At 61.9% G+C, this 114,739-nt stretch carries 101 protein-coding genes and 3 pseudogenes (1 of these 104 cut by a window edge); 44 read left to right on the forward strand and 60 right to left on the reverse strand.

The annotated features are described in order from the left end of the window. Positions 1-290 precede the first annotated feature (290 nt). Positions 291-2,183, forward strand: a complete 1,893-nt coding sequence (mrdA, locus tag IB241_RS21900) for a penicillin-binding protein 2 (protein WP_192300289.1) — start codon at positions 291-293, stop codon at positions 2,181-2,183. Between the two features lies 1 nt (position 2,184). On the opposite strand, the gene IB241_RS21905 is transcribed toward mrdA, so the two are convergent. Continuing rightward, complete coding sequence (locus IB241_RS21905; RefSeq protein ID WP_192300290.1) at positions 2,185-2,586, reverse strand: GFA family protein; 402 nt, start codon at positions 2,584-2,586, stop codon at positions 2,185-2,187. A 295-nt stretch (positions 2,587-2,881) separates the two neighbouring features. Between IB241_RS21905 and IB241_RS21910 the strand changes: the two genes are divergently transcribed. Continuing rightward, positions 2,882-3,340 (forward strand): SRPBCC family protein, encoded by a 459-nt coding sequence (locus IB241_RS21910; RefSeq protein ID WP_192300291.1) that lies wholly within the window; start codon positions 2,882-2,884, stop codon positions 3,338-3,340. Positions 3,341-3,478: 138 nt separating this feature from the next. Here the strand turns inward: IB241_RS21910 and IB241_RS21915 are convergent, their stop codons facing one another. Continuing rightward, positions 3,479-5,704 carry a TonB-dependent receptor gene (locus IB241_RS21915; protein WP_192300292.1) on the reverse strand — a complete coding sequence of 742 codons (2,226 nt, stop codon included), beginning with the start codon at positions 5,702-5,704 and terminating at the stop codon, positions 3,479-3,481. 181 nt (positions 5,705-5,885) lie between these two features. On the opposite strand from IB241_RS21915, the gene IB241_RS21920 reads away from it, so the two are divergent. The 3 genes from IB241_RS21920 to IB241_RS21930 all read left to right on the forward strand — a co-directional run bounded on the left by IB241_RS21920 (position 5,886) and on the right by IB241_RS21930 (position 9,682). After that, complete coding sequence (locus IB241_RS21920; protein WP_192300293.1) at positions 5,886-8,243, forward strand: DNA polymerase II; 2,358 nt, start codon at positions 5,886-5,888, stop codon at positions 8,241-8,243. A gap of 65 nt (positions 8,244-8,308) precedes the next feature. Then, entirely contained in the window at positions 8,309-8,941 is a 633-nt protein-coding gene (locus IB241_RS21925) for a glutathione S-transferase N-terminal domain-containing protein (RefSeq protein WP_192300294.1), read from the forward strand. Between the two features lie 165 nt (positions 8,942-9,106). Further along, entirely contained in the window at positions 9,107-9,682 is a 576-nt protein-coding gene (locus IB241_RS21930) for a DUF4174 domain-containing protein (RefSeq protein ID WP_192300295.1), read from the forward strand. 57 nt (positions 9,683-9,739) lie between these two features. Here IB241_RS21930 and IB241_RS21935 read toward each other — a convergent pair whose 3' ends face one another. From IB241_RS21935 to IB241_RS22005, 15 genes are all read right to left on the reverse strand, one after another. Beyond that, the gene (locus tag IB241_RS21935) at positions 9,740-10,774 is read right to left on the reverse strand and encodes an acyltransferase family protein (RefSeq protein ID WP_192300296.1); all 1,035 of its coding nucleotides are present in this window, start codon (positions 10,772-10,774) and stop codon (positions 9,740-9,742) included. 43 nt (positions 10,775-10,817) lie between these two features. Next, a complete protein-coding gene (locus tag IB241_RS21940) occupies positions 10,818-12,227 on the reverse strand; it encodes a lipid II flippase MurJ (protein ID WP_192300297.1) in 1,410 nt (469 codons plus the stop codon). Beyond that, on the reverse strand, positions 12,227-13,660 hold the full coding sequence (locus IB241_RS21945; protein WP_192300298.1) for an O-antigen ligase family protein: 1,434 nt from the start codon (positions 13,658-13,660) through the stop codon (positions 12,227-12,229). Before IB241_RS21945 ends, IB241_RS21940 begins: the two co-directional genes overlap by 1 nt. After that, the gene (locus IB241_RS21950) at positions 13,657-14,760 is read right to left on the reverse strand and encodes a glycosyltransferase family 4 protein (RefSeq protein WP_192300299.1); all 1,104 of its coding nucleotides are present in this window, start codon (positions 14,758-14,760) and stop codon (positions 13,657-13,659) included. The genes IB241_RS21945 and IB241_RS21950 overlap by 4 nt, the downstream gene beginning before the upstream one ends. Then, positions 14,751-15,968 carry a glycosyltransferase family 4 protein gene (locus IB241_RS21955; RefSeq protein ID WP_192300300.1) on the reverse strand — a complete coding sequence of 406 codons (1,218 nt, stop codon included), beginning with the start codon at positions 15,966-15,968 and terminating at the stop codon, positions 14,751-14,753. Before IB241_RS21955 ends, IB241_RS21950 begins: the two co-directional genes overlap by 10 nt. 6 nt (positions 15,969-15,974) lie before the next feature. Further along, complete coding sequence (locus IB241_RS21960; RefSeq protein ID WP_192300301.1) at positions 15,975-17,303, reverse strand: GH39 family glycosyl hydrolase; 1,329 nt, start codon at positions 17,301-17,303, stop codon at positions 15,975-15,977. After that, positions 17,293-18,483, reverse strand: a complete 1,191-nt coding sequence (locus IB241_RS21965) for a glycosyltransferase (protein WP_192300302.1) — start codon at positions 18,481-18,483, stop codon at positions 17,293-17,295. The genes IB241_RS21960 and IB241_RS21965 overlap by 11 nt, the downstream gene beginning before the upstream one ends. After that, positions 18,483-20,474, reverse strand: a complete 1,992-nt coding sequence (locus IB241_RS21970; RefSeq protein WP_192300303.1) for a GumC family protein — start codon at positions 20,472-20,474, stop codon at positions 18,483-18,485. The genes IB241_RS21965 and IB241_RS21970 overlap by 1 nt, the downstream gene beginning before the upstream one ends. Positions 20,475-20,488: 14 nt before the next feature. Next, the gene (locus IB241_RS21975) at positions 20,489-21,265 is read right to left on the reverse strand and encodes a polysaccharide biosynthesis/export family protein (protein ID WP_192300422.1); all 777 of its coding nucleotides are present in this window, start codon (positions 21,263-21,265) and stop codon (positions 20,489-20,491) included. 29 nt (positions 21,266-21,294) lie between these two features. Continuing rightward, positions 21,295-22,206: a glycosyltransferase family 2 protein gene (locus IB241_RS21980; RefSeq protein ID WP_192300304.1), complete on the reverse strand. Its 912-nt coding sequence runs from the start codon at positions 22,204-22,206 to the stop codon at positions 21,295-21,297. A 1-nt stretch (position 22,207) separates the two neighbouring features. Beyond that, entirely contained in the window at positions 22,208-23,668 is a 1,461-nt protein-coding gene (locus IB241_RS21985) for a mannose-1-phosphate guanylyltransferase/mannose-6-phosphate isomerase (RefSeq protein ID WP_192300305.1), read from the reverse strand. Then, positions 23,668-25,107 (reverse strand): undecaprenyl-phosphate glucose phosphotransferase, encoded by a 1,440-nt coding sequence (locus tag IB241_RS21990; protein WP_192300306.1) that lies wholly within the window; start codon positions 25,105-25,107, stop codon positions 23,668-23,670. Before IB241_RS21990 ends, IB241_RS21985 begins: the two co-directional genes overlap by 1 nt. Before the next feature lie 429 nt (positions 25,108-25,536). Beyond that, positions 25,537-28,023 (reverse strand): TonB-dependent siderophore receptor, encoded by a 2,487-nt coding sequence (locus tag IB241_RS21995; protein WP_192300307.1) that lies wholly within the window; start codon positions 28,021-28,023, stop codon positions 25,537-25,539. Between the two features lie 107 nt (positions 28,024-28,130). Beyond that, the gene (locus IB241_RS22000; RefSeq protein WP_192300308.1) at positions 28,131-29,081 is read right to left on the reverse strand and encodes a FecR domain-containing protein; all 951 of its coding nucleotides are present in this window, start codon (positions 29,079-29,081) and stop codon (positions 28,131-28,133) included. Then, positions 29,068-29,583 carry a sigma-70 family RNA polymerase sigma factor gene (locus tag IB241_RS22005; RefSeq protein ID WP_192300309.1) on the reverse strand — a complete coding sequence of 172 codons (516 nt, stop codon included), beginning with the start codon at positions 29,581-29,583 and terminating at the stop codon, positions 29,068-29,070. Before IB241_RS22005 ends, IB241_RS22000 begins: the two co-directional genes overlap by 14 nt. A gap of 160 nt (positions 29,584-29,743) precedes the next feature. Here IB241_RS22005 and IB241_RS22010 point away from each other — a divergent pair, with 160 nt between their 5' ends. Next, positions 29,744-30,373, forward strand: a complete 630-nt coding sequence (locus IB241_RS22010; RefSeq protein ID WP_192300310.1) for a LysE family translocator — start codon at positions 29,744-29,746, stop codon at positions 30,371-30,373. A 165-nt stretch (positions 30,374-30,538) separates the two neighbouring features. On the opposite strand, the gene inhA is transcribed toward IB241_RS22010, so the two are convergent. Continuing rightward, complete coding sequence (inhA, locus tag IB241_RS22015) at positions 30,539-31,219, reverse strand: isonitrile hydratase (RefSeq protein WP_192300311.1); 681 nt, start codon at positions 31,217-31,219, stop codon at positions 30,539-30,541. Between the two features lie 90 nt (positions 31,220-31,309). Between inhA and IB241_RS22020 the strand changes: the two genes are divergently transcribed. Next, the gene (locus tag IB241_RS22020; protein ID WP_192300312.1) at positions 31,310-32,317 is read left to right on the forward strand and encodes a GlxA family transcriptional regulator; all 1,008 of its coding nucleotides are present in this window, start codon (positions 31,310-31,312) and stop codon (positions 32,315-32,317) included. Between the two features lie 199 nt (positions 32,318-32,516). Here IB241_RS22020 and IB241_RS22025 read toward each other — a convergent pair whose 3' ends face one another. The 4 genes from IB241_RS22025 to IB241_RS22040 are packed head-to-tail and all read right to left on the reverse strand — an operon-like array spanning position 32,517 to position 36,214. Further along, positions 32,517-33,077 (reverse strand): GNAT family N-acetyltransferase, encoded by a 561-nt coding sequence (locus IB241_RS22025; protein ID WP_192300313.1) that lies wholly within the window; start codon positions 33,075-33,077, stop codon positions 32,517-32,519. Further along, positions 33,074-33,553, reverse strand: coding sequence for an isochorismatase family protein (locus IB241_RS22030; protein WP_192300314.1), 480 nt, complete (start codon positions 33,551-33,553; stop codon positions 33,074-33,076). The genes IB241_RS22025 and IB241_RS22030 overlap by 4 nt, the downstream gene beginning before the upstream one ends. Before the next feature lie 41 nt (positions 33,554-33,594). Next, the gene (locus IB241_RS22035) at positions 33,595-35,421 is read right to left on the reverse strand and encodes a glycoside hydrolase family 15 protein (RefSeq protein ID WP_192300315.1); all 1,827 of its coding nucleotides are present in this window, start codon (positions 35,419-35,421) and stop codon (positions 33,595-33,597) included. Further along, complete coding sequence (locus tag IB241_RS22040) at positions 35,414-36,214, reverse strand: SDR family oxidoreductase (protein ID WP_192300316.1); 801 nt, start codon at positions 36,212-36,214, stop codon at positions 35,414-35,416. Before IB241_RS22040 ends, IB241_RS22035 begins: the two co-directional genes overlap by 8 nt. 184 nt (positions 36,215-36,398) lie before the next feature. Here IB241_RS22040 and bglX point away from each other — a divergent pair, with 184 nt between their 5' ends. The 6 genes from bglX (at position 36,399) to IB241_RS22070 (ending at position 45,260) form a co-directional block, all read left to right on the forward strand. After that, positions 36,399-38,654: a beta-glucosidase BglX gene (gene bglX, locus IB241_RS22045; RefSeq protein WP_192300317.1), complete on the forward strand. Its 2,256-nt coding sequence runs from the start codon at positions 36,399-36,401 to the stop codon at positions 38,652-38,654. 73 nt (positions 38,655-38,727) lie between these two features. Continuing rightward, the gene (locus IB241_RS22050; protein WP_192300318.1) at positions 38,728-39,228 is read left to right on the forward strand and encodes a sigma-70 family RNA polymerase sigma factor; all 501 of its coding nucleotides are present in this window, start codon (positions 38,728-38,730) and stop codon (positions 39,226-39,228) included. Positions 39,229-39,242: 14 nt separating this feature from the next. Continuing rightward, a complete protein-coding gene (locus IB241_RS22055) occupies positions 39,243-40,193 on the forward strand; it encodes a FecR family protein (protein ID WP_192300319.1) in 951 nt (316 codons plus the stop codon). 97 nt (positions 40,194-40,290) lie between these two features. Next, a complete protein-coding gene (locus IB241_RS22060) occupies positions 40,291-42,687 on the forward strand; it encodes a TonB-dependent siderophore receptor (protein WP_192300320.1) in 2,397 nt (798 codons plus the stop codon). A 167-nt stretch (positions 42,688-42,854) separates the two neighbouring features. Further along, on the forward strand, positions 42,855-43,760 hold the full coding sequence (locus IB241_RS27585; RefSeq protein WP_225595660.1) for a hypothetical protein: 906 nt from the start codon (positions 42,855-42,857) through the stop codon (positions 43,758-43,760). Positions 43,761-44,321: 561 nt separating this feature from the next. Further along, positions 44,322-45,260, forward strand: a complete 939-nt coding sequence (locus IB241_RS22070) for a hypothetical protein (protein WP_225595661.1) — start codon at positions 44,322-44,324, stop codon at positions 45,258-45,260. A 48-nt stretch (positions 45,261-45,308) separates the two neighbouring features. Here the strand turns inward: IB241_RS22070 and IB241_RS22075 are convergent, their stop codons facing one another. Further along, on the reverse strand, positions 45,309-46,460 hold the full coding sequence (locus tag IB241_RS22075) for an MFS transporter (protein WP_192300321.1): 1,152 nt from the start codon (positions 46,458-46,460) through the stop codon (positions 45,309-45,311). 142 nt (positions 46,461-46,602) lie between these two features. Between IB241_RS22075 and IB241_RS22080 the strand changes: the two genes are divergently transcribed. Further along, positions 46,603-47,577: a diaminopimelate epimerase gene (locus tag IB241_RS22080; protein WP_192300322.1), complete on the forward strand. Its 975-nt coding sequence runs from the start codon at positions 46,603-46,605 to the stop codon at positions 47,575-47,577. Here IB241_RS22080 and codA read toward each other — a convergent pair. From codA to IB241_RS22095, 3 genes are all read right to left on the reverse strand, one after another. Next, positions 47,570-48,811, reverse strand: a complete 1,242-nt coding sequence (gene codA / locus IB241_RS22085) for a cytosine deaminase (protein WP_192300323.1) — start codon at positions 48,809-48,811, stop codon at positions 47,570-47,572. The two genes, IB241_RS22080 and codA, sit on opposite strands and share 8 nt — an antisense overlap. Before the next feature lie 92 nt (positions 48,812-48,903). Beyond that, positions 48,904-49,260, reverse strand: coding sequence for a 6-carboxytetrahydropterin synthase QueD (gene queD / locus IB241_RS22090; RefSeq protein WP_003173033.1), 357 nt, complete (start codon positions 49,258-49,260; stop codon positions 48,904-48,906). 76 nt (positions 49,261-49,336) lie between these two features. Further along, positions 49,337-50,416 carry a patatin-like phospholipase family protein gene (locus tag IB241_RS22095; RefSeq protein WP_192300324.1) on the reverse strand — a complete coding sequence of 360 codons (1,080 nt, stop codon included), beginning with the start codon at positions 50,414-50,416 and terminating at the stop codon, positions 49,337-49,339. A gap of 159 nt (positions 50,417-50,575) precedes the next feature. On the opposite strand from IB241_RS22095, the gene IB241_RS22100 reads away from it, so the two are divergent. The 4 genes from IB241_RS22100 to IB241_RS22115 are packed head-to-tail and all read left to right on the forward strand — an operon-like array spanning position 50,576 to position 53,164. Further along, positions 50,576-50,875: a PepSY domain-containing protein gene (locus IB241_RS22100; RefSeq protein ID WP_192300325.1), complete on the forward strand. Its 300-nt coding sequence runs from the start codon at positions 50,576-50,578 to the stop codon at positions 50,873-50,875. Further along, the gene (locus tag IB241_RS22105) at positions 50,875-51,186 is read left to right on the forward strand and encodes a PepSY domain-containing protein (protein ID WP_192300326.1); all 312 of its coding nucleotides are present in this window, start codon (positions 50,875-50,877) and stop codon (positions 51,184-51,186) included. The genes IB241_RS22100 and IB241_RS22105 overlap by 1 nt, the downstream gene beginning before the upstream one ends. Beyond that, positions 51,186-51,854, forward strand: a complete 669-nt coding sequence (locus IB241_RS22110; protein ID WP_192300327.1) for a response regulator transcription factor — start codon at positions 51,186-51,188, stop codon at positions 51,852-51,854. The genes IB241_RS22105 and IB241_RS22110 overlap by 1 nt, the downstream gene beginning before the upstream one ends. Beyond that, positions 51,851-53,164: a sensor histidine kinase gene (locus IB241_RS22115; protein WP_192300328.1), complete on the forward strand. Its 1,314-nt coding sequence runs from the start codon at positions 51,851-51,853 to the stop codon at positions 53,162-53,164. Before IB241_RS22110 ends, IB241_RS22115 begins: the two co-directional genes overlap by 4 nt. A 58-nt stretch (positions 53,165-53,222) precedes the next feature. Here IB241_RS22115 and IB241_RS27990 read toward each other — a convergent pair. Together IB241_RS27990 and IB241_RS27995 are read right to left on the reverse strand one after the other, a co-directional pair. Beyond that, a pseudogene (locus IB241_RS27990) lies at positions 53,223-53,732 on the reverse strand (methyl-accepting chemotaxis protein); the annotation flags it as partial. A gap of 348 nt (positions 53,733-54,080) precedes the next feature. Beyond that, positions 54,081-55,370 (reverse strand): annotated as a pseudogene (locus IB241_RS27995) (HAMP domain-containing protein); the annotation flags it as partial. A 335-nt stretch (positions 55,371-55,705) separates the two neighbouring features. Between IB241_RS27995 and IB241_RS22125 the strand changes: the two are divergent. The 3 genes and pseudogenes from IB241_RS22125 (at position 55,706) to IB241_RS28005 (ending at position 58,905) form a co-directional block, all read left to right on the forward strand. Further along, positions 55,706-57,025 (forward strand): Na+/H+ antiporter family protein, encoded by a 1,320-nt coding sequence (locus IB241_RS22125; RefSeq protein WP_192300425.1) that lies wholly within the window; start codon positions 55,706-55,708, stop codon positions 57,023-57,025. A 200-nt stretch (positions 57,026-57,225) separates the two neighbouring features. After that, positions 57,226-58,047: pseudogene (locus tag IB241_RS28000) on the forward strand (cache domain-containing protein); the annotation flags it as partial. 102 nt (positions 58,048-58,149) lie between these two features. Further along, a complete protein-coding gene (locus IB241_RS28005; RefSeq protein WP_412547884.1) occupies positions 58,150-58,905 on the forward strand; it encodes a methyl-accepting chemotaxis protein in 756 nt (251 codons plus the stop codon). A 28-nt stretch (positions 58,906-58,933) separates the two neighbouring features. On the opposite strand, the gene yegQ is transcribed toward IB241_RS28005, so the two are convergent. Beyond that, positions 58,934-60,247 carry a tRNA 5-hydroxyuridine modification protein YegQ gene (gene yegQ / locus IB241_RS22135; protein WP_192300331.1) on the reverse strand — a complete coding sequence of 438 codons (1,314 nt, stop codon included), beginning with the start codon at positions 60,245-60,247 and terminating at the stop codon, positions 58,934-58,936. Between the two features lie 163 nt (positions 60,248-60,410). Here yegQ and IB241_RS22140 point away from each other — a divergent pair, with 163 nt between their 5' ends. Beyond that, complete coding sequence (locus IB241_RS22140) at positions 60,411-61,478, forward strand: AI-2E family transporter (RefSeq protein ID WP_192300332.1); 1,068 nt, start codon at positions 60,411-60,413, stop codon at positions 61,476-61,478. Between the two features lie 3 nt (positions 61,479-61,481). Here IB241_RS22140 and IB241_RS22145 read toward each other — a convergent pair whose 3' ends face one another. The 3 genes from IB241_RS22145 to IB241_RS22155 form a co-directional block, all read right to left on the reverse strand. Then, complete coding sequence (locus IB241_RS22145; protein WP_192300333.1) at positions 61,482-61,664, reverse strand: hypothetical protein; 183 nt, start codon at positions 61,662-61,664, stop codon at positions 61,482-61,484. Between the two features lie 91 nt (positions 61,665-61,755). After that, positions 61,756-61,950: a hypothetical protein gene (locus tag IB241_RS22150; protein ID WP_192300334.1), complete on the reverse strand. Its 195-nt coding sequence runs from the start codon at positions 61,948-61,950 to the stop codon at positions 61,756-61,758. A 229-nt stretch (positions 61,951-62,179) separates the two neighbouring features. Further along, a complete protein-coding gene (locus IB241_RS22155; RefSeq protein WP_122490077.1) occupies positions 62,180-62,539 on the reverse strand; it encodes a hypothetical protein in 360 nt (119 codons plus the stop codon). A gap of 156 nt (positions 62,540-62,695) precedes the next feature. Between IB241_RS22155 and IB241_RS22160 the strand changes: the two genes are divergently transcribed. Further along, positions 62,696-63,514 carry a shikimate 5-dehydrogenase gene (locus IB241_RS22160; RefSeq protein WP_192300335.1) on the forward strand — a complete coding sequence of 273 codons (819 nt, stop codon included), beginning with the start codon at positions 62,696-62,698 and terminating at the stop codon, positions 63,512-63,514. A gap of 136 nt (positions 63,515-63,650) precedes the next feature. Here the strand turns inward: IB241_RS22160 and IB241_RS22165 are convergent, their stop codons facing one another. Beyond that, positions 63,651-64,298, reverse strand: coding sequence for a YceH family protein (locus IB241_RS22165; RefSeq protein WP_192300336.1), 648 nt, complete (start codon positions 64,296-64,298; stop codon positions 63,651-63,653). A gap of 116 nt (positions 64,299-64,414) precedes the next feature. Between IB241_RS22165 and IB241_RS22170 the strand changes: the two genes are divergently transcribed. Next, positions 64,415-64,924, forward strand: coding sequence for a DUF1993 family protein (locus tag IB241_RS22170; RefSeq protein WP_192300337.1), 510 nt, complete (start codon positions 64,415-64,417; stop codon positions 64,922-64,924). A 63-nt stretch (positions 64,925-64,987) separates the two neighbouring features. On the opposite strand, the gene sstT is transcribed toward IB241_RS22170, so the two are convergent. Beyond that, positions 64,988-66,208 carry a serine/threonine transporter SstT gene (gene sstT, locus IB241_RS22175; RefSeq protein WP_192300338.1) on the reverse strand — a complete coding sequence of 407 codons (1,221 nt, stop codon included), beginning with the start codon at positions 66,206-66,208 and terminating at the stop codon, positions 64,988-64,990. Positions 66,209-66,449: 241 nt separating this feature from the next. Between sstT and IB241_RS22180 the strand changes: the two genes are divergently transcribed. Further along, the gene (locus IB241_RS22180; protein ID WP_192300339.1) at positions 66,450-67,604 is read left to right on the forward strand and encodes an MFS transporter; all 1,155 of its coding nucleotides are present in this window, start codon (positions 66,450-66,452) and stop codon (positions 67,602-67,604) included. Positions 67,605-67,659: 55 nt separating this feature from the next. Here IB241_RS22180 and nhaR read toward each other — a convergent pair whose 3' ends face one another. Then, entirely contained in the window at positions 67,660-68,562 is a 903-nt protein-coding gene (gene nhaR, locus IB241_RS22185; protein WP_192300340.1) for a transcriptional activator NhaR, read from the reverse strand. A 134-nt stretch (positions 68,563-68,696) separates the two neighbouring features. On the opposite strand from nhaR, the gene IB241_RS22190 reads away from it, so the two are divergent. The 4 genes from IB241_RS22190 to mnmH all read left to right on the forward strand — a co-directional run bounded on the left by IB241_RS22190 (position 68,697) and on the right by mnmH (position 71,952). Next, positions 68,697-68,942, forward strand: a complete 246-nt coding sequence (locus IB241_RS22190; RefSeq protein WP_192300341.1) for a hypothetical protein — start codon at positions 68,697-68,699, stop codon at positions 68,940-68,942. Positions 68,943-68,970: 28 nt separating this feature from the next. Further along, positions 68,971-69,720 carry a TerC family protein gene (locus IB241_RS22195; RefSeq protein WP_192300342.1) on the forward strand — a complete coding sequence of 250 codons (750 nt, stop codon included), beginning with the start codon at positions 68,971-68,973 and terminating at the stop codon, positions 69,718-69,720. A gap of 94 nt (positions 69,721-69,814) precedes the next feature. Further along, positions 69,815-70,849 carry a selenide, water dikinase SelD gene (gene selD / locus IB241_RS22200; protein WP_192300343.1) on the forward strand — a complete coding sequence of 345 codons (1,035 nt, stop codon included), beginning with the start codon at positions 69,815-69,817 and terminating at the stop codon, positions 70,847-70,849. Continuing rightward, entirely contained in the window at positions 70,849-71,952 is a 1,104-nt protein-coding gene (mnmH, locus tag IB241_RS22205; protein ID WP_192300344.1) for a tRNA 2-selenouridine(34) synthase MnmH, read from the forward strand. The genes selD and mnmH overlap by 1 nt, the downstream gene beginning before the upstream one ends. Here the strand turns inward: mnmH and IB241_RS22210 are convergent. After that, positions 71,942-72,997 (reverse strand): permease, encoded by a 1,056-nt coding sequence (locus IB241_RS22210; RefSeq protein WP_192300345.1) that lies wholly within the window; start codon positions 72,995-72,997, stop codon positions 71,942-71,944. The genes mnmH and IB241_RS22210 overlap by 11 nt on opposite strands. A gap of 44 nt (positions 72,998-73,041) precedes the next feature. After that, positions 73,042-73,743, reverse strand: a complete 702-nt coding sequence (locus IB241_RS22215; RefSeq protein ID WP_192300346.1) for a histidine phosphatase family protein — start codon at positions 73,741-73,743, stop codon at positions 73,042-73,044. A 252-nt stretch (positions 73,744-73,995) separates the two neighbouring features. On the opposite strand from IB241_RS22215, the gene IB241_RS22220 reads away from it, so the two are divergent. The 3 genes from IB241_RS22220 to hemB all read left to right on the forward strand — a co-directional run bounded on the left by IB241_RS22220 (position 73,996) and on the right by hemB (position 76,631). Further along, a complete protein-coding gene (locus IB241_RS22220) occupies positions 73,996-74,694 on the forward strand; it encodes a glutathione S-transferase N-terminal domain-containing protein (RefSeq protein WP_192300347.1) in 699 nt (232 codons plus the stop codon). Between the two features lie 3 nt (positions 74,695-74,697). Beyond that, positions 74,698-75,540 (forward strand): PhzF family phenazine biosynthesis protein, encoded by an 843-nt coding sequence (locus tag IB241_RS22225; RefSeq protein WP_192300348.1) that lies wholly within the window; start codon positions 74,698-74,700, stop codon positions 75,538-75,540. Positions 75,541-75,656: 116 nt separating this feature from the next. Next, the gene (gene hemB, locus IB241_RS22230) at positions 75,657-76,631 is read left to right on the forward strand and encodes a porphobilinogen synthase (RefSeq protein WP_192300349.1); all 975 of its coding nucleotides are present in this window, start codon (positions 75,657-75,659) and stop codon (positions 76,629-76,631) included. 109 nt (positions 76,632-76,740) lie between these two features. Here hemB and IB241_RS22235 read toward each other — a convergent pair whose 3' ends face one another. Then, on the reverse strand, positions 76,741-77,355 hold the full coding sequence (locus IB241_RS22235) for a LysE family translocator (RefSeq protein WP_192300350.1): 615 nt from the start codon (positions 77,353-77,355) through the stop codon (positions 76,741-76,743). Between the two features lie 141 nt (positions 77,356-77,496). Between IB241_RS22235 and IB241_RS22240 the strand changes: the two genes are divergently transcribed. After that, positions 77,497-78,582 (forward strand): DUF1615 domain-containing protein, encoded by a 1,086-nt coding sequence (locus tag IB241_RS22240; RefSeq protein WP_192300351.1) that lies wholly within the window; start codon positions 77,497-77,499, stop codon positions 78,580-78,582. Here the strand turns inward: IB241_RS22240 and IB241_RS22245 are convergent, their stop codons facing one another. Further along, positions 78,583-79,368: a DUF4349 domain-containing protein gene (locus IB241_RS22245; protein ID WP_192300352.1), complete on the reverse strand. Its 786-nt coding sequence runs from the start codon at positions 79,366-79,368 to the stop codon at positions 78,583-78,585. 157 nt (positions 79,369-79,525) lie between these two features. Between IB241_RS22245 and IB241_RS22250 the strand changes: the two genes are divergently transcribed. Further along, positions 79,526-79,948 (forward strand): PaaI family thioesterase, encoded by a 423-nt coding sequence (locus IB241_RS22250; RefSeq protein WP_192300353.1) that lies wholly within the window; start codon positions 79,526-79,528, stop codon positions 79,946-79,948. Positions 79,949-80,616: 668 nt separating this feature from the next. On the opposite strand, the gene IB241_RS22255 is transcribed toward IB241_RS22250, so the two are convergent. Genes IB241_RS22255 through IB241_RS22265 form a run of 3 tightly spaced genes read right to left on the reverse strand, consistent with a single transcriptional unit; the run spans position 80,617 to position 83,202 of the window. Further along, positions 80,617-81,798 carry an acetyl-CoA C-acetyltransferase gene (locus IB241_RS22255; protein ID WP_192300354.1) on the reverse strand — a complete coding sequence of 394 codons (1,182 nt, stop codon included), beginning with the start codon at positions 81,796-81,798 and terminating at the stop codon, positions 80,617-80,619. A gap of 11 nt (positions 81,799-81,809) precedes the next feature. Then, entirely contained in the window at positions 81,810-82,469 is a 660-nt protein-coding gene (locus tag IB241_RS22260; RefSeq protein WP_192300355.1) for a CoA transferase subunit B, read from the reverse strand. 34 nt (positions 82,470-82,503) lie between these two features. Next, positions 82,504-83,202 carry a CoA transferase subunit A gene (locus IB241_RS22265; RefSeq protein WP_192300356.1) on the reverse strand — a complete coding sequence of 233 codons (699 nt, stop codon included), beginning with the start codon at positions 83,200-83,202 and terminating at the stop codon, positions 82,504-82,506. Between the two features lie 186 nt (positions 83,203-83,388). Here IB241_RS22265 and IB241_RS22270 point away from each other — a divergent pair, with 186 nt between their 5' ends. After that, the gene (locus tag IB241_RS22270) at positions 83,389-84,291 is read left to right on the forward strand and encodes a LysR family transcriptional regulator (RefSeq protein ID WP_192300357.1); all 903 of its coding nucleotides are present in this window, start codon (positions 83,389-83,391) and stop codon (positions 84,289-84,291) included. Between the two features lie 125 nt (positions 84,292-84,416). Here IB241_RS22270 and IB241_RS22275 read toward each other — a convergent pair whose 3' ends face one another. The 6 genes from IB241_RS22275 to IB241_RS22300 all read right to left on the reverse strand — a co-directional run bounded on the left by IB241_RS22275 (position 84,417) and on the right by IB241_RS22300 (position 92,417). Then, positions 84,417-84,746, reverse strand: a complete 330-nt coding sequence (locus tag IB241_RS22275; protein ID WP_192300358.1) for a hypothetical protein — start codon at positions 84,744-84,746, stop codon at positions 84,417-84,419. Positions 84,747-85,463: 717 nt separating this feature from the next. Next, on the reverse strand, positions 85,464-86,309 hold the full coding sequence (locus IB241_RS22280; RefSeq protein WP_192300359.1) for an NAD-dependent protein deacetylase: 846 nt from the start codon (positions 86,307-86,309) through the stop codon (positions 85,464-85,466). An 8-nt stretch (positions 86,310-86,317) separates the two neighbouring features. Further along, positions 86,318-86,758 (reverse strand): CBS domain-containing protein, encoded by a 441-nt coding sequence (locus IB241_RS22285; RefSeq protein WP_024074507.1) that lies wholly within the window; start codon positions 86,756-86,758, stop codon positions 86,318-86,320. A 132-nt stretch (positions 86,759-86,890) separates the two neighbouring features. Beyond that, positions 86,891-88,840, reverse strand: coding sequence for a DNA topoisomerase III (locus IB241_RS22290; RefSeq protein WP_192300426.1), 1,950 nt, complete (start codon positions 88,838-88,840; stop codon positions 86,891-86,893). A 242-nt stretch (positions 88,841-89,082) separates the two neighbouring features. Continuing rightward, entirely contained in the window at positions 89,083-90,705 is a 1,623-nt protein-coding gene (locus IB241_RS22295; protein WP_192300360.1) for an MFS transporter, read from the reverse strand. A gap of 65 nt (positions 90,706-90,770) precedes the next feature. Beyond that, positions 90,771-92,417, reverse strand: coding sequence for a GMC family oxidoreductase (locus IB241_RS22300; protein ID WP_192300361.1), 1,647 nt, complete (start codon positions 92,415-92,417; stop codon positions 90,771-90,773). A gap of 130 nt (positions 92,418-92,547) precedes the next feature. On the opposite strand from IB241_RS22300, the gene IB241_RS22305 reads away from it, so the two are divergent. Further along, complete coding sequence (locus IB241_RS22305; protein ID WP_192300362.1) at positions 92,548-93,441, forward strand: LysR family transcriptional regulator; 894 nt, start codon at positions 92,548-92,550, stop codon at positions 93,439-93,441. Between the two features lie 273 nt (positions 93,442-93,714). Here IB241_RS22305 and IB241_RS22310 read toward each other — a convergent pair whose 3' ends face one another. The 8 genes from IB241_RS22310 to IB241_RS22345 form a co-directional block, all read right to left on the reverse strand. Continuing rightward, the gene (locus IB241_RS22310) at positions 93,715-95,574 is read right to left on the reverse strand and encodes a DUF3857 domain-containing transglutaminase family protein (RefSeq protein ID WP_192300363.1); all 1,860 of its coding nucleotides are present in this window, start codon (positions 95,572-95,574) and stop codon (positions 93,715-93,717) included. 170 nt (positions 95,575-95,744) lie between these two features. Next, complete coding sequence (gene hxsA / locus IB241_RS22315) at positions 95,745-96,329, reverse strand: His-Xaa-Ser repeat protein HxsA (protein WP_192300364.1); 585 nt, start codon at positions 96,327-96,329, stop codon at positions 95,745-95,747. Then, positions 96,326-97,552, reverse strand: coding sequence for a His-Xaa-Ser system radical SAM maturase HxsC (hxsC, locus tag IB241_RS22320; protein WP_192300365.1), 1,227 nt, complete (start codon positions 97,550-97,552; stop codon positions 96,326-96,328). Before hxsC ends, hxsA begins: the two co-directional genes overlap by 4 nt. A 1-nt stretch (position 97,553) precedes the next feature. Further along, on the reverse strand, positions 97,554-99,044 hold the full coding sequence (gene hxsB / locus IB241_RS22325) for a His-Xaa-Ser system radical SAM maturase HxsB (protein ID WP_192300366.1): 1,491 nt from the start codon (positions 99,042-99,044) through the stop codon (positions 97,554-97,556). A gap of 1 nt (position 99,045) precedes the next feature. After that, positions 99,046-99,345 carry a His-Xaa-Ser system protein HxsD gene (hxsD, locus tag IB241_RS22330; protein ID WP_192300367.1) on the reverse strand — a complete coding sequence of 100 codons (300 nt, stop codon included), beginning with the start codon at positions 99,343-99,345 and terminating at the stop codon, positions 99,046-99,048. 172 nt (positions 99,346-99,517) lie between these two features. After that, positions 99,518-100,615, reverse strand: coding sequence for a DNA alkylation repair protein (locus IB241_RS22335; RefSeq protein ID WP_192300368.1), 1,098 nt, complete (start codon positions 100,613-100,615; stop codon positions 99,518-99,520). Positions 100,616-100,635: 20 nt separating this feature from the next. After that, complete coding sequence (locus IB241_RS22340; protein ID WP_192300369.1) at positions 100,636-101,982, reverse strand: glutamine synthetase family protein; 1,347 nt, start codon at positions 101,980-101,982, stop codon at positions 100,636-100,638. Positions 101,983-101,993: 11 nt separating this feature from the next. Further along, entirely contained in the window at positions 101,994-102,551 is a 558-nt protein-coding gene (locus IB241_RS22345) for a helix-turn-helix domain-containing protein (RefSeq protein WP_192300370.1), read from the reverse strand. Between IB241_RS22345 and IB241_RS22350 the strand changes: the two genes are divergently transcribed. The 3 genes from IB241_RS22350 (at position 102,550) to IB241_RS22360 (ending at position 104,379) form a co-directional block, all read left to right on the forward strand. Beyond that, positions 102,550-102,729: a hypothetical protein gene (locus IB241_RS22350; protein ID WP_192300371.1), complete on the forward strand. Its 180-nt coding sequence runs from the start codon at positions 102,550-102,552 to the stop codon at positions 102,727-102,729. The two genes, IB241_RS22345 and IB241_RS22350, sit on opposite strands and share 2 nt — an antisense overlap. Positions 102,730-102,800: 71 nt before the next feature. Beyond that, positions 102,801-103,109 (forward strand): RcnB family protein, encoded by a 309-nt coding sequence (locus IB241_RS22355; RefSeq protein WP_192300372.1) that lies wholly within the window; start codon positions 102,801-102,803, stop codon positions 103,107-103,109. A gap of 76 nt (positions 103,110-103,185) precedes the next feature. Next, entirely contained in the window at positions 103,186-104,379 is a 1,194-nt protein-coding gene (locus tag IB241_RS22360; RefSeq protein ID WP_192300373.1) for an MFS transporter, read from the forward strand. Here the strand turns inward: IB241_RS22360 and IB241_RS22365 are convergent. Next, entirely contained in the window at positions 104,342-104,614 is a 273-nt protein-coding gene (locus IB241_RS22365) for a DUF1652 domain-containing protein (protein WP_192300374.1), read from the reverse strand. The genes IB241_RS22360 and IB241_RS22365 overlap by 38 nt on opposite strands. Positions 104,615-104,723: 109 nt before the next feature. Then, positions 104,724-106,214: a PAS domain S-box protein gene (locus IB241_RS22370; protein ID WP_192300375.1), complete on the reverse strand. Its 1,491-nt coding sequence runs from the start codon at positions 106,212-106,214 to the stop codon at positions 104,724-104,726. Positions 106,215-106,388: 174 nt separating this feature from the next. On the opposite strand from IB241_RS22370, the gene IB241_RS22375 reads away from it, so the two are divergent. From IB241_RS22375 to IB241_RS22395, 5 genes are all read left to right on the forward strand, one after another. Further along, positions 106,389-106,733 (forward strand): FKBP-type peptidyl-prolyl cis-trans isomerase, encoded by a 345-nt coding sequence (locus tag IB241_RS22375; RefSeq protein WP_192300376.1) that lies wholly within the window; start codon positions 106,389-106,391, stop codon positions 106,731-106,733. A 479-nt stretch (positions 106,734-107,212) separates the two neighbouring features. Further along, complete coding sequence (locus IB241_RS22380; protein WP_192300377.1) at positions 107,213-107,929, forward strand: MgtC/SapB family protein; 717 nt, start codon at positions 107,213-107,215, stop codon at positions 107,927-107,929. Positions 107,930-108,191: 262 nt separating this feature from the next. After that, entirely contained in the window at positions 108,192-108,818 is a 627-nt protein-coding gene (locus IB241_RS22385; RefSeq protein WP_192300378.1) for a response regulator transcription factor, read from the forward strand. Between the two features lies 1 nt (position 108,819). Continuing rightward, complete coding sequence (locus tag IB241_RS22390; RefSeq protein WP_192300379.1) at positions 108,820-112,434, forward strand: transporter substrate-binding domain-containing protein; 3,615 nt, start codon at positions 108,820-108,822, stop codon at positions 112,432-112,434. Positions 112,435-112,558: 124 nt separating this feature from the next. After that, a complete protein-coding gene (locus IB241_RS22395; protein WP_192300380.1) occupies positions 112,559-112,981 on the forward strand; it encodes a chemotaxis protein CheY in 423 nt (140 codons plus the stop codon). Here IB241_RS22395 and dkgB read toward each other — a convergent pair. Next, positions 112,978-113,796 (reverse strand): 2,5-didehydrogluconate reductase DkgB, encoded by an 819-nt coding sequence (gene dkgB / locus IB241_RS22400; RefSeq protein ID WP_192300381.1) that lies wholly within the window; start codon positions 113,794-113,796, stop codon positions 112,978-112,980. The genes IB241_RS22395 and dkgB overlap by 4 nt on opposite strands. Before the next feature lie 149 nt (positions 113,797-113,945). Continuing rightward, positions 113,946-114,739: the 3' portion of a 3-deoxy-7-phosphoheptulonate synthase gene (locus IB241_RS22405; protein WP_192300382.1), read on the reverse strand. It continues 286 nt past the right edge of the window; the window shows 794 of its 1,080 coding nt (coding positions 287-1,080); its start codon lies beyond the right edge, outside the window; its stop codon occupies positions 113,946-113,948.

Here is a 114,739-nt window from a genome sequence, read left to right on the forward strand (position 1 = left end):
AGTGAAACGATGCATCGCCGATGGTAGTGTGGGGTTTCCCCATGTGAGAGTAGGTCATCGTCAAGATTAAATTCCGAAACCCCATTTGCGAAAGCAGATGGGGTTTTGTTTTGGGCGGTCGAAAAGTGCGAAGAAACAATCTCGCCTCCCCGGGTGCCAAATAACATGCCGTTGGGGAAATCGATGCAAAGTGTTTCCGCATTTTTGGTATGGTGCAGCACATTTTCACAAGGACTGATCTTTCACCCGCAGGACGCGGCGTCGACCTTCTTCAACGAGATGCTGTAGAAATGCCTGAACCGATACCCATCAAAGATCACGAAAACGAGAACCGCTTGGTCAACAAGCGCCTGCTTGCCTGCGCGCTGTTGGTGATTGGCATCACGTGCGCCCTGGTGGGCCGCATGTACTTCTTGCAAGTCGTGCAGTTCGACTACCACTCCACGATTTCTGAAAACAACCGCGTTCACGTCCTGCCGATCACTCCGACCCGTGGCTTGATCTATGACCGCAACGGCGTGGTACTGGCCGACAACCGGCCCAGCTATAACCTGACGATCACCCGCGAACGCACCGCTGATCTCAAGGGTGAGTTGGACGCGATCGTGAACCTGCTGCACCTGCCTGCCGAAGACCGTGCCGTGTTCGATAAGGCGCTCAAGCAAGCCCGCCACCCGTTCGTTCCCGTGACATTGTTCTACGAGTTGACCGAAGAGCAAATCGCCGTGCTGGCCGTAAACGAGTTCCGCCTGCCTGGCGTGGATGTCGAGCCACAGTTCGTGCGTCACTACCCGTTGGGTGCACACTTCGCCCATTCCATTGGCTACGTCGGTCGGATCAACGAAAAGGAGTCCAAGGCCCTCGATTCGGTTGAGTACCGCGGCACCCAGTCTATTGGCAAGACCGGCATCGAGCGCTTCTATGAATCCGAATTGCATGGTCACGTAGGTTACGAAGAGGTCGAGACCAACGCTCAAGGCCGCGTACTGCGCGTGCTCAAGCATACCGATCCGGTCCCCGGCAAAAACATCGTACTCAGCCTCGACGTCCACCTCCAGGAAGCTGCCGAGGAAGCCCTGGGCGACCGTCGCGGTTCGGTGGTGGCCCTCGACCCGCAGACCGGCGAGGTGTTGGCCATGGTCAGCAAGCCGAGCTTTGACCCGAACATGTTCGTCACCGGCATCAGCTTCAAGGAATACGCGGCGCTGCACGACTCCATCGACCGTCCGCTGTTCAACCGCGTACTGCGCGGCCTCTACGCGCCAGGCTCGACCATCAAGCCCGAAGTCGCCATCGCCGGTCTCGACAGCGGCGTAGTTACCGCCCAGACCCGCGTGTTTGACCCCGGCTACTACCAACTGCCCGACTTCGACCACAAATACCGCAACTGGAACCACAGCGGCGATGGCTGGGTAGACATGGACGCGGCCATCATGCGTTCCAACGACACCTACTTCTATGACCTGGCCCACAAGCTCGGCATCGACCGGCTGCATGACTACCTGGCCGAGTTCGGCCTCGGCCAGAAAGTCTCCCTCGACATGTTTGAAGAGTCAGCCGGGCTGATGCCATCCCAGGCCTGGAAGCGCGCAACACGCCGCCAACCCTGGTTCCCCGGCGAGACCGTGATCCTCGGCATCGGCCAGGGCTACATGCAGGTCACCCCGCTGCAACTGGCCCAAGCCACCGCGTTGATCGCCAACAAAGGTGTGTGGAACCGTCCACACCTGGCCAAAACCATCAACGGCGTGCCGCCGGTGGACGAAAATCCTATGCCTAATGTGGTGCTCAAGGACCCGCGTGACTGGGAACAAGTCAACCACGGCATGCAATTGGTGATGCACGACCCGCGCGGCATCGCTCGCGCCGCAGCGCAAGGCGCGCAATACCGGATTGCTGGCAAGAGTGGTACGGCGCAGGTGGTCGCGATCAAGCAGGGCGAACGCTACGACCGCAACAAGACCTTGGAGCGTCACCGCGACAACGCCTTGTTCGTCGGCTTTGCGCCGGCCGAACACCCGAAAATCGTGATCTCGGTGATGATCGAAAACGGTGAGGCCGGCGGACGGGTTGCCGGTCCTGTGGTGCGCCAGATCATGGATGCCTGGTTACTCGACCAGGAAGGCCACCTCAAGCCGCAATATGCGACGCCGGCCAAAGCCCCAGGTGACCCGCACGTTTAAATCACGCCTTCCATTCGGCCCACTGCTCGACGCCCTCATGTGCCAGCCACGGCACATCGTGGGCGGTCCAGATGTGTGAGCTCGGCGTGACCCCCGGATCATCATCCAGCGTTGCCACACGCACAATCACATGGGGTTGATGCGGACGTTCTGCGATCAGATGTGAGCCGCAGCGCGAGCAGAAATGCCTGAGTTTCCCCGGCGAAGATTCATACGACGATAACAGCGCCTCGCCCTGGGTCCAACGAAAGTGCTCGCGCATCACGCCCGCTGTCGAAACGAACGCCGCAGCGTGGACCTTGCGACAGCTTTGGCAATGGCAGTGGCTGATGGGCATATCCAGGCTGTCCAGTTCATACCGCACGGCCTTGCAGAAACAACTTCCATGGAGTTGTTGAGTCATAGAGCGTCACCTCAGGGAGAAGAGGGACAATCTACCGTTCACCGCTACCCGGCGCATCACGTAGATACACATCATTGCCCTTAGGCCTGGATCTGTTTTGCTCCGTTCACCTTGCGAACCCGTTGGGCAGTTATCTGGTGGACGAGTATCCATCTGTGGGACTGGCGCCACGGGAGCCGCACCATGGGACGGTCAATGCCAAATGGAAATCCTGAGATAAGTAGCAACACCACTACGCGACCGAAAGGGTTGCGCATTGGTTGATGTCGCCTACTGTCAATGCAGGAGGTGACTTATGCACGTGTTAGATCGAATTGAACGAAAAGTCCTGCTCAACGCATCACGCAAACAGGTCTGGGACGCATTGACCGACGCCGAGCAATTCGGCAGCTGGTTTGGCATCGCCCTCAAGGGCAAAACCTTTGTGGCCGGGCAAACCATCGAAGCACCGATTACCTACCCCGGTTATGAACACGTGGTTTGGAAGGCCAGGATCGAACGCATCCTGCCGCAAACCCTGTTCTCGTTCCGGTGGCATCCATTCGCGGTAGAGGAGGGGGTCGACTATGACCAGGAAACCCCAACCCTCGTGGAGTTCACCCTCGAAGACCGCGCCCCCGGCATCTTGCTGCGGGTAGTTGAATCCGGTTTCGACGCTATTCCCGAATCCCGCCGCCAGAAAGCCTTCAAGATGAACTCCCGTGGCTGGGACGAACAAATGGCCAACATCGAAACCTACACCACTGCTCTGTAGTGAGCGGGCTTGCCCGCGCTGGGTGGCGAAGCCACCCCAAACGGTACGCCGCAGTGTTTCAGGTAAACCGAGGTGTCCGGATTTGGGGCGGCTTCGCCCCCCCCGGCGCGGGGCAAGCCCGCTCACTACACAAATGAACTAGAAATCCACCGAAGCAGATAACTTGGCCACACGCGGATCGCCCTGACTCAGGAAACCACCCTGCGCCGACTCCCAGTACTTCGCGTTGGCAACGTTCTCCACGGTCGCACCGAGCGTCACATCACGTTGCGCCACCTTGAAGTTGTAGCGCGCGCCCACATCAAAGCGATTCCACGCCGGCAGGCTCAAGGTGTTGGCCGCGTCGGCGTACTGCCCGCCAGTACGCAGCATGCGCCCGTTGAGGCTCACGCCTTGCAGGCCCGGTACGTCCCAGTCCACCCCGGCGTTGAATTGGAACGAAGGCACGCCGATCGCACGGTTGCCATCGTTGGCGCCTTTTTCCGTGTCCTTGAGCTCGGTCTTCATCAGCGTCACGCCGCCGAGCAGACGCAAGCCGCTGAGCGGTTCGCCGAACACATTGAGTTCCACGCCCTTGTTGATTTGCAGACCCTCGCGCACGTAGCGCGCAGTGTCGGCATCGACGATTTCGGAGTAACCGGCCCCAGGTTGTTCGATACGGTACACACCCAGCGTCGCACCATAGCTGCCCATGTCCACCTTGACGCCCGCTTCGATCTGCTTGGAACGCGCCGGCGCATAGGCCTGCCCGCCGCCGATGACCGTCCGGGGGCCTACCTTGAGCGGTGACGTCGGGCCCTGTGCGAGGCCCTCAATGCGGTTGGCGTACACCGACACATGCTCCCACGGTTTGAACACCAGGCCGTAGACCGGCGTGGTGATCGACTCGTCATAGTTGGCCGTGCGGCTACCGCTCATGTAGTTGTAGCCCTGCACCACCATCTGCTGGCGACGTGCGCCGACGGTCACCAGCAGGCGGTCATCGAAGAAGCCAACAGTGTCGGAAACGGCCGCGCTGCGCACGAAGGTCTTGGCGGTGATTTGCGGGTCGCTGAAGTCGGTGCCTGGCGTGTTGCGTGGGTTGTTCAGGGCCGGTGGTGCGCCGGTCACCGGGTTGTAGATATTGGTCGTGGTCTTGCCGCTGGCGAACACATAGGCGTTGCGCACCTGGGTCCAGATCCCGGCCAGGCCGAAGTTGAGGCGATGGCTGACCGCGCCGGTCTGGAACTTGCCGTTCAGGCCGCTCATCAGGCTACTGTTGTCTTCTTCGTGGGCGATGGTCGAACCGCTGGCGGTGGCATTGCCGAGGTTGTCGGTCAGGGTCACCGATGAGTAGCGCCCCATTTCACGACTGTGCTTGACCCCGCCCGCCGCGTACGCGGTCCAGTTGTCGTTCAGGTCGTACTCGGCGCGCAGCATGCCCAGGGTGTCTTCAAGGTTGGTACTGCTCCAGCTCGGCGCGTAATTGGTGTGTGCCGAAGGCGCATCCGGGATGTGGGTGGCGGTGCCCGTGAAGACCGAATTGCGACCACCGTTGATGTGCTGTTTCTGATACACAAAGTCACCGGACAACCGCAATGCATCGCCACGGTAGTCCAGGCCGACCGCAAACAGTTTCGAGCGCTGGTTTTCATCATCGATGCCGGTGTCGCCTTCACGCTGGGACAGGTTCACCCGTGCGCCAAACTGATGGTCTTCACCAAAGCGCTGGCCAATATCCAAGTGCTCGCCCACCCGGCCGTCGCTGCTGACATCGGTGCTGAAACGACGCAACGGCAGATCATCGGCGCGTTTGGGTTGCAGGTTCACGCCGCCACCGATCCCCGAGCCGGTGGGGCTCACACCGTTGATGAAGGCATTCGGGCCCTTGAACACTTCAACCCGTTCCAGGGCGTCGGTGGAGATGATCTGGCGTGGCAGGATGCCGTAGAGGCCGTTATAGGAAATATCGTCACCGTTCAGGGGCAGGCCACGAATCATGAACGTCTGCGCCTGGTTGGCATAGCCCGACGCCTGGCGCACGGACGAGTCGTTGAGCAACACATCGCCGACGGTTTCGGCCTGCTGGTCGCGGATCAGTTTCTCGGTGTAAGAGGACATGCTGAACGGCACATCCATGATGTCCTGGTTGCCCAGCACCCCCAACTGGCCGCCACGCGCCACTTGGCCGCCGGCATACACCGGGGGCAGGGCGCCTGGCGTCGGCGCGTCAGCGTTGATGTTGGTGGCGCCCAATTCCAGCGTGTCGCCGTCCTGACGGTTGTTTGCATCCTGCGGGGGGATGGGGGTGGCAGCGTGAGCGGTGACGCCCAGGGAACAGCACAGGGCGAGCAGGGTCGGGCGAAACGGAATAGGGAAGGGCATGGTCGATCCAGTGAGGAAAAGGGCAACAAACGTTGCGCGTCCTCACTGCGCGGATACGACTCCGATGCAAATGATAGTAATTGGTATTAGCGTCACGCAACAAATATTTACTTCTGCGGTCTGCGTGCGCGAGATGCCGAGTAGAATCACGCCCTGAAAGCGATTCCTGAGGTGCGGTACGGTGGACTTACAGCAGGGTTTTGTCCTGACCCGGCATTGGCGCGACACCCCGGCGGGTACGGAGGTCAGCTTCTGGCTGGCCACCGACCAGGGCCCCAGGTTCGTCCGCCTCCCTGTGCAGACCTCGGTGATGTTCATCCCCGAAGCCCATCGCAAGCCGCTCGACTGGCTTCTCAAGGGCGAGCGCGAGATCGAACTGCGCCCACTGCAACTGTGCGATTTCCATCACCGCCCGGTGCTGGGCCTCTACACCCGCCAGCACCGCCAGGCGATGGACCTGGAAAAACGCCTGCGCGCCGCCGGTGTCGACGTCTACGAAGGCGATGTTCGCCCGCCCGAGCGCTACATGATGGAGCGTTTCATCACCGCGCCGGTGTGGTTCGGCGGTACGCCCGACGCCGCCGGCGTGCTATCCGATGCGCAGATGAAACCTGCGCCCGACTACCGACCGCCGCTGAAACTGGTGTCCCTCGACATCGAGACCACCGCCAAGGGCGATCTCTACTCCATCGCCCTCGAAGGTTGCGGCGAGCGCCAGGTGTACATGCTCGGCCCGCCGAACAAAACCACCGCGGTGGACTTCAAGCTCGACTACTGCGACACCCGCGCCCAACTGCTCGAACGCCTCAACCAATGGATCGCCATCCATGACCCCGACGCGATCATCGGCTGGAATGTGGTGCAGTTCGACCTGCGCGTGCTCCACGAACACGCCCAGCGCCTCAACGTACCGCTGCTGCTCGGTCGTGGCGGCGAAGCCATGACCTGGCGCGAACACGGCAGCCGCAATCACTACTTCGCCGCAGCGGCAGGGCGCTTGATCATTGACGGTATCGAAGGCTTGCGTTCGGCCACTTGGAGCTTCGAATCCTTCAGCCTGGAAAACGTCGCGCAAACCCTGCTCGGCGAAGGCAAGGACATCTCCACGCCGTACCAGCGCATGGACGAAATCAACCGCATGTTCGCCGAGGACAAGCCCGCCCTGGCGCGCTACAACCTCAAGGACTGCGAGTTGGTCACGCGGATCTTCGCCAAGACCGAACTGCTCACGTTCCTGCTCGAACGCGCCAGCGTCACCGGCCTGCCGGCGGATCGCAACGGCGGCTCGGTCGCCGCGTTCACCCACCTGTACATGCCACTGATGCACCGCCAGGGCTTTGTCGCGCCGAACCTGGGCGACAAACCGCCCCAGGCCAGCCCCGGCGGTTTCGTGATGGACTCGCGTCCCGGTCTTTACGAATCGGTGCTGGTGCTCGACTACAAAAGCCTCTACCCATCAATCATCCGCAGCTTCCTGATCGACCCGGTGGGCCTGATCGAAGGCCTCAAGTACCCCGACGACAGCCTGTCCGTGGAAGGCTTTCGCGGCGCCCGTTTCTCGCGTACCCGGCACTGCTTGCCGGCCATCGTCGCGCGGGTGTCCGAGGGCCGCGAAGAGGCCAAGCGCGAACACAACGCGCCGCTGTCCCAGGCCCTGAAAATCATCATGAACGCCTTCTACGGCGTGCTCGGCTCCAGTGGTTGCCGCTTCTTCGACACACGGCTGGCGTCCTCCATCACGATGCGCGGCCACCAGATCATGCGCCAGACCCGCGCCCTGGTCGAAGCCCAGGGTTATGAGGTGATCTACGGCGACACCGACTCCACCTTCGTCTGGCTCGGCAGCGCCCATTCCCAGGACGACGCCAGCCGCATCGGCCAGGCGTTGGTGCAGCACGTCAACGACTGGTGGCGCGAGCATCTGCGCAGCGAATTCGGTCTGCAAAGTGCGCTGGAACTGCAGTACGAAACCCACTTCAGCCGCTTCCTCATGCCGACCATTCGCGGTGCGGAGGAGGGCAGCAAAAAACGTTACGCCGGCCTGGTGACGCGCAGCGACGGCAGCGAGGAAATGGTCTACAAAGGCCTGGAAACCGTGCGCAGCGACTGGTCGCCCCTGGCCCGCCAGTTCCAGCAGGAACTCTATCAGCGCATCTTCCACCGCCTGCCGCACCAGGATTACATCCGCGACTACGTGCAGCGCACCCTCAGCGGCGAATTCGACGAGCTGCTGATCTACCGCAAGCGCCTGCGTCGCCCGCTCGACGACTACGAACGCAACGTGCCACCCCACGTACGCGCTGCGCGCCTGGCTGACGACTACAACGACCGCCTCGGCCGCCCGCGCCAGTACCAGCGCGGTGGCTGGATCAGCTACGTAATCAGCGTCAACGGTCCGCAGCCTTTGGAAGTCAGCCAGGCGCCCATCGACTACGACCACTACGTCACCCGTCAATTGCAGCCGGTGGCCGATGCGATCCTGCCGTTCGTCAACGACGATTTCAGCACCCTGGTCGGTGGGCAGATGGGCCTGTTTTAAACGCTTGATTCGATACGGCGAAGGCCCGCAATCTTGGGCTCAGTTTGGCAATAGGAAGCAAGCCCATGTACACGCTCTACGGCATCGACGAGTCCGGCTCCTGCATGATCGAAATCGCCCTGCAGCGGTGCGCGGTGCCGTGGCGACGGATCGATGCGGCCTCATGGGCCATCGGTGAGGGCAGCGATGAGCTGGCGCGCATCAACCCGCTCAAGCAGGTGCCCACGTTGCTCACCCCCGATGGCCAGGTGCTGACCGAAAGCGCGGCGATCCTGATCCACCTCGGCCTGGAATTTCCCGCGTCCGAACTGTTGGCCGGCAACCGCGCGCAGATCATCCGCGGGCTGGTGTACATCGCCGCCAACTGCTACTCGGCCATCGGCATCATCGACTACCCGCAACGCTGGCTCGGCAATGTCAACGAAACCGTGCAGGCGCAGTTGGTCACCGGCACCCGGCGCTACCTGCATCAGGCCTGGGTGGTGTTTGCCGATCAGTTTGCCGGGCAGTTGTTTGCCCCCAACGACACGCCGAATGCACTGGGCCTGATGGCGGCGGCGGTGTCGCGCTGGGATGAGTCGCGGGAGGCATTGCACGGCCTGGCCCCGGGTTTTGCCCAAAGCCTGGTGCAGGTGGACGCCGACCCTATCGTCGCCCCCGTATTTGCGCGGCATTGGCCGGATTGGAAGGTCTCATGATGTTTCTGCAATCAGTCGAAACAATCACCGCAAAAGCGTCTCAACCCCTTGCGTAGCGGGCGTGCTGACCTACGCTTTCTTGCAGCGGTGTAGGAATCATCCTTGAATTTGACTGTCGCAGACATGAAACTCAAGAACCCTGCATGGAACTAGAAGGAGGTGCGCATGCTCATCCGGTCGCTGACCCTGGCTACCTTGATGGCTTTTACGGGGCCGCTGTTGGCCGCTGATGATACCAACCCACTCAAGCAGGATTTGGGCAAAGCCCGCCCGCTGGTGGTGGTGGAGCTGGATTCGGGTAATGCCACCTTGGCGATCCTCAAGAAACAACTCGACGAAGCGGCCACCAAGCAGGCGTTTGAAGAGCGCAGCATGGTGCTCTACACCGTGAAATTCGGCAGCATCGGCGCCGAAGGGGAAAAGTTCGCCAAGGACGCCAAAGACAACAAGAAGCTCACGCCACCGGAAACCAACGCATTGATCCGTGCCCTCAAGCTCGGCGCTGGCAGCGGCACCAAGGTGATCCTGGTGGGCAAGGACGGCGAGAAGAAACTCGAGAAGACCGTGCCACCGGATACCCTCGACCTCAAGGAATTCTTCAGCACCATCGACCAGATGCCCATGGCCGAAAAAGAAGCCGCCGCCGCCGCAGAACCCGAACCGGCTGCACCGGCCCCGGCCAAGGGCGCCAAACCGACCAAAGCCGGCAGCAAGCCCGCCCCGCAACAACTGGACGATTGACCCACGCCAGGAGCCGGACCCACCGGCTCCCACACAAGCCCGCTCCCACATTTGGGTTCAACTGCGTGCTGGAGTTGGCGTTTCAATTTTCTTGCGCACTGGAAACGGAAAGTAGAAAAACCGCAGAAACGCCACCCGCTTGATCACTTCCCCGATCAACAACGGCGCCACCACCGCCACCACCAACCCGACACTCGCCGCCACAAACGCATGCAGCCCCAGGCGTTCCATCAAGTCGACGGTCTTGTGCTGGATCTCGCCATGGAAGATCAACAGGATCAACGTGGACTGGCCAATGTAGGTCATCGCCCGCGTCAACACGCTCGACACCATGAGCACTCGCGCCAGCGCCCAGCACAGGTAAACCCCGATCACTGCCAGCAGGCTGGTCCACAACCAGTGGTCATAGCGCCGTTGCGCCAGGTCCATGGTGTCGCCGCGCCAGAGAAACACCGCCGCAAACAGCACCGCCGATATCACCAGGGTCAGCAGTGACCCCTCATGGCGGCGCAGCCAGTCCCGCAGCAGGTAGCCGAGGATGAAACACGCGCTGCTGATCAGCGTGACGTCCAGGCTGAAGGGCAAACCCGGCAGCACCCAGGTGTGTCCGCCGACGGTCACCGGCAGTTGCCAGAACCACGGCAGTATCCAGGTGCCCACCACCAAAATCAGTCCGGTCAGCACGCAACTCAGTGCCAACGGCAGGCGTTGGATCAAACGCAGCACGCACCAACTGAACAGAATCGCCACCCAGAAATGCGGCAAAAACCACAGCGCCTGCCACGGGATGGTGTCCACCGAGGCATACAGCACGCCGCCGACATCCGCCAGTAGCGGTTGCCCGCGCAGCACATCGCGCACGACCACGTACACCAGCATGGTGAAAAAAAACGGCTTGAGCAGGCCGTCGGCCTTGCGCACGGCCATCTCGCCAAAGGGCTGTTCCGGCTTGAACAGCACGCCAGACAAAAAGAAGAACAGCGGCAGAATGAACGACGCCAGAATCGGGTACATCAGGTCCAGGGACGTGGCCACAAACCAGCTGTGGGCATACACGATCACCAGGATGCCGATGCCTTTGGCAATATCCATTTGAATCCAGCGATGTTTCACCTGATCACTCCCGAACAATCGTTCATGCCTTGCGCCACGGCTTCAGCCACAGCCCCATTCCCAGCAACACCAGCGCGCCGGCCAGGGTGCTCAGCGCCAGTTGCCGCCAGACGCCTTCAATGCCAAACAGCCACAGCGCCGCCAGCCCCATCAACAGCGCGCTCAACAGCCATTGCCGTGCCCAGGGCAGGGCAGTGAGCAAGGACTGGCGTTGCATCAGCAGCAACGCAGTGCAGATCACTCCGGCCAGTGCGGCCAGCGCAATGCCCGCCAGGCCGAAGACAAACGGCAGCGCGCCGAGCAACAGTACGTTGACCAGGCTGCCGAGCAACTCGCAACGCAACGGCTGGCGCGTGTCACCGGCGGCGTAGGCGTAACGCGCCAGCAAGGCGTTCCAGGCGCCGAACACCAAGGGCACGGCAAACCAGGCCAACAACAACGGCAACGGCGAATCCGCCGATTGCTTGGGCAGCAGCAACGCCACCAGGCTCGGCGCGGCGGCCACCAGCCCGACACCGGCGGGCAGGGTCAGCACGCTGGCGGTTTCCAGGCCGCGCTTGAGCAGCGCCAGGCGCGCATCGCCCTGACGGCGGCTCATCATGCCCAACAGCACCTGGTTGAGGCTCATCAGCGCAATCAGCGGCAGGTTCATCAGCTTGCGTGCGAGGTTGACCCAGGTCACCGCGCCTTCGCCCAGCAGCGACGCCACCAACCGTTCGATCAACGCCAAGCCCTGGCTGGCAGCATTGCTCAACAGCAGCGGGCCGATGCGCTGGCCCAACTCGCGCAACGGCGCCAGCGCCAGCTGCCAGCGCCACGGCCGCCAGCCCTGGCGCCAGATCGAAGGCAGCAGCGCCAGCGGCATCAACAGGCTGCCGGCGAGGCACGCCAGGGCCAGGGTGTGCGGTTGCGTGGCGTTGCCGGCCAGGGCGAGGTAGGTCACCGGCGGCAGGTTGAACAGCAGCGAGCCCAGGCCCGCCAGCACAAAGCGCTCGCCCGCCTGCAATGGAATGCTGAACAGCGCATGCAGCAGTAAACCCGGCACGCACCACGCGACGACCTGCAGGTTGCTGCCCGCCAACGCCGTGGCACTTGCCGCCAACCCGGGGCCGAGCAGTTGCACCAGCCACGGCGCCAACAAGGCCAGCAACAGGCTGGTCACCAGTGCGATCAGCAGCAAGGCTGCAAACATCACTGCCAGCCAGTCCAGCCGCCCGCGCTCGTCTCGTTGCAAGTACAGCGGCAGCGCGGCGGCGCTCAGCACGCCACCGGCCAGCGACATGCGCAAGGCTTCGGGCAAGAACAACGCAATCAGGAACGCATCACTGCGCTCGCCCGCGCCCCAGGCCGCCACCAGCAGCCATTCGCGCGCAAAGCCCAGGCACAAGCCGAGCAACGTCGCCACGGTCAGCCAGGCGGCGGAGCCGAACATCAGGGACGTACGCCGTTGAGCAAAGGCGCGTGTGCCGCCACGCGTTTGACCTGCGGCAGCCGCGCCGGAAACAGCCGCCGCGCCTCCAGCACGTTGATCCCCACCATCAGCCAGAACAACGCCACCATCACCACCGCAAAGCTGAAGTAGTGGTCAAACAAGCCGCTGACCAGCGCCGACAGAATCCCCGCCGTGGTGCCCAGCCACAGGGCGTTGTCCTTGGTCAGGCGGATCGGGCCTTTTTCCGGGCGCGCTTCACGCCACCAGCGCACGGTCACCGCGACAAACAGCAGCATGCCGACAATGCCGACCTTGTAGATGTAGTTCAGCCACAGGTTGGAGATCCCCAGCAGATGTGTGCCCGGCACCGGCGGGTCGACCTTGAAGCCAATGCCCAGGGGGTACGCGGCCACCGCCTGCGGGAACAGGCGATACTCATCCACGCGTACTTCGGTACTGGCGTTGCTCGACGAGAAAATCGTCGCCAGGCGGTCCTGCAACGGTGGGTACGCGATCACCAGCGCCACGGTCAAGGCCGCGCCGATCATCAGCAAACGCCCGGTGTATGGCACGCGACGCGTGGCCATCCACAGCAGCACCAGCGCCAGGCTGACCATCGCGCCACGGCTACTGGCCAACAACAGCGCTGCCGCGCCCAGGCACGCCACGCTCAGGCCCAGGCCGCGCTTCCAGCCTTGTTCGGTCATGCCGTAGCAGAACGCCAGCGGCAGCAGCAGCGCCATGATCCCACCGATGGCATTCGGGTGCGTCCACGGCGAACCCATGCGCGAGGACATGGCCTCCAGGCCGAACTTCAGCGTGTCGAAGTTGGCGTAGTTGAACAGCCCCAGGATCGGCGCAATTCCGGCCCCCGAGCGGGTGCGCACAAATACCCCGATCGACAGCAACAGCATCGCCAAGGTGCCCAGCAGCAGGGCGATCACCAGGGATTCGCGGTGCTTTTGTTCCACCAGCAACTTGGCCGCGAGAAACACCCCCGACAGGTTCAGCAACCAGCGCAGCCAGTTGGCCAGACCGCTGCTCTCGGCGTGGGTGATGACCTGGCCGACGATAAACGGCAATACGCTGAACAGCATCAGCCACAGCAGCATCTGGTCGGTGGGGCGCTGCGAGAAACGCGGCGAGTCGGGCAGCCGCGACAGAAAGCGTTGCCACAGCACCGCGCCCCAGGTCAGCGCCAGGATCGCTTCGCTGACGGTGGTGCGGATGCCCAGGTTGACCGTTGAGTACGGCATGAACGTCGCCGCCACCGCAAACAGCAACAGACCCCAGAGCGGAAAGCGCAGGATCGTCAATGCGCCCGCCAGGCCCAGCACCGCGACAAATGCCTTGGCCGGGGACAGCAACAACGCCAGGGCGCCGAACAGCGCACCAAAGAACACCGGGACGAGGCTTGGCAGGCTTACTCTCATTGAAGCTCCTCGATCAATTCAGCCAGGCGCCGACGGTAGGCGCCGGGGTTATAGCGTTCGGCCCATTGGCGGCATTGCTCCGGCGCGTCTTCGGCGGGGCGCTGCGCCAGGTCCAGCATCAACTGCACCAACGCCGGGCCATCGGTGGGCGAAAAACGCGGCGCCGACGGCGGGGTGATTTCATCCAGCGACGTACCGCTGGCCACGGCCACCGGCGTGCCGACGCTCAGGGCCTCGATCACCGGCAAGCCGAAGCCTTCGGCATACGACGGTTGCCACAAGCGCGAGGCCTGGCGGTACAGCGCGTGCAATTCGGCATCCGACACGCCACTCAGTGCGCGAATCCCCGGCAAGCTGCGTTGGGCCTCGGGCAAATGCTCAAGGCTGCCGACCAGCACCAACTCCGGCACGGCTGGGGATTGGCGCCGCGCCCGTTGCCAGGCGTCGACCCAAAACGGCACGTTTTTGCGCAACTCCCGAGTGCCTACCAGCAACCAGTAATCCTTGGGCAGTTGGCGTGCGCTGAGGTCTGCGGGCAGCCCGGCGAACCCATCGACCTGATTGGGCAGCACACGAATCTTGGCCTTTGCCTCGGGAAACAAACGCGCGGTCTCATCGGCGCTGTACTGCGACGGTGTCCACACCCGGTCGGCACTGCGCACTGCCCAGGCAATCGACAACCGGTCGCTGGTCTTGTAGATCAGCGCCTTCAGGCGGTTGGCGTGGTAGTTGTCCAAAGTGATCTGGAACAAGTCGTGCAACAGCACCACCGTGCGCAGGCCCTTGGGTTTGGGCGGCAGCGGCAGGCCCATGTTGAAGGTGCTGATGTACAGGTCGACGTGTTGCTCGCGCAGTGCACGCGGCAAAAAACCGGCCTCGAAGCGCAGGCGATTGTGCGGTTGGTGCATCGCGGTTTTCGCGCAGCCCCAGCTTGGGCAGTGGGCCTGCAAGCGGCTGGCGTCACCCAGGGGCGCCACGGTGAAGCGCTCCAGTTCGACCTGCGGCAAGGCGCGCAGGGCGGTTTCCAGGGCATACACCTGGCGGCTGATCCCCGATTGCGGCGAGGTGCCGACGGTGCGGTAGTCCAGGCCTATACGCATGTGGGCTCCTTGCGTTTGAGCGGCACGAGGCTGGCGTACACCTGCTCCAATTGGCTGGCGGCGACGCTCCAGTCATGGGCCCGGCGCACATACGCACGTCCGGACTCCCCCATGGGCGCGGCCGCTTCGGGAAATTGCAGCAGACGCACCACGGCATCCGCCAGGGCGGACGCGCTTTGGCCGCCGAGGTAGTCCAGGCCCTCCACCAGGTCCAGGCCCGACACACCTTGCGCAGTGCTCGCCAACGGCAGGCCGGCGGCCAGGGCTTCGAGCACCTTGAGCTTGGAACCGCCGCCATGGCGCAACGGCGCCAGGAACACCGAACTGCTCGATTGCAACGCCAGCAGGTCCGGCACGAAGCCTTGCCATTCGATGCGCGGGTCCGGCCAGCGCGTGCGCCAACTGCCGGGCATGCCAAAGCCGCACACGCTCATGCGCGCATCGGGGCAACGCGCCCAGACCTTGGGCAGGATTTCATCCAGGGCCCACTCGATGGCGTCCACATTCGGTGCGTATTCATAGTTGCCGAGGAACAGCACACGGCGCGCCGACGGGTCGGGATGGGCCCGGGCGAAGTGGTCGCAATCCACGCCGTTGACCACCACCGGCACCGCTTTGCCGGCGATGGCTTCGAGGACTTGGGCATCGCTGTCGGTCACGGCTATCACTTGAGTGGCCTGGCGCATCACCCGGCGTTCCCAGCGCGCATAGCGCCACTGATCATAGCGAATGAACGGCAGCGCCCAACGCGGCAGGCGGTCGTAGGTGGCGGCGCCAAGGGCGGATTCGACGTTGTGCTCGGTCAGCACGAACGGCTGGGCCTTGCGCGCCAGTGCGCTTTCGTAGGGCTGCAAGGTGTAGCTGTGTTCGATCTGCACCACGTCCCACTGTTCGCCCAGCAGCCACTCGAAAGTGTCCTGCAATTGCCCCGACAGACCATTCACGCTGGCCAGCAGCGGATAGGGCGCGATCAACCCGGCGACCAGGGTCTTGACGCTGCGCAGCGGGCGACGCGGCAGCACGATCAGCTGTTCCAGGAAGGCTTCGAGCACCGCGCGATCGGCCGCTGCCACCGGGTGCTTGTCATGCAGCAACAGCGTGATCTGGTGCCCACGCGCCGCGAGGCTGCGCAGCAGGTGGAACTGGCGCGTCTTGCCGCCGCTGGTGGCCGGCCAGGGTGAGTAGGGCAGGATCCATAAAATACGCATGGTCACTTAATCCCATAACAGAATTTGCAGGTTCGGCTTGACCGTCACGGTCAGGCCGTTGGTGCCGCTTACCGGGGTTTGCGTGCCGCGTAGCGGGTCGTACAGGGTCGCACGGGTCAGCCCGGGCAAGTGTGCGTTGCCGCCCTCGGCCGCCCAGAAGAACCATAGCTTGTGGCCGTCGGCGCGGGTCCAGCCGATGCTGAACAGGCCGTCGGGCAATTGGTCGGCGGCCGGTGGGTCGGCCGGGCTCAGGCTGGGGCCGCTGACATCCAGGAAATACTTCAGCGCGGTGTAGACCGGCTTGGGGTTGGCGTTGATGTCGAGCAAGCCGTAGAACCTGTCGCGCACGCTGGCGCGTTGGTCCAGGTCGCTGAGGGTGAACAGGAAGATCCTGTCGAAATCCATCGCGCTCATCAGCGCCACGCGCCGCACCACGTAATCGGCCTGTTGTTGCGGGGTGATCAGGTCTTGCGCGTCTTTCGGCCCCGGGTAGGTCGACCAGCCCCACTCGGTGCTCCACAGCGACTGCACGCCGCCGTTGCGCAGGGCCTGGTTGAGCGCGCTGGTCTTGGCAATCAAATCCAGGTTGGACGGGTCGTTGCCTTCGGGCAACTGGGTGTAGGGGTGATAGGACACCACCGTGTTCAGGCTGGCCACGCCGAGGGCGCCGAGGGCGTTGAACATGGTCTGGCCGTTGGGCATTTCGCTGAAAAACGCCATGCCGGCGGCCACCACGGGTTTCGCCGGATTCACCCCGCGCAAGGCGCTCGCCGTGGCGGTCAACAGGCTGGCATAACCCGCCGGGTCGGCCGCCGGACGCCAGAAGCCGAGCAGGTTGGGCTCGTTCCACACCTGCCAGGCATCAACGCTGGGGTAGCGCTGGGACAGCAGCGCCATGCGTGTGGCGAACATGTTCGGATCGGCCGGCGGGTACTGGTCCTGATACGGCGCGCCAGCGGGCGCAGTGGTGGCGAAAGGGGCCGAACCGACCAGGTAGAACAGCGACTTGAGCTGGTTGTCTTGCAGCTTGCCGACCAACTGATCGAGGGTCGCGATCTGGTACTGGTTTTCCACGGGTTCCAGTTGATCCCAGTGCAAATCCAGGCGCACCCATTGCAGGCCCAGGGCCTTGAGGCGGTCGATCTGCAGCTGGTAGCGCGCGGGGCTGAACCACAGGAACTGCGCGTTCACCCCCAGGAAATCCTTCCACACCACCTCCTTGTTGCCCTTGAGCACATGGTTCTCGGCGTCGGCTGGGCGCCCCCACATAAACGCGCCGAGGCCAAGGGCGGCGATCAGCGCAAGGCTCGCCAGGTAGGTGTATCTACGTGCCATACGGGGCCCCCGCAATCGCCTGTTCAAACAGCTGCTTGAAGCGCTGCGCGGTCAGCGGCCACAGGCGTTCGCGGCCGATTTCCCCGGCACGTTCGGCCCAGTCCCGGACCAACGACGGCGTGCGTGCCAGGCGCAGCAATTGCGCGGTGAGCGCCGCCACGTCACCTTGTGGATAGATCGCGCCGTTGCCGCTGGCGACCTCTTCGGCAAACGCCCGCGCATCCGAGGTGATCGCCCCGCGCCCGCACGCGGCGGCCCAGGACAGGGCGCCACTGGTGCCGCGTTGGCGCCCGAGCAGGCCGAGTTTTTTCGATTCGCGATACGGCAACACCATCACATGGTGCGCCTGGATCGTCTGCGCGATCTCGGCCGCCGGCAGGTTCAGCCGCCAGTCGAGGGTGTCGGTGAGGCCCAGTGCGGCGATCTGGCTGTTCAACTGCTCCAGGTAATTGCCGCCTGCGCCGAACGCCATCTCAGCGGCGGTGCCACCGGCCAGGGTCAGGCGCACGCGGCCGCGTAATTCGGGGGCTTGCTTGAACATGTCGGCCAGGGCTTGCAGCAGGTCTTCAATGCCTTTGCCGCGGTAGATAAAGCCGAAGTACAACAGGTGCAAGGTATCCAACGCCGGCAGCGGTGCGGTTGGGATCGCCAGGTTGGCGTGGTTGATCACCGCGACTTTGCCGGGTGGCAATTGCATGCGCTGGGTCAGGCAGTCGGCGCCGAGGCGGGTGAGGGTGATCAGTCGGGTCAGGCCTCTGGCGACTTGGCGTTCTTCGCGCAAGGTCAGTGGGTCGGCCAGCACCACCGCCGCTTGCGGCAACGGGCTGGGCAGGCGTTCCAGCAGGTTCAGCGGGAAGGGCAGCCGCTCGCGCCGCCAGACGATGCGCTCGGGGTCATGCACCGTGGCGGTCAGCGCTAGGGTCGGGTGAGCCTTGCGCAATTCGCGCAGGGCCAGGAACTCGCCGAGCCGCCCGCCGCCCAATTCGGCGTGGACCAGGTCGACGCTCTGCCAATTGAACGCGGCGATGGCCTGCTGGATCGCCTGGGTACTTCCCTGCGCGCCGCTCAACGGTGTCGCCACCGTCACGCCCAACTGCTCCAGCGCCGTCTTGAAATGGTTCGCATAGTCGGCGATGCCGTTTTTTTCCGGCGGCAAAGGAGCCAGCAGGGCAATGCGCATCAGAACGCCCCCCGGTACTTGGCGATGGTTCGCAGGACCTTGGCCGGTACTTCGAATTTACGCCGGTTGATGATGATGCCATCGACCTTGCCGAACGCGGTGTTGAGGATCGACAACGCGTGCTCCACCACCGGCACCGTGCTTTTATGCGCTTCCACCACCAGTGCGATGAGGTCGGCGCGGCGCAGGGTGACAAACGCGTCGCGGTTATCCAGCAGGCCCGAGGCATCCAGCAGCACCACTTCGCCAGGCTCCGCCGGGGCGAGGCCGCCGACCCGTACGTTCACGCCGTTTTCCAGCAGCAGATGGCGCAGTTGCTCGACCACAAAGGTCACGCCTTCGCCGTGCCGCGCCGAGGTCAGCCCCAGGGTCAGGCCGTTCTGCGCGATGCGATCGGGCTTGAGCTGGCTGTACAGCCGGTAGATGCTGGCGTGGAATGCGTTGGTGCTTTGCACAGTGCTGGTATCCAGCTCCGGCAAGGTGGTCCACAGCCGCAGGCCGAACTTGCGCTCCACCAGGCCGCCATCGTGGATACGCTGGTCAAGCAGGTAGCACAGGTAGATCACCAGCAGGCCGACGACGATGGCAAACGGAACCGCCAACACCAGCATCACCAGGGTTTTGGGGAAGATCCGCCCAGGGTTCAGAGTGGCTTCTTCGATCACCGCGATGTTGCTGATCTGGCTGTTGTCCAGCTCTCGGTCGATGCGCGATTTTTCCAGGTTGTCCACGTACAGCGCGTAGTTGCGCTCGGTGGCGTTCAGCTCGCGGGACAGGCGCGCCAGCTCCGGTTCAACCTCCAGGGCTTGGGTGCGTTGCGTCTCCAGGTTCAGCAATTGCTTCTGCTGTTGCACCAGTTGCGTGCGCAGTGCCTTGTTGTTGCTGGTTTCATCCAGCAGCACGCGCTGCAAGTGGATTTCCAAGGTGTTCGGCGCGCGGTTTTCCGAGGCTTGCACCGTGTTGCTTTCGCTGGCGACCTGGACCCGCATCGCCTGGATCGAGGCGTCCAGGGCTTTGACCGGCGGCGCGTTGTCGGTGTAGGTGCGCATCATGTCGGCCTTCTCCAGCAGCTTCTGGTTGAGCAGGCGACGCAAGTCCTGCTGCTGCGGGTTCAGGGCGATCTGGCGAACGGTGGTGACTTCCTTGGGCTGGCTCTTGAGCTGGGTGCGCGTGCTCTCGATGGCGCTGTCGGAAGAGGCGATCAAGCGCGTGGTGTTGAAGGTCTCGCCGCGCAATACGTTGATGCGCTCGGACAAGTCTTCAAGGCGGTCGGTGATGCTCGCCGCACCGATTTCGTTGAGGTGCTTGAGGATCTGCTCCTTGTAGCTCTTGATCTCGCTGGCGCTGTTACTCACCTGGCCTTCGTAGAACACGTAGAGACTCTTGCGGCCCAAGGCCTCGGTGCGTTCGTTGATGTAGGTTTCGACCCAGTCCTTGACCACCGCCTGGGCGATCTGCGGATCACCCCAGGTAAAGCTGATGTCCATCACCGTGGAGCCGGCGGCGTGGCTGACATCGAAGCTCTTTTCCAGGCTGGCGGCCAGGCGTTCCACCGGGGTGGTTTTTTCGATGATGCCGATGGTTTCCAGCACCACGCGGATGCCGTCGAACACTGCGCCGATGCCTTTCTTGACGTAGTGCTTGGTAACTTTCAAGAAGCCTTCCGGCGGCGGCGCGTTGTCGATCACTTCCAGGTAGTGCTCGGCGACTGCGCGCACGATGGGCCGCCCGGTGAGCAGGCGCTCTTCGTCGACAATCGGGTCGCGCTGGGTGCTGGGCATCACCAGCGCCTGACGGTTGCTGATCTCGATCGGCAAGGTTGAATCGCGCCCCGGCTTGACCAGCAGGCGCGCGGTGGATTCGTACTTGGCCGGCAACAGGAACGCGCCGAGCAGGATGATCACCAGCGCGGCAATCGCCGCCAGCTTGAACTCGCGACGGAAGATGAAGAACAGGCGCAGAAGATCACGAAAAGAACGGATCTCGATCATGGGATGTCGCTCCTTTAGTTATTGCCGCCGCTGGTTCGGGTGTAGTTGTAGCCAACCCCGATCGACTTGGTGAACGGGATCAGTTGGTTCATGTAGGTATCCACCCCTTGGATGCGCTCGCCCACGTTGGATTTGGGCACGAACACCACATCACCGCGTTGCAGGTGCACGGGTTTGCGCCCGTTGGGGCCGGTGTTGAGCAACTGGCTGAAGTCCAGGAAGTACGCGCGATAGGCGCCCTGGGCGTCTTCGCGCAGCAACGCGACCATGCTCGCATTGCCCGCCGGGCTGACCCCGCCGGCGCCGAGGATGGCCTGTTCGAGGGTGTTGGCCGTGGCGATCTGCACCGCCGTCGGGTTGTTCACCGCACCGCCGACGATCACCGAGTTGCCCGGTGCCTGGTTGATGTTCACCGTCACCCGTGGCTCGCGGTAGGTCTGCGCGAGCTTGCCGGTCAGTTCGGTGGCGAGTTCCGAAGGCTGGCGCCCGGCGACATGGATCGGCCCCAGGAACGGGTAGTTGATCTTGCCGTCGGTCTGCACCGTGTACAGCGTCAGCTCATAGATGGTGCTGACGTTGAACGCCGACAGCGTCGGCATCTCGCCGGCATCGCGGACGATGCGCAACTGATCGCCGACGCGGATGCGCTCCACCGCCGGCGGTAGTTGCGCAAGCTGTTCGAGGGCGCGTTTGCCGTCCTCGACCGCCTTGCTGTCTGGCGCGACGATGCGTGCCGGTGTATTGCAGGCGGCCAGGGCCAGCATGGCCAGGGCGAGCACGGTTCGTTTCATCACGGGGGACTTCCTCTGGGTCATGCTGCTCACCTCCAATAACCGGGAAACATGCTGATGCGCCGCTTGAGGGCGAGGGGCAGACGGCGTTCCAGGTGGCCCAGGCGGTAGCCGAGCAACTTGAAGGCGCTGCGCACCAGAACTTCGGGGACGCGGTGCAAGGCGCCTGCCTTGCGCAACGCGGCAAGCTCGGCGAGCACGTAGCGCTTGCCTTCGCCCCCGGCGTCGCCAAAGGCTTGCTTGATCCACGGCTCGCGGCCGTAGAACACACCAATGTCGAAGTAGCGATGAAACTCATCCATGAGTTTGTAATCGTGGGAGTGATGCACCAGCGCCGTGGCGGCGTAGCGCACCTTGTAGCCGTCGAGCAGCATGCGTGCGGCGACGAAGGCATCTTCGCTGCCGATCACGTCCCTGGGAAAACCACCCACCGCCTCCAGCGCACTGCGCCGGTACACGGAAAACGAGTCGGAGCTGAAGCAGGTCTTGATCCCCAACTCCGGCGCGTCGGCCAGGCTTTTGCTGCGGCTCTGCGCGGGGTAGTTGAAGTGCCGTGACTGTGCGCCCAGCACCCCGGCGTCGGGGTGTGGCAACTGGCGACCGTAGGCCACGCCGTTGAGCGGGTCTTGTTGCAGCTCGTCGAGCAGGTTGGCGAAGGTTTCAGGGGTGGCGGGGATGGCGTCCTGGGTCATCACGATCAAGGCGTCGCCGTCCACTTGCGCGCTGGCCCAGCGCCGCGTGCCGCCGTGGTTGAAGTCGCGGGCGTCGATCACTTCGACCCGTGCGCCGAACGCGCGAAAGCGTGCCACGGTGTCATCGCTGGAGGCGCTGTCCACCACCAGCATCTCGTCTGGTTGCAGGGTTTGCATGGCCAGCGCCGGCAGCAGCCGCGTCAGGTGGCTGGAGGCGTTGCGGGTCGGGATGATCAGTGCCGTGCGCATATCATTTTTTCACCTCGGCCGGTGCGCGCCCGTAGATGTCGTCGAAGCGCACGATGTCGTCCTCGCCCAGGTACTCGCCGCTCTGCACCTCGATCATCACCAGGTCGATGATGCCGGGGTTGGTCAGTCGGTGTTTGTGCCCGGCAGGGATGTAGGTGGACTCGTTGGCGTTGATCAGGAATTCACGCTCGCCATTGGTGATCTGCGCCGCGCCGCTGACCACCACCCAGTGTTCGCTGCGGTGGTGGTGCATCTGCAACGACAGCGACGCCTGGGGCTTGACCACGATGCGCTTGATCTTGAAGCGGCTGCTTTCCTCCAGCACGGTGTAGGTGCCCCACGGCCGGGTGACGGTGCGGTGCAGGCTGTATGCCGGATGGTTCTGGCGCTTGAGCTCGGCGACGATGTAGCGCACGTCCTGGCTGCGGTGGGCGTCGGCGATCAGCAACGCATCGGGGGTGTCGACGATGATCAGGTCACGCACGCCGACCGCGCCGAGCACGCGCTTGGGCGAGTCGATGTAGCAGTTATGCACGTCGTGCAAGATCGCTTCGCCATTGACCTGGTTGCCATGGGCATCGCTGGGGGTGAGCTGGCGCAGGGCTTCCCACGAGCCGATGTCGCTCCAGCCGATGTCGCAGGGCACCACCGCGACTTTGCGGGATTTCTCCATCAGGGCCACGTCGATGGAAATGTCCGGCGCGCTGCCGAATGCCTGTGCCTCCAGTTCGCGTTGGCGCGAAGTTTTGTTTTGCAGGCTCTGGCTGTGTTCCAGTGCAGCGCTGGCGGCGCTGAGCACGTCCGGCGCGTGGGTGCTGAGTTCGTCCACCAGGGTGCTGGCCTTGAAGCAGAACATGCCGGCGTTCCACAGGTGCTTGCCGCCGTCGAGGTAGCCTTGGGCGGTGGCCAGGTCGGGCTTTTCGACGAAGCGCTTGACCCGGAAGCCGGTGTCCAGCGCGTCGCCTTGTTCGATGTAGCCGAAGCCGGTTTCCGGGTGGTCGGGCTGGATGCCGAAGGTCACCAGGTAGCCGGCTTCGGCCAGGTCGCGGGCCTGGGTCACGGCAGCGGCAAACGCCACTTCGTTGAGGATCAAGTGGTCGGCGGGCATTACCAGCAACTGCGCGGCATCGCCAAAATGCTCCTGCACATGCAGCGCCGCCACCGCGATGGCCGCAGCCGTATTGCGCCCGAACGGCTCAAGCAACAGGTCCAGGGGCAGGTGGGCCTTGTTCACCCCACGGTAGTCGTCGAGGGTGCGAAACAGCAGGTCGCGGTTGGTCACCGTCAATACGCTTTCCACGCCGGGCAGTTTGGCGGCGCGCTGGAAGGTCTTTTGCAACAGGCTCTGGCCGTCACGCATGCGCATGAAGGGCTTGGGCATGTTCTGCCGCGACACTGGCCACAGCCGCGTACCCGAACCACCGGAAATGATGCAGGGGATTAATCCGTTGAGGGCATTCATCAATAGACTTCCTTGGTGGAAAGAACGGCCGGGACCGTCATGAAGACGATGTACAGGTCAAACCACACCGACCATTTGGAGATGTACTCCAGGTCATATTCGACACGTTTCTGGATCTTGAAGAGGGTATCGGTTTCACCCCGGTAGCCGTTGATCTGCGCCCAGCCGGTGATCCCCGGCTTGACCCGGTGGCGTGAACTGTATTCGCTCACCGCCACTTCGAACGGCACCCCGGCGGCTTTGGTGGCGGTGGCGTGGGGACGCGGGCCGACCATCGACATGTTGCCCAGCAGCACGTTGAACAGCTGCGGCAGCTCGTCGATGCTGGTCTTGCGGATGATCCGGCCGACGCGCGTGATGCGCGGGTCTTCGCGGGTGGTCTGGCGTTCGGCGGTGAAGTCGCTCTGGTCGGTGAACATCGAGCGAAACTTGAACACGCGGATCTCGTTGTCGTTGTAGCCATAGCGGTTCTGGCGGAACAGCACCGGGCCCTTGGAGTCGAGCTTGATTGCAATCGCCGTCGCGACCATCACCGGCGACAGGCACACCAGCGCCAGGCTGGCCAGCAGCAGGTCTTCCAGGCGCTTGATGACAGGCGACCAGCCGCGCAGTGGCAACTGCGAGGTGTTGAACATCAGGATGCCGCCCACGTCGGTAATCTTGCTGTGCCCGTAGCGCAGGGCGGCCATGTCCGGCACCAGCATCACGTTCACCGACATCTGCCGCAAGCGGTTGACCAGCCCGTGGATACGCTGCTCGGCGGCCCACGGCAGGCAGATCATGACTTGGTTGACCTGCTCGGCACGGATCAGGTTTTCCAGGTCACGGGTGTTGCCCAGCAAAGGCAGGTTGCTCAGCTCCTTGGGGATGCGCTCGGTGCGGTCGTCGATAAAACCGATCAAGCCAGATCGGATGTCGCCGTTGCGTTGCAGGTGGTCGGCGACGTGCACGGCAGTGTCGGTAAAGCCCAGGATCACCGTGCGTTGCAGGTATTTGCCCTTGCGCATCAGGTTGCGATACAGGCGCAGCATCATCAGGCGTTCCAGGCAGAACAGGCCCAGGCTGATGATGTACCACGCCAGCAGATTGCGCGGGGTCAACTGGGGGAACATCTGCAGGATCTGGTACATGAACAGCAGGATGCAGAACGCGGCCGACCAGGCTTTGATCTTGGTTTTCAGGCGCAGGCGGTTGCTGAACAATTCTTCGGAATAGATGCCCAGGGCCTGGAACAGGATGATCGTCAGGACCGCGAAAAATACCAGCAGGCCGATGAAGTGTGGGCGCAATTGGGGGTCCATCGGGTCGAGGAACAGCACCAGGACCAACGGCGGAAGGATGGCACTCAAGCCATGGATGAATTTGACGAAAACAACAAAAAATTCAACAAAACCTGCACGTGTTAAAAACAAACTGTCGACGCGCGACTTCTCTCGCATAAAACATCCCTCATTGCACTCCAGACTTTCTGCTCGGTTGTTGGATCAATAAGGCAGCATGCTGCTTATAGAGCCAAGTCGAACGACGGCTACTCTGGGTAATACGCAACTGTTCAATTCAAACAGCACTATCCGTTTGAATGGAACTTGCAGGGTCGTAATTAAAGGAGTGTTTCCTTGGTAAGCCTTGTCAACGAATTGACGATGGTGCGGGTTGGCTTTTTAGGCGGTCTTAATGGTTTTTTTAGCGGCATTTTGTTGACAGTCCTTGTCCGTGCACTCGGTTTGGGTGTGTGATTTTGAGTGTAGGAACAAATGCAGGAATTTTCCTGCCAGCCGGTAAAACCTTTTTCGAATAGACGTGGGAAAGGGGGGGGCAAGGCAGGGGCAGGGCACGTTAAGTGCCCTGCCACCGGGACTTTCGCGGAATCAGAAGTTACCTTTCAAACTAACGGTGAAATTACGTGGTTCACCGTAGAAGTTGCCCCAGGACGCGGTACCGACGGTGTTGTAATAAGTTTTATCAAATAGGTTCTTGCCGTTGAGTGCCACGGTCCAGGTGTCGTCGATGCGGTACGCCACGCGGGCGTCCCAGGTCGCGTAACCGGCCTGTTCCAGCTTGATGGTCTGCATGCGGTAGTTGCTGCTCTGGGCATTGACGCCGCTGCCCACGCTCCATTTCGACAGCGCGCCGTCGAGCTGGTAGTCGCCCCAGACCCGCAGCATATGCCTGGGCACGTAGGTGTTGGATGAGCCGCCTTCGAGAGCGCTGTCGATGTTTTTCAGGGACTTGGTCTGGGTGTAGGTGTAACCGCCAGATACCTGCAAGCGCTCGAGCAATTCACCGCTGACTTCGGCCTCCACGCCCTGGGCACGCACCCTGGCGGTGTCGGTGTAGCAAAGGCCATCGGCAGAGGTTGCACAGAAGCTGGCGTAATCGGTTTCGGCGCCGTTTTTCTCGATGGCGCGGAACAGTGCCAGGGAACTGTTGAGGCGGCCGTCGAACCATTCGCCCTTGATGCCCAGCTCATAGTTATCGCCGATCTTCGGCTTGAGCGCGGCGCCATCGGCGGTGGCATAGGCGCTTTGCGGCTGGAAGATGTCTGCGTAGCTGGCGTACACCGACAGGTGCTCGTTGAGGTCATAGATCAGCGCGGCGAACGGCGTGACTTCGCCGGTTTCCCTGGAGCGCGCATCCTGCAGCGACCACTCGCCCCAGCCCAGGCTGTAGGACTGGCGACGGTTGTCGTACCAGCTCACGCGGCTACCGGCAATGAACATCAACGGTTCGGCCAGGCGCAGGCGCAAGGTCGCGTAGGCGCCGTATTGGGTGGCAGTTTCCTTGATCGTGCTGCCGCGGTACATGTTCGGCCAGAAGGTGTTGTCGGCCGGCTCCGGCAAGTGGTGGTTGGGCGTGTAGATGCCCTGGCGCGTGGGCAGGTTCTGGATCGCGTACACATCGTCCTGGGTGCCACGGCTGCCGTTGGCGCCGAGGATCAGTTCGTGTTCCAGCCCGAAGGCTTCGAACTTGCCGTCCAGGTAGGCGTCGAGGCCGTAGTCGCGGTGATCGTAGTCCATCAGCGCGGCGTAGGAGAGGGCAGTGGGCGCTGGGTCGCCGTAGTTGATGGTGCCTTCGCTGGCAGCGTACTTGGTGTCTTGCAGGTTGCGACTGTGCACGGCCGCGACCTTGAGTTTCCAGTCATCGTTGAGCGCGTGGGTGAGGTCGACAAAGTACGTGGCGCGCCGGCTTTGCCAGTCGTTCCAGGATTGGCCCAGGCACGTCGAACGGCTGAGGTTGGCGCTCTTGCCGTCGGCGTAGCGCGGCAGGCCGCCCCAGCATGGCGTGGCGTCGACATCTTCGTAGCTGGCGCCGATGCCCAGGGTGGTGTCGGGGCTGAGGTCAACGTCGAGTGCGCCGTAGAACGCCTGGTCCTTGCGCTTGGCAATGTCCATGTAGGAACCGCGATCCTGCTGGCTGATCGCTGCACGGCCACGCACGGTGCCGCTGTCATTGAGCGGGCCACCGGCGTCGACGTCGGCGCGATAGTTGTCCCACGTGCCGGCGGACAGCGACAGGCTGGTAGTGGGCTTGGCCTGGGGCCGCTTGCGTACGAAGTTCACCGCGCCGCTGGCGGTGCCGGCGCCCTTGAGCATGCCGGCGGCACCTTTGAGCACTTCCACGCGGTCATAAATCGCCATGTTGGCGCTGAAACTGTCGGCCTGGGCGTAGTCCTTGCCCATGTCCAGCGGTACGCCGTCGTACTGGTACTGGCCGAGCATCTTGAAACCACGGGAATAGAAATACTTGCCGCCCATGGGCGATTCGTAGCTGGTGATGCCGGGTGTGCGTTCCATTACGTCGTCGATGGTGGTGACGTTCTGGTCGTCCATCAGTTGGCGGGTCATCACGCTGACCGACTGTGGTGTTTCCCGCAGGCTGTGTTGGCCTTTACCGATGGTCACCGCGCCGGTGGTGTAGGAACCGGTGCCCTCGGTGGTGGCGCCCAGGCGATCGCCCGTGATCGTGGTTGCACCCAGGTTCAGCGCGCCGCTGTCGGCCACTTGCGGCAGTAGCAGCCAGGTGCTGTTGCCCTGGCGCTGGGCTTGCAGGCCCTGGCCACTGAGCAATTGGCCGAGCGCCTGCTCGCGGTCGAAACGGCCACTCAGGCCCGGGCTGGTCTTGCCGGCGACGCCTGTCGCGTCATACGACAGGCTGATACCGCCCTGGCGGGCGAACTGGTCAAGGGCGTGGGCCAGGGGGCCGGCGGCGATGTTCCAGTCCTGGGCCTGGCTGTCACTGGCCGGCGTATCGGCCAGCACGGCCAGGGGCAGGGCGCCGCCGCTCAGGCAGACGCCGAGCAAGGCGGCCTGCACTGCGCGCTTGAGAGGGGAACGGGGGGAGGGGAACGCTTGCATGACCGCGGGATGCTCCTGAAGGAAGTGAAAAGTACTGGCCTGTTGATCGGCCTTTCCTTACAGGTCGAGCGGCAATGGGAATTCACCTCATTTATTTTTTCGGACGATTAAACCCGGGGCGTTACCGTCACCCAATAGCGGCTGCGGTAGGTGACATCGACGTTGAGTGATTGCGCGACCAGCGCCAGCACTTGATCGGTATCGCTCAACTGATAAGTCCCTGACACCCGCAGTCCGGCCACCGCTTCGCTGCAACGCAGCAGCCCGTGGCGGTAGCGGGCCAGCTCGCTGAGGAAGGCGTCGAGGCGCATGTTGTGGGCGCTGATCACGCCGTCGCTCCAGGCCCACGGGTCGAGGCCGTTGGCGATGGGCGTGCGGATGCCTGTGCGGTCGATCAACACCGACGCGCCGGGCTGGATCACCTGCCGGGCGCTGGGGTCATGGCGGTCGGCAAATATCGCCACCGTGCCCTGTTGCACCGCAAGAGAGGTGCCTTGGGCCTCTTCGCGAACCAGCAAGCGCGAGCCTTCGACGCGCAAGTCGCCGTGGCGGGTCAGCACCCAGAAGGGGCGGGTATCGACACTGGGATTCACCAGTATCTCGCCCTGGCGCAGTTGGACCTTGCGTCGCTCTGGGGTGAACGTCGCATCAATCGCCGTGGCGCTGTTGAGTTGCAGCTTGCTGCCATCGCTCAGCGCGACCCAGCGCCGCTCGCCGGTGGCGGTGCGGTAGTCGGCCATCATCGCTGGCAGTGGTGTGTAGTCGCGACCGAACCAGCTCAAGCCGGCCGCACCGGCCACCAGGCCCAGCAGCTTGAGGCTTTCGCGGCGGCTGATGCGTTGCCGCGCACCGCTGAGGGTGCGGCGCCCGACCTGGGCGGGCAGATGGTTGAAGTCGTCATTCATTGTCGCGACCCGGTGCCACACCCGCAGGTGTTCGGGGCTGCTGTGCAGCCAGCGTTCAAACGCGGCGGTGCTGGCGTCGTCGGCGACGTTGAAGCGCAGGGTGATCATCCATTGGATGGCCTGGTCTACCAGGCGCTGGTCAGCGTTCGGCATAACGTAACCGATAGCAGGCGTGCAGCGCCTTGGACAGGTCGCGTTCCACGGTGGCCTTGGATACGTCCAGGCGTTGGGCGATCTGCGCGCAGGTCAGGCCGTCCAGTTGCGCGAGCAGGAAGGCTTCGCGTACGCGGGGTTTGAGTTGATCAAGCAAGCGATCGATGCGTTCCAGGCTGTCGAGGATCAGCAGGCGGGTTTCTTCCGACGGCACCTCGACCTGTGGGAAGTGCGCGAGGCTTTCGAGGTAGGCACGTTCCAGCTCGCGGCGGCGGTACCCGTCGATCATCAGGCTGCGGGCGATGCTGCTCAGGTACGCACGCGGTTGCAGCAAGGTTTGCTGCTTGCGCGCGTTGAGCAGGCGCACAAAGGTTTCTTGCGCCAGGTCGGCGGCATGCTCGCGGCAGCCGGTGCGCCGCTTCAACCAGCCGTTCAGCCAGGAATGATGCGCCTGGTAAAGCTGGCCGATGGCGGCAGGGTCCAGTGGGTGATCGCTCGACATGGGCATCCCGGCGCAACAGTCTTAATTGATAATGTTTCGCATTCTAGACGTTGGCTATGGCAATGAGCAATCACCGCTGGGCAATGTATCCAGCACAATTTTTTGTCGGCATGCGGTGGGCGGATTAGTCTGCAGGCTTTTCCCGGTGGAGGGCTTGAGCATGATCGACCTGGCGACCCTGGCGGTTTTTTGCGGTGCGGTGTTGTTGTTGCTGTTATCGCCGGGGCCGAACATGGCGTTTGTCATCAGCCACGGCGTGACCCACGGCTGGCGCGGTGGCATGGCCTCGGCCCTGGGCATCGGTGTGGCCGACCTGCTGCTGACCGCGTTGACCGCCACCGGGGTGACGGCGGTGGTAGCCAGTTGGCCGCCGTCCTTCGACCTGATCCGCTATGCCGGGGTGGTGTACCTGCTGTGGCTGGTGTTCAAGACCTTGCAGAAAAGCCCGGAGCTGGAGGCGGCCCCGGCCAACCGCGTGCCCCTGGGACGGGTGTTTCTGCAAGCGATGTTCAATAGTTTGCTCAATCCCAAGGCGTTGCTGTTTTTTGTGGTGTTCTTGCCGCAGTTCGTCCGGCCCGAAGCAGGCTCGATTGCCGTGCAGTTGATGCTGCTGGGCGGCGTGTTGACGTTGATCGCCGCAGTGTTTCACGGCTTGCTGGGGGCGTTTGGCGGGGTGTTGAGCCGGTTCTTTGCCAAACGCTCGAAAAGCGCCTGGCTGCAGAAATGGGGACTGGCGACGGTGCTCACGCTGCTGGCCGTGCGCCTGGCAGTGATGTCGCGCCCCACCTGACTCGCCCTTGTAGTGAGCGGGCTTGCCCCGCGCTGGGTGGCGAAGCCGCCCTAAACCCCGGCTACTCGGTGTTTCAGGAAGACCGATGTGCCTGGTTTTGGGGCGGCTTCGCCACCCAGCGCGGGGCAAGCCCGCTCACTACAAGTTGGTGGGGGCAAGGGAGAGTCAGCCGAGTCGTGCGGCGGCGCGTGCGACGATTTCGCCGCGCACCCGGCGCGATTGCGCCGTGCGTTTGTGTGCTTCTTCCAGCACATGCCTGGGCGCGGTGTCCGGGCTGCCTGAGTGGTAGGGCGGCGCCGGCGCGTATTCGATCTGCAACTGCACCAGTTGCGCCGCCGCTTCGCTGTACAACTCCGCCGCCAATGTCAGCGCAAAGTCGATGCCGGCGGTGATGCCGCCACCCGTCAGCAGGTTGCCGTCACGCACCACACGATCCTGCACCGGGATCGCGCCGAGCGGGGCGAGCATGTCGTGGTAGGCCCAGTGGGTGGTGGCCTTGCGCCCGCGCAGCAGGCCCGCCGCCCCGAGCACCAGCGCGCCGGTACACACCGAGGTCACGTAGCGCGCGGTCTGCGCCTGGGTGCTGAGGAAGTCCAGGGTCTGTGGGTCTTCCATCAACGCGCCCACCCCGGAACCGCCGGGCACGCAGATCACATCCAGCGTTGGGCAATCGGCGTAGGTCACGGTCGGGGTGAACACCAGACCGGTGCTGGAGGTGACCGGCGCGAGGTCTTTCCACACCAGGTGCAACTTCACGTCCGGCAGCGAACCGAGAACGTCATAGGGGCCGGTCAGGTCCAGTTGCTGGATGCCGGGGAACAACACAAAGCCGATTTGCAAGGTCATGGACAGCGCTCCGAGAAAGGGGTGGACGACTCCACTCTAGGGGCCTAGGCTTTGGCGGATACGCCATTAAGCCCACAGATCACGCCAATCATGCCTCGAATCGTCCATGTCCTCGCTTTTGACAACGCCCAGGTGCTCGACGTGACCGGGCCGTTGCAGGTGTTCGCTTCCACCAATGACCTGGCGCGCCAGCGCGGTCTGCCGTTGCCCTACGCGGTTTCGGTAGTCGCTGCGCAGGCGGACCCGGTGATGACCTCCGCGGGCCTGGCGCTGGTGGCCGAGCCGTTGCCGGCCATCGACGCGCCGTGCGACACCCTGGTGATCGCCGGTGGCTGGGGCGTCTACGGTGCCGCCGAAGACCCGGCGCTAGTGGACTGGGTGCGCGAAAAGGCCAGGCATACGCGGCGCATGACCTCGGTGTGCACCGGCGCGTTTTTGCTGGCCGCCAGCGGCATGCTCGATGGCTGCCGCGTGGCCACCCACTGGACGCGTTGCGAAGAACTGGCGCGCAAATTTCCTTCGTTGACGGTGGAGTCCAACCCGATCTTCATCCGCCAGGGCGCGGTGTGGACCTCCGCCGGCGTCACCGCCGGCATCGACCTGTGCCTGGCGCTGGTGGAAGAAGACCTGGGAAGCGAAGTAGCCCTGGAAGTGGCGCGCCACCTGGTGGTGTTCCTCAAGCGCCCGGGCGGGCAATCGCAATTCAGTGTGACCCTGTCCCTGCAAAAGGCCGACAGCCGCTTCACCGAACTCCATGCCTGGATGGCGGAAAACCTCACCCTCGACCTGAACATTCCGACCCTCGCCGCCCAGGCCGGCATGAGCGAACGCAGCTTCGTGCGCCACTACCGCAACGAAACCGGCCAGACCCCGGCGCGCGCCGTGGAACTGATCCGCGTCGAAACCGCACGCAGGCAGTTGGCCGAGAGCACGGCATCAATCAAACGCATCGCCGTGCAATGTGGTTTTGGCTGTGAAGAAACCTTGCGCCGCAGTTTTCTGCGCGTCTTGTCGGTGACGCCCCAGGCCTACCGCGAGCGGTTTTCGCCGAGCAATTCCAGCAGTCACCCCGTCGTCTGCACCGCACAGCGCCCATAGCAACTGGCACGGCTCACCAGATCAGGTCGTTTGATTGCGAGCTCTCGACCAACTTCCCGGTACTTGATCAAACCTTGGTCGTGAGTCTCCCATGTCTCACTCCAGCTCAACGGCGGGCGAGGGGGGCTGATGTCTTGTAGGAGGCGTGAGGTCATATTCTCACCTGGAATATCTGGCGCAATGTGTAAGGTAGGGTTGGTTAAATACCTGTGGTTTTCCTGTTCAGCCACTCATGGCTCAACAACCCCAATACATCCAGATCGTGTCGTTGGCCATTCCAGAACCCCGCGTCGCGCAACGTTCCTTCGGCTTTGAAACCCAGTCGCTCCAACAGCTTGAGCGACGCGGTATTTTGCGGATGCACCCAGGCTTCCACTCGATGCAATTGCATCTGTTCAAAGCCCCAGTCGAGCATTGCCTGCATAGCTTCACTCATCAATCCCTGGCCACGCGCGTCGGGCGCCAGCTCACAGGCGAGTGCGCAACTGTTCCACTTCTGGTTCCACTTGAACAGACCACAACTGCCGATCAGTTCACCCTCCCATTCGATTCCCCAGCGTGTGCCGGGGTTGGGCTGGGTGCGCCAGTGCCCGAAGGTTTCGATCAGGGCTTGGGCCTGGGCAAGCTCGGTCATCGCGTCGGCGCCGAACCAGCGCATGCTGTCGGCATCGCTGTGGATGTCGAACAGCGCCGGTGCGTCGTTCGCTACAAGCTCGCGCAGGCACAGGCGTTGGGTGTGTAGGGTAGGGAAAGGGCTCATGGCGCGGTTGCCGCAAAAATCTGCTCCCGATCCAGCACCTTGCCAAAGTGATGCCGCCACAAATCCACCCCCAGCTGCCCTGACCGATCCAGCGACGAGCCCACGGTCAAATCGCTGATCAACGTCGGCTGCAACCCTGCATCAAACAGGGCAAACCCCGCCGCCAGGACGCAGGTGTCGGTTTGTATGCCACACACCAACACACGCTGCGGTTCCAGGCTTTTGAGGTAGGCAATCGTCTCGGGCGTGGGCGCATAACCGTGCTTGACGAAGATGCGATCCGCCGCCACCAGGCTGTCGTCATCCGGCGCCGGTTGCCAGCCGAGTTGGCGGGTGAAGGGGGTGATGCTTTCGTCGTGGCGCTCGACGGTGGCGACGCTGGGCAGGCGGCCGAGCAGGGCATGGATGCCGTCCACAAGCCATGCCGGCGGGTTGAAGCAGGGTTGCACGTCGATGATCAGCAGTACCTGGCGCATGGGGTTGCAGTCCGTAGCCGGGGTGGGGCGGTCATTGTGCCTCAGGGCTGCCAGGTCGTCTTCTCCCCGCTGAGCTTGCGGTCCAGGAACGACGCCGCGCTGATCAACGCCAGGTGGCTCAAGGCCTGGGGCGTGTTGCCCAGGTGGCGGGCCTGGTTGTCGAACTCTTCGGCGTACAGACCCAGTGGGTTGGCATAGCGCAGCAGTTGTTCGAACTCCAGGTGGGCCTTTTCCACTTGCCCGGCGCGGGCCAGGCATTCGACGTACCAGAACGAGCACGCGGTAAATGCACCTTCGGTGCCTTGCAGGCCGTCGATTGGGTTGTCGTCGTTGCGATAGCGATAGACCATGACGTCGCGTACCAGGCTTTTCTGGATCGCTTCCAGCGTCGACAGCCAGCGTGGGTCGGTGGCCGCGACGAAACGCACCAGCGGCATCAGCAGCATCGAGCCGTCGAGCGCCGTGCTGCCGATATGCTGCACAAAATGCCCACGCTCCTCGTTCCAGAAGTTGCTCCAGATGTCGGCGTAGATCGCCTGGCGTGTCTGGTCCCAACGGGCGAACGGTGCTGGCAGCGAGCGCTTGGAGGCGAGACGGATTGCGCGGTCCAGCGCCACCCAGCACATCAGCCGCGAGTGCAGGAAGTGATGCTGCTCGCCGCGCATTTCCCAGATGCCCACGTCTTTGGTGTTCCAGATATCGCAGACCTGGTCGGCGACTTCCACCGTGTGTTTCCAGCCGTCATGGGAGATGGCTTCGCCGTATTTGTTGACCAGGTACACCGCGTCCATCAGTTCGCCATAGATGTCCAACTGGATCTGCCCGACCGCGCCGTTGCCGATGCGCACCGGCGTGGCGCCGCCGTGGCCTTTGAAGTGGGGTAGCGCGGTTTCCGGCAGCTCCTGGCGGCCGTCGATGCCGTAGAGGATGTTGAGTTTGGTTGGCTGCCCGCAGCAGTCACTGACCCGCCCCTTGAGCCAGCGCATGTAGGCGTTGGCTTCCTCGACAAAACCCAGGCGTATGAAGGCATAGACGGTGAATGAAGCGTCGCGGATCCAGGTGTAGCGATAGTCCCAGTTGCGCTCGCCGCCGGGGCTTTCCGGCAGGCCGAAGGTGGCGGCGGCGATGATCGCGCCGTGTTTGCGCGAGGTCAGAAGCTTCAAGGCCAGGGCCGAGCGATTGACCATTTCACGCCAGCGTCCACGGTAGTTCGATTGGGCGATCCAGCTGCGCCAGAACGTCAGGGTGTGGGCGAGGGCGAGGTCGGTGCAAGCGCTGTCCACCCGCTCATCATCCTGGCCACCGAGGACGAATTCGGCGCCTTCGTCCTGGTTCAGGGTGAAGCGCGCAACCGCCGCGCCATCCTTGATGTGCAAGGCTTGGCTGCTGGACAAACGCAGGCCGGGCTGGCCATCGGCGTTGAAGTACACACTGTGGTTGTCGAGGCTGGCGCGGGTCGGCGCGCGCGCGTAGTCGTGGCGCACTGCGCAGCGCAGGTGGATGTCGGCCGTGCCGCTGATCACCCGCACCCGGCGGATCAGCAGCGGCAGGTCATCGAGGTCATCACTGATCGCCAGCAGGTCGGTGATCTCCACCACGGCTTCGTCGCTGAGCCAGCGGGTTTGCAGCACGTTGGTGTCGGGCAGGTAGATCTGTTCGCGGCGCGCGTCTGGCAGGTCCGGGGTGAGCTGGAAAATGCCCGCTTCGGGGCTGTCGAGCAGGGCGCAGAAGATCGACGGGCTGTCGAATTCCGGCCAACAGAAGAAGTCGACGCTGCCTGTGTCGTTGACCAGTGCCGCGCTGCGCATGTCGCCAATGATGCCGTGGGCGTCGATGGCGCTTTGGGGTTCGTTCTTTAGCTCAACCATTGCCACGAAACTCCGGATAAAGGCTCATGCCGCCGTCGATGAACAGGGTGCTGCCGACGACATAGTCGGAGGCATCGCTGGCCAGCCAGACCACGGCGTTGGCCACGTCTTCGACGTCGCCGACCCGGCCGTAGGGAATCAGTTTCAGCAGTTCCTTTTCTGCCGCGCCTTCGGTGGCCGCCCGGTTGATCGGCGTGCGGATCGCCCCCGGCGCAATGCCGTTGATACGGATGCGCTGCGCGCTGACTTCCTGGGCGAGGGTGCGCATCAACATCTCGACACCGCCTTTGGAGGCGGCGTAATTCACATGGCCGGCCCAAGGGATCAACTGGTGTACCGAGCTCATATGAATGATTTTTCCCGCCGCCCGCGACACGCCTTCGCGCACGCCCTGGCGATTGAAGATACGCACGGCCGCGCGGGCACAGAGGAACTGGCCGGTGAGGTTGACGCCGATCACTGTGTTCCAGGCGTCGAGGCTCATATCGACCAGGTTGGCGTCTTTTTGCAGGCCGGAGTTGGCGACAAGAATGTCCAAGTGGCCGAAGGCGTCGAGCGTCTGAGCGAACAGGCGTTCCACATCGGCCTCTTTTGACACGTCCCCGCCGATGGCAAGCGCCCGGCCGCCGTTGGCGTTGATCTGTGCGGCGAGCGCTTCAGCAGGGGCGGCCTGGGCGTTGTAATTGAGCACCACGGCCGCGCCGGCGTCGGCCAGGGCCTTGGCGGCGCCTGCGCCGATGCCGGAACTGGCGCCAGTGATGAGGGCGACTTGTTGCTGGAGCGAGAGGTGCATGGACCAACCACCACTGTCAGAGGGTTCAGTCAGCTGACTGGCGGGGCCGCGTGTAAGTTCAGCGTGGGATTCGACGGGGCGCAGCGCCGCAGGCGCAAGGAACTGTCATTTCTGACAGTAGACGTCTTTCGCTCCCGAGGTGAGGCTACCGGCTTGCAAGGGGTCAGGGGATGAGCGCGTGAACATGCACTGGGTTGTCGGGTTGCTGGCGAGTCTTGGTAGCGCGGTTGCTGTGGCGCAGGCACCCTTGGATAAAGCCGCGTTCATCAATCAGCTGATGAGCAAAATGACGGTTGCCGAGAAAGTCGGGCAACTCGACATCGTCTATCTCGACCCTGTGGCGCCGGATGCGCGCGTCCGGGAACACCTGGCCGGCGGACTGATTGGCGGGGTGGCCGTAGTTCCGCCTGCGCCCTATGGGCACGCGTTGCAGCAAATGGCCGTTGAGCGCAGCCGATTGAAAATCCCGCTGTTTTTCAGCACGGATGTTATCCATGGCTTGCACACCGTGTTTCCGGTCAGCCTGGCGTTGGCGGCCAGTTGGGACATGCAGGCATTGGCGCTGATGGGGCGGATCAGCGCGCAGGAAGCGAGCGCCGATGGTGTACACCTGACCTACGGCCCAATGCTGGACATCTCCCGCGATCCTCGCTGGGGCAGGGTGTCGGAGGGGTACGGCGAGGACCCCTATTTGGTGTCGCGCATTGCTCGGGTCCTGATCAACGCGTATCAGGGCGGCAACGTTCGCGCGGCGGGCAGCATCATGGCCGGCGTCAAGCATGTGGCCCTGTATGGGGCTGTGGAGGGCGGCAAGGACTACAACAGTGTCGATATGAGCCGGGCACAGATGTATCAGTACTATTTCCCGCCATACCGCGCGGCTGTCGAGGCCGGCGCGCAGGTCGCGATGCTTGCGTTCAACACAATCAACGGCGTTCCTTCAACCGCCAACCCCTGGCTTATCAGGGATGTGCTGCGCCATGAGTGGGGGTTTGCCGGCGTCACCCTGAGTGACTCCAATGCCGTGACTGGCCTGATTACGCACGGTGTGGCGATTGATCAGCGCCACGCGGCTTCATTGGCGATTCTCTCGGGCCTCGACATGGAGTTGAGTGACGAGGCCTATGTTCGCCAGTTGCCCGCCCTCGTCAAATCGGGAGCAGTGAGTGTTGCGGTCCTGGACGAGGCGGTTCGTCGCGTGCTCGGGATGAAGTACGAGATGGGGCTGTTCGAAGACCCCTATCGCAACCTCTCCCGATTGCCTCCGGAACCCATCGAGCGCCGGTTGCAAAGGGCGGCGGCGCGGGATGTGGCGCGCAGGACCCTGGTGTTGTTGAAGAATCGCCAGCACACCCTGCCGTTGAGCAAGCACGGTCGTATCGCGCTGGTAGGCCCACTCGCCAACAGCCGCCGTGATTTGCTCGGGAGCTATTGTGGCGATTGCGCAGCACAAAGAGTTGTGAGCATCCGTGAGGGCATGATGCGTGCGGTGGAAGGCAAGGCCACGCTGCTGTATGCCAAGGGCGCCAATGTCACAGACGACAGGGCGTTGTCTGATCGCTTGGCACGTTATAGCTCGCCCTTGGACCTTGATCCCCGATCGCCTGAAGCGCTGCTGGAAGAGGCGATGGCGGTGGCACGCCAAGCCGATGTCATCGTGGCAGTGGTGGGGGAGGCGTGGAATTTCAGCGATGAGGCCATCAGCCGAACGCGCCTTGACCTTGAAGATAGCCAGCAGCGCCTGCTCACTGCATTGAGAGCCTTGGGTAAAACGCTGGTGGTGGTGTTGGTGAACGGTCGGCCTTTGACATTGACCCAAGTGCAAGGGCAGGCCGATGCGCTGCTGGAAACCTGGTTCAGCGGGATGGAAGGCGGTAACGCTATCGCTGATGTCTTGTTTGGCGGTTACAACCCTTCGGGAAAGCTGCCCATGACGTTTCCCCGTTCGGTGGGCCAGGTCCCGGTTTACTACAACCACCTCAACACGGGCCACCCCTTCATCCCCGATCAGCCGAACAAGTACATGAGCCAATATATTGATGAGCAGGAGGGGCCGCTGTTTCCCTTCGGCTTCGGCTTGAGCTACACCCGTTTCGCACTGTCAGACTTGCAGTTGTCCAGCGCAGTGTTGCACCGAGGTCAGTCTCTGCGGGTGGGGGTCACGCTGGCCAATGCGGGTGAGCGCGATGGCGAAACCGTGGTCCAGTTGTATATCCGTGATCCGGTGGCATCCGTCAGCCGTCCGGTCAAGGAGCTCAAGGGTTTCCAGAAGGTCATGCTCAAGGCCGGTGAGCGTCGACGAATCGAGTTCACCGTGGGTGAAGATGACCTGAAGTTCTACGACGTTCACTTGCGACACGTCGCCGAGCCTGGCGAGTTCAGGCTGCAGATAGGCTTGGATTCTCGGGAGGTCATTGAACTACGCTTCGAACTGCGCTGACACGACGGGAAGCAATTGCCCGACTTAATAGGAAGCATTACTATTCACGCCCCGCCTCCCCAGTGCCTCCGCGATGATGCCCCAGCCGCCCCGCAGAACAGGCTTTTTCGAGTATTACGAAGAGTTGATCGGCACCTGGACGCGCCGCCTGAGAAACCGCCAGCAGGCCGAAGACCTGGCCCATGACACGTTTGTGCGGGTGCTTGAGGCACGGTCCACCGAGGTTGAGCAGCCGCGCGCCTATCTGCACCAAACCGCACGCAACATTGCGGTGGACGCCCATCGTCGTGAAGACCGGCGCGAGGCGCTGGCGCTGGAGACCTTCGACCTGCGTTCGCCGCACAGTGGCGACCCGGAGCACGTCATGCACGCGATCCAGTTGGCGGATTCCATCGAGCGGGCGCTGGCCGAGTTGCCGCTCAACTGTCGCAGGATTTTCATCTGGCAGAAAATCGAAGGCCTCACCCAGCAGGAAATCGCCGAACGCCTGGGGTTGTCCAAGAACATGGTGGAAAAGTATATGATCCGCACCCTGCGGCATCTGCGTGACCGCTTGGACGCGCTGGCCCCATGAACCAAGGATCTTCCATGATGGATAACCGTGCCCGAGACGAGGCTGCGCAATGGTTTGTGCGCCTGCAAGACGCCGAACTGGGGGCCGCCGAGCGCCAGCAGTTCGAGGCGTGGCGCCATGAGCATCCCGACCACCAATACGAATTCGATGTGCTGCAAGGCCTGTGGAGCGCCACCGACCTGTTGCCGGCGGCGCGTTTGCGCGCGTTGTGCGATGCACCGGCTGAGCGCCCCAAGCGGCGCGCCGTGTTGCGTTACGCGGTCGCGGCCAGTGTGGTGGCGGTTGCCGTTGGCCTGGGCGTGTTCAGCATCCTTCAACCAAAACCCTACAGCGCTGAATTCAGCACGCGGCTCGGTGAACAGCGCCAGGTGACGCTGCCCGACGGTTCGGTGATGGAGTTGAACAGCCGCAGCGTGGTCGCGGTGCAGTTCGAAAAGGGCAGGCGCGGCGTGGTGCTCAAGCGGGGCGAGGCGATGTTCAATGTCGAGCACGACACCACTCGCCCGTTTGTGGTCGCCGCCGGGGCCGGGCAGGTCACGGTGACCGGCACGCGCTTTGATGTGCGCCGCGATGACGACAGCACCCGCGTGGCGGTCGAGGCCGGGACGGTCAAGGTGCAAGGGCGGGCGGCGGATGCAAGCGTCACGCTGACGGCGGGCCGTGGCACGCACATCGACAGCCAGGGCAATGTGGTGCCGGCCTACGCGGTGAACGCCGCAGAACTGACCGCATGGCGCCGCGGCAAACTGGTGTTCAACAACGCCACCTTGGGTGACGTGGCACGGGAAGTGTCGCGTTATCGCCAGCAGCCAGTGCGGGTCGGTTCGGCGGCGGTGAGCGACCTGCGCCTGACCAGCGTGTTCAACGCCAACGACACCGACGCCTTGCTCAAGGCCCTGCCGCACATTCTGCCGGTGGCCGTGCGCGCCTTGCCGGACGGCAGCCAGGAAATTATTTCGCGCTGACAGTCAGGTTTTTTTCGCGTTCGTCGTCTCCTCCTGCAACTGCAACTGGTTTGCATTAACGGCCGCACTCGCTTGCGATCACAGGACCCGATTCGACGTGAAAAAACTTGCCCGCCACCACAATAAAATCTCCCGCTGGGCGCCACTGGCCCTGGCCATGGCTGTCAGCACCTCGGCGTATGCTGCCGACACCCTCCATATCCAGGCCCAACCGCTGGGTGCAGCGCTGAGCCAGTTGGGCCAGCAGACCTCCCTGCAAGTGTTCTTCAGCCCCGACATGGTCGCCGGCAAGCAAGCCCCGGCGGTGGATGGCAACCTTTCGCCGGAACAAGCCCTGCGTCGATTGCTGCAAGGCAGTGGCCTGGACTATCAGATCGACGCCGGTTCCGTGACCTTGCGTCCGCTGGGCAGCGGTGCCGGTGAAGCCGGTTCGCCCCTGGAACTGGGTACCACCGACATCAAGGTGGTCGGCGACTGGCTGGGCGATGCCAACGCCGAAGTGGTGCAGAACCACCCCGGCGCACGCACCGTGATTCGCCGCGAGGCCATGGTGGAGCAGGGCGCGATGAACGTCGGTGACGTGTTGCGCCGGGTCCCGGGCGTGCAGGTGCAGGAGTCCAACGGCACCGGCGGCAGCGATATTTCCCTCAACGTCGGCGTACGGGGTCTGACTTCGCGCCTGTCGCCACGCTCCACGGTGTTGATCGACGGCGTACCGGCCGCCTTCGCCCCGTATGGCCAGCCGCAACTGTCGATGGCGCCGATCTCCGCCGGCAACCTGGACAGCATCGACGTGGTGCGCGGCGCCGGTTCCGTGCGTTATGGGCCGCAAAACGTCGGTGGCGTGATCAACTTTGTCACCCGTGCCATTCCGGAGAAGTTCTCCGGTGAAGTCGGCACCACCCTGCAAACCTCGGCCCACGGCGGCTGGAAACACCTGGAAAACGCCTTTGTCGGCGGCACCGCAGACAACGGCATCGGTGCGGCGCTGCTGTATTCCGGGGTCAAGGGGGACGGCTATCGCAGCAGCAACAACGCCAATGACATCAACGACGTGATCCTCAAGACCCACTGGGCGCCGACCGATAGCGACGACTTCTCACTCAACTTCCACTACTACGACGCCACGGCCGACATGCCCGGCGGCTTGACCCAGAAGCAATTCGACGCCAACCCGTATCAGTCGGTACGCGACTGGGACAATTTCACCGGGCGTCGCAAGGATGTGTCCTTCAAGTACATCCGACAGATCGACGACCGCACCCAGGCTGAAGTGCTGACCTACTACTCCGACAGCTTCCGTGGCAGCAACATCGCCAACCGCGACTTGCTCACCCTCGGCTCGTACCCGCGCACCTATTACACCTTTGGCATCGAGCCCCGTGTGAGCCATGTGTTTGACGTGGGCCCGAGCACCCAGGAAGTCAGCGTCGGCTATCGCTACCTCAAGGAAGGCATGCACGAGCAGGCCACCAGCCTCAATCTGGTCAACAACGTGCCCACCCCCGGCGGGCGCAGCGACGGTCACGTCTACCAGGACCGCACTGGCGGCACCGAGGCCAACGCCTTCTACGTCGATAACAAGATCGACATCGGCAAGTGGACCATTACCCCCGGTATCCGCTTCGAAGACATCCGCACCGAATGGCACGACCGCCCGGTGATCCCGTTGACCGGCGCGCGTACCCTGGAAAAACGCCGTGAGGTCCACAACAACGAACCGTTGCCGGCGTTGAGCGTGATGTACCACGTGTCCGATGCGTGGAAACTGTTCGCCAACTACGAAACGTCCTTCGGCAGCCTGCAGTATTTCCAGCTGGGGCAGGGCGGTACGGGCGATCAGACCGCCAGTGGCCTGAACCCGGAGAAGGCCAAGACCTACGAAGTGGGCACGCGCTACAACGACAGTGTGTGGGGCGGCGAAGTGACGCTGTTCTACATCGATTTCTCGGATGAGCTGCAATACGTCAGCAATGCCGTGGGCTGGACCAACCTCGGCGCAACCAAACACAGCGGCATCGAAGCTTCGGCCCACTACGACCTGTCGAACCTGGATGCGCGTCTGGATGGCCTGACCGCCAACGCCGGCTTCACCTACACCAAGGCTACAGCGCAAGGCGACGTTGCCTTCAAAGGCCGTGACCTGCCGTTGTACTCCCGTGAAGTGGCGACCCTGGGCCTGCGTTATGACGTCAACCACTGGACCCACAATCTGGACGTCTACGCCCAGTCCGGCCAACGTGCGCCGGGCACCGGCACCACCTACATCACCCAGGGCACTGCCGACGGCCAGTACGGCGAGATTCCCGGCTATGTCTCGGTCAACGTGCGCAGTGGTTATGACTTCGGCGCGCAACTGTCGAACCTGAAACTGGGCGTGGGTGTGAAAAACCTCTTCGACCAGTTGCACTACACGCGCTCCAGCGACAACAACGCCGGGCTGTACCTGGGCGAACCGCGTACGTTTTTTGTGCAGGCCAGCGTTGGATTCTGATCCGGTATAACGACCACTGTCGCCGTGTTTCCTATCTGGGGAGGCACGGCGATTTACGTTTCATGTTGTATTTTCCCGTTTCCCCCAGAGGATCTTCCTACCAGTAGCGAGCAGTTTTCGGTGTCTAGGCGGAACTGACCTCAGGTGTCCAGCCACATAGGTGAGGCTTGCTCGCGCTGATTCCACTATTGAGCCTGGCGCAGTCAGGCGAGCCGCTTGAAAACGAACTGGAGATCCCAATGTCAACATCCGCGTCCACCTCGACCACCGGGCACATCTTGCCGAGTCCCACCCAGGCTGACCCACAGGCGGCATTCCCTGCCCGGTCGCTACCTCCACAATACTCGGCGCGTGTGGGCTTTGCGCAACCGCAATATCTGTCCGGCCCGATGTTTGGTGATACGCCACAGGGAAAAGTTGCTGGCTACTATCACCGTCCTCCCTACCGGCCAATTGCGCAACCTGGCCCGCCTCCGCGTCCAAACCCGACGCTACCGGACCCTCACTATTCCAGGCGTAGCGATGAACAACTGGCGCAGATGCTTCTGGATAACTTCAATGCGTTCAAGGGCCCCTGGCCTTCACGTGAAGTCACGCGCCAGAGCCTGGGGGAAATTGCCAGGCAGGAGCTGACCGGCAATCCCCGGACCGACGCCAATATCAAACTGGCCAGGGAGTTGCAGCGTCGTCCTGGACTGATGGAAGCCCTGGATCGGGACCGCTCCACCGGGGCGACAAACGATAGCTTTTCCAAGGCCGACGTCAGAAATTTCGTGCATTCCGATAACCCGTTGAAGCGGTTGGACAACAAACAACTCGTTGAGGAGGTGCTCCGCAATTTCGATGCGTTGAAAGGTGGCTGGTGGAACCGCGACATCAATCTCAACCACCTGCAGGCACTCGCCAATAAACCCCTGACGGGCATCCCCCAAAAGGACTATCCCATCCAGTTGGCCAAGGCCGTGATGGGCCGTTCGGACGTCAAGGACTTGATGGACAACGTGTTTGGCTCGCAGCGCGATAACAAGATTTCGCGCGAAGAACTGCGAAGACTGTTGGCTTTGCTCGGTTAAATCCGGCACTGCATATGGGGAACCGTTTACGCAGATTTGCCACGAAGAAGACACCCACTGGTGGTTGACGGCCTGTGGGAGTCTTTATCTACTGGATCAGGATCGGACCCATGAACTCGACATCCTCTGCCTCTCGTCACTGCCCAAGCTCAGTCACCGCGCTGATGACTGCGTTGCCTGAGGCACCCTGCCAAAGCGCGCAGCAGCCGAGTCTCAACCTTACCTCTTCACCCAAATGCAGCTTCAAGGCGCCGACGGCTGCGGACTTTGACAGAGGCGCTCACATGCTCAGCGATACGCCGGTCGGCGATCCATTGTTTTCAAGACTTTCGAGCTTCTGGAGCAAGTTGTCCCTTCGAGGGTAATCATCGCTTCAGGAGGACTGAAGCCCAGGCGGTTACAAATGTTCAAGGTTGTCCGGGTGCAGAGTTGCGCTTTGCCGGAACCATCGGTTTTGCAACGCCACACAACTTGCGCCAGACCTGCATCCTCAATCGGAGCATTTTGCTGATTGAGGATTCGGGGAGCGGGCGACGTCGTCCAAATCATGTGGAGTGAAATATGAGTAACGGGATCAATCAACCTGGCTTCAGGCTGCTACCTTCGTTAGACCAGCTGAATTCGGGGGCTGCGCGGGCCAACACGCCGGGTGCGAACGCACAGGCGTCAGCCTCGGGTTACGCTCCTCAGGGCGTGGGGCAGCGTCCGGTAATGTCGGGTTTTACCGGTAGTCCGCTGATGCAATTAAACAACCCGCATTTCGATGCTCAGAATCTTTACGGCGGCATGAAGGCGGGTAACCCGTATGTCAGTTCAGATGACCACCTGCTGGCCACGGCGTTGAGCAACAGCTTTTCATTGCTCGACAAATTCACCAAGGACGGGAGCTTGGACCAGGCGGGACTGAAGAAAATCGCTGATGAGGACCCGAACCTAAGCACCGTTTCCGAACGCACGATCATGCTGGCCAACGAGATCATCAACCGCCCGCGCCTGAACGATGCGATCCTGGGCAAAGGCGGAAAAATCACGCCTTCAAGCCTCTCCAAGGCGGCCAGCACCCTGCTTGGCAACACCAACCCCAACAATACGAAAAGTGCCGACCCGTTCCATGCGAAAACCGATGCGCAGGTGGTCGAGGCGTTCAGGGGCATGTTTGACGAGCTGCGCGATCGCTCGGAAGACCGCAGTTTCTTCTTCGAAAAACACCGCTACGTGAAGACCGACAAAATCATTGAAATGAGCAAGGACCCCAACTTGACCGACGAGAAAGGCGCATTGGTGCGGGATCCGGACACCGGGTTTGCGATGAAAAAATACAGTCCGCCGCAGGTGTACATGGCCAAGAACCTGGTCGAGCGGCCAGGCTTGCTGGCGTCCCTGGACAGCAATAAAGCCAACGGCACCAGCATTTTCGGCAGCCATAACAGTGACGGTTGGCTGAAAAACTACAGCCTTGATCGCTGGCTGGAAAACGACAAGAAAGAGAAGGGCAAATGATGCCCTGACGGGCTCATGAGCTCTTTGTCTGGCACAAAAAGCTCATGGCTACACCCGCAATATCTTGCCGCTGGCCGCGACTGCTGCCAGCAACCCGCCGATCAGCAGGAAGGCGATGGCCAGGCTGCTGCCATGGGCGATGAAGCCAATCACAGCAGGCCCGGCGAGTATCCCGGCATACCCCAGCGTGGTAATGGCGGGCACGGCAATGTGTTCGGGCATCACCTTTTGTTTACCCACCGCGGTGTAGAGGACCGGCACGATGTTGGAACAGCCTGCGCCGATAAGGGCATAACCCAGCAGCGACACTTCCCAGGCCGTCGATAAGGTGGCGAGGAACATACCGGCGGCCGCTAGCGAACCACCGGCCACGATCACCTGGGTAGGCCCAAGTCGACGCACGATCGCATCACCGGTCAAACGCCCGGCCGTCATGGTCAGGGCAAATGCCGCGTAACCAAGACCCGCATAGGCTTCGTCGAGGCCGCGTTCGCCGCTCAGGAACACAGCGCTCCAGTCCAGCACCGCGCCCTCGGCAAGAAACACGACAAAACACAGGCAGCCGATAAACAGCACCACGCCATGGGGAATCGCAAACGCCGGGCCTGAACTTTCACTGCCGTAAGGCAGCAAGTGCGGGGCGGCCTTGAGCAGCGCCGCCAACGTGATCACGACCACCACCAGGATTGCCTGCAACGGCGACAAGCCCAGCCCGAGCAACCCCGAAACACCTGCCGCACCGACAATCCCACCCAGACTGAACAAGCCGTGAAATCCCGACATCATGGTTTTGCCGCTGGCGCGCTCAACGATCACCGCTTGCAGGTTGACCGTGGAGTCCACCGTGCCCAACCCGGCACCGAACAGAAACAGCGCGGCGATCAACAAGGGAATCGAACTGACCGTCGCCAGCATCGGCAGGGCCAGGCAGATCAGCAGCGTGCCGGCGCAGAGCACGCGCCGACAGCCGAAACGCGAGGCGAGCAGGCCGGCCACTGGCATGGCGATGATCGAGCCCACCCCCAGGCACAACAGCAACAGGCCGAGCGTGCCTTCATCGAGTCCGGCGCGGGCCTTGGCATACGGCACCAGCGGTGCCCAGGCGGCGATGCCGAAACCGGCGATGAAAAACGCGATGCGGGTCGACATTTGCTCCAGTCGCCCGGGAACCACGGGTGCTGAGGTGGGGATGGCAGTCATGAAAAATCCTTGGTTTTGCGTTCAACGAACGGTGTCCGGCGCGACATCCTCCCACAGATGGAAGGTTCTGTAATACGCTGCCGACCCTGTGTGTGGGCAAGTGGATGGATGAGCCAATGAAACAATCCTGGCGGACGTGGGTATGACTCAGTTCTACGATGCGCGGGGCAATATTTATGGGGTGGTCAGCCCGGCTGCCTTGCGCCGCCAGGGGATAGCGGTTCCCGACACTGCCGTCGTGGCGGCGCATCACCGCCAGGCCTGGGCGCTGGCGGCGGTCGCGGCCGAATGCGGCTGGGGATCAACCCCGCGCCCGCCGCAGGCCAAGGCCCACCGCTGCGATGGCCTGTTGGTGGGGCCGTTCCAGGCTGCGCCGCCGTTTGACCTATTGATCGTCAACACCGACGGCACCCTGGCCGAGCGCAGCGGCAACGGGCTGACCATCTTTGCCCAGGCCCTGACGGACCAAGGCATGATGACCGAGGCCAGCGAGTTACGTGTGCATCACGACCAACCGGCTGGCGCCTCGCCGTTGAGCACCTGGGTGGAACCGGCGGTGTATGCCCAGGTGAGCGGGTTCTGGCTCGCATTGGGCCAGCCTGCGTTCGGGCCGTCGGCCGTGGGGGCGACGGGCGTCGGCGCTGCTGAACCCAGCCACGTGAGCGCACTGGCGGCGATCAACCCGCAGTGGGCGCACAGTCAGTTTGTGCGGGTGGGCAACCCCCATTGCGTGACGCTGGTCGAACACCTTTCGGCGTTGCCCGACAACGCACAGATGCAGCAGCCCGGGTTGTTCGAAGCGCTGCAGGCAATTGCCTTTGCGCCGCCGGTTGGCCGCGGCCAGCCCTGTGCGGCCGGAGTCAATTTGCAATGGGCTGCGCGGGACTGCGCCAACCGTGTGTTCGCGCGGGTGTTTGAACGTGGAGAGGGCCCTACGGCGTCGTCCGGCACCAGCGCCAGCGCAGTGGCCTGCGCGGCGTGGCGGGCGGGTTGGGTCGCGGCGGGGGAGGTCGCGGTGGTGATGCCGGGCGGTACGGCGCCGGTGCGCTTGCAGGTGCAGGCCGAGACGCTGCGCAGTGTCAGCCTGTTCGGCACCGCCCGGCGGCAAATCAGCTGAGCAAAAACTCCACCTGCGCCGGCTGACGTTTCATCAACACCTTGCCGTGGCGGATTGAATACAGCGGCAGTCCCTGGCTGCGAATCACTTCATAGTCGCTGTCCGCCGAGAGCACCAGCAGGTTGGCCGGGCGACCCGGCTCCAGACCGTAGCGGTCGCCCAGGGCCATGGCCTTGGCGCTGTTATCGGTCACCAGGTCGAGGGCGCTTTGCAGGTTGCTGTAGCCGAGCATGTGGCAGATATGCAACCCGGCCTCCAGCACGCGCAGGATGTTGCCGTTGCCCAGCGGATACCAGGGGTCGACGATGGAGTCCTGGCCGAAACACACGTTCATGCCGGCTTCGAGCAACTCGTTGACGCGGGTGACGCCCCGGCGTTTGGGGAAACTGTCGAAGCGGCCTTGCAAGTGGATGCTCTCGGTCGGACAGGAGACGAAGTTGATCCCGGAGTGCCCCAGCAAGCGAAACAGCTTGGCGCAGTAGGCGTTGTCGTAGGAGCCCATGGCGGTGGTGTGGCTGGCCGTGACGCGAGCGCCCATGCCACGGCTGCGGGCCTCTTCGGCGAGCACTTCGAGAAAACGCGAGTGCGGGTCGTCGGTTTCGTCGCAATGCACGTCCACCAGGCAACCGCTGCGCTCGGCCAGGTCCATCAGGAATTTGACCGAGCTCACGCCCTGGTCGCGGGTGTATTCAAAGTGCGGGATGCCGCCAACCACATCGGCGCCCAGGCGGATGGCTTCTTCCATCAGTTCGCGGCCGTTGCGGTAGGACTCGATGCCTTCCTGGGGAAACGCGACGATTTGCAGGTCGATCAGGTGCGCACTTTGCGCGCGTACTTCGAGCATGGCCTTAAGCGCGGTGAGGTCCGGGTCGGTGACGTCGACGTGGGTACGCACATGCTGGATGCCGTGGGCGGCGAGGGCCTGGATGGTTTGCTTGGCGCGGGTCTTGGTGTCTTCAAAGGTGATGCTGGCTTTGCGCTCGCCCCAGCACTCGATGCCCTCGAACAGCGTGCCGCTCATGTTCCAGCGCGGTTCGCCGGCGGTGAGGGTGGCGTCGAGGTGGATGTGCGGCTCGACGAAGGGCGGGATCACCAGGTTGCCGGCGGCATCCAGGTCGTCGGCCTGCAACGGCGGTGGCGTGGTCTGTGGGGTGATGCTGGCAATCCGGCCCTGTTCCAGGTGCAGATCATGCAGGCCTTCACGGTTGCGCAGGCGGGCGTTGATGATGTGCATGGGCAAGTTCCTTTTGAGCGGCGGGAAGCCATGACTGTAAGGGAGCCAGGCATAAAAAAACCACCGCTGGGGTGGTTTTTCGTACGGGCGGTTTATTCGCCGCGATAGATGCAACCGCTGGTGCACGTCTCATGGATGCGAATTGCACTGAGTTCCGGCAGCAGGGGTTTGAGCTCGTTCCAGATCCACTTGGCCAGCACTTCGCTGGTCGGGTTTTCCAGGCCGGGGATGTCGTTGAGGTAGTTGTGGTCGAGGCGTTCGTAGAGCGGCTTGAAAATCGCCTTGATCTCCGAGAAGTCGCGAATCCAGCCGGTATGGGGGTCCAGGTCGCCGCTCAGGTGGATCGCCACCTTGAACGAATGCCCGTGCAGGCGCCCGCATTTGTGGCCGTCCGGTACGTGCGGCAGGCGGTGGGCGGATTCGAAGGTAAACTCTTTGAAGATTTCCACAGTATTTTCAGCTCGGTCAGGTATCTGGCAGGCGGCGAGTTTAACAGCTTGACCCACCGCCGCGCATACCGCTGGGTCAAAGGGCCTGCAGGTGCTCGCCCAATTGGTCGTTATCGGCCAGCGTCAGAAATTCATCCCCCAACCGCCGGCTCTCGCTCATCGCGGTTTGCCAGTATTTGTTGCGGCTCGCGTCATCGCCCATGAAGCGCTTGAAGTCGCTGCGGTCCGGCAGCTTGCCGTGGGGCAGGCGGGCCAGGTAGTCCCTGGACGGGGCGAGCAGCAACACGTCCTGCAAGCCGGCTGGGTTGCTGCGCCGCCATGGCAGGCCTTTGTCGAACCAGCCGGGGATGACCCGGTCGGTGAAGTGCGGGTACAGCACGATGTCGTCGCCGTGGTAGGGCAGGTCGAGGTGGTAGTCCAGCAGGCCGCCGTCGCGGTAGGTGCCGGCGCCGGCACCGGGCAGGTCGCGCACGCCTTGCATGACCATGGGGATCGAGCCGGAGGCAAGCAGGGCCTGGCGCAGGTTGCCGAGTTCCAGGGCCAGGAAGCGCGACGGGAAATCCTGCAGCGGATGCACGGGGGGCGCCTGGCGCGGGTCATGGATGATCAACCGCTCGAAATGCCGCGACAACCGCGCACGGCCGCGCAGGTTATCGGCGATCACCGACGACAGGCCCAGCCCGAGGCGCCCGCGGTGGTCATCGGCGAGCAGGCCGTGGCTCTTGACCACCATGATGTTCAGGCGGTAGTCCGGGTTGTCCAGCACCCGTGCATCGCGCCCGGCCAGCAGGTCGTCGAGCATGCGCTGGCAGCTCTGGCTGACTTCGGCCATGGTCACGCCCTTGGCGAAACGCTGCTCGTTGTACAAGCGGCCGAGGTCGAGCAGGCCTTGCACCGGGTCGGGCAGGCAGGCGCTGGCAAACCGCCAGGAGCCGATCGACGCGCCGATCAGCGCTCGTTCGCGGGGCGCCCGCGCCAGCCAATCGCCAAACAGCGCCAGGTCCAGGCCCTGGATACCCAGCGCCTTGGGCCCACCGGCTGCGCCAGGCAGGATGCCGACGTCAGCCGGCTTGAGGCCTTGTTCACGAATACGCGTAAAGGCCCGCTTACCGGCCTTGAGGGTCAGGGCGGGAAACTTGATGTGGATGGCTGTCATACCGGTCTCTGTTGAAGCGAGCGGGGCAGTATAGGAAATCTCGCACGATGATGGGTAAAGAGGCTTGTCGGCAATTGCCATGGTGGCAATTCAGTTTCAGTTAAGTTGCTGCAGGTAGGGTGGCCGGCGTAGGAAAACACCTTGAAACGGAGACTCCCTATGAAGCGCCTTACAGTGCTGGTCGCCGCTATCACCGCCGTCGTGGCGGCACAGGCGGGTGCAGTGGACCCCGACAAACCGCTGAAATTGCCCGGCACTGTTACTATTGTCGCCTTCGACCAGTTGGAGGCCACGGCCTTGGCGCTGCATCCCGGTTCAACCGTGCTCGACACCGACCTGGACGAGGAATACGGCAGGTACCTCTACCAGGTCGAGCTGCAAGACCCCAACGGCATTGAATGGGACGTTGAATTGGACGCGCTGACCGGGCATGTCCTCAAGAATCATCAGGAAACGTAATGAAGGTATATCGACGCGCCGGCAGTGCAGTTGCGCTGGCCCTGCTGGTTTTTTGCTCAAGCCTGACGGCCCGCGACCTGGATCAGGACGAAGCCTTGGCACTGCGCCAGCAAGGGGTGATCCTGCCGCTGGAGCAGTTGCTGCAACAAGCCATGGCGCGTCACCCCGGCTCGCGTTTGCTGGAGGCCGAGCTTGAGAAAAAGCACGGCCAGTACGCCTATGAAGTGGAACTGGTCACCGCGGCGGGCGTGGTGCGCGAGATCAAGCTGGACGCCAGCACGGGTGTGCTGATCAAAGACGAGGAAGACTGATGCGCCTGCTTCTGGTGGAAGACAACGTCCCGCTGGCCGACGAGTTACTGGCTGGCCTGCAGCGCCAGGGGTATGCCGTCGACTGGCTGGCTGATGGCCGCGACGCAGCGTATCAAGGCCGCAGCGAGCCCTATGACCTGATTATCCTCGACCTCGGTCTGCCTGGCCTGCCGGGGCTCGAGGTGCTGGCACAATGGCGTGCAGCCGCCCTGTCCATCCCGGTGCTGATCCTTACCGCCCGCGATTCCTGGGCCGAGCGCATCGAAGGGCTCAAGGCCGGTGCCGACGACTACCTGAGTAAACCCTTTCACCCGGAAGAACTGTACTTGCGCATCCAGGCGCTGTTGCGCCGCGCCCACGGCCACGCCAACCAACCCACCTTGCAAGCCGCCGGCCTGCACCTGGACGAAGGGCGCCAGTGCGTGCTGCGCGATGGCGCGGAGATTCAACTGACCGCCGCCGAATTCCGCCTGCTGCGCTACTTCATGTTGCACCCCGAACAGATCCTGTCGAAAAGCCACCTGGCCGAGCATCTCTATGACGGCGAAACCGAGCGCGACTCGAACGTGCTCGAAGTCCACGTCAACCACCTGCGCCGCAAGTTGGGCCGCAGCGTGATCGAAACCCGGCGCGGCCAGGGTTACCGCTTTGGCGCCACCCCTGCATGAGGTCGATCCAGCGGCGCCTGAGCCTGGGGTTGGTCAGTGTGATGGTGATCGTCGGCATCGCGTTGGCGCAAACCAGTCTGTGGCTGTTCGAAGCGGGTCTGCAGCGCTACCTGGAATCGGGGCTGCGTAATGACAGTGAAAGCCTGCTGGTCGCGCTGGTACGTGGCCCGGACGGTTTGGAGTTGCATGAGAAGCGCGTGTCGCCGGCCTATCAGCGGCCGTTTTCCGGGCACTATTTCCGCATTGATTTTGCCGACAAACACTGGCGCTCGCGCTCTTTGTGGGACCAGGACCTGCCGCACCTGCCCGAGGCCGGGCTCAAGGGCAACCTGCAACTGGGACCGGAAGGCCAGCAACTGCTGGTGTTGCGTGAGGACTACAAGCGCTTCGGCCAGTCGATTTCCATCAGCGTGGCTCAGGACTACACGCCGGTGCGCGAAAGCTTTCGCCTGATGCGTCAGATCGGTCTGGTACTGGGCCTGGCCGCCTTGCTGTTGGTGCTGATCCTGCAACGGGTCACGGTGCGTCGCGCCTTGCGCCCGCTGGAAACCGCGCGCAACCAGATCGCCCAGTTGCAACAGGGCCAGCGCTCGCAGCTCGACACCCAGGTGCCACAGGAGCTGGAGCCGCTGGTGGCGCAGATCAACCACTTGCTGGCGCACACCGAGGACAGTCTCAAACGTTCGCGCAATGCCCTGGGCAACCTTGGTCATGCCCTGAAAACCCCGCTGGCGGTGTTGCTGAGTGCGGCTTCCAGCGAGGCGCTCAAGGATCACCCTGAACTCGGCAAACTCCTGCGCGAGCAGTTGGAACAGGTGCAGCAGCGCCTCAACCGCGAACTCAATCGTGCCCGCCTGGCCGGTGAAACCCTGCCTGGCGCTTTGTTCGACTGTGATCAGGAATTGCCGAACCTGCTGGCCACCTTGACCATGATCCACGGCGACCACCTGGACCTGAGCTACCACGCAGCGCCCGGCCTGCACCTGCCGTGGGACCGTGCCGACTTGCTGGAGCTGTTGGGCAACCTGCTGGACAACGCCTGCAAATGGGCAGATGCCGATGTGCGTTTGACCGTCAGCGAAACAGCGCACAGTTTCTGGCTGGCGGTGGACGATGATGGCCCCGGCATCCCCGAAATCCAGCGTGACCAGGTGTTCAGCCGTGGCGCGCGCCTGGACGAACAAATCGATGGACATGGCCTTGGGTTGGGGATCGTGCGGGATATCGTCGAGGTCTGGGGGGGGGTGTTGCAGTTGCAGGAAAGCGAGTTGGGCGGGCTCAAAGTGTTGATCGAACTGCCCAAGCGCTGACGCGGTTAAAAATGGGGGAGCTGGCAAGCCAGCTCCCGCAGTGGTGTTGCTCCAGTCTTCAGACCCGGAACTGATCCATCAAGCCCTGCTGCTGATTCGCCAGGCTGTTCAATGCCTGGCTGACCCGCGCCGATTCGTTGGCCTGTTCCGACAGCGACTCGGTCACATCGCGAATCGTCGCGACGTTGTTGTTGATCTCTTCAGCCACCGCGCTTTGCTCTTCGGCGGCGCTGGCGATTTGCAGGTTCATGTCGCTGATCACCGTGACCGCCTCGCCGATCTGGCGCAGGGCGGTGACGGCCTGGCCGACCTGTTCGACGCTGCCCTGGGCCTGGCGATAGCTGTTGCCCATGGACCCCACCACTTCCTCGGTGCCGCTTTGCAGGTGTTCGATCACCAGGCGGGTTTCTTCCACCGATTCCTGGGTACGGCGTGCCAGGTTGCGCACTTCGTCGGCCACCACCGCAAAACCACGGCCGGCCTCACCGGCGCGGGCGGCTTCAATCGCGGCGTTGAGTGCGAGCAGGTTGGTCTGCTCGGCAATACCGCGAATCACTTCGAGCACCGAACCGATTTTCTCGCTGTTGGCGGCCAAGCCTTCGACCTGGGCCATGGCGGTGCTCATGTCGGCCGCCAGGTTGCCAATGTTGGTGGTGGTGCGGTCGATCACGGTCAGGCCGTCACGGGTGGCCTGGTCGGCGTCGCGTGCCGCCTGCGCCGCTTGGGCCGCGCTGCGGGCGACGTCCTGGGCGGTGGCGCTCATTTCGTGGGAAGCGGTGGCCACTTGGTCGACCTGGCGATACTGCTGCTCCATGCCGGCGCTGGTTTGCGTTGCAATCGCGGCGGATTGGTCAGCGGTGCCACGGGCGTCCTGCACCGAGCGTTTCACTTCGGCAATGATCGGTTGCAGTTTGTCGAGGAAACGGTTGAACCAGCCAGCCAGTTGGCCGAGTTCGTCCTGTTTGTCGTAGGCCAGGCGACGGGTCAGGTCGCCTTCGCCGCTGGCGATGTCTTCAAGCATGTGCGCCACGCCGAGGATCGGCCGGGTCACGCTGCGGGCCATCAGCCACACCAGGATCAGGCCGACGACCGCTGCCAACAAGCCCAGGCCCAGCTCCAGCAAGGTGCCCCTGGCATTGTCGGCATCCAGCTGCGTTTTCAACGCTTCGGCGGGAGCGACCAGGACTTTTTCCGGCACATCCAGCAACACCCCCCACGATTTGCCATCGGGGATCGGCGCGAAGGGTGCCAGCACCTTGAGTTGGTGGTCGGTGCGCAGGCTGCGGATCTGCGTGCCGCTGGCCAAGAAACCGATCAGTTGCGCGCCGCTGGCGTTATCGACCTGATCCAGGCGCTGGCTGAGCTTGCTCGCATCCGGGCTGTAGCCGGCGAGCAGGCCGGTGGCGCTGAGGATGCTGACCTGGGTCTGGCCGTCATACAGCTTGCGGCTGGCCTGCTGGCTCACGGCCTGCAGGCTGTTGAGGTTGATGTCCACCGACAGTGAGGCGACGACTTTACCGTTGACCATCAGCGGGAACACGATGCTGGTCATCAGCACGTTTTGTCCGTTGATCACATAGAAGTAGGGCTCGATCACACACGGCTTGAGGGTGGTGCGCGGGCAGGTGAACCAGGCGTTGGCTTTTTCACCGCTGGGGCCGATGCTGGTGTCGGCCATATCGCTTTCCGGCAGGGCCATCGACTCCAGTTTGCCGGGGGTTGGCTGCGACCAGTACAAGGCGAAGCGGCCCTTGTCGTTACTGCCCAGCTCGGCCTGGTTGGCGAACAGCTCGTCCTTGCCATCCAGCGCGTTGGCTTCGAACACCAGGGACAGGCCGAGCAGGTCCGGGTTGGCCTGCAATGCGGCCTTGACCTGGCGGGTCAGGTCTTCGCGGGTGTCGAAGGCGTCGAGGAAGCGCTTTTCTGCCTGTTCACGCAAGAACAGCACCTGGCGCGAAAAGCCGTGGCCGTATTGATAGGCGTCCATGAACTGGCGACGGATGCCCAGTGCCTGCCCTTCACCCTGGGCCTCGATGCGCGCCTGGGCCGCTTCGTCGAGCATCTGCATGCTGGACGCCTTGACCTGCTGCGAACTCTGCTCCATGCGATACAGCGACAGACCCACCAGCAGGGTCACGATTCCCAGCAGGCAAAGGCCGGCGAGCAGGGTGATTTTCCATTGAATGGACAGCTGTCTGAGGGACATCGAGGAGCATCCTTAACCTTAAAACACAGTGAATCAGGCTATCGGCCGATCTTTCTCGATCTTTATTATTTAAACGTTCAATTGAATTTTGCCCTGTAGTGAGCGAGCTTGCTCGCGCCGGCTGCGTAGCAGCCCCAAAAAGGTGGGAGCGCCACGCACTCCAGCGCGAGCAAACTCGCTCGCTACAAAGCTGGTTTTTTGACATGCAGCCCCACCTGCGGCAAAGTGCGCGCCCTCTAATAAGACCTCCTTCAAGCCTGCACGCTGGCAGCCACCCTTGGCCTGTCTTGGCGCGGGCATGCCTGTTTTTTATGTTTCTGCTTGAGGTATCCATGATTAACGCAGTCATTGCCGCGGTCGGCACCATGCTGGTGCTCAGCCTGTCCCGCGTGCATGTGGTCATCGCCATCATCGTCGGCGCGCTGGTCGGTGGTCTCACCGGCGGGTTGGGCATCGACGCCACGCTCAAGGCCTTCAATGGCGGGTTGGGCGGCGGCGCCACCGTGGCGTTGTCCTACGCCTTGCTCGGCGCGTTCGCCGTGGCCATTGCCAAATCCGGGTTGGCCCACGCCTTGGCCGACAAGGCGCTGATGCTGGTGGACCGCCAGGAAGCCAGCGGCGGCAGCCACGTCAAATGGCTGCTGATCGGCCTGCTGTGGGTGGTGGCAATTGCTTCGCAGAACATCCTGCCGATTCACATCGCGTTTATCCCGTTGCTGGTGCCGCCGCTGCTGTACGTGCTGACCAAGCTGCAACTGGACCGCCGCCTGATCGCCTGTGTGATGACGTTCGGCCTGATCACGCCGTACATGTTTCTGCCGGTGGGTTTTGGCAACATCTTCCTCAACCAGATCCTGCTGGCCAACGTGGCCAAGAGCGGCGTGGACATCAGCCAGGTCAACGTCACCCACGCCATGGGCCTGCCTGCACTGGGCATGGTTGTAGGCCTGCTGGTGGCGGTGTTTGTCAGTTATCGCAAAAAGCGCGTGTACGACCTGGAGAAAATCGAACGGGTCGAACAAGTGGCGGTGCAGTACAACCCGCTGACCCTGCTGGTGGCCGGCCTGGCGATCGCCTCGGCGTTCATCATCCAGCTGTGGCTGGACTCGATGATCATCGGCGCGCTGGCGGGTTTCCTGATCTTTTCGGTGTCGGGCATCGTGCGCTGGAGCGACACCGACGACCTGTTCACCGAAGGCATGAAGATGATGGCGATGATCGGCTTCATCATGATCGCCGCCTCGGGCTTTGCCGAAGTGCTCAAGGCCACCGGCGATGTGCGCTCGTTGGTGCAAGCCTCGGCGGCGTTCATCGGCCATAGTCGTGGCGTGGGTGCGTTGTTGATGCTGTTGGTGGGGTTGTTGGTGACCATGGGCATCGGTTCGTCGTTCTCCACGGTGCCGATCCTGGCGGCGATTTTTGTGCCGTTGTGTGTGCAGTTGGGCTTCAGCCCGATGGCCATCGTCTGCATCGTCGGCACCGCTGGCGCGCTGGGCGATGCCGGTTCGCCCGCGTCGGACTCAACTCTGGGCCCGACCTCCGGCCTGAACATCGACGGCCAACACCACCACATCTGGGACACGGTGGTGCCGACCTTCCTGCACTACAACATTCCGCTGCTGGCCTTCGGCTGGTTGGCCGCAATGACCCTCTGACACCGCTGATTGTAGTGAGCGAGCTTGCTCGCGCCGGGCTGCGAAGCCGCCCCAACCAGTCCGCCTCGGTGTTTCAGGAGGACCGCGGTGGCTGGATTTAGGGCGGCTTCGCCCCCCCGGCGCGGGCAAGCCCGCTCACTACAGTTATTTCCTGCGCAGCCGTTAACCTCTCAAGTCGCCCCTAATAAGAGAGAAAAACCATGCGTCTGAGCCTGAAGGCCAAAGTCTTGTCCCTGGCTGTCGTGCCGGTGTTGCTGTTTGCCGTGGTCATCAGCCTGACCACCGTGTGGATTCTCCAGGGCCAGGCGCGCAACGAGGTGGATGAAACCCGCCAGCGCCTGCTCAACGACGCCAAGGCCACCCTGCAAAGCTATGTCGAAGTGGCCATGACCACCATCAAGCCGCTCTACGACGCAGCCGCCCCCGGTGATACCGGCGCACGCGCCGAGGTGGTCAAGCTGTTGTCCAACACCAGCTATGGCAAGGACGGCTACTTCTTCGGCTACGACTCCGAGACCATCCGCCTGTTCAAGGGCAACAGCCCCGACGGCGTGGGCAAGAGCTTCAAGGACAACCGCGACCCCAACGGCGTGTACGTCAACCGTGACCTGGTCAAGGTCGGCAAGGACGGCACCCATTACCTGCAATACAGCTCGACCCAGCCGGGGCAAACCGAACTGGTGCCCAAAATGGGCTACACCGAATACCTGCCCAAATGGGACATGGTCATCGGTACATCGGTGAACCTGGACGGCATCGAAGCCCAGGTGGCGGTGGTCGAAGCCAAGGTGAAGACGCGCATGGAAGGCGTGTTGTTGAGCATCCTCGGCGTGGCGGTGGTGGTGCTGCTGGTCATTGCCGCCGTGGGCCTGGTGGTGGCCAATACCATCCTGCGGCCGTTGCACCTGATGAAAGCCAACCTCGATGACATCGCCGCCGGCGAAGGCGATTTGACCCGCCGCCTGGCCATCACCAGCCAGGACGAATTGGGCGATCTGGCCGGGGCGTTCAACCGTTTTGTCGACAAGATCCATGGCCTGGTGCGCCAGATCACTGAAATGACGGCGCAGCTCACCGGGCTGGTCAGCCAGGTTTCCGACCAGGCCCAGCGTTCCGAGCAGGCCATGGAGCGCCAACGCCACGAAACCGATCAGGTGGCGACGGCGATCAATCAGATGTCGTCGGCCGCCCATGAAGTGGCGCGCAGTGCCCAGGGCGCTGCCGTCGCCGCGCAACAGACTGACGCCGAAGGCCAGGCTGCCAAGCGCGTGGTGGACGGCAGCATCGCGCAGATCCACGCGCTGGTCAGCGATATTCGCAGCAGTGGCGTGTCCCTCGACAGCCTGCAACAGGACGTGTCATCGATTGTCAGCGTGCTTGGCGTGATCCGCTCTATCGCCGAACAGACCAACCTGCTGGCACTCAACGCCGCGATTGAAGCCGCACGGGCGGGGGAGGCCGGGCGTGGTTTTGCGGTGGTCGCCGACGAAGTACGCGCCCTGGCCAGCCGCACCCAGACCAGCACCCAGGAAATCCAGGGCATGATCGACCGCCTGCAAAAGGGCACGGAAGCCGCCGTGGATGCGATGCGCCGCTCCAGCGATGCCGGCGACGGCACCTCGGCACAGGCCAACCAGGCCGGCGCGTCCCTGGACACCATGGCGCAGTTGATCGGTACCATCAATTCGATGAACGCGCAGATCGCCAGCGCCGCTGAAGAACAGACGGCCGTAGCCGAAGAGATCAACCGCAGCGTGCATCAGATCGCCGTGGCGGTGGACAGCGTTGCCGACGAGACCCAACTGGGCGCCCAGACCTCGCGCAGCCTGGCGGACCTGGGCCAGCGCTTGGGGCAGTTGGTCGGGCAGTTCCGGATCTGAGCCCGACAAGCACACAGCCTAGGCGTGTTCAGACATCGCGCATCAACAGACCAAAACGCAGATCCATCTGCGCCGGGACCGGCACATACACCGTGTGCCCGTCCCCCGGCGCCACCTCGACGGCTTCGCCTTTGGCGTTGTGCATCATCTCCAGGTCGAAGTGGAAATTGCCCGCAGGCGTCATCAATTCCAAATGATTGCCTACGGCAAAACGGTTCTTTACCTTCACCTCGGCCAGTTCGCCCCGACGCTCGCCGGTGAATTCCCCGACAAACTGCTGGCGCTCCGAAACTGAACTGCCGTTCTGGTAATTCTGGTATTCGTCGTGCACATGCCGACGCAGGAAGCCTTCGGTGTAGCCGCGCTGCGCCAGGGACTCCAGGTCGGTCATCAGGTTGCGGTCAAATTCACGCCCGGCCACCGCGTCGTCTATCGCCCGGCGGTACACCTGGGTGGTGCGTGCGCAGTAGAAGTGGGACTTGGTGCGGCCTTCGATTTTCAGCGAGTGCACGCCCATGTGGGTCAGGCGCTCCACGTGCTGCACAGCGCGCAGGTCCTTGGCGTTCATGATGTAGGTGCCGTGTTCGTCTTCAAAGGCGGGCATCTGCTCGTCGGGACGGTTGGCTTCCTGGAGCAGGAACACCTGGTCGGTCGGTGCGCCGATCCCCAGGGTCGGCTGGAATTGCTGGACGATGTCCCCCGTGGCGTTTTCCACCGCCGGCGTGGCCTGGTATTTCCAGCGGCAGGCATTGGTGCAGGTGCCTTGGTTGGCGTCGCGCTTGTTCATATAGCCTGAGAGCAGGCAGCGCCCGGAATAGGCCATGCACAACGCCCCGTGCACAAACACTTCCAGTTCCATGGCTGGCACCTGTTGGCGGATTTCGCCGATCTCTTCCAGGGACAATTCCCGCGACAGGATCACCCGGCAGATCCCTTGTTGTTGCCAGAACTCCACGCTGGCCCAGTTCACCGTATTGGCCTGCACCGACAGGTGGATCGGCATTTGTGGGAAATGTCGGCGTACCAGCATGATCAGCCCGGGATCGGACATGATCAGCGCGTCCGGGCCCATGGCGATCACGGGGGCCAAGTCCTTGAGGAAGGTCTTGAGCTTGGCGTTGTGCGGCGCGATGTTGACCACCACGTAGAAGCGCTTGCCCAGCGCATGGGCTTCGTCGATGCCGAGGGCCAGGTTGGCATGGTCGAACTCGTTGTTGCGCACCCGCAGGCTGTAGCGCGGCTGGCCGGCGTAGACCGCATCGGCCCCGTAGGCGAAGGCGTAGCGCATGTTCTTCAGGGTGCCGGCAGGGGCGAGCAATTCGGGGGCGATAACAGGGGGCATGGTGAGCACTTGAGTCAAAAAAGTGCGGCAGGGTAGAGCAAGTCGGTCTGTGGTTTATTGATCTGGGTCTAGCCTTGCAACAAAGAGGGCACTCGTGGCACTGGGCGTGGACTAAGCAGCAGGGGCCTACACAGGTCCTCTGTTTTTCTGACATGGACCGGACATGAATCAAACCAACCTGCAATTCAAGACCTTGCTGCTACTGCTGGGCCTGGTGACCATCGCGTTTATCTGGATCTTGCTGCCGTTCTACGGCGCGGTGTTCTGGGCAGTGATCCTCGGCATCATCTTTGCGCCGATGCAGCGCCGCCTGCAGCAGCGCTTTGGCTGGAACCGCAATCTGACGTCCCTGAGTACCTTGACGGTGTGCCTGGTGATCGCGATCTTGCCGGTGATCATCACCAGTGCCTTGCTGGTGCAAGAGGGGGCGACGCTCTATAAAAATATCGAAAGCGGCAAGCTGGACGTGGCCGGGTATATCGAGCAGTTCAAGAACTTCCTGCCGCCGTACTTCCAGCACCTGCTGGACCGCTTCGGCATGGGCAACCTGGAAGGGCTGCGCGAGAAGATCGTCAAGAGCGCGATGCAGGGCAGTCAGTTTTTTGCGACCCAGGCGTTCAGCTTTGGCCAGGGCACGTTTGATTTCCTGGTGAGCTTTTTCATCATGCTGTATCTGTTGTTTTTCCTGTTGCGCGACGGCCCTGATCTGGTGCGCAAAGTGCGCACGGCGGTGCCGTTGGCCGAGCCGCAGAAGCGTCGGTTGCAGCTCAAGTTCAATCGGGTGGTGCGTGCCACGGTCAAGGGCAACGTGTTGGTGGCCGTGACCCAAGGTGCGCTGGGCGGGTTGATCTTCTGGTTCCTGGACATTCCCAGCGCTTTGCTGTGGGCGGTGTTGATGGCGTTTCTGTCGCTGTTGCCAGCGGTGGGCGCGGGGATAGTGTGGGGGCCGGTGGCCGCCTACTTCCTGTTGAGCGGTTCGATCTGGCAGGGCGTGGTGCTGGGGTTGTTCGGTGTGTTTGTCATTGGGCTGGTGGACAACGTGCTGCGCCCGATTCTGGTGGGCAAGGACACCAAGATGCCGGACTACCTGATCCTGATCTCGACCCTCGGCGGCCTGTCGGTGTTCGGCCTGAACGGGTTCGTGATCGGGCCGCTGGTGGCGGCGTTGTTCATGTCCAGCTGGGCACTGTTCGTGGAGAGCAAGCCGCGGGTCAAGTTGCCGTTGCCATGAGGCTCAGGCGTGCAGCTTGAAGTTTGACGCATGTTGCAGCTGCGTTTCGGCGGCGGACAATGAAGTGAGCGGGCCGCTGATAGGCTCGCCATCGCGCACCAGATACCAGCAGGCCAGCAACCCCAGCTCACGCAGAGGGGCGGGGACGGCGCTGCCGATGACGGACATGATTTGAACAGTGGGCATAAGAACCTCCAATCGCTATGGACGTCACCTTACGCGGCGCAGGGATCGGGGAAAAATCACCTGTCTCGATAGTGGACATTGACGGGACGCGTCAGTCCACCACTTGATCGAGCATCACCACCACTTCCTGCTCGCTGAGCAAGCCCTTGCGCACCAGGCTTTCTGCGAGCAACGCAAGGAATTTGGCACTGCGGTGGCCTTCCAGGTGCTTGAGTTCGGTAAGCGCGCTATAGACCTTGCTGGACGTACAGAGGCCAGCGGTATGGTGCGGGTTTTGTGTGGGCATGGTCAGTCGTCCTTGTTGTTATTGGGTGGACAGGCTCGATAGTGAGAGTGTGTCGTGACACAAACATGACAGCGCGAGCCCCGTTCGAGCAAGTAGACAATGGTGTTGATGATGTGCGATTGCGCCTCGACCATTGTCCTCACAGCGACCTTGGCGCGATGAATCCAGACTTTCCATGCAAAAAAAAGGCCTCGCAGGGTGGGCGAGGCCTGTTTCAGACAATTGGCGCTTACCAGCCGCGACCGTAGTAGCCGTGCGGAGGGCCGTAGTAGCCACGCGGAGGGCCGTAATAGACCGGCGCCGGGCGGTAGTAGACCTGTTGTTGCACGTACACCGGCGGTGGCGGTGCGTAGTAGACCGGCGGCGGAGCTGCATACACCGGCTGTGGCTGGACGTACACCGGTTGCTGCTGCACATAGACTTCACGCGGCTGGCTGGCAACCACGGAGCCTACGACGGCGGCGCCGACTAAAGCACCCAATACGGCCGGGCCACCCCATCCACCACCACCGTGGGCGGAGGCTTGGCCTGCCATCGCGAGTGCGCCAACCAGCAAGGCGATCTTGGGGATTGTACGAATCATGGTCATTCCTCGGTTAGCCCCTGCGCTTGTGGTCTGCAATCAATAGACTCAAGGATTGTCGCGGGGATGCTTTTAAGACAACGTATTTCAAGAAAACAGCACGGCCGCTAGGTAAAGGTTGTGTAAGGTCTGTACCGATTTGCTTACTCAGAGGAGTTTTCCATGCAAATGCACCCCAACAAGGACACCCAACTGTGTATGTCGCTGTCGGCGCGTCCCGGGAATTTTGGCCTGCGTTTTCATAACCACCTGTACGAACAGCTGGGTCTGAACTTCTACTATAAAGCCTTCAGCAGCCGGGATTTGCCCGGCGCGATCGGTGGTATCCGGGCGCTGGGCATTCGCGGTTGCGGGGTGTCGATGCCGTTCAAGGAGGCCGCCATTGCCTTAGTGGATGAACTCGACGATTCGGTTCAAGCCATCGACTCGCTCAACACCATCGTCAACACCGATGGCCATCTCAAGGCCTACAACACCGACTACATCGCCATCGAACAACTGCTGAAAAAGCATGCGGTACCCACAGACTCGACCTTCGCCCTGCGCGGCAGCGGCGGCATGGCCAAGGCCGTGGCCAGCGCCCTGCGTGACGGTGGCTACGGCAATGGCCTGATCGTGGCGCGCAACGAAGCGGCGGGCCGGGCGTTGGCACGCAACCTCGGGTACGAATGGCAGGCGGACCTGGGCGACGCGCGCCCGCAGATGCTGATCAACGTGACACCCATCGGCATGACCGGCGGGGCGCAGGCGAATGCGTTGGCGTTTGACGCCGAGGCAATCGATGTGGCGGACACTGTGTTCGATGTGGTGGCGATCCCCGCCGAAACGCCGTTGATCGTGCGTGGACAGGCGCAAGGCAAGCGCGTGATTACCGGGCTGGAAGTGATTGCGATCCAGGCGTTGGAGCAGTTTGTGCTGTACACCGGGGTGCGGCCTACAGACGAGCAGTTCCAGGCGGCGGTTGCCTTCGCCCGAACCTAAGGCCCCCCGAAGCTCTAATGTTGGAGTGGGCTTGTGTGGGAGCGGGCTTGCTCGCGAAGGCGGTGGTTCAGCCACCATCTCCGGTGACTGACACACTGCATTCGCGAGCAAGCCCGCTCCCACATTTAGGGGGGTGTTATGCCTGTTCCAGCTGGGTCAGGCGTTCTTCCAGTGCGGCAATCCGTGCTTCCAGCTCTTCAATGCGATCGGCTGAAACCGTGCTCCCACGCTCCACCGGATTGCCTCGCGCCGCGATAATCACCTCGATATCCGCCGGGTCCCCCAGCGCATGGGTGTATCGATCCTCCCGCTGCCCCGCCTGACGCGGCACCAACAGTGCCAGCCCCCGGGCAATCAAGCGTTCCAGCTGATGCACCACTTGCTCGGCATCTTCAAAGTCGTGCATGCGCCCGCTGCGGGTCAGCAGTTCATTGACGGTTTGCGGGCCACGCAAAAACAGCAGCCCGGTCAGGATCACCTGGGCCGGCACCAGTTCCAGCGCCTTGTCCACGCGGTGTTCCCAGCGGTCGGCGCGGCTGCCCATCACCAGGCGGGTAAAACCCTGGCCTTCCAGTGCGCGCAGGCTTTGGCCGACCTGGCCTTGGCTGAGGTTCATCACCGGCTCGCGGCTGGTCTTCTGGTTGCAGGCCAGCACCAGGGCGTTGAGGGTCAGGGGGTAGGTTTCCGGGTTGGTCGCCTGTTTTTCGATCAGGCAGCCCAGGATGCGGATTTCCGTGCTGTTCAGGCGCGGCTCAGGGGTGTCGGTGTCGTGCTCGGCGGTCATCGCGCTTTCCCTATGCAGTGAAGTGCCTAGCGTAAGCCGGAAAAAATAAAAGACAAGCGACCGGCCGGTCTATAATCGTCGCCTGTTCAAACCGCATCATCACCCATGAGACTGCCATGACTATTTCCCTGTACGCCGCTTCCATCCCAGTCTTCAAGCAAATGCTCACCGCCCTGAGCGGTGTGTTGACCAAGGCCGAAGCCCACGCCACCGCCAAGAACATCGAGCCGAACGCTCTGCTGCAAGCGCGTCTGTTCCCGGACATGTTCCCACTGGTGCGCCAGGTGCAGATCGCCGTTGACTTCGCCAAGGGCGTTTCCGCACGCCTGGCCGAGGTCGAAGTGCCGAAATACGAAGACAGCGAAGTGACTTTCGCCGACCTGCAAGCCCTGATCGCCAAGGTGCTGGCCTTCGTCGACACCCTCAAGCCTGAGCAAATCGACGGCAAGGAAGGCATCGAGATCATCACCCGCCCTGGCACGCCGAAAGAGAAGCGCTTCAGCGGCCAGTCCTACCTGCTGACCTACGGCCTGCCGCAGTTCTTCTTCCACGTCACCACCGCATACGCGCTGCTGCGTCACAACGGTGTGGAAGTGGGCAAGCGCGATTACATGGGCGCGTTCTAAGCGGCCAAAAAAAAGCCGGGGCGGTTCACTCAAGAACCGCCCCGGCTTTTTTGTGCGCGCAGGTCAGGCCGGTTGTTCTTCCTTGCCCAGGCACGCCGCAGCGGTAAACAGTACATCGGTGGACGAATTCAGCGCGGTCTCCGCCGAATCCTGCAACACGCCGATGATGAAACCGACCGCAACCACCTGCATCGCGATCTCGCTGGGGATGCCAAACAGGCTGCACGCCAGCGGGATCAGCAGCAGCGAACCACCGGCTACGCCCGAAGCACCGCAGGCGCAGATCGCGGCGACCACGCTGAGCAGCACGGCGGTGGGCAGGTCGACGGCAATACCCAGGGTGTGCACGGCGGCCAGGGTCAGCACGGTGATGGTGATGGCGGCGCCAGCCATGTTGATGGTGGCGCCGAGTGGGATCGACACCGAGTAGGTGTCTTCATGCAGGCCCAGGCGCTTGCTCAACGCCAGGTTGACCGGGATGTTTGCCGCCGAACTGCGGGTGAAGAAGGCGGTGATGCCGCTTTCGCGCAGGCACATCAACACCAGCGGGTAGGGGTTGCGGCGCAGTTTCCAGAACACGATGGCCGGGTTGATCACCAGTGCCACGAACAGCATGCAACCGATGAGCACCACCAGCAGGTGCGCATAGCCGAGCAGGGCGCCGAAACCGGAGGTGGCCAGGGTCGAGGCGACCAGGCCGAAAATGCCCAGGGGCGCGAAGCGGATCACTACCCGCACGATCAACGTCACGCCGTTGGACAGGTCATCCAGTACGGTACGGGTGGTTTGGCCAGCATGGCGAATGGCGATGCCCATGCCGATGGCCCAGGCCAGGATGCCGATAAAGTTGGCGTTCATCAGCGCGCTGACCGGGTTGTCCACCACGCTCAACAGCAGGCTTTGCAACACTTCGCCGATACCGCCGGGGGCGCTGACGGAGGTGTCATGGGTGATCAGCACCAGGGGTGACGGGAACCACATGCTGGCAATCACCGCCACCACGGCGGCGGCGAAGGTGCCAAGCAGGTACAGGAACAGAATCGGTTTGATATGGGTTTCCTGGCCGTGTTTATGGTTGGCGATCGACGCCATTACCAGCACAAACACCAGGATTGGCGCCACGGCCTTGAGCGCGGTGACAAACACTTTGCCGATAAACCCGGTGGCTTGGGCCGCCTGGGGCGCCAACAGCGCGAGCAGAATGCCGGCGATCAAACCGATGACAATTTGTGTAACCAGGCTGACGCGTGTCAGGCGCTGGAGCAGGGAGGGGGCAGCAGTCATAAACAGTTGTCTCTGATTTTTTTAGTAGGGCGCAGCATTGCAGGCAGAAAGGGCTGTAGGAAGCAGCCGCGGAGTCTAGCATGTCGTAGGAAATGTCCTCGCTGATGCGGCATTCCGTCACCCACGCCGGCGGCGCTTCGGCAAAGCCGGACATACTCTGTTAAGATTCTCGCCTCTCACCTTTCCCATCTGTCAGCGGGCCCTTCGGGCTGTCGTTGCTGTCGTCGTTTCTGGAGTTTTCATGTTGTTCCCCATCCTGCTGCTGTCGGCCGCCGGTTTTACCGTGCTGACCACGGAATTCGTCATCGTCGGCCTGCTGCCGTCCATCGCCCGGGACCTGCATGTCAGCGTGTCCCAGGCCGGGCTGCTGGTGACCTTGTTTGCTTTTACCGTGGCGGCATTCGGGCCGTTTCTCACGGCCTACTGCGCGCGTTTCCCGCGCAAGCGCCTGTTTATCAGCATCCTGATCCTGTTCGGGGTGGCCAATACCGTGGCTGCGCTGGCGTCAAACATCTGGGTGATGGCCGTGGCACGCTTGATCCCTGCGCTGGGCTTGCCGGTGTTCTGGGCCCTGGCCAGTGAAACCGCAGTGGACATCGTCGGCCCGGAGTACGCCGGGCGTGCCATCGAGAAGATCGGCTTCGGCATTGTCTGCGCCACCGTGTTCGGCATCCCGGTGGGCACGCTGATTTCCGATATGTTCGGCTGGCGCAGCGCGTTTGCCATCCTCGCGGTGGTGGCGTTGGCCAAGGCGCTGCTGTTGTTTATCTACCTGCCGGTGACTGCACCGAAAAACGCCGAAGTGACGCTGCGCTCGCAGTTCAAGATCCTGCGCAACCCGCTGATGCAGGGGCATATCCTGCTGTCGATCCTGGTGTTTTGCGGCATGTTCACCGCTTATACCTACCTGGCGGACATCCTTGAACGCCTGGCCGGGTTCGACGGCACGCTGGTGGGCTGGTGCTTGATGGGCTTCGGCGCGGTCGGGTTGATCGGCAACTCGTTGGGCGGGCGTGCGGTGGATCGTCACCCGCTGATTGCGTCCATGGTGTTCTGCGGTTTCATGATCGCTGGCATGGTTGCGTTGGTGCCGGCGATTCATTCCACCATCGGCCTGGCGGCCGCGATGGCGGTGTGGGGCGTGACCCAGGCGGCAATGTTCCTGGTCAGCCATGTGCGCTTGATGAAGGCCGCACCCCATGCGCCGGCGTTCGCCGCTTCGCTGAACATCGCCGGGGCCAACCTGGGCATCGGCTTGGGCGCGCTGGTTGGCGGGCATGTGATCGACACCCTGGGCCTTGGCAGCCTGGGCTTTGCTGCGTCCGGGTTTATCCTCGTGTCGATCCTGCTGGCCCTGTGGCTGATGAGTGTCAAATCGGCGCCGAACTATGCCTGATTCATGGTTGTTGGCCTGCTGTGGCGAGGGCGCAAGCTCCCTCGCCACATAGGCATCAGGGCAGGGCGGTGAACAACTCCCGCCTGGCACCTTCGGTAATCGCGACGATGCCGGGGTGCTTGACCTTGCGCTCGACCGAGATCGCGTAGAACGACTCGGTGACCGCCGTGGTCTGGCCAATCAACGCCACGCCGTATTGGCGCACCACTTCATCGGCAATCACGCTGGGGGCGATGAAAATCCCGCTGCCGGATTGGCCGAAGGCCTGCATCAAGGCGCTGTCGTCGAACTCGCCGATGATCCTGGGTTGGATCTGCTGTTCGGCGAACCAACGCTGCAAACGGCTGCGTACGACCGTCTCTGCACCCGGAATCAACAGCGGCGCCCCCTGCAAGCACTGTGGGAAGGTGCCGCTGTAGGCGTCAGCCAACGCCTGGGTGGCGAAAAAGCTGATCCCGCACTCGCCCAATTTCTGGCTGTAGCCCTTGATGTCCAGGTGCGTTGGCATCGGGCTGTCGGAAATCACCAGGTCCAGGCGCTGGATCGCCAGGTCAGCCAATAACCGTTCGAGTTTGTCTTCGCGGCAGGTGATGCGGATCGGTTCGCTCAACTCCATGGTCGGCGCAATCAGGCGGTAGACGATGGATTTGGGCACCACATCCGCTACGCCGACGCGGAACAGGATCTGCTGCTCATTCGGCTGCGCGCGCAGCATCGCCTCCAATTCATTGCCGGTCTGGAACATCTGCTCGGCGTAGGGCAGGGCCTGGCGCCCGGCTTCGGTCAGCTCCAGCTGGCGGCCGACCCGCTGAAACAACGCGATGCCAAAGGTTTGCTCAAGCAGGCTGATCTGCCCGCTGATGGTCTGGGGCGTGAGGTTCAGTTGCTCGCAGGCGCGCACGATGCTGCCCGTCTTGGCCACGACCCAGAAGTAATGCAATTGGCGGTAATTGAGCATGCTGGCTATCACTTCGTGAAAACCGAAGTATACGTGAGAAAAATACGAATTTTTCTGAACTGTTCACCTGCATAGAATGCCTCGCTATCGCGGGGCCACTATTTGGACCCAATGGTTCTAACGAGGAATACATCATGAAACTCAATTCCCTGGGCGCAGCATCGTTGCTTGCGCTTTCATTGGTGGTGATCAGCGGCTGCGATCAGGTCGAAAAAAGCGCCCAGCAGGTGTTGGGCAAGGCCACCGAGTCGGCCAAGCAAGCGATCGATGACACCCACAAGGCCGCCGAGCAGGCGTTGAGTGAAGCGACACAAGGCTTGATCAAGCCTGAGAAGCAGGAAAAAGAAGCTGAAGACGCTTCCGACACCCAAGAAACCTAATTCCCCGGCACAACCTCAGGACTGACCTATGGATTACCTTTTACAGCTGGCCGCCAGCCCCACCGCCTGGGTGGCATTGGCGACGTTGATCGTCATGGAAATCGTGCTGGGCATCGATAACCTGATCTTTATCTCGATCCTCACCAACAAACTGCCTGAGCAGCACCGGGCCAAGGCGCGACGCATCGGCATCAGCATGGCGCTGGTATTGCGCCTGGGCCTGTTGAGTACCATCGCGTTCATCGTGCAACTGACGGCGCCAGTGTTCGAAGTGTTCGGCCAGGCGTTCTCGTGGAAGGACATGATCCTGATCGCCGGCGGCCTGTTCCTGGTGTGGAAGGCTACCACCGAGATCCATCACAGCATGGACCCGGAGCCCGAGGAGAAGGTCAGCGTCGGCAATACGGTGACCATCGGTTTCGCGGCGGCCATCGGCCAGATCCTGTTGCTGGACCTGGTGTTCTCCATCGACAGCATCATTACCGCCGTGGGCATGACCGAGCACTTGCCGATCATGATCATCGCCGTGGTGACCTCGGTGATCGTGATGCTGGTGGCGGCTGAACCGCTGGCCAAGTTCATCAACGACAACCCGACCGTGGTGATGCTGGCCCTGGGCTTCCTGATCATGATCGGCATGACGCTGATCGCCGAAGGCTTCGGCGCCCATGTGCCAAAAGGCTACGTGTACGCAGCGATGGCGTTCTCGGCAGTGATCGAGTGCCTGAACATCGCTCGACGCAATCGGCATAAGCGTTTGCTGGCTGCCCGCCAATAACCACTGACCTCAAAAGGCCGGCTGCGCTCACAAGAGCCCAGCCGGCCTTTTGCTGTCTGTTAGAATTCGTGCACTTGATAGCTTGAGGTCCTACATGAACGAGCCGATTCGTCTTACCCAGTACAGCCATGGCGCGGGTTGTGGCTGCAAGATTTCCCCCCAGGTCCTGGAGGTGATCCTCGCCGGCAGCGGCGCACAGAACCTCGATCCCAAGCTGTGGGTGGGCAACGCCTCGCGGGACGATGCGGCGGTGTACGCCATTGACGATGAACGCGGCGTAGTTTCCACCACTGACTTCTTCATGCCGATTGTCGATGACCCGTTCGATTTCGGTCGGATCGCGGCCACCAACGCCATCAGCGACATCTACGCGATGGGCGGCGACCCGTTGATGGCCATCGCCATCCTCGGCTGGCCCGTCAACGTGCTGGCGCCGGAGATTGCCCGCGAGGTGATTCGCGGCGGTCGTGCGGTGTGCGACGACGCGGGTATTGCGCTGGCGGGTGGTCACTCCATTGACGCGCCGGAACCGATCTTCGGGCTAGCCGTAACCGGCATCGTGCAAAAGCGCCATATGAAGCGCAACGACACAGCCACCGTCGGCTGTCGCTTGTACCTCACCAAGCCCCTGGGCATCGGCATCCTGACCACCGCCGAAAAGAAGGGCAAGTTGCGTGAAGCGGATGTGGGCCTGGCCCGCGACTGGATGTGCACCCTCAACAAGCCTGGCAGCCGGTTTGGCAAGCTGGCAGGGGTCATGGCAATGACCGACGTCACTGGTTTCGGTCTTCTGGGGCACTTGGTGGAAATGGCGGACGGCAGTGGGGTAACGGCGCGTATTGAATACAGCAAAGTCCCACGCCTTGCCGGGATCGAGGACTACCTGGATCAGGGCTGCATGCCAGGTGGCACCCTGCGTAACTTTGACAGTTACTCAAGCAAGCTCGGACGCCTGCAAGAGTTGCACAAGCGTGTGCTGTGCGACCCGCAGACCAGCGGCGGCCTGTTGATTGCCGTGACCCCTGACGGCGACGCCGACTTCCACGCGGTGGCCTGCGAACTGGGCCTGACCCTCGAGCCAATCGGCGTACTGGTCGAGCGACAGATCCACGCGGTAGAGGTGATGTGATGACAGGCGACATCACCGACTACCGCGACATCTTCCTCAGCGACCGACCGATGATGGACACCCGCGCGCCGGTCGAGTTTGCCAAAGGCGCCTTCCCCGGCGTGGTCAACCTGCCGCTGATGAGCGACGACGAGCGCGAGCGGGTGGGCACTTGCTACAAGCAGCGTGGCCAGCAGGCCGCCATTGTGCTGGGGCATGAGCTGGTATCCGGCGCGATCAAGGCGCAACGCATCGAGCGCTGGGCACAATTCGCCCAGGCTCACCCGGACGGCTACCTGTATTGCTTTCGTGGGGGCTTGCGTTCGCAGATTGTGCAGCAGTGGCTCAAGACCGAGGCAGGCATCGAGTACCCGCGTGTCGGCGGCGGCTACAAGGCGATGCGCACCTTCCTGTTTGAAACCGTCGAGCAGGCTGCGGCCCAGTGTGATTTCGTGTTGCTGGGCGGCATGACCGGTACAGGCAAGACCGAGGTCCTTGGCCAATTGCATAACGCCCTGGACCTGGAAGGCCACGCCAACCATCGCGGTTCCAGTTTCGGCAAGCGTGCCACGGTGCAGCCCTCCAACATCGACTTCGAAAACCGCCTGGCCGTGGACCTGCTAAAAAAGCGCGCCGCCGGGATCGAGCAGTTCGTGGTCGAGGACGAAAGCCGCATGATCGGCAGTTGCGCCTTGCCGCTGGCGCTGCACAAGGGCATGCAGGCGTTTCCAATGGTGTGGTTGCAAGACAGTGTGCAAGGCCGGGTCGAACGCATCCTGCGTGACTACGTGGTAGAGCTGTGTGCCGAATTTATCGCGGTGTTTGGCGACGCGGGCCAGGCGCTGTTCGCCGAGCGCCTGACCCAGAGCCTGGGCAATATCCACAAGCGCCTGGGCGGTGAGCGCTTCCAGCGTTTGCACGGGATCTTGCAGGCGGCCCTGGCAGAACAGGCCCGCAGTGGTGCGGTGGACCTGCACCGCGCCTGGATCGAAGGGCTTTTGCGGGAATATTACGACCCGATGTACGCCTTCCAGCGTGAAAGCAAAGGCACCCGCATCGAGTTCATCGGGGAGCAGGGCGCCGTGGTCGAGTATTTGCGCGAGCGCGCGCGCGTCAGAGGATAAGTGCGCCGATCAAACCACATACGACGCCCATCAGCATCGTCAGCCCGGCCACCGTCACCAGCACCCGTGTGTCGAAATCCTTACGCAGCATCAGCAGTGACGGCAGGCTGACGCTGGGCAGCGTCATCAGCAGCGCCACGGCCGGCCCGGTGCCCATGCCCAGGGTCATCATGGTTTGTACGATCGGGATCTCCGCGGCGGTAGGAATCACGAACAACGTGCCGACAATCGCCAGGGGAACCAGCCACACCAGGCTGTCAGCCATCGCGCCGTCCACATGGGGAAACAGCCATACCCGCGCTGCGCCGAGGATCAATACCGCCAGGATGTACACCGGGATGGTGCTCCAGAACAGCTGCCACAGGGTCCGCAGCCAGCGGCCCAGGAACGGCTGCGACTCGATCACGCTGGCTTCGGCCACGGCGTCCAGTGCCGCTGGCGGCACTTGTTCCGCACGGGCGATACGTTGCGCCACCAACGACACACCCACCACCAGTACGATACCCGCCACCAGTCGCAGCGCAGTAAATCCCCAGCCCAGCACAAAGCCCATGAACACCAGGGTGGCCGGGTTCAGCACCGGGTTGGCGATCCAGAACGCCAGCGCCGCGCCCACCGAGACCTGTTGGCGACGCATGCCGGCGGCCACCGGTGCCGCGCAGCAACTGCACATCATGCCCGGCAGGGCGAACAACCCACCACGCAGGGTCGAACCCAGCCCGGCTTTGCCAAACAGGCGCAGCAGCCAATCGCGGGGGATCAGGACTTGCAACAGGGAACCCAGGATCACCGCCAGCAAGGCCGCCTTCCAGATGGCCAGGAAGTACACCTGGGCGTAGGCCAGTGCCGCCGCCCATGGCGCACTGTGCTGATCGTTGAGAATCGAGGCGCCGATGCTGTGGTTGTCGGCGGCCACGAAGGCCTTGAGGTAGTAGGGCGACCACTTCACATAATAAAGGCCGACGCAGGCAACCAGCACAAACAGCGCCGGCTTGCACCAGAAAGACCAGCCCCGTTGGGGCTGGGTGGATGTGGGATTGGGCATGGGGAGGATCCGCAGGTGATTCGATAGCGGCGCATCATACGCTGTCAGCTATCGGCGCTCACCTGCGTCGGTTCCGGGCAGGATTCTTCGCCGTTGTTCAAGCCTTGCTTGTAGTTGCGGCTCAGCAGCGACGCCTTGCCGTTGTGCCAGGTCAAGGTCAGCACGTACAGGGTGTCGTAGTCGCTGCCGGACCAGTCGTCGGTGATGGTGTGTTTTTCGCCCGACGCTTCACTCGCCACCTTGTTGATCAACTCCGGTAGGTAGCCGTGGGACCAGGCGGTGTAGATGGTGGCGTTGTGGTACTTGTCTTCCACCAGTTCATCGGCGAGGGCACTGGTGTCGTTTGCCGAAAACTTGATGTTCACCGGCAGGCCGAGTTTGATGGCGCTGGGACTGATGGTCATCAGTGGGCGAATGTAGCTGTAGGAATTGTCGAACTCGCCTTCCTCGACATTGCGCGTCGGGTTGGCGGCGAACACAAAGTTGGCCTTGCCGAATTTTTCCGGCAATACCGTGGCGAGGTTCATCGCCCGGTTCAGGCCCTGGCAATTGAGCTGGCCCAGGCCGCCAGCGGGTTTTTCGCCGTGGCGCAGGAAGACCAGGGTTTGCACGCCGTCTACCTGCTCGGCACGGCTGGTGCGCGATTCCAGGGTCAGGCCGATGGCGCCACCGACCAGCAACAGCGGCAACATGATGTATGAATAGCGTTTCAGGCGTAACGCAAGGCACGGAGGCTTGATTGTCATTGGTCTGGAGTCTTCAGTGCATCGAGTGAGGGCGGACAAGCCCGGCCCCAGTGACGCCAAGGGCGTCCTGCGGTATTTCCTGTCGTTACAGCAAGGTGCCTCCATTCACCGTTCAAGCGCAGGTAAGAGTGCGCAAGGGCGCATTGGTTCGCCTGCGCGGGATAATAGCCAGCGCATGTTGCGCATTGATGACCCAAGCAGGACACCGGGAAGATGACTATCATGGGGGCTTTGCGCCCAGGGGATTTCCCGATGAACTCGCTTGCCAGCTTCCCGATTAATAGCAAATGGCCCGCTCAACACCCCGAACGCCTGCAACTGTACTCGCTGCCTACGCCCAACGGGGTAAAAGTCTCGATCATGCTTGAGGAGTTGGGCCTGCCCTATGAGGCGCACAAGGTCAGCTTCGAGACCCAGGACCAGTTGTCCCCCGAGTTCATGTCCCTGAACCCCAACAACAAGATCCCTGCGATCATCGACCCCGACGGCCCCGGCGGCCAGCCATTGGCGCTGTTCGAGTCCGGCGCGATCCTGATCTACCTGGCGGAAAAAACCAGCCAGTTGCTCTCCGAGGACCCGGCCACCCGCTATGAAACCCTGCAATGGCTGATGTTCCAGATGGGCGGCATCGGGCCGATGTTTGGCCAGTTGGGCTTCTTCAACAAGTTTGCCGGCAAGGCCTACGAGGACAAACGCCCGCGCGACCGCTACGCCGCCGAGTCCCGACGCTTGCTGGCGGTGCTGGAGCAGCGCCTGCTGGGCCGCACCTGGATCATGGGCGACGACTACAGCATCGCCGACATCGCGACCTTCCCATGGATCCGCAACCTGATCGGCTTCTACGAATCAGGCGACCTGGTGGGTATCGCCGACTTCCCTAACGTACTGCGCGCGCTGGACGGCTTTGTGGCCCGCCCGGCGGTGATCCGTGGCCTGAATATTCCGAGCTGAAGCATGCCGATTTTCGATTTCAAACAACTGGATGTATTCAGCCACGTGCCCCTCAAGGGCAACCCGCTGGCTGTGGTGCTTGGCGCTGACAGCCTGACGGACCAGCAGATGGCCGATTTCGCCAATTGGACCAACCTCAGTGAAACCACGTTTTTGCTGACACCGCGTGATCCTCTCGCCGACTACCGGGTGCGAATTTTCACCACCGTGCAGGAACTACCGTTCGCCGGCCACCCGACGTTGGGCACGTGCCATGCGTGGTTGCAAGCGGGCGGTGTACCCAAGGGCGAGGACATCGTCCAGGAGTGCGAGATCGGCTTGGTGCGTGTGCGTCGCCAAGGTGATGAGCTGGCGTTTATTGCTCCGCCGTTATTGCGTTGCGGTCCAGTGCAAGCGCCTGTGCTGCAGCGAGTGTGCCTGGGGTTGGGCTTGAGTCCCGAAGCCGTTGTGCGCAGTCAGTGGGTCGACAATGGTGCAGGGTGGCTGGCGTTGATGTTGGCCGATCGCGATCAAGTGCTGAGTTTGCAGCCGGACTATTCGCAGTTGCTCGGTCTGGCGGTGGGGGTGATCGCCCCCTGCGACCCGGTGCGCGACGACGTGGACACGCAGTTTGAAGTGCGCGGCTTTATCGCTGGAGACGGCGCCCCGGAAGACCCGGCCACCGGCAGCTTGAACGCCGGTATCGCCCAATGGCTGCTGGGCGAAGGCTTGGCGCCAGAGCGTTATGTGGTCAGTCAGGGCACGGCCCTCGGGCGTGCAGGGCGGATTCGCGTCGAACGCCAGGGCGATGACATCTGGGTCGGCGGTGCGGTCGCAGTGTGTATCGAGGGGCGTCTACAGCTCTAGATCAATAAACTGTTACTGCCCGTGCAATACACTATTGGGTCGTCGGCGTTTGTGTTGCCCATGCCGGTGGGCATAAGCTTTCGCCCCAAAGTCTTTAGCCATTTTTCAGGACCGCCATGACCAGCCAGTTCCCCCAAGCTCGCCCACGCCGCCTGCGCCGCTCCCCGGAGCTGCGTGGCTTGTTCCAGGAAACCGAGTTCACCCTCAACGATCTGGTGCTGCCGATTTTCGTCGAAGAAGAAATCGACGACTTCGTGCCGATCACCAGCATGCCCGGCGTGCAGCGTATCCCTGAGAAGAAACTGGCCGCCGAGATCGAGCGCTACGCCCGCGCCGGCATCAAGTCGGTGATGACCTTTGGCGTGTCCCACCACCTGGACGCCAGCGGCAGCGATACGTGGAAGGAACGTGGCCTGGTCTCGCGTATGTCCTCGATCATCAAGGACGCCGTGCCGGAAATGATCGTGATGTCCGACACCTGTTTCTGCGAATACACCGACCACGGCCACTGCGGCGTGATGCACGGTGCCCACGTCGATAACGACGCGACCCTGGTCAACCTCGGCAAACAAGCCGTCGCTGCCGCCCGTGCTGGCGCCGATGTGATCGCACCGTCGGCAGCGATGGACGGGCAGGTCCAGGCGATCCGTCGTGCCCTGGATGACGCCGGTTTCACCCACATCCCGATCATGGCCTACTCGACCAAATTCGCCTCGGCCCTCTACGGCCCGTTCCGCGAAGCCGGCGGCAGTGCGCTCAAGGGCGACCGCAAAAGCTACCAGATGAACCCGATGAACCGCCGCGAAGCCGTGCGTGAGTCGCTGCTGGATGAACAGGAAGGCGCCGATGCGCTGATGGTCAAGCCGGCGGGGGCCTACCTCGACATCATCCGCGACATCCGCGAAGCCTCGCGCTTGCCGGTGGCGGCGTATCAGGTCAGTGGCGAGTACGCGATGATCAAGTTCGGTGCCCAGGCGGGGGCGATTGATGAAGCTCGCGTGGTGCGCGAAACCCTCGGTTCGATCAAGCGGGCCGGTGCGGATTTGATCTTCACCTACTTTGCGATGGACCTGGCCCTGGCCGGGATCTAAAAATGTGGGAGCGGGCTTGCTCGCGAAAGCAGTGGTTCAGTAAAAGATCTAGTGACTGACACTCCGCTTTCGCGAGCAAGCCCGCTCCCACATTGTTTTGTGTTGCCTATCAGCGCTGCGCAAACGCCAGATTCAACCCCAACCCCGCAAAGGCCGCCGCAAAACTGCGACGCAGCCAGTTCTGCACCCGTGGCGATTCGATCACCGCGCGCCGAAAGACATTGGCCAGCAGGCCATACGCCACGAACACCGCAAATGTCATCGCCATGAACACGCCGCTCAGTACCAGCAGTTGCACGCTAGGCGAAGTGCTGCCCGGCGCGACGAACTGCGGCAAAAAGGCCAGGAAGAAAATGGTCAGCTTCGGATTCAGAATGTTCATCAAGAAGGCGCGCAGCATCAGGCTGCGCGCACTCGCGACCGTGGGCGTGTCACTGACGGCAAACGCCGAGCGATCCCGCCAGGTGGCATAGGCCACATACAGCAGGTAGGCGACGCCGGCATACTTGAGCATGTCGAACGCCAGGGCACTGGTGTGCAGCAGGGCGGACAGGCCGAGAATCGAGGCCAGCAGGTGCGGGATGATCCCGGCGGTGCAGCCCAGCGCTGCGAACATGCTGGCGCGTTTGCCGGCGGTGAGGCCGGTGGATACGGTAAAAATCACCCCGGTGCCGGGAATCAGCACCACAATCAGGCACGTGACGAGGAAGTTCAGGCTGAGCATGGCATTCAAACTCCTTGTAGGAATGGTCGATGACAGATCCTGTCACGATAGGCGCCGGTTGGCGAGCGCGTCCGTTTCGCGAACCCTGGTTACACTTGCCGGTCGATATACCCGGTCCCGCCGTTATTCAAGGAAGCGCCCATGTCCCTAAGCCGCCTGATCCTGTGCCTCATCCCGTTGCTGGTGCTGGCCGGTTGTTCCACCTCGCGCGGCCCGCAACAGCCGGCGCGTAGCGAAGCCGAGGTGAAGGCGCAGATTGTGCGCTTGTTGCCTGCACAACTCGCGGACCGCAACGGTTGGGCCCAGGACATCTACACCGCCTTCGACACCCAGAAGATCTACCCGAGCACCGAGAACATCTGCGCCGTACTGGCAGTGACCGAGCAGGAGTCCACCTATCAGGTCGACCCGCCTGTGCCGAACATGGGCAAGATCGCTGGGGATGAAATCCTGCGGCGTGCCGGAAAAGTCCATGTGCCGGCCTTTGTGGTACGCAGCGCCTTGCAGTTGCGCTCGCCCACCGGCAAGTCCTACGCCGACCGCCTGAATGCCGCACGCACAGAGAAGGACCTCAGCGGCATCTTTGACGATTTCATCAGCATGGTGCCCCTTGGCAACACCTTGTTTGGTGGCTTCAACCCGGTGCATACCGCCGGTCCCATGCAAGTCAGCATCGACTTTGCACAGAAACAGGCGCGGGGTTATCCCTACACGGTTGACGGCACGATCCGACGCGAAGTCTTCACCAGGCGCGGTGGCATGTACTTTGGCATTGCCCATCTGCTCGGCTACCCGGTGAACTACGACCAGCCGCTGTACCGCTTCGCCGACTTCAACGCGGGGTGGTACGCCAGCCGCAACGCGGCATTCCAGGCGGCGCTCAGCCGCGTCTCTGGCACCGAACTGGCGTTGGATGGGGATTTGATCCGCTACGGTTCATTGCTGCCCGGCACCACCGAGCTGGCGGTGCGTTCACTGGGCGCGAAGCTGGACATGCGTAACCCGAGCATCCGCAGCCAGTTGGAGCAGGGTGAGCAGTTGGACTTTGAAGACACCACCCTCTACAAGCGCGTTTTCGCGCTGGCAGACAAGGCTGCCGGCAAGCCGATGCCACGGGCGATCCTGCCGGGCATCGTGCTCAAGAGTCCGAAGATCACCCGCAACCTGACCACCGCGTGGTTCGCCAAGCGCGTGGATGAGCGCTATCAGCGTTGCATGCAGCGCTGATCAGCTGCGGCGCTTGATAAACCGGCGCCACAACCACACCCACAACCACACCACCGGGAACGCCAGGATCACAAACGGCAGCACATAGCTTGCGCGTTCCAGGGCGTCGGCGGTGCCGTTCACCAGGTTGTCGCCGAGGTTGCTGAACATGCGACTGAAGCGTGACGGCTGGTTCGCGCCGTCGGCGGAGCGGAAGTTCAGGGTCACACGGTTGGTGTCGAGACGGCGTTGCTGGTTGGCGCCGATCTGCGCCAGCTGCTGCAGCTCGTTTTCGATGGAGGCCTGTTCCTTGCTCAAGGCGATCAAGTCACTGACGGTGATGTCCTTGCGCTTGGCCAACTCGTCGAGACGTTGTTGCTGGGCTTGCAGGCGGTCCTGGCGGCGGCGTACATCGGCGACGGCGTCGGCCAGGTCTTCGGCGGTGGTGATGCGTTGGCCGAGCTTGCCGCCTTCGGCAGCCATGGCGACGATCGGCTCCACGCCGGTGGGCGCGATGCGCAGGATGATCTCGCCGCCGTTACCGTCCTCGGTGATGCCGAGGATATTGCAGGCACCAAAACGTGCCGTCTCGCAGGCCTCGCGCGTGGCCTGCATGCGCGGCGCGAGCAGGGCGCCGGGCAGGGCCAGGGTCAGCTCGTGTTCATAGGCTAGTTGTGCACCGGCCTGGCTTTGTTCACCGTTGATCGCCCTGGCGCTGGAGTGGTCCTTGGGCGAGCAACCGGCGAGGGTCAAGCCTGCGAACAAGATCAAGAAAAACGGTGTGGCTTTGCCGTCCGGATGGCGCATTGCGGTTCCTTGGGAGGTACGGGGAAATTTGGACGGCGATTAAAGCGGGTCTGGGGGATTAACGCAAAGCATCGTGGAGGATTTGTACCGTTGATGGTGCTGGCCGTCCCCAGGAGTCTGGCGTACACCTCAAGCCTGACTCCAAGGAAGAATCGCCATGATCGCCCACGCCGTGCCCGAAGGTTTTGTCTCGCTGCCCCGCAGCAGTCCGCTGCTCGATCTGTTGGGGCCTGCGTATTGCCGGGGCGAAGGCCTGCAACTGGAGATCGGCCTGCGCGCCGATAATCGCCACGCCAATGGCCGTGGCACCGTGCATGGCGGCGTGCTGGCGACTCTGGCGGATGTCGGTATGGGTTATGCGATGGCGTTTTCCAGCGAGCCGCCGTTACCGTTGATCACGGCAAGCATGACCTTGGATTACCTGGGCGCGGTGCAGGTGGGGGAGTGGATTGTGGTGAAGCTGGAGCATCACAAGCGTGGGCGGCAGATGGCGTTTGCCACGGTGAGCCTGCAGGTGGGGGACAAGGTTGTGGCGCGGGCGAATGCGGTGTTTGCGGTGCCCCAATCCGACAGGCAATAAAGATCAAATGTGGGAGATTCTATGGGGGCGGCGCAACACCGCTACCAACAGTGCCACCGCCTTCGCAGCCTCGCTAAAGCTCGACAGCTCCCACAGGGGACTAGCAGTGCCTGGGCGATCTCCAGCCAACACTCACTCCCCAGCAACACCAATCACCTGTGGGAGCGGGCTTGCCCGCGAAAGCGGTGGTTCAGCCAACACCTCCACCAACAGTGCCACCGCCTTCGCAGCCTCGCTAAAGCTCGACAGCTCCCACAGGGGACTAGCAGTGCCTGGGCGATCTCCAGCCAACACTCACTCCCCAGCAACACCAATCACCTGTGGGAGCGGGCTTGCCCGCGAAAGCGGTGGTTCAGCCAACACCTCCACCAACAGTGCCACCGCCTTCGCAGCCTCGCTAAAGCTCGACAGCTCCCACAGGGGACTAGCAGTGCCTGGGCGATCTCCAGCCGGACACTCACTATCCATCAACACCAATCCCCTGTGGGAGCGGGCTTGCCCGCGAAAGCGGTGGTTCAGCCAACACCTCTACCAGCCATGCCACCGCCTTCGCAGCCTCGCTAAAGCTCAACAGCTTCCACCCTGGGACTGTGTTTATTCAGATTGAGCGGGTAAAGAAAAGGCCCGGTTTTCGTGGAACCGGGCCTTGTCCATGTTGCTCTTGCCAATCAGCTGCGTTCGAGGGCCAAGGCCACACCTTGGCCACCACCGATGCACAGCGTCGCCAGACCTTTCTTGGCATCGCGCTTGATCATTTCATGCAGCAGGGTCACCAGCACACGGCAACCTGAAGCGCCAATCGGGTGACCGATGGCAATCGCGCCACCGTTGACGTTGACCTTGTCCGCATCCCACTCCAGCTCTTTGCCCACCGCCAGCGCTTGCGCAGCGAAGGCTTCGTTGGCTTCGATCAGGTCCAGGTCGCCCAGGCTCCAGCCGGCTTTGTCCAGGCAGCGGCGGGTGGCCGAGACCGGGCCGATACCCATGATCGCCGGATCGACGCCGGCATTGGCGTAGCTGGCGATGCGAGCCAACACCGGCAGGCCGAGGGCCTTGGCCTTGTCGGCACTCATCAGCAGTACCGCGGCAGCGCCGTCGTTGAGGCTCGAAGCGTTGCCGGCGGTGACGCTGCCGTCTTTCTTGAACGCGGGTTTGAGCTTGCCCAGGGACTCGGCGGTGGTGCCGGCGCGTGGCTGTTCATCCACGGCGAAGGCCACCGGGTCGCCCTTGCGCTGGGGGATCAGGATCGGCGTGATTTCGTCGGCAAAACGTCCGGCCTCGATGGCTGCCGCGGCTTTTTGCTGGGAGGCTGCGGCGAAGGCGTCCTGGGCTTCACGGCTGATGCCGTACTTGTCCACCAGGTTCTCGGCGGTGATGCCCATGTGGTAATCGTTGAACGCATCCCACAGGCCGTCGCTGATCATGCTGTCGACCATTTTCGCGTGGCCCATGCGCAAGCCGGTGCGCGCGGCGGGTAATACGTAGGGGGCCAGGCTCATGTTCTCCATGCCGCCGGCGATGATCACTTCGGCGTCGCCGCAGCGAATGGCTTGCGCGCCCAGGTGCAGGGCCTTGAGGCCGGAGCCGCAAACCTTGTTCAGGGTCAGGCTCGGCACCGCATGGGGCAGGCCGGCGAGGATCGACGCCTGGCGCGCCGGGTTTTGGCCTGAGCCTGCGGTCAGCACCTGGCCAAGGATCACTTCATCCACCTGGGCCGGGTCGAGGCCGGTTTGCTCCAGCAGGCGACGGATCACGGCGGCGCCCAGTTCCGGTGCCGGAATATTCGCCAGCGAACCCTGGAAGCTGCCCACGGCGGTGCGGGTGGCAGCAACAATCACGACGTCTTGCATGAGATCTGTCCTCACTGGAATTGCATTTCTGGAACGTGGTCCGGGACGATCAGTTTACCGGCGGTCTTGCTCACAATCTCTTCAACGCTGACGCCAGGTGCGCGTTCCTTGAGGACAAAAGCGCCATTTTCGATTTCCAGGTACGCCAGGTCCGTGAGTACGCGCTTGATGCAGTTCGCGCCGGTCAGCGGCAGGCTGCAGCGGCTGAGCAGCTTGGACTCACCGTCCTTGGACGCATGGGTCATGATCACGATGATGTTTTCTGCGCCGGCCACCAGGTCCATGGCGCCGCCCATGCCCTTGACCAGCTTGCCGGGGATCATCCACGAGGCGATGTTGCCCTCTACGTCCACTTCAAACGCGCCAAGCACGGTGAGGTCGACGTGGCCGCCGCGGATCATCGCGAAGGATTCGGCGGAGGAGAAAATCGACGCGCCGATGCGTGCGGTGACGGTCTGTTTGCCGGCGTTGATCATGTCGGCATCGATGGTGTCTTCGGTAGGAAACGGTCCCATGCCGAGCAGGCCGTTTTCCGATTGCAGCATCACTTCCATGCCTTCGGGGATGTAGTTGGCCACCAGGGTCGGGATGCCGATGCCGAGGTTGACGTAGAAGCCGTCCTGCATTTCGCGGGCGACGCGTTGAGCCATTTGTTCGCGGGTAAGAGCCATTTTATGAGTCCTTATTGTTCGGGCTGGAGGCAGATTATTTGCGTACGGTGCGCTGTTCGATGCGCTTCTCGAACGTGCCGCAGATGATCCGGTCGACGTAGATGCCAGGGGTGTGGATCTGCGCCGGGTCCAGCTCGCCCGGTTCGACGATTTCTTCGACTTCGACCACGGTGATCTTGCCGGCGGTGGCGGCCAGCGGGTTGAAGTTCTGGGCGGTGTGGCGATAGATGACGTTGCCGAAGTGGTCGGCTTTCCAGCCCTTGACGATGGCGAAGTCGCCGGTGATGGACTCTTCCATCAGGTACGGGCGGCCGTTGAATTCGCGGGTTTCCTTGCCTTCGGCAACTGGAGTGCCCACGCCGGTGGCGGTGAAGAAGGCCGGGATGCCGGCGCCGCCTGCGCGCATTTTTTCCGCCAGGGTGCCTTGGGGAGTCAGCACTACTTCGATTTCGCCGCTGAGCAGCTGCTTTTCGAACAGGGCGTTTTCACCGACGTAGGATGCGATCACTTTGCGGATCTGTTTTTGTTCCAGCAGTACGCCCAGGCCAAAACCGTCGACGCCGCAGTTGTTGGAAACCACAGTCAGGTCGCGGGTGCCTTTGCGCTTGATTTCGGCGATGAGGTTTTCCGGAATGCCACACAGGCCAAAACCACCGGCAAGTACGGTCATGCCGTCTTCCAAGCCTGCCAGCGCTTCTTCATAGGACGCCACGCGTTTATCGAAACCTGCCATATGCACCTCTTTTATTGTTTGTGGGCCAGCCAATGAACCGAGTGTTGCGCTGCTGGATTGATTTGTTAAGTTGTTTTTTAAGGTTGATTGGTTTGAAAAACAGCATAATCAGCTTCAAGCCGTAAGCTACAAGCGGTAACACGCGGCGTTCACTTGCAGCTTTCAACTTGCAGCTTGGAGCTTCCCATGACCGTTAAACAGATGCGGGCCTTTCTCGCCGTGGCCCAGAGCCTGAGTTTTGCCGCCGCCTGCGAGCGCCTGCACCTTTCCCAATCGGCGCTGAGCCTGACCATCAAGGGCCTCGAAGAAGGGCTGGGTGGGCGCTTGTTCAGCCGCAATACCCGCAACGTCGCGCTGACCCCTGAAGGTGAATCCCTATTGCCCCTGGCTCGCCGGTTGATTGCCGACTGGGACAACGCCGAAGACGAACTGCGCCAGCGCTTTACCCTGCAGCGCGGGCGCGTGACAGTCGCCGCGATGCCTTCGTTCGCCGGCAACCTGTTGCCGCCGATCCTGAAGATATTCCGCGCGCGTTACCCTCAGGTGAATGTGACGGTGCATGATTTGATCAACGAACAGGTCCTGGAGATGGTGCGCGAACGCCAGGTGGAACTGGGTGTGGCGTTCGAGCCCGCTGAAGGCTCGTCACTGGCGTTTACCCCGCTGTATCTGGATCGCTTCATTGCGGTGGTGCCGGGCGATTCGCCGTTGGCCAAGCGCAGCGAAATTGACTGGAAAACCTTGCTGGATCAGCCGTTCATCACATTGCAGCGGCCATCAACGGTTCGGGTAATGCTGGAAGAACATCTGGGCGACTTGCAGATGAAGTTGCCGGTAGCACTGGAAAGCCATCAATTGGCGACGGTGGGCAAGATGGTGGCGAGCGGTTTGGGCGTCAGCGCCGTGCCTGCATTGTGTGCGCGGCAAATGGAGGAGGCGGGCGCCCATTGCATCACCTTGAACGATCCGGTGATTGAACGGCCGATTGGTGTGCTGACCAAGCCGGGGCATGAACTGTCGGCGGCGGCTCAAGTGCTGTTTGATATTTTTCGCGATGAAGCGGCGAAGGGGCGGTTTCCGACTTTTTGAATACACCGCTAACAAGTGTGGGAGCTGGCTTGCCTGCGACAGCTATTTAACATTCAACAACAGTGTTGAAGTTTAAACCGTTATCGCAGGCAAACCAGCTCCCACAGTAGTGCGCGAGTTACTTTCTAGTAGTAGCGATCAATCACTTTAACTTGCGAGCTGTCCTTGACGGCCGCCCAAGCATTATTAAGTGTGTCGAATACTTGCTCGATAAAGTTGCGATCAGCCGCAGCCTTCTTGCCGACATAACCCTGGCCGCGGCGGTACACCTTCAAGCGCGCTGCCAACTCACGGTTATTACGGTCAAACTCGGCTTCTTGGGTATTGGGCGCCAGGCAGTCAAGTTGCACTTCGCCCGACTTGCCAATCCACAGGACATGGTCGTCGAGAGTGTCTTTCTGCGCTGCGAACATCTCAGCCAATTCATCGATAGTTGGTTGGTTGTTCAGATTCATGTGTAAGCCCCTTGACCAGTTGGCGATCTATCAATTGATACGTCGTTAGTTGTCTCCGGTTCCGAAAACCGGGCGTCAGCGTCTGTCTGCCGAATACGGGCAGGGTCTTGAACCTGATGCATGTAGTTTTGCTGATGAACTGCTACGCAATGGTTTCATAACGAAGACAAGCAGCGTTTGAGCTCCTTGTACCGATCCTTGCGGGCCGGTCAGCTTCATCAATCTGCCTTGTGGGCAGTGCACATCCGGAAAAAACAGCTCGGCGGTCAGACGAGCTCTTTCAAAACACCTGTTGCCAACGCTCCCGATCCGGGAGACGTCTCGATAATGCAAGGACAAAAAGGTTACGTCAACGGTTATGTAGTGATTATTTTTGATCACTACATAAATCGTCGTGGACACGGGGAGATGCGTGGAAATGTGACTTGGGCGTCATTTTTTGGTGTGGGTGGTCTTGGATCCAGGATGGTCCACTCGACACAAACCCCCTGTGGGAGATTCTAGGGTTGCGGCGCAACACCTCTACCAACAGTGTCGCCGCCTTCGCAGCCTCGCTAAAGCTCGACAGCTCCAGCCGAGCACTCACTATCCATCAACACCAATCACCTGTGGGAGCGGGCTTGCCCGCGAAACCGATCAGCCAGTTGATACATCTGTAACTGAAATACCGCTATCCCAGGCAAGCCAGCTCCATAGTTGAAACGAGTGGTAGTGTTGCTATCTCAAGCGCTCAACAAGCAACGGCAACAACCGCTCGCACGATGCCTCGATCTTTACCTGCAACAACTCATCCCCACGCGTCTTGCCCAGGTTGATCGCTATCACCGGCTTGCCTTGCTCCACCATCGCCTTGCACAGACGAAACGCCGAGTACGCCATCAGCGATGAGCCCACCACCAGCAACCCCTCGGCATCCGCCACGGCCGCCATTGCCTTGGCGGCCGTGGTTTGGGCGACGTTCTCGCCGAAGAACACCACATCCGGTTTCAAGCGTTGACCGGTGCAATGGGGGCAGCGGGGTACCTGGAAGCGCTCCTCGAACGCCGGATCAAGCAGCGTGTCACCATCGGGGGCTTGCACAGCGTCGACGCCGGCCAGGTAGGGGTTCTCGGTCTCCATCAATTGCTGGATCACGTCGCGCTCGCTGCGCTGTTGGCAGTCCAGGCATAACACGCGGTGCAGGCTGCCGTGCAGTTCGATCACGTCATGACTACCGGCCTGGTCATGCAGGGTGTCGACGTTTTGTGTGACCAACCCGCTGATGCGCTGGCGTTGTTGCAGAGTTGCCAGCGCCCGATGGGCCGCGTTCGGCTGGGCGATTCGCACCTTCGGCCAACCCAGCATCGCCCGTGCCCAATAACGGCGGCGGGCTTGCGTGGTGGCGAGGAACTCCTGGTACATCATCGGCGCCCTGCCTCGGCGCACACCCTCGCTGTCGCGATAATCGGGAATTCCCGAAGACGTGCTGATCCCTGCACCGGTCAGTACCAGAAAGCGCCGTTGCGCCATGGCCCGGTGCAGGGTCTCGAGGTGGTCTTCCTGATGTGCAAGGCTATCGAGCATGGGGTCGCCTATTCGCCGCGGATGTATTGCTCCAGCTGCTTGATCAGATCAGCCTGGTCGGCAATGGCTTCTTTCACCAGGTCGCCGATGGACAGCAGCCCAAGCAGTTTGCCGTCTTCGACCACGGGCAGGTGGCGCAGGTGACTGTCGGTCATGATATTCATGCACTCATCGACCTTTTTATGGGTGTCGACGGTGATCACCGGCGAGCTCATCACCTCGTGGACCTTCGTGGTGACCGACGACAGGCCCTTGAGCATGATTTTGCGCGCGTAGTCCCGTTCGCTGATGATGCCTACCACTACGCCATCCTTGACGACCGGCAAGGCCCCGACGTTTTTCTCCGACATGCGGACCAGCGCTTCAAACACGGTGTGGTCGTGTTTGATGACATGGACTTCCTGGTTTTTCTGGTCCTTGGCTTTGAGCACTTGTGCAACGGTTTTCATGGCGGCCACTCCGGTGTTGTTGTTTGGAAGTCAGCGGGTCCCCTACAGAATCCTAGACGGCTCACGCTGGAGCAAGGTCCAAAGCGGCGTTAAACCCGTCGAAAAACGTCATTCACCGGTTTTTTTCCCGTTTTACCCGGCATTTGTCGGTTTTTTGCCGCGCTTGGGGCCCGCCGCGGTCTTGCGTGGAGCGCTCTTTCGCTTCTTTTTCCAGGGGGCAGCCCCTCGGCCTGCCGGGCTCGCCGGGCCGCTGATGGTCATGCGCAGGCCGTTGCAACGTGCCACCTGCTTGCTCATCCAGGCCGCTTGTTTGGCGACGAATTCTTCCAGGCTCATCTCGCCGCTTTGCACCATGTCCAGGGCCTGCTCCCAGATCGCGGTGGTGCCGGGGTCGGCGATGGCGCGGGGCACGGCGTCGATCAGGCTGAATGCCGCCGGGGTGGCCGAGAGGGCCTTGCCGTTTTTCACCAGGTAACCACGGTCCAGCAAGCCCTGGATAATCCCGGCACGGGTCGCTTCGGTGCCGATGCCGGTGGTGTCCTTGAGCTTTTGCTTGAGGAGCGGGTCTTGCACCAGCTTGGCGACGTTTTTCATCGCCTTGATCAGGTCGCCTTCGGTAAAGGGTTTGGGGGGCTGGGTCCACAGGTCCTTGAGGTTGACCTTGTCCACCGCGTAATCCTGGCCCTGAACCAATGGCGGCAAGGCTTGGGGCGTCGCAACGTCACGTCCCTTTGCCGGCGCCAGGGCTTCCGGCAGGGCGCGCTTCCAGCCCGGTTCGATCACAACCTTGCCCACCGCCCGCAACGCTTGCCCTGCACAGTCGAAGTCGGCCTGGGTGCGATCGTATTCATGGATGGGCAGGAACTGCGCCAGGTAACGTGCGCGAATCAAGGTGTACACCGCGCGGTGCTTGCCGGTGAGTTGCCCGACATCCTTGCCCGCGCCGGTGGGAATGATGCCGTGGTGGGCGCTGACCTTGGCGTCGTTCCACGCTCGGGAGCGGCGTTGCGGGTCGAGATGGGGCATCAGTTCATTCACTGCCGCATCTGCACGGCCCAGCGCCGCGAGAATTTTCGGTGCATCGCCGTGCTGGCTCAGCGGCAGGTAGCCGCAGTCGCTACGGGGGTAGGTGATGACCTTGTGGGTTTCGTACAGCGACTGGGCGATGTCCAGGGTTTCCTGGGCGCCGAGGCCGAGTTTTTTCGAACAGATTTCCTGCAGGGTACCCAGATCGAAGGGCAGGGGCGCCACGTCGCGCATGCGCTCGGTGCGCAACTTGACCAGTCGTGCGCTGGCGGCGTTGCGCATGCCAGCGGCGGCCTCCTGCGCCAATGGCAGGTTGAGGCAGCGGCCCTGGTCATCACAGGCATCTTCGGCGGCGCGCCATTGGGCGGTGAAGGTCATGTGCGCGTGTCGCAGGTCGACATCGATGGCCCAGTACGCCACCGGCACGAAGTCGGCGATGCTGCGGTCGCGGTCCACCACCAGGCGCAAGGTCGGAGTCTGCACGCGGCCCACGGGCAATACGCCTTGATAGCCGGACTGACGCCCGAGCAGGGTAAACAAGCGACTCATGTTCATGCCGATCAGCCAGTCGGCGCGGGAACGGCCAAGGGCCGAGTGATAGAGGCTGAAGGTCTCGGCACCGGGCTTGAGTGCGGCGAGGGCCTTGCGGATGGATGCGTCATCCAACGCCGACAGCCACAGGCGCTGGATCGGCCCGCGATAGCGGCAGTGCTCCACCAGTTCGCGGGCGATCATCTCGCCTTCACGGTCGGCGTCGGTGGCGATCACCAGTTCCTGGGCTTCCCCCAGCAGGCGCTTGACCGCCTTGAACTGGCTGGCGGTCTTGGGCTTGACCCGCATCTTCCATTTTTCCGGAACGATCGGCAGATCGGCCAGCACCCAGCGCTTGTACTTTTCGTCGTAGGCATCGGGTGGGGCGGTTTCCAGCAGGTGGCCGATGCACCAGGTGACCGTGACCCCATTGCCCAGCCAGCAACCGTCGCCGCGACGACTGGCGCCGAGCACGGCCGCGATGTCCTTGGCCTGGGAGGGTTTTTCACAGAGGTACAGCCGCATGGTCATCACATCAGATCGGGTTGATGCTGTGCAGGATGCTCAGTCAGCGGGCATTGATCAACCATTATCTGTATGGATGTACAGCAATTTGTGTGGCCGCCGCAAAACAAATGTGAGAGCGGGCTTGCTCGCGAAGGCGGCGTGTCAGCCAATACATGGTTGACTGATCCACTGCTTTCGCGGGCAAGCCCGCTCCCACACAAGCCCGCTCCCACGGGGAATCTCCCGTGTTCAGGGGGCCCTCAGTTATTGTCGATGTCCACGTGCCGGGTTTCCTTGAGGCAGATCATCCCCACCACCAGGCTCACCCCGGTCACCACCACCGGATACCACAGGCCGTAGAAAATATCCCCGGTGTACACCACCAACGCAAACGACACGGTCGGCAGGAACCCGCCAAACCAACCGTTGCCGATGTGGTAGGGGAGGGACATCGAGGTGTAGCGGATGCGCGTCGGGAACAGTTCCACCATCAACGCCGCCAGCGGGCCGTAGCACATGGCCGCGATCAGGATCAGCGCGACGATCAGCACCACCACCATGGTTTTGTTGACCTGGGCCACGTCCGCCGAACTCGGGTAGCCCGCCAGGGTCACCGCGCCACGCAGGGCCGCTTCGTCAAAACCGTCGATGCGCACTTCGCCGATGCTGACCTGCACCGGGCTGCCGGCTGGGGCGGCGGCGCTGCTGTAGGGCAGGCCCTGCTTGACGAGGAAGGTCTTGACCTTGTCGCATGGGCTGTCGAATTTGGCCTTGCCCACCGGGTCGAACTGGAAGGTGCAGGTGGCCGGGTCGGCCAGCACGGTGATTGGTGCCTGTTGGCTGGCCTGGTCCATGGCCGGGTTGGTGTAGTGCGCCAGGCTCTTGAAGATCGGGAAGTACAGCGCGGTCGCCAGCAGCAGGCCGAGCATCAGCACGGGCTTGCGCCCGACCTTGTCCGACAGCCAGCCGAAGAAGATAAAGAACGGTGCGCCAATCACCACGCTGATGATCAACAACATGTTGGCCAGGGCCGGGTCCATTTTCAGGAACTGGGTGAGGAAGAACAGCACATAGAACTGCGCCGCGTAGAAGGTCACTGCCTGGCCGCCGTTGATACTGAACAGCGCGATCAGCACCACCTTGAGGTTTTCCCACTTGCCGAACGACTCACGGATCGGCGATTTGCTCGCCTTGCCTTCCTCTTTCATTTTCAGAAACGCTGGCGACTCGTGCAGGCTCATGCGAATCCAGGTGGAAATGCCCAGCAGTACGATGGAAAACAGGAACGGAATACGCCAGCCCCACACTTCGAACTGGTCGCCGGTGAAGTAACGGCAGGCCAGTACCACCAGCAGCGACAGCAACAGGCCGACGGTCGCGGTGGATTGAATCCAGCTGGTATGAAAGCCGCGCTTGCCCGCTGGGGCATGCTCGGCCACATAGGTCGCCGCGCCGCCGTATTCGCCGCCCAGTGCCAGGCCTTGCAGCATGCGCAGCACGATCAGGATGATCGGCGCCGCAATGCCGATGCTCGCATAGGTCGGCAACAACCCCACGCAGAACGTCGCCACGCCCATCAAGATGATGGTCACCAGGAACGTGTATTTGCGCCCGATCATGTCGCCCAGGCGCCCGAACACCAGTGCGCCGAACGGCCGCACCACAAAGCCGGCCGCAAAGGCCATCAAGGCAAAGATGAAGGCCGTGGTGTCGTTGACCCCGGCAAAGAACTGCTTGCTGATCACCGCCGCAAGGGCGCCGTAAAGGAAAAAGTCATACCACTCGAACACCGTCCCCAGGGACGAGGCGAAGATGACCTTCTTGGATTCGTTACCGGTGCTCGCGTCTGCCGCCGAGCCCAGGGTTTGAACATGTTCTGACATCGGGTAGCCCTCACAGTGATTATTTATTGTTGTTCCACTGTCGGCGCCAGGTGTGGCGCCGCTATTCAGATTGCATGGACCAGTTCTCTCTCCGGGGCAAGGCTCCTTGTATTCGGCGAAAGGATCAGCTGTGCGGCTTTTTCCGCGATCATCAGCGTGGGTGAACAGGTATTGCCGGACGTGATGCGCGGCATGATCGAGGCATCGGCGATGCGCAGGCCGGGTACGCCATGCACGCGCAGTTGGGCGTCGACCACGGCATCCGGATCGTTGCCCATGCGGCAGGTGCCCACCGGATGGAAGATGGTGGTGCCGATCCGCGCGGCGGCTTCGTGCAGTTCGTCCTCGGTTTGCAGCGCGTCGCCGGGCAGGTATTCCACCGGCTTGAACGGGCGCAGGGCCGGCGCGGCGACGATGCGGCGGGTCAGGCGGATCGCATCGGCAGCCACCCGCAGGTCTTGCGGATGGCTGAGGTAATTGGGCCGGATCAGCGGCGCATCTGCCGGGTTGGCCGAGCGGATGTCCACACGGCCACGGCTTTGCGGACGCAGGTCGCAGACCGAGGCGGTAAACGCCGGGAACCCGTGCAACGGTTCGCCAAAGCGCTCCAGGGACAGCGGTTGCACATGGTATTCAAGGTTGGCCGAGGTCTGCTCCGGGCTCGAGCGGGCAAACGCGCCGAGTTGGCTGGGGGCCATCGACAGTGGGCCGCTGCGGTCATACAGGTAGCGCAGGCCCATGCCCAGCTTGCCCCACACGGAACCGGCGATCTGGTTGAGGGTGCGGGCGTTTTCCAGTTTGTAGATCAGGCGCAGTTGCAGGTGATCCTGCAGGTTGCCGCCGACGCCGGGCAATTCATGCAGCAGGTTGATGCCCAGCGGCTTGAGCACGTTGGAAGGGCCAATCCCCGAACGCTGCAAAATGCCTGGCGAACCGACTGAGCCGGCGCACAACACGATTTCCTTGCGCGCCTTCCAGTTCAACGACTGGCCCAGCTGGCGGCCGACCACTTGCGAGGCGCGGCCGTTTTCCAGGAGCACGCGATCGACTTCCACGCCGGTCAGCACTGTGAGATTGGGCCGCTGGCGGATCGGCTTGAGAAACGCCTTGGCCGCATTCCAGCGCACACCGGCCTTCTGGTTGACCTGGAAGTAGCCGCAACCTTCGTTGTCACCCGTGTTGAAATCGTTGGTGTTGGCGATGCCGCTTTGCGCCGCTGCATCGCGGAACGCATCGAGGATCGGCCAGTGCAAGCGCTGTTGTTCGACACGCCATTCACCGCCATCGCTGTGAAATGGCGAGCTGCCGGCAAAATGGTTTTCGCTTTTCTTGAACAGCGGCAACACCTCGTCCCACGCCCAGCCCGGGTTGCCTGCCGCCGCCCAACCGTCGTAATCCTGGGCCTGGCCACGCATGTAGATCATGCCGTTGATCGACGAGCAGCCACCCAACACCTTGCCCCGTGGATAACTCAATGCACGGCCTTGCAGGCCTTCCTGGGCTTCGGTCTTGAAACACCAGTCGGTGCGCGGGTTGCCGATGCAGAACAGGTAGCCGACGGGGATGTGGATCCAGGGATAGTTGTCGCGGCCACCGGCTTCGAGCAACAGCACGCGGTGGGCGGGGTTGGCGGACAGACGATTGGCCAGCAGGCAGCCAGCGGGGCCGGCGCCGACGACGATGTAGTCGAATTCAGCAGTTGCAGTGGGCATCTGAAGGGCTCGCTTGTTTTTCTTATTGCCCCCATCCTAGTTGTTAGTTTTCGTCTTAAAAATGTTAGTTTTTACCCAGCTGCTGTGCGTTTTTAAACAGCGCCGCCCAGGCTGATGCAATGGAGGTGTCATGTTCGACTGGAATGACCTGCGCTATTTTCTCGAGTTGCAACGCAGCGGCCGCCTGATCACCGCCGCACAGCGCCTGAAAACCACCCACGCCACCGTCGCCCGGCATATCGAGGCCATCGAGAAGAGCCTCGGCACCGCGTTGTTCGTGCAACACGCCCAGGGCTACGAGCTGACGCCAGCCGGCGAAGCGCTGCTCAAGCACGCCGAAGCCATGGAGAACGTCGCGCTGCTGGCCGAAGACGAACTCACCCATAGTGCTGCGCCGTTGGGCAAGATCCGCTTGGGCGTCGCCGAAGGCCTGGGGGTGATGTTCCTCGCCAGTCGCATGGGAGGGTTGTTTGATCGCTACCCTGGATTGGAAGTGGAGCTGGTGGCCGTGCCGCGCTTTGTCAGCATCCTCAACCGTGAAGCGGAGATCAGCATCCACCTGGAACGCCCCAGTGTCGATCAGCTGGTCACGCGCAAACTCACCGACTATCGCCTGGCCCTCTACGCCAGTCGCGCGTACCTGGACCGCAGTCCGCCGATTGAAAAGCGTGAAGATCTCGCGGCGCACGCGTGGATCGACTATGTGGACGACTTGCTGTTCAGTCAGGAGCTGAAATTCCTCAGCAGCTTCTGCCGCAACCCCAAGGTGGTGTTTCACAGCACCAGTGTGATCGCCCAGCACCAGGCGGCGCGTTCGGGGCTGGGGATTGCCGTGTTGCCGTGTTTCATGGCGGCTGGCGACCCGGACCTGGTGCCGTTGTTGCCGGCAGAGAACATCCAGCGCAGCTACTGGATCAGTTCGCGCCGGGAGCTGCACAAGTCGGTGCGTCTGCGGGTGTTGTGGGATTACGTGGTGGGGTTGTGTGCGCGGGAGCAAGGGTTGCTGCTCGGCGAAACCAACTGACTGAAACCGGATTAAACCTGTGGGGGCGGGTTTGCTTGCGAATGCGGTGAATCAGTCACACATCTACTGACTGACACTCGGCTTTCGCGGGCAAGCCCGCTCCCACAGGTGATCGGTGTTGCTGGGCTGTCAGCGCTCGGCTGGAGATCGCCCAGACACTGCCAATCCCCTGTGTCGAGCTTTAGCGAGGCTGCGAAGGCGGCACTGTTGGCGGATATGCTGCCCCTCAACCATAGAATCTCCCACAGTTTGATTTTGGTGTGTCAGGACGGTTTAGAGTTTCACCACCTGATGCACCTGCTCCGCACAGGCCCGTGCATCGTCGACCATCTTCCCAAACGCCGCGCTGACAATTTCATCGTGGGTCAGCCAGCGCATTTTCTGGCTCAGGCGATAGTGATAGCGCAAGACGCCATCCTCGCGCTTGCCTTCCAGGTCCAGGTCGTACCACGGCGAGCGTACCTGGCAGCCGGGAATGGTCTTTTCCATCTGCCCGCCGCTCAGGGTAATGGTGTAGTCATTCGTTTGCGGATTGCCCTGGTCCAGGTCGGCTTGCTGCCCCTGGCGGCGGTAGTCGATGAAGGTATCCCAGCGGCCTTTGAGCGACTCATCGGAGTAGACGTAGTCGTTCCCCAGTTTTTCCAGGGCACGCTGGTCGCTCATGTTGGCCGTGATGCTATACCCGTCGTGTACGACAAAACCTGTGGCTGCGCGGGAGACGCGGCAGTCGCTGATCTCGTGGCCGAAGTTGGCGCAGATGTTCTGGTCGGTGGCGGTGGCGCCTTGCTGGCGGTCGGCGACACTCAGTTGCATCAGCGGCAGGCGACTGAAGGCGAGGGTTGCTTGAATCGTGGCATTGCCCTGCTGGTCGTAGTGCACCTGTTTATTCAGGCGCAGGGTGGTTTCGGCACGTTCCAACGGGATATGTTCCTCGCGCACCTGGCCCTGGGCGTCGTTGACCAGCACCCAGCGGTCCTGGAGGTCAGGCATGGTCTGGCCTGGGGCAAACACCGGGTTGGTCGGGTCCAGCCACCAGACCTGGCCGTCCACCTGGGCGCGCACGATGGCGTGGTTTGGCGCGTGGGTGCCGGGGATCAGCAACGACTCGGCCAGATCACCGCGGCTGACCCAGGCGGTTTCGGCGTGAATGCCGCTGGCCTTGAGCAGGGCGGTCAACAGGATCGCCAGGTCTTTACAGTCGCCATACCCATGCTGCTCGATTTCTGCCAGGTTGAACGGCACATAACCGCGTTCCGTGGCGCGCCAGTCGCCGAGGTAACGATAGTGATCGTTGATGTGCTGCATCAACCGGGCAACCTGCTCGGCCGGCGCCAGGTTGCGCACGGCGACGACGGCAGCGGCGCTTTGCGGCGGCAGGTTGGCTCCGAGGATCTGGTTGTAGCGCTGGCCCAGATCGCCGAAATACGCCTGACGTTCCAGGGCGCTGCCCACCTCGATGCGCGGGATGTGCAGCAGCGCAGCGTTGGAGGATTCGTTGATGTAGTTCAGAAAAGTCGGGGCTTTTTGCACCACGTCCAGGGTCTTGCCGTTGGCTGATGGCGTCACCTGGAAACCGTCGAACCCTTCACTGCGCCACTGGATCGGCCGCTCGGCAGTAAAGCGTGCCTTGAAGTGGTCGCGCCGGGCTGCGCTGGGGCCGAACTTGAGGGCGTAATGAAACTGCGTCATCAGCGGCTTGGCGGGGTGATGCTCGCGCACGGTGTAGCGAATCCGAGTGCCAACGCGCAGGTTGGGGAAGGCCAGGGAGGTCTGCTTGTCGCGACTGAAACCCTGGTCCGGGTTGGGCGCGGTACGCGTATCGATCTGCGTGTCCGCCAGGGCGACCGGCTTGGCACCGGGCTGGGTGGATTGCGCGCCGAGTACTTCGAAGGTATCGCCTTCGGAGTAATCGAAGTCGATCCGCGAGAGCATCTCGCGGCCGCTGGGCTTGAGAATGGTGTACTGGTAAGTGGTGGTGCAGTCGGTGCTGGCGTCACGATTGAAGTGGCAATGCAGCTCGGTGTCGCTGGCCAGCGGGGCTTCGGCCAAGGGTTGCAATGCGGCAAAAACGGCTGGGGTAACAAGCCCCAGACTGATGGCAATCAAAGGGCGGTGAAACAAAAAACGGTACATGGGCGCCTCGGGTGACACATTGAAACAGCTACCTGGCAGGTAGCGAGAAGGCGCCGGATGATAATGGATCGCAACGGGGAAGGCCAGGATCGTTCGACAATCAATGTTGTTGAAAGGCCCGTTCTAGAGCCTTCTTTTGAGCATTCCTACGTCTGGTATTTCGAAATCGACTAGGGAATCGCAATCCCCAGTGCATTCAGCGTCGGCGTGTCCATTCGGCCATGATTCTGCAAGTTCGAGTCCGCCTGGAAAGCCATCAAAGCTCCGCGGGTACTATTGCCTAAAACACCATCGATGCTGCCGCTGTAATACCGCTTGACCATCAATGCCGTCTGCACGCGCATGACCAACTGGTTTCGATCAGGTGTAGCAGATGTTCTGGCTGGCGCTGCTGAAGGTGCTGTAGACGCAGCACGGCCGCTTGATCCGCTGAAACGATTGGTTGTCGTAGAGGGGGCGCTGTAGGCGGAAGCCGGTGGCGTGTAGCTGCGTGGGGCGCTGTAACCACCCGAGCCACTGTAGTGCGAGCTGTGGGAACTATGTGACCTGTGGGAGCTGTGGGAGCGATGTGCCGCGTAGATATTGACGGCGTCGGGGGCGTTGAGTGTGTTGTTGAAGACAGGGGATTTATCTGTCGTCGTCCATTCAGGCTGGGTCAATGCGACTTGATTGGCATAAGCCAAGGGGCTCAATGCGACGGGAACCAGCGCGACGCCTTGGCTGATCAGCATTTTCCAACGGTCCATCAGTGTCATGAAGCGCTCCTTGCGTAGTTGATGCCTTCGTTCAGATTGAGCGGGCGAATGCCTCGGCTCTGCCAGCGAAGGGAGTGAGATTTGAAGAAACCGGCACAGTAGTGTTTGGCTGTGCAGGATTGGCAGGTGTCGATAAACAGATTCTTCCAATCGGAAATGCTTTGCCGGTAGAACCGTTTCAGCGATGGATCAAGTACACACAACGGCAAGTTATAGACCGACACACTCAGCCCCCGGATATCGAGGAAATGGCAGGCGCTGGCGAGTGTGTCTTGATAGTCCAACGGGTCGATCCATAAGACGTCGTAATTCTTCTTTGCAAGCCCCGTATTCTCGATTCCCATCATTGCGATGTGCTGCACGAACGGCAGGTTGCGGAAAATGAAATGCGCCAGCTCAGGTAGCCGTGATGTCGTCAAATGACTGAGTACAATCCTGATTTCGATGTTTTGACCGGCACGAGCAAGGTTGTACAGCCCCTTCATGGTCTCGCTGAACGCCCCGGGCGCTTGCACGACATGATCGTGGTCTGCCGCATTGTCGGCATACAGCGGGATACCCCACGTGAGGCGTGGGTGTTGGATTTCGTTGAGACAGGCCAGCCAGCCTGCCTGCGCCAACAGGCGTCCGTTACTTAAAATGTGCAGCGATTTCTCCGGCAAGACCTCACTGGCTTTTTTGATCAGTGCCAGGAGGCCGTCGGCGTACAACGTCGGTTCGCCGCCGCTGATACCTATTTGTTCATCGCCTTTATCCATCAGATCAATCAGCCGCAGGTTTTCTTCGACATGCCAGTAGTCGTCGATGTCCTTGGGGGGTTGCGAGCACATCAGGCACAGGCTGTTGCATCTGTCGGTGATGAACAGCAGGTTGCTGTTGGCGTTGCGTCTATAAAGCACCCTGACGACATTCGAAGCCGGTGACAGCGCAATCACATCCCCTGGTTGAACCACTCGGTTGTCTTTGGGGGCCGTGAGGATGATTCCTGGGTAATCGGTCGCAAGCGCGCCGTCGACGAGCAAGATGCCAGCGACTGGCAGTGTCAGCAGTGTGGGTTGCTCAAGCACTTCTTCGAGTGTCAGCCATAGCAGCAGGTCGTTGAAGCTGGCTTCGCCGGCGCAGCCGTTTGTGCCTTTTTCGATCAACTCGTTAACGCTGATGACTTTGAGCAGGCGTGCCCTGTCGAGGTGTTGAATCTCAAATTGCGTATCCAGTCTGAGCATCTCAGCCTCCGTATCCTGGCTGCGCTAGATCATTGAATGAGCGGCGTGCCAGCCACGACATCAGTACTCGTTGGGTCGAGTGATCCCCATTGCGTAATAACCCGAACAGGTGGGTAAGCAGTGCCGTATTTTTTTGACAGAACGTACTGAAGGATCGATGCCCTATCGGGTCCCCCTGGCGGGCGAAGTGTTCGATAGGGTCTGCGCCGCAATAAGGCACCAATGCGCAATCGGAACAGCCCGGCAATGCCTCCGCTATTCCGGCGTCCAAGAGTTGCCTCACAACCGGCGAGTGCAACAGTTCACTCAACGGCTGGCGGACAGTACCCAGCTTCAATCCGCTTTCGCCCATCTCTAGCAGCATACGTGCCTCATCAGAGGGGTATACGTCACCGTCGTAGTTGTAGACCAATGCTCCCACCGCGGCGCCCAATGGTGAGCGCAAATCGACATAGCCACTTGAGAACGGCGTGAGCATGTTGCCGAGCAATAACGAGGCATAGCCCTCGCTCAAGTAGGTTCCTTCGCTGTTGAGTTGAATCAGGTAACTCAGCGCCTCGGTATAAAAACTCAAGTATTGGTCAATCGAATAGTCCAAGCGCTCGCTGGACTTCTTGGCAAAGCCGTAGGGGCTCAGCGGCCTGAGGGAGATGCTCTTGAACCCTTGCTTGACGTATTCGTCGATGATTGCCTTCGGGTGCTCCAGACTTCTTGAGGTCAGTGTGGTGAGTGCTGACACGGCGTCATGGCCTAGGACATCGCGTATGCGATGGATACCCTCAAGTGTGCGCTCATAGGCATTTTTTTCCGGGGTGGGGCGGTTGGCGTTGTGCAAAAAAGCCGGGCCGTCCAGGGACGTTGAAAATTGCACGGCGTACTGTTTGGCAAACGCCAGGATCGGGTCTGTGAGGTGATGCAACGTGCTGCTGATAATGAACTGAATACTGCGGTGTTCGGTTTCATTGCGAGCACTCACGGCCTCGATGATCTGTTTGACCCGGTCAAATGCCAGAAGGGGCTCGCCGCCCTGAAACTCTACGGTGAGCACCGGCGAGGGAGACTCGAATAATCGGTCGACTGCGTGCATGGCATCTTCGGCAGACATGTCATGTGCATGGTCGCCTAGCGGGGCGCGGGATACTTGGCAGTACTGGCAGGTGTGATTGCATCGCAAAGTGACCACAAACAAATGCAGTGCCGGGCCTCCGAAGAGGAAGTTCTTGCGGCTGCGAATCTGCGCGGCCATTTCTGGAAAGGGCGTGTGTATTTCCGGCTCGTAAATGAAATGACGTGCGAGTAGGTCTTTATACAAGGCTGACTGACGATCGAGACGTTTATGTACGATCCCAGGCAGGTCACTGTCTTTCACAAACAGGTACTCTCCCGTGTCTGCCGTGATCAGTACTTGTGAGTCGCCGACTTCAGGCATTCGCATAAAACGAAACGGGAGCAATCGGTAATCGGTTTGCTTGGCAATCAGGGCGACAGACATATCAGTAGCCGCACTCTTTCAAGGCGACACTGGCGAGAAGCTCCCTTAAACCGCGGGTTTCCAGTGCAATCTGGTCGCGGAGTGCGAAATCATTCAGATGGCGAAGGATCATGGCTCTGGCCGTGTCAGCAGCGTAGCCCAGCAGATTGGATGAATCATTCGGCGTGACTTCAAGCACCCATTGCGTATGCTCATGGCGCACCAAAAAGGAGAAATCCTTGGCGAGGCTATAGACCACGCGCTGCACGATCCTGAGCGGGTAGACCTGCTCATCCAAATTGAGTGCCAGCGACCAGGCCATAACAGAACTCCCTTCCAATAACCCTATATATGGTTGGGATAATGCCTCAGATTAAAGGCTAAATGCCATTACTGATGATACAAACTTGAACGTTTTCTGCGCCTTGTCTGGATGTTCGTCGCTGGTGCTGTCTGGAACGCCTGTTTCAGAGGCATTTCTCTAAGCAACTTGTTCAGGCACGTAATTCAAATTCGGCACTGCCGAGCCTTTCCCCATTCACCAACACGTGCACGACATGCCGTCCGGGATAGTGCTTACGAGTGGTCAGCTCACGGATATGTTGCTCGCGCCGAATGCTGTGCTGTTCACCCGCGCCCAAGGTGAACGCCTTGAGCTTGAACACTTTTTTTGCGCTGTGCCCCGCGCTTTTCACGTAGTCGATGGCGTAGTCCACCACCAGCTTCTGCGCGGTGTCGGCGGTGGATTCCAGGCTGAACGACAGGTTGATCCGCTCACCCAGGTTGATCACCGCGGGGGTCACGCTCAGTTGGTGCAGTTTTACCTCGGCTTTCGCCCCGGCGCCCATGAGCGTCAGCGCACGGGTGTTGCCTTGTTTGATCAGGCTGCGCAGGGCGTGGCGGGCGATCCAGGCGGTGTGGGGGTTGTCCAGCGACCAGCCTTCGATCAGCGTGAGTACCCAGTCGGGGTGGTCTTTGGTGATGTCGTTGAGGTGGTTGGCCACCGATTTGCGTACGTACAGGCTGGGGTCGGCCTTGAGGTTGTCGAGGATCGACGCGCAGCATTCAGGGTTGGCCTGGACTTCGGCCAGGCGGAACGACCAGGGCAGGCGCGGGCGCGAGCCTTCGCTGGCGAGGCGGCGTACGTGCTCGTTGGTGTCCTGCGACCAGGTTTGCATCACTGCAAGGGTGCGCGGGAAGTCGCGCAGCAGGAAGTGGCGGATGCCGAATTCGGAGGAGCCAAAGGTAGTGAAATACTTGAGTGCGGCCATGGAGCGCTTGAAGTCATCCTGCCCGTAGCTGGCCACGAAGTGCGGCAGGAACAGGCTGACGAAACTGCTGTTCAGGCGCGGTGCCAGGGCGTAGAGCAGTTCAAGGGTTTGCGGGTACGCCAGTGGGATTACCGCATGCAGGCTTTCGCTGACCCGCGCCATGCGTTGCAACACCGACAACTCGGCCAGCCCGGCCGTGGCGTGCGTGAGGAAACCCTTGGCGTCGAATGCCGGGTACACCGCCGTCATTTCGCTGGCGATGTGTTGCAGGCGCTCGACGTTGAAGATTTCCTTGAGGGCTGGGGCGCTTTGCTCGGTCATCGGTGATTCCATCAGAGGGGTTAGAGAAACCAGCGATATTCCCGCGCATGGATCTCTTGCTGAAAAGCCAAGTGGTCCTGGCGTTTGTTCTCGCAGTACACGTCGACAAATTCGGCGCCCAGCTTATCGCGCAATACCGGTTGGTGCCTCATGGCGCGTACGGCATCGAGCATTTCCAGGGGGAAGTCGGCGCCGCTGTTGCGGTCTTCGTTGAGTGGGGCGAAGGGCTCGCGCTGGGTTTCAAGGCCATGTTCCAAACCTGCCAGGATCGCCGCGAGTACCAGATACGGGTTGGCGTCGGCGCTGGCCAGTCGGTGTTCGATGCGCAGGTTGCGTGGATCGGAGTCGGGGATGCGCACGCACGCGTCGCGGTCTTCGAAACCCCAGCTGGCACGGGTCGCCGCGTTGACTGTGCCGCCCAGGCGGCGGAAGGCGTTGTGGTTGGGCGAGAAGATCGGCATGCAGTGCGGCAGCAACTCCAGGCAGCCAGCCACCGCGTGGCGCAGCGGTTGTTGCTGGTGCGCCGCCAGCAGGTTATTGCCGGCGCTGTCATACAGGCTGACGTGCACATGCATGCCGCTGCCGGGGTATTGCAGGTATGGCTTGGCCATGAAGCTGGCGCGGTACCCGTGTTTGAGCGCCACCCCGCGGGTGCTGCGGCTGAACAGGGCGGCCCAGTCAGCGGCGCGCAGGCCGTCGTCGAGGTGGCCGAAGTTGATCTCGAACTGGCCGGGGCCCAGCTCGGCGGTAATCACGGTGATGTCGATGCCCTGATCCTTGGCGGTTTGCGCCATGTCGTCGAGCACCTCGCTGAAACGCGACAGCCGTTCGATATGCAGGTTGGGCTGGTCGTCGGCGTCATCGCTCAGCGGGTCGCGGGCGAATTGCGGCAGGCCGCCGGCGAGTTTTTTATCGAACAGGTAGAACTCCAATTCGAACGCCACCACCGGGTGAATGCCCTTGTGATGCAGACGCTCCAATACCTTGGCCAGTACCTCGCGGGGTTCGAATTCGATGGGCGCTTCGGTGCCATCCGAGGTGATCAGCATCTGCCCCAGGGGCTGTGATTCCCAGCTCACCGGCTTGAGCGTGCCGGGCACCAGGCGCCGGTTGGCGTCCGGGTCGCCGTCGTTGAAGCAGTAGTCGCCAATCTTGAACAGCCCACCCTGGACCCCCAGCAGCACAGCGTTCTGCGGCAGCTTCAATGGGCTGCCGGCGGCAACTTTTTCCAGCATCTCCACCGGGTAGCGCTTGCCGTAGAAATGCCCGGGAATGTCCAGGGCAATCAGGTCGACGTAGCGCACATCGGGATGGTTCTGACGAAAGCTCCGTACTTCGGCCAGCAACGCAGAGGAATGGCTTTTCACGGGTGCAGCTCCTAGTTGTAAACCCACAGCACGCGGGCGGGCAGGTCGGTCAGGTTGGCGTAGCGGCAATGGGCGAAACTGGCCAGGTGGAAGCTGTCGCCGGGGCCGAGAGTGACGCAGTCGTTTTCACCTTCGACCCACAACGTAAGCTCGCCTTCCAGTACAAAACCGGCCTGTTCGGCGCGGTCGCTCATGGTTTGTTCGCCGCTGTTGGCACCGGGTGCCAGTAGACTGTCGAGCATCGAAAAGGCACCGTTCATGCTCGGCGAAACGAGGATGTCGGTGATGCCATTGGCGTAATACACCGTGCGCCGCTCGTTGGGGCGAGTGATCCAGTCCACCGCCTTGGGTTTTGGCTGGCTGTAGAAGTAGGTGGTGGGCACGTCGAGGGCGTGGCTGATGGCCGTCAAGTCGGCCACGGTGGGGCGCGACAGGCCGCGTTCGACCTGGGACAGGAAACCCACAGAGCGCTCGATTTTTTGTGCGAGCTGGGCGAGGGTGAGTTTCTTGTGCTTGCGCAGGTCGTGGATCAGCGCGGCGAGGGTGGCAAGTTCTTCTTGTGGGGTCATGAAATTTATTTCTATAAATTTCATGAAAAATTACAGGATTTATTTCACCAGGGCAATGGCCGGATGGGACGAAGGTGAGGAGCTTGCTCCCGCTGGACTGCGCAGCAGCCCCAAGACACCCACCGAGCACCCTCTGCAAAAGATGCATGCGGGCTATAAAGGCAAACCACAGGTATGAAATATGGGTTGAATGATCCTGCGTGGCAGCGGTCGGAATCTGGGTACGCATCATTCATTGAAGGAGCACCCATGAAAGCCAAATGCCTAGCCGCCTGCCTGTTTGTTGCGACCAGCCTGTCAGGCGCGAGCTTCGTCGTGCAAGCCGCAGACACCCCCCAGGAAACCGTGCAACCTTCGAATATCAACACCCGTGATCTGAAAGAAGGCGATCGAGCCCCAGACATCCTGATGCGCAAGGAATCCGCTGTCAGCGATTGGAAAAAGCGCGGCCTCAAGCAGCCTGAAGCCGACAGCCAATGGGCGCGGGTGAACGATAAATTCGTGCTGCTCAAGACCACCAACGGCACCATCCTTGAGATCACGCCCGTCAAAAAATGACCTGCCTGTTGTTCCGATTCTTGCGTTAAGGTAGGCGGCTGAAAAGGCCGCGTTACCTTCAAGGAAAGAGAGCAGGATGCTTGCCACAATAAGAAACTACCCCCGCACCGTGAACCTGTTGTTGTCCGCCACATTGATGCTGACGCTGGCCAAGGCAATTACCTTTCCCTACCTTGTGATTTACCTTACTAGCCATTTCTCCCTGGACATCACCCAGGTCGGCCTGGTGATCGGCAGTTCATTGATCGTCGGTTCATTGCTCAGCGTGTACGGTGGTTTTCTCGTCGACCGCATCAACAGTTACCGGCTGTTGCTCTGCCTGAGCGTACTGTTTGTGCTGGGCTTTATCGGCACGGTCCTCGCGCAGAATATCTGGGTGTTCTACAGCTGCCTGATCCTGATCAACCTCGCTTACGCGGTCATCGACATCGCCGTGAAGGCCGGTTTCGCCAGCCTGTTGCCTGAAGACGCGCGCAGCGAGGTGTTCTCGATCAAGTACACCCTGACCAACATCGGCTATGCCGTCGGGCCGGCGTTCGGTGCGGTGGTGGCCAAGCTGGACATCAGCCTGCCGTTCATCCTGTCGGCGCTGCTGGGGGCGGGGTTCTTCCTGCTGTACTGGCGCTGGGGCGACCGCACGTTGACCACCACCGACGCGACACACAAGCCCGTGTCATTCCTTGCCGTCGGGCGTGTGCTGTTGAGGGATCATCGCCTGGTGTGCTTTACCGTCGGCGGTTTGCTCAGCGCGGTGGTGTTTGGACAATTCACGGCCTACTTGTCGCAATACCTGGTGACCACGACCTCGGCCGAATACACCTACACCGTGATCAGCGCCGTCCTCACTACCAACGCCGTGCTGGTGATTGCCTTGCAGTACGTGATTGGTCGGCGCATTTCCCACCGCCACCTGAGCCAGTGGCTGATTTTCGGCTTGAGCATGTTCATGCTGGGGCTGATCGGCTTTGCGCTGTCCACCAGCGTGCTGTGGTGGGTGTTGGCGATGGCGGTGTTCACGGTGGGGGAGATCATCGTGTTTCCGGCCGAATATATGTTTATCGACCGCATCGCCCCGGACCACCTGCGCGGCATGTACTACGGCGCGCAGAACCTGTCCAACCTGGGCGCCGCCCTGGGGCCGGTGTTGTGTGGGCTGGTGCTGGCCAGTCTGCCGGCCCACTCCATGTTCTACATGCTCGGGGCGTTTATCGTCGCAGGTGGGGTGTTCTATTTCATTGGTTCGTCGTTGAGGGCCAGTCCTTCAGCGTGAGCTTGCCGACATTGTTGCTTTGCAATTCGTAGCGCAACTCTTCGACCATCTTTTCCACGTCGTGCGGGGTCTGCACCCGGTTGGTGCTGATCCCTGTCACCACCAGGTCCACCCGGCCGGTATCAGCGTCAAATACCTTGAGGGTCAAGGAGGCATCCCGGCACAGGGTGAACTCGCATGTCAGCGGCGACAGGCCTTCTTCGATGCAGTTGCGCAGTTGGGCGAGGGTAAACATGCAGGTTCCTTCAAGACATAAGTTCGATGTCTTGAAGGTTATGGCTTGCCTGGCGCCGCAATAAGGCGAATTCGCACTAGCTGCACTAGTGCATTTGCACTTGGTCGGGCTATTTTTTCAGGCGCAGTTCACCGGCAAACAGCCCGCGTTCACGGGCCCAAACGATGGCTGCGCTGCGGCTGTGCACCCCCAGCTTGGAATACACCGTGGCCACATGGTTGCGTACGGTGTTGGGCGCCAGTTTCAGGCGCGCGGCGATTTCCTTGTCGGCCAAGCCTTCGCAGATAAGTCCCAGTACATCGCGTTCACGGGCCGTGAGGTCGGTGAAGGCAATGGCAGGCTGGTTGGGGCTGTTGACGCTCTTGGCGTTGGCCAGTTTTTCGATCAGTGTCTGGCTGAACCAAGATGCGTCCTGCATCACCTCCTCGATGGCCGCCACCAGCTCCAGCTCCGAGCGCTTGCGTTCGGTGATGTTCATCATCACCAGCAGGTAGCAGGGCACGTCATCGATGATCACGGTGTCGGCGGACACCACGCAATCGATCACCTCGTTGCCTTTCTTACGCACCTTGAGGTCCTGGCCGTCGAGGTTGCCGGACTTTTCCAGGGTGGCAAACAACTGTGTGCCCGCCTGGGGGCTGTCGATGAAATCGATGTCTTCGATGGCCTTGCCGACCAGCTCCTCACTGATATAACCGGTAATGCTCATGAAGGCTTCGTTGACATCCACCACCTGGCGGTTGCCGGCGTTGCACACCAATGTCGGCACCGGCGTCAGGCGGAACGACTTGGCGAAGCGCTCTTCACTCTGGCGCAGGGCGGTTTCCGCCTTGCGTCGCGGCTCCAGGTCGGTGAAGGAAAACAACATGCAGTCTTCCTCGTTCATGTCCAGCGGTTGCCCGGCGACGATCACCAGCTTGCTGCCGCCCCCGGGCAATCTCAGCTCGGCCTGCATCTGCGGGATCGTCGCGCCTTCGCCCAGGCGCGCAATCGCCAGGTCTTTGCGTTCGGCCTGTTCCAGCACATCCAACTCGTACACGGATTTGCCGATGACCTGATCGCGGTTGTAGCCGGTCATCTCCAGAAACCCCTGGTTGACCTTGATGTAACGCAGGTCGCTCAAGCGGCAGATCACGGCGGGTGCCGGGTTGGCGTTGAAGGTTTTTTCGAAGCGTTGCTCGGCGCTGGCCCACTCGCTGGCATCGCTGAGGATCAGCACCAGCAGCTCCGGTGCGCCGTGGGAATCGCTGATCACCAGGCTGCGCAGGCGGTGGACCCATGTTCTGTCCGGATCGGCAGTGGGGGTGACTTCCACCACCACGTCGCTGAACTCCTCGCCTGCCGCCACACGGGCCAGTGGGTAGTTGTCCAGCAGCACGGGGTGGTTGTTGCGATAGCGCAGGGTGAAGCGCTCGGCGTATTCCTGGGTATTGGCGCCCAATGCCATCACGTCGTCCACGCCATGCATGTTCAGCGCCGCCTCATTGGCCCAGAGGAGGGTCTGGTCGACTTCGGCAAGGATGATCCCGTCGGACAGGCCGGAGATGATCTGCTGGAGTTGGCGGCGGTTGGTTTCTTTGGCGAGGACATCCTGGGTCATGGGGGCTCCGAGGGGGCGAGGGGGGCATGAGATTAGGACAGTTGTGGTTCGCGATAGTGCAAGGTACGCGGTCAAACCACTGGCAGGGGGCTTGCCTGTGCCAGCGTGAAGCGCTTGCCAAACCCAACCAATTCTGGGAAAACCCCAGCCTTTGCGCATTCAACGGGATTTGCCATGAACAACGACCAACTCCAGATCACTGACATCCGCCTGGGCGATGGCAAAACCGTGGTCAAAGGTGCACTGATCACTACCCAGTACACGGGCACCCTGGAAGACGGCACCGTGTTCGACTCCTCGTGGGCGCGTGGCAAACCGTTCCAGTGCGTGATCGGCACGGGCCGTGTGATCAAGGGCTGGGACCAAGGCCTGATGGGCATGCAAGTCGGTGGTGTGCGCACGCTGTTCGTGCCGGCGCACCTGGCCTACGGCGAGCGCTCGATGGGCGCGCATATCCAGCCCAACAGCAACCTGCGTTTTGAGATTGAATTGCTCGAAGTGCTGACGCGGGATGATTGAAGTGTCCTGACGCAAGCAGGCTGAACCGCTCCTGAAGAAGCGTCTTATTCGTCATGTAGTAACTTTCCTACGGTTTACTCGTCTGTAGTCGGGGCGTAACCTTGGCGCGGTTTTATCAATAGCGGAGACCCTCAGTGGGTACTTGTTCGAGCGACAGTCGTCGGCCGGTTCTGGTTACCGGCACATACTCGGCAAGGTAACGCGCATTCTTTCGATGCCGTTGTCTCGCCAATACACGCGAGAAGCGGCATCCCGGCAGCAGCCAGTCCTGGCGCCTGCCGGACTCCCTCTCATCGACGCTGACCAGCACCCGAGCCATTTCGGGATGCTACGGACGCGCCTGCCTTTTACGGCGGGCGGGCCAAGCTGACTGCGCCTACCCGATGGGCGCGGCGCAGCGGGTCGTACCTGCATGACGGTGTTCTCGCGCAGCAGCCACATCCATCAATGTGGCTGGCAATGAACTGAGGAGATTTCTTATGCAGGCAATCAACAACATCAACCTCGACTCGCTGGTCGACACCCTGGTCAGCCTCAGTGCGGCGTTTATCCTCGGCGGCTTGATCGGCTTCGAGCGCCAGTATCGCCAGCGCACGGCCGGTTTGCGCACCAACGTGCTGGTGGCGGTGGGGGCGGCGATTTTTGTCGACATGGCCAACCGCCTGGGCGGCGCGGAAGGGGCGGTGCGGGTGGTGGCGTACGTGGTCTCGGGCATCGGTTTCCTGGGGGCCGGCGTGATCATGCGCGAAGAGGGCAATGTGCGCGGGCTGAATACTGCGGCCACCCTGTGGGCGTCGGCGGCAGTCGGCGCTTGCGCCGGTGCCGACCTGATCCTCGAAGCGCTGCTGGGCACGTTGTTTGTGCTGGCAGCGAACACGTTGCTGCGGCCGATCGTCAATAACATCAACCGCCAGCCGCTGGATGTGGTGTCGGCGGAGGTCACCAACATTCTGTATGTGATCGCGCAGCGCAGTCAGCAGCAGGCGGTAATGGTGTTGCTGGAAGCCGAGCTCGCACGGTGCAACTACCCGGCCAGCGACGTGGATGTGCGGCCGTTCGGCAGTGAAGAGGTGGAGATCGAGGCCACTTTGGTTGCGACGTCGGTCGATGGCGATGAGCTGGATGCACTGGTGACACGCATATCCAACTCCAGCCTGGTGGTGCAGGCGTTCTGGAGTCCGAGTACGACCGACTGATTTCCTACGGATAAATCCTACACGCAGTCAGGACTATCCCTTCAATTCAAGCACCACTTCATTGTTAAGGTTGCGCGCTTGCTGCTACCTAAAAGGCTGCGCAGAACTTCAGGCATCAATGGTGTTGTTCAATTGGAGGGACCAGGCACTGCCTGGCTGGCATCTGGAAAAGTGCGGAACCGCTCGTCGGAACTGTCAATTCTCACAGGTAGCTGGGTCCCGTGTGATGTGTCAGATTAATTTGTCCTTCAGGGGAGTCTTAATGAGCAAAGCTTTAATTGTGGATGACCACCCGTTCATTCGTGCCACGGTTCGCTTTCTGCTAAAGCAGGAAGGCTTCAATGAAATCTTCGAGGCGGGCAATGGCGCCGATGCTATGCAGATAGCTCGCGAACAGTGCCCCGACCTGATTATCCTCGACTTGGCGATGCCCAAACTGGGCGGTTTGGAAGTGATCAGCCGAATCAAGGCGCTGGGCTTGCCATGCAAGATCCTAGTGTTGACGTCGTACCTCGCAGTGTTTTTTTCCACCCGCTGCATGCGCGCTGGAGCCATGGGTTTTGTTGCCAAGACGGGTGAGCTGCACGAGTTGCAAAAAGCAATCAAGGCGGTGATGTCCAACTACAGCTGTTTCCCCAGCCTGCCTACCAGTTCAGTGCGCCGTGATGATTTGCAAGCGTCCGAGATTGAATTGGTGGAAGCACTGTCTGATCGCGAATTGACGGTATTGCAGAAGTTGGCCCTGGGCCTGGGTAATAAGGAAATCGCCGAGGACATGCTGCTGAGCCACAAGACCATCAGCACCTACAAGACGCGACTCAAGGAGAAATTGCACATGTCGTCGGTGGTGCACTTGTCCAAGTTCGCGCAACGTAATCAGCTGATCTGAAATGAACGCCCGCGCGCTGCGAGGGTTGGTCGCGCTGCTCTGGGTGAGCCTGTTGCCCCTGGCGGCGCAAGCCCTTGACGAACCTTACTCGCTGCAGTTGCTGGGCCACTCTCGCCTCGAAAACCCCAATGTCGTGCTGGACGAAGCCGACTGGCGCTGGCTGCGCGAACGGCGGGTGTTATCGATGGGCGTATCGGCCCCCGACTACGCGCCCTTCGACATGAGCAACAGTGAGGATTTCGAAGGCATCACCGCCGATTACGCGGCGCTGGTGGCGCAGGCGTTGAATATCCGGGTAGAGGTCCGTCGCTACGACACCCGCGATGAAGTCATCGAGGCACTCAAGCTGGGCGCGGTGGATTTTCTCGGCTCCGCCAACGGTTTTGAAGCGGTGGACCCGCAACTGGCGCTGTCGCGCTCCTATGCCAATGACCAGCCGGTGCTGGCGACCCGCAGCGCAGACACCCAGGGTTTGAGTGCCGACCTGGCCGGCAAGCGCGTGGCCATGCTGTATCACTATATGCAGCCCGAGGCGGTACAGAAATTTTACCCCCGCGCCCATTTGCTGCTCTACGCCTCGTCCTTTGAGGCGCTGGGGGCAGTCGCGTTCGAGCAGGCGGATGTGTACCTGGGCGACGCGATCAGCACGCGTTACCTGATCAATAAAAACCACCTGAATAACGTGCGCATGGCGGATTTTTCCGCCCTGGAAGTCAACCCTTTCGCGTTTGCGGTCACCCGGGGTGATGATCGATTGCTACGTATCCTCAATGCCGCGTTGGCGGCCGTGCCGGTGACCACGCAGATGGAAATCCTGCGGCGTTGGAGCGCCGGTGGCGGCGGGGCCATGGAAGTTGACCGGCTGCGCCTGAGTGAACGCGAGCAACGTTGGCTGGAGAAACACCCGCGGGTGAAAGTGGCCGCTCTGGATAAGTTTCTGCCACTGTCATTTTTCAACGAGCAGGGGCAGCTCGAGGGTTTGAGTGCCGAGGTACTGTCGCGGATCAGCTTGCGTACGGGGCTGAAATTCGACGTGGTAAAGGGCAACTCACTGCCTCGCCAAATCGACGAAGCCAGTGCGGGCAGTGTCGATATGCTCGCGGTCGTCACCCCCAGCAATGAACGCGCTGACAAGATCCGTTTTACCCGGCCCTACCTGAGCAGTCCCTATGTGCTCGTCAGCCGCATTGAGGGCAATAGCCCGATCACGCTGGAAGATATGCACGGCAAGCGCCTGGCCTTTATCGGTGGCAACAGCCTGGGCGAGCGAATTGCCCGCGACTATCCCGGCATCGTCTTTGTTGATACCGAAAGCCCTGAGCAAGCCATGGCGATGGTGGCCAGTGGCAACGTCGACGCGACCGTGCTGTCGCTCCTCAGTGCGCGCTACATGATTGCCCGCTATTACCGCGATCGTTTGAGGGTGACCAGCACTGTCGGCACGGAACCGGCACGTGTGACGTTTGGCGTCAACCGCAGCCAGTTGGAGTTGTACTCGATCCTGGACAAGGCACTGTTGAGCATCACGCCCGAAGAAATGGACGAACTGAGCAACCACTGGCGCAATGAGGTGATCATCCAGGACAGCTATTGGCTGCGGCATCGCAACGCAATTCTGCAAGGGTTCGGCCTCGCGGCGCTGTTGTTGCTGATTACCCTGGGCTGGGCGATCTACCTGCGTAACCTGATTCGCCGAAGGGCCCAGGCGGAGCGGGCGCTGAGTGATCAGATGCGCTTTATGAGTGTGCTGATCGACGGCACGCCGCACCCGATTTATGTGCGTGATCGCCAGGGCCGCTTGATGGCCTGCAACAACGCCTACCTCGATGTGTTCGGCTTCAAGCTCGAGGATGTGATCGGCAAGACTGTCGTGGAAACCGACACCGGCAACCCGCCGCAAGCCCAGTCGTTTCATGAGGACTACCTGCAGTTGATGGCCCGGGGCGAGCCGCAGATTCATGACCGGATACTTCGGTTGCCCTCGGGGGATGTCCTGACGATCTACCAGTGGATGCTGCCGTACCGCGATGGCAACGATAAGGTCGTGGGCATGATCGCTGGCTGGGTGGATGTGAGCGAGCGCCAGCGCCTGTTGGGCCAATTGCAGGACGCCAAGGACGAGGCCGACGCCGCCAACCGCGCCAAGACGACTTTTCTGGCGACCATGAGCCATGAGATCCGCACGCCAATGAACGCCGTGATCGGCATGATCGAGTTGGCGTTGAAAAACGCCGAGCAGGGCCGGGCTGATCGTGATGCGCTGGAGGTTGCCTCGGTGGCGTCCCACGGCATGTTGGAGTTGATCGGCGATATTCTCGACATTGCCCGGATTGAATCCGGGCATCTTTCTCTGGCGTTGGAACCGGCCAACCTGCGCGACCTGTTGATGTCCGTGGCGCGGGTATTCGAGGGCTTGGCGCGGGCCAAGGGCCTGGCGCTGCAGGTTGAACTGGACCCATCGATTGATCGCCCGGTGCTGATCGATCCCCTGCGTTTCAAGCAGGTGGTGTCCAACCTGCTGAGTAATGCCATCAAGTTCACCGCCAGCGGCCAGGTGTTGCTCGGTGCGCAAGGGGAGGTGACGGCTGACCAACTGATATTGCGGCTGTGGGTGCTGGACACCGGGGTCGGTATCAGCGCTGAAGATCAGCAGCGGCTATTCAACCCGTTTATCCAGGGCAGCAACAACGAGCAATCGGTGCGCAGCGGTTCCGGCCTGGGTTTGGTGATCAGCCGCAACTTGTGCGAAATGCTGGGGGGGCAGTTGCAGTTGAGCAGTGTGCTGGGGCAGGGCACGCGGATTGATGTGCGAATGCAACTGGACCTGGCAGCGGCGTCAGCGCTCGAGACGGGAGCAGCGGTTGCACACACTCCACCCGCCCGGGCATTGAACATCCTGGTAGTGGATGACTATCCGGCCAACCGCTTGTTGTTGGCGCGACAGTTGAGCTTCCTGGGGCACCGAATCACCACCGCCGAAGACGGTGTTCAGGGGCTGGCGCTTTGGCAGTCGGGGGATTTTGATGGTGTCATCACCGATTGCAATATGCCGCTCAAAAACGGCTACCAGCTGGCGCAGGATATTCGTGCTCAAGAGCAGGCACGGGGGCTGGTGCCGTGTTTACTCCTGGGGTTTACGGCCAATGCGCAGCCGGAAGAAACCGAGCGCTGCCGGCAAGCGGGAATGGATGGCTGCCTGTTCAAACCCACCGGGCTGGATGACTTGCGAGCGGCGTTGGCCTCGCGGGTGGCGAGCGTCGCTGCGGCGAATGCCGTCGAGGCGTATGACTTGAGCGCGCTGATCGCATTGACGGAAAATGATCGCGGCGCTCTCAAGGAATTGTTGACGCCGCTGCTCGACAGCCTGGAAGCGGATCGCGCGTTATTGCCGACGCTGCGACAAGAGGCCGACTTTGCCAGGTTGCACGACGTTGCGCATCGGGCCAAGGGCGGAGCGCGCATGGTCAAGGCGCAGGCGCTGATCAGCTGTTGTGAAACGCTGGAAGCGGTGTGTGAAGCCAAGGACAAGACGGCCCTGGGGGCGGCGGTTGACGCGGTGAGTGACGCTTGCGCTGATCTGCAGCAGAGATTGAGCGTTTATTGCAATCAACCTTGAGTACCGTTCGGTGGGTTTGGGAGAACTCCTACGCGAAGGGGGAACAAGCCTGATTTTGTCTTCGGAAGATGTCTGGAAAATGGGCGGCGCTCACTGACGAGCGCTGCCTGCCCAGGGGTTTGCCATGCCGAACAAAGCACTAACCATCCTGATTGCCGATGAACAGCACCTGCAGCGGCTGCACATCGAAAAAATGCTCAACCAACTGGGGTATCACCGGATAGTGCCGGTGCAGACCTTCGATGAAGTCCAGATCCTCACTGCCATCCCGGCGAAGCCGTTTGATGTGCTGATCATCAACGCGGGGCTCGCGGCCCAGGCCAGCGGGCCGCAGCTTCAGGTACGTCATGTGCTGGTCTACGACCACCTGGACCTTGGCCAACCTGCTGGTATTGCCCCAGCGGTGCTCGTGCGTTTGCCGGGGGTGCCGGACCACGTCAACCTTGAACACTTCATGGACATCATCGACCCCCCGACGGCGGCCCGTGGCTTGCGCGTGTTGCCATGGCTGCGTGAATTATCCCGTACGCCGGCGACCGGGGTTTAATCCCATTTCGGCGCGATACCCTTGGGGCTGGTCAAGCGATGGCCACGCTCCAGGCCGGCAATCTGTGCCATGTCGGCGGCGCTCAAGGTCAGCTCCAGGGCCTTGAGGTTGCTTTCCAGGTTGGCGCGCTTGGTTGACGACGGGATCACTGCGTAACCCAATTGCATGGCCCAGGCCAGGGTGACCTGGGCTGCCGTGGCCTGATGGCGTTCGGCGATCTGTTGGATGACCGGGTCTTTCAGTACTTCACCATAGGCCAGGGTCATGTACGAAGTGATCTGAATGCCGTTGGCGCTGGCGAAATCCACCACTTTGCGGTTTTGCAGGTAGGGGTGAAGCTCGATCTGGTTGGTGGCGATGTGTTCGGCGCCAACCGCGGCAATCGCCTGTTTCATCAGCTCGACAGTGAAGTTGGAAATGCCGATATGGCGCGTCAGCCCCAGGCGCTTGGCCTCCAGCAACTGGCCCATGAATTCGGCGACGGGTACTTGGTCTTCCGGCGACGGCCAGTGGATCAGGGTCAGGTCCAGGTGGTCGGTCTGCAGTTTGCGCAGGCTTTCGCGCAGGCTTGGAATCAGTTGGCCTTCAGCGAAATTGGCAATCCAGATCTTGCTGGTGATGAACAGTTCATCACGCGGGATACCGCTGTCGGCAATCGCCTGGCCGACGTCGGCTTCGTTTTCGTAGATCTGCGCGGTGTCGATCACGCGGTAGCCCAGCTCCAGGCCGGTGCTCACGGAGTCGATCACCACCTTGCCTTGCAGGCGGAAGGTGCCAAGGCCGAAGGCCGGAACGGTTTGGGTAGGGACAGACATCAGTAACTCCTGAAGGGGGTGAACAGTAGCGTCGAGTATCTGCTGCTCACGCCTTCGGAAAAACCGTCGAATCTGAAAAGGAGTCTTTACCGCAGGTCACGAATCCGACCGTGGGAGGGGGCGCCCTCCCATCGGTTGGCCGTCGTCTCTCAGTCGGTTCTGTTTTGCATGCGCAAACGCTCGGCCGCACTGCGCAACAGTTGCTCGGTGCCGTCCCAACCCAGGCAACCATCGGTCACCGATACGCCGTACTTCATCGACGCGCTCAGCGGCTGGCAGCCTTCGAACAGATGGCTTTCGAGCATCATGCCCACCAGCGAGGTATCGCCCTGCAGGCGTTGTTCCAGCACCTCATTGAACACCGCCGGCTGGCGTAGCGGGTCTTTGCCGCTGTTGGCGTGGCTGCAATCGACCATGATCCGCGCCGCCACCTTGGACTTGGCCAGGTCGTGCTTCACCTGCGCGACGCTTTGCACATCGTAGTTCGGCCCACGGTGACCGCCGCGCAGCACCAGATGGGTATCGGGGTTGCCTGGGGTCTGGATGATCGCCGGGTGGCCCTGGCTGTCGACGCCGAAATGGCGGTGCGGGTGGGACGCCGAGCGCATCGCATCACAGGCAATCGCGACGCCGCCGTCGGTGCCGTTCTTGAAGCCCACGGGCATGCCCAGGCCGCTGGCCATTTCACGGTGGATCTGCGACTCGGTGGTGCGCGCACCAATCGCGACCCAACTGAGCAGGTCATCAAAGTAGCCGGCGGCCATGGGTTGCAGCAGCTCGGTGGCCACCGGCAGGCCCAGGCGCAACATTTCGCGCATCAGCTGGCGGGACAGGGTGAGGCCAGCGGCCATGTCATCGCTGCCATCCAGGTGCGGGTCGTAGGCCAGGCCTTTCCAGCCGATGGTGGTGCGCGGTTTTTCGACGTAGGCACGGATCACCAGCA

Source organism: Pseudomonas sp. PDM05 (genome assembly GCF_014851685.1).
GTDB lineage: Bacteria > Pseudomonadota > Gammaproteobacteria > Pseudomonadales > Pseudomonadaceae > Aquipseudomonas.

Bases quoted from the DNA above. Each gene is read 5' to 3' on its own strand.
- IB241_RS22145 (WP_192300333.1), bottom strand. From the start codon at position 61,664: ATGCCCACTGTTCAAATCATGTCCGTCATCGGCAGCGCCGTCCCCGCC.
- IB241_RS22275 (WP_192300358.1), bottom strand. From the start codon at position 84,746: ATGAATCTGAACAACCAACCAACTATCGATGAATTGGCTGAGATGTTC.
- IB241_RS22305 (WP_192300362.1), top strand. From the start codon at position 92,548: ATGTTCGACTGGAATGACCTGCGCTATTTTCTCGAGTTGCAACGCAGC.
- IB241_RS22155 (WP_122490077.1), bottom strand. From the start codon at position 62,539: ATGACCATGATTCGTACAATCCCCAAGATCGCCTTGCTGGTTGGCGCA.
- bglX (WP_192300317.1), top strand. From the start codon at position 36,399: ATGCACTGGGTTGTCGGGTTGCTGGCGAGTCTTGGTAGCGCGGTTGCT.
- IB241_RS22110 (WP_192300327.1), top strand. From the start codon at position 51,186: ATGCGCCTGCTTCTGGTGGAAGACAACGTCCCGCTGGCCGACGAGTTA.
- IB241_RS22350 (WP_192300371.1), top strand. From the start codon at position 102,550: ATGAAATTTATTTCTATAAATTTCATGAAAAATTACAGGATTTATTTC.
- IB241_RS21990 (WP_192300306.1), bottom strand. From the start codon at position 25,107: ATGCGAGAGAAGTCGCGCGTCGACAGTTTGTTTTTAACACGTGCAGGT.
- IB241_RS22380 (WP_192300377.1), top strand. From the start codon at position 107,213: ATGCAGGCAATCAACAACATCAACCTCGACTCGCTGGTCGACACCCTG.
- IB241_RS22265 (WP_192300356.1), bottom strand. From the start codon at position 83,202: ATGGCAGGTTTCGATAAACGCGTGGCGTCCTATGAAGAAGCGCTGGCA.
- IB241_RS22080 (WP_192300322.1), top strand. From the start codon at position 46,603: ATGACTCAGTTCTACGATGCGCGGGGCAATATTTATGGGGTGGTCAGC.
- IB241_RS22050 (WP_192300318.1), top strand. From the start codon at position 38,728: ATGATGCCCCAGCCGCCCCGCAGAACAGGCTTTTTCGAGTATTACGAA.
- IB241_RS22140 (WP_192300332.1), top strand. From the start codon at position 60,411: ATGAATCAAACCAACCTGCAATTCAAGACCTTGCTGCTACTGCTGGGC.
- IB241_RS22310 (WP_192300363.1), bottom strand. From the start codon at position 95,574: ATGTACCGTTTTTTGTTTCACCGCCCTTTGATTGCCATCAGTCTGGGG.
- IB241_RS22270 (WP_192300357.1), top strand. From the start codon at position 83,389: ATGACCGTTAAACAGATGCGGGCCTTTCTCGCCGTGGCCCAGAGCCTG.
- IB241_RS22355 (WP_192300372.1), top strand. From the start codon at position 102,801: ATGAAAGCCAAATGCCTAGCCGCCTGCCTGTTTGTTGCGACCAGCCTG.
- IB241_RS21950 (WP_192300299.1), bottom strand. From the start codon at position 14,760: ATGCGTATAGGCCTGGACTACCGCACCGTCGGCACCTCGCCGCAATCG.
- IB241_RS22240 (WP_192300351.1), top strand. From the start codon at position 77,497: ATGTCCCTAAGCCGCCTGATCCTGTGCCTCATCCCGTTGCTGGTGCTG.
- IB241_RS22105 (WP_192300326.1), top strand. From the start codon at position 50,875: ATGAAGGTATATCGACGCGCCGGCAGTGCAGTTGCGCTGGCCCTGCTG.
- IB241_RS22365 (WP_192300374.1), bottom strand. From the start codon at position 104,614: ATGTTTACCCTCGCCCAACTGCGCAACTGCATCGAAGAAGGCCTGTCG.
- IB241_RS22210 (WP_192300345.1), bottom strand. From the start codon at position 72,997: ATGCCCAATCCCACATCCACCCAGCCCCAACGGGGCTGGTCTTTCTGG.
- mrdA (WP_192300289.1), top strand. From the start codon at position 291: ATGCCTGAACCGATACCCATCAAAGATCACGAAAACGAGAACCGCTTG.
- IB241_RS21975 (WP_192300422.1), bottom strand. From the start codon at position 21,265: ATGAAACGAACCGTGCTCGCCCTGGCCATGCTGGCCCTGGCCGCCTGC.
- IB241_RS22245 (WP_192300352.1), bottom strand. From the start codon at position 79,368: ATGCGCCATCCGGACGGCAAAGCCACACCGTTTTTCTTGATCTTGTTC.
- IB241_RS22075 (WP_192300321.1), bottom strand. From the start codon at position 46,460: ATGACTGCCATCCCCACCTCAGCACCCGTGGTTCCCGGGCGACTGGAG.
- IB241_RS21980 (WP_192300304.1), bottom strand. From the start codon at position 22,206: ATGCGCACGGCACTGATCATCCCGACCCGCAACGCCTCCAGCCACCTG.
- IB241_RS22020 (WP_192300312.1), top strand. From the start codon at position 31,310: ATGCCTCGAATCGTCCATGTCCTCGCTTTTGACAACGCCCAGGTGCTC.
- IB241_RS28005 (WP_412547884.1), top strand. From the start codon at position 58,150: ATGGAGCGCCAACGCCACGAAACCGATCAGGTGGCGACGGCGATCAAT.
- IB241_RS22115 (WP_192300328.1), top strand. From the start codon at position 51,851: ATGAGGTCGATCCAGCGGCGCCTGAGCCTGGGGTTGGTCAGTGTGATG.
- IB241_RS21930 (WP_192300295.1), top strand. From the start codon at position 9,107: ATGCTCATCCGGTCGCTGACCCTGGCTACCTTGATGGCTTTTACGGGG.
- IB241_RS21945 (WP_192300298.1), bottom strand. From the start codon at position 13,660: ATGAGAGTAAGCCTGCCAAGCCTCGTCCCGGTGTTCTTTGGTGCGCTG.
- IB241_RS22250 (WP_192300353.1), top strand. From the start codon at position 79,526: ATGATCGCCCACGCCGTGCCCGAAGGTTTTGTCTCGCTGCCCCGCAGC.
- IB241_RS22335 (WP_192300368.1), bottom strand. From the start codon at position 100,615: ATGACCGAGCAAAGCGCCCCAGCCCTCAAGGAAATCTTCAACGTCGAG.
- IB241_RS21995 (WP_192300307.1), bottom strand. From the start codon at position 28,023: ATGCAAGCGTTCCCCTCCCCCCGTTCCCCTCTCAAGCGCGCAGTGCAG.
- IB241_RS21910 (WP_192300291.1), top strand. From the start codon at position 2,882: ATGCACGTGTTAGATCGAATTGAACGAAAAGTCCTGCTCAACGCATCA.
- IB241_RS22235 (WP_192300350.1), bottom strand. From the start codon at position 77,355: ATGCTCAGCCTGAACTTCCTCGTCACGTGCCTGATTGTGGTGCTGATT.
- IB241_RS22005 (WP_192300309.1), bottom strand. From the start codon at position 29,583: ATGTCGAGCGATCACCCACTGGACCCTGCCGCCATCGGCCAGCTTTAC.
- IB241_RS22255 (WP_192300354.1), bottom strand. From the start codon at position 81,798: ATGCAAGACGTCGTGATTGTTGCTGCCACCCGCACCGCCGTGGGCAGC.
- IB241_RS22225 (WP_192300348.1), top strand. From the start codon at position 74,698: ATGCCGATTTTCGATTTCAAACAACTGGATGTATTCAGCCACGTGCCC.
- IB241_RS22025 (WP_192300313.1), bottom strand. From the start codon at position 33,077: ATGAGCCCTTTCCCTACCCTACACACCCAACGCCTGTGCCTGCGCGAG.
- sstT (WP_192300338.1), bottom strand. From the start codon at position 66,208: ATGACTGCTGCCCCCTCCCTGCTCCAGCGCCTGACACGCGTCAGCCTG.
- IB241_RS22300 (WP_192300361.1), bottom strand. From the start codon at position 92,417: ATGCCCACTGCAACTGCTGAATTCGACTACATCGTCGTCGGCGCCGGC.
- IB241_RS22370 (WP_192300375.1), bottom strand. From the start codon at position 106,214: ATGACCCAGGATGTCCTCGCCAAAGAAACCAACCGCCGCCAACTCCAG.
- IB241_RS22100 (WP_192300325.1), top strand. From the start codon at position 50,576: ATGAAGCGCCTTACAGTGCTGGTCGCCGCTATCACCGCCGTCGTGGCG.
- IB241_RS22285 (WP_024074507.1), bottom strand. From the start codon at position 86,758: ATGAAAACCGTTGCACAAGTGCTCAAAGCCAAGGACCAGAAAAACCAG.
- IB241_RS22165 (WP_192300336.1), bottom strand. From the start codon at position 64,298: ATGACCGCCGAGCACGACACCGACACCCCTGAGCCGCGCCTGAACAGC.
- IB241_RS22180 (WP_192300339.1), top strand. From the start codon at position 66,450: ATGTTGTTCCCCATCCTGCTGCTGTCGGCCGCCGGTTTTACCGTGCTG.
- IB241_RS22055 (WP_192300319.1), top strand. From the start codon at position 39,243: ATGATGGATAACCGTGCCCGAGACGAGGCTGCGCAATGGTTTGTGCGC.
- IB241_RS22030 (WP_192300314.1), bottom strand. From the start codon at position 33,553: ATGCGCCAGGTACTGCTGATCATCGACGTGCAACCCTGCTTCAACCCG.
- inhA (WP_192300311.1), bottom strand. From the start codon at position 31,219: ATGACCTTGCAAATCGGCTTTGTGTTGTTCCCCGGCATCCAGCAACTG.
- dkgB (WP_192300381.1), bottom strand. From the start codon at position 113,796: ATGTCTGTCCCTACCCAAACCGTTCCGGCCTTCGGCCTTGGCACCTTC.
- IB241_RS21925 (WP_192300294.1), top strand. From the start codon at position 8,309: ATGTACACGCTCTACGGCATCGACGAGTCCGGCTCCTGCATGATCGAA.
- IB241_RS21985 (WP_192300305.1), bottom strand. From the start codon at position 23,668: ATGAATGCCCTCAACGGATTAATCCCCTGCATCATTTCCGGTGGTTCG.
- IB241_RS22385 (WP_192300378.1), top strand. From the start codon at position 108,192: ATGAGCAAAGCTTTAATTGTGGATGACCACCCGTTCATTCGTGCCACG.
- IB241_RS22360 (WP_192300373.1), top strand. From the start codon at position 103,186: ATGCTTGCCACAATAAGAAACTACCCCCGCACCGTGAACCTGTTGTTG.
- IB241_RS22295 (WP_192300360.1), bottom strand. From the start codon at position 90,705: ATGTCAGAACATGTTCAAACCCTGGGCTCGGCGGCAGACGCGAGCACC.
- IB241_RS22095 (WP_192300324.1), bottom strand. From the start codon at position 50,416: ATGACAGCCATCCACATCAAGTTTCCCGCCCTGACCCTCAAGGCCGGT.
- IB241_RS22375 (WP_192300376.1), top strand. From the start codon at position 106,389: ATGAACAACGACCAACTCCAGATCACTGACATCCGCCTGGGCGATGGC.
- nhaR (WP_192300340.1), bottom strand. From the start codon at position 68,562: ATGCTCAATTACCGCCAATTGCATTACTTCTGGGTCGTGGCCAAGACG.
- IB241_RS22280 (WP_192300359.1), bottom strand. From the start codon at position 86,309: ATGCTCGATAGCCTTGCACATCAGGAAGACCACCTCGAGACCCTGCAC.
- codA (WP_192300323.1), bottom strand. From the start codon at position 48,811: ATGCACATCATCAACGCCCGCCTGCGCAACCGTGAAGGCCTGCATGAT.
- mnmH (WP_192300344.1), top strand. From the start codon at position 70,849: ATGACAGGCGACATCACCGACTACCGCGACATCTTCCTCAGCGACCGA.
- IB241_RS21905 (WP_192300290.1), bottom strand. From the start codon at position 2,586: ATGACTCAACAACTCCATGGAAGTTGTTTCTGCAAGGCCGTGCGGTAT.
- IB241_RS21935 (WP_192300296.1), bottom strand. From the start codon at position 10,774: ATGGATATTGCCAAAGGCATCGGCATCCTGGTGATCGTGTATGCCCAC.
- IB241_RS22220 (WP_192300347.1), top strand. From the start codon at position 73,996: ATGAACTCGCTTGCCAGCTTCCCGATTAATAGCAAATGGCCCGCTCAA.
- IB241_RS22260 (WP_192300355.1), bottom strand. From the start codon at position 82,469: ATGGCTCTTACCCGCGAACAAATGGCTCAACGCGTCGCCCGCGAAATG.
- IB241_RS22035 (WP_192300315.1), bottom strand. From the start codon at position 35,421: ATGGTTGAGCTAAAGAACGAACCCCAAAGCGCCATCGACGCCCACGGC.
- hxsC (WP_192300365.1), bottom strand. From the start codon at position 97,552: ATGCTCAGACTGGATACGCAATTTGAGATTCAACACCTCGACAGGGCA.
- hxsD (WP_192300367.1), bottom strand. From the start codon at position 99,345: ATGGCCTGGTCGCTGGCACTCAATTTGGATGAGCAGGTCTACCCGCTC.
- hxsB (WP_192300366.1), bottom strand. From the start codon at position 99,044: ATGTCTGTCGCCCTGATTGCCAAGCAAACCGATTACCGATTGCTCCCG.
- IB241_RS21940 (WP_192300297.1), bottom strand. From the start codon at position 12,227: ATGTTCGGCTCCGCCGCCTGGCTGACCGTGGCGACGTTGCTCGGCTTG.
- IB241_RS22215 (WP_192300346.1), bottom strand. From the start codon at position 73,743: ATGACAATCAAGCCTCCGTGCCTTGCGTTACGCCTGAAACGCTATTCA.
- IB241_RS21955 (WP_192300300.1), bottom strand. From the start codon at position 15,968: ATGCGTATTTTATGGATCCTGCCCTACTCACCCTGGCCGGCCACCAGC.
- hemB (WP_192300349.1), top strand. From the start codon at position 75,657: ATGACCAGCCAGTTCCCCCAAGCTCGCCCACGCCGCCTGCGCCGCTCC.
- IB241_RS21915 (WP_192300292.1), bottom strand. From the start codon at position 5,704: ATGCCCTTCCCTATTCCGTTTCGCCCGACCCTGCTCGCCCTGTGCTGT.
- IB241_RS22010 (WP_192300310.1), top strand. From the start codon at position 29,744: ATGATCGACCTGGCGACCCTGGCGGTTTTTTGCGGTGCGGTGTTGTTG.
- IB241_RS22390 (WP_192300379.1), top strand. From the start codon at position 108,820: ATGAACGCCCGCGCGCTGCGAGGGTTGGTCGCGCTGCTCTGGGTGAGC.
- IB241_RS21960 (WP_192300301.1), bottom strand. From the start codon at position 17,303: ATGGCACGTAGATACACCTACCTGGCGAGCCTTGCGCTGATCGCCGCC.
- IB241_RS22190 (WP_192300341.1), top strand. From the start codon at position 68,697: ATGAAACTCAATTCCCTGGGCGCAGCATCGTTGCTTGCGCTTTCATTG.
- selD (WP_192300343.1), top strand. From the start codon at position 69,815: ATGAACGAGCCGATTCGTCTTACCCAGTACAGCCATGGCGCGGGTTGT.
- IB241_RS21965 (WP_192300302.1), bottom strand. From the start codon at position 18,483: ATGCGCATTGCCCTGCTGGCTCCTTTGCCGCCGGAAAAAAACGGCATC.
- IB241_RS22150 (WP_192300334.1), bottom strand. From the start codon at position 61,950: ATGCCCACACAAAACCCGCACCATACCGCTGGCCTCTGTACGTCCAGC.
- IB241_RS22000 (WP_192300308.1), bottom strand. From the start codon at position 29,081: ATGCCGAACGCTGACCAGCGCCTGGTAGACCAGGCCATCCAATGGATG.
- IB241_RS22040 (WP_192300316.1), bottom strand. From the start codon at position 36,214: ATGCACCTCTCGCTCCAGCAACAAGTCGCCCTCATCACTGGCGCCAGT.
- IB241_RS22345 (WP_192300370.1), bottom strand. From the start codon at position 102,551: ATGACCCCACAAGAAGAACTTGCCACCCTCGCCGCGCTGATCCACGAC.
- IB241_RS21970 (WP_192300303.1), bottom strand. From the start codon at position 20,474: ATGATCGAGATCCGTTCTTTTCGTGATCTTCTGCGCCTGTTCTTCATC.
- IB241_RS22195 (WP_192300342.1), top strand. From the start codon at position 68,971: ATGGATTACCTTTTACAGCTGGCCGCCAGCCCCACCGCCTGGGTGGCA.
- IB241_RS22170 (WP_192300337.1), top strand. From the start codon at position 64,415: ATGACTATTTCCCTGTACGCCGCTTCCATCCCAGTCTTCAAGCAAATG.
- IB241_RS22290 (WP_192300426.1), bottom strand. From the start codon at position 88,840: ATGCGGCTGTACCTCTGTGAAAAACCCTCCCAGGCCAAGGACATCGCG.
- IB241_RS22070 (WP_225595661.1), top strand. From the start codon at position 44,322: ATGAGTAACGGGATCAATCAACCTGGCTTCAGGCTGCTACCTTCGTTA.
- yegQ (WP_192300331.1), bottom strand. From the start codon at position 60,247: ATGCCCCCTGTTATCGCCCCCGAATTGCTCGCCCCTGCCGGCACCCTG.
- IB241_RS22395 (WP_192300380.1), top strand. From the start codon at position 112,559: ATGCCGAACAAAGCACTAACCATCCTGATTGCCGATGAACAGCACCTG.
- hxsA (WP_192300364.1), bottom strand. From the start codon at position 96,329: ATGACACTGATGGACCGTTGGAAAATGCTGATCAGCCAAGGCGTCGCG.
- IB241_RS22160 (WP_192300335.1), top strand. From the start codon at position 62,696: ATGCAAATGCACCCCAACAAGGACACCCAACTGTGTATGTCGCTGTCG.